This is a genomic window from Rhodococcus globerulus NBRC 14531 (genome assembly GCF_001894805.1).
GTDB classification, from domain to species: Bacteria; Actinomycetota; Actinomycetes; order Mycobacteriales; family Mycobacteriaceae; genus Rhodococcus_F; species Rhodococcus_F globerula.
The window spans coordinates 343855-457686 of sequence record NZ_BCWX01000001.1; the positions used below are offsets into that span (position 1 = coordinate 343855).

Genomic DNA, 113832 nt, shown 5'->3' on the forward strand with positions numbered 1-113832 from the left:
AAGTCTGCGTGGGAGGCTCATCGTGAGTGGATCGCGTACACGCCTGAGCGTCGTCGCGATCTTTTGTTCGACCTCGCCGACGCGGTGAAAGCTGACGTCGATCGTCTCGCGCGGCTCAACGTGCATGACTTCGGTGTTCCGATAATGATGAGTGCCGGGCACATCGGATTGGCTGAAAAGTTCATCCGGTACTACGCCGGATACGTCGACAAGGCCCACGGATCGAGTACCCCCGTGTCCAACAAGTTCGACGTCAACCTGATCGAACGCGAGCCCTACGGAGTAGTCGGCATCATCGCACCCTGGAATGGGCCGATGGTGGTCGTCGGACTCAACGTTGCTCCTGCCCTCGCCGCCGGAAACGCAGTCGTACTCAAACCTTCCGAACTCTCCCCATTCACATCACTGCGATTCGGCGAACTCTGTCTCGAGGTAGGTCTACCACCCGGACTGGTCAATGTGCTGCCATCCGGACCCGAAGGCGGTGCCGCGCTCGTCCGCCATCGCGGGATCAGCAAGATCCACTTCACAGGCGGAGGCGACACCGCAAAAAAGATCATCGCCGAAGCTGCTGCCAATCTCACCCCGGTGGCCACCGAACTGGGTGGCAAATCCGCCAACATCGTCTTCGCTGACGCCGATCTGGATGCGGCGGCAAAACTGTCGGCGTTTCAAGGTCCACTTGGACAGGCCGGTCAGAGCTGTGCGTGTGGTAGTCGAATCCTTGTGCAGGACTCCGTCTACGACGCGTTCATCGAGAAATTTCTCGCTGTGGTGCAGTCGGTGAAAATCGGAGAACCTTTCGATCCAAGCGTCGTAGTCGGGCCAGTGGTAAGTCAGGTGGCGGCGGATCGCATCCTCGAGACCATTGATCGGGCATCAACCGAGGAGATGGGTGAACTCATCGCCGGTGGCAAACGACTCGGTGGAGACCTGGCAGACGGCTTCTTCATAGAACCCACCGTCTTCACCGACGTCGACAATCACTCACCGTTGGCCCGGATCGAAACATTCGGCCCAGTCGTCTCGATAATGCGATTCACCGACGAAGCACAGGCCGTGGGCATCGCGAACGACACCGTTTTCGGACTCAACGCCTACATTCAAACCAACGACCTCACACGCGCACATCGAGTTGCGCGTCAGCTCGAAGCAGGCTCGGTCTGGGTCAATCGCAACAGCGATATCTCACCCCAAAGTCCTTACGGCGGTTATAAACAGAGTGGTACAGGTAGAGCAGGGGGACTCGAGGGCCTCCACGAGTTTCAGCAAGTGAAGAACATTCGTATCGGAATGTCGTGATCGAGAATCGCCGTAGTTTCCCTTCGAGTACCTCTCCACATGCTCGGTGGTTTCGTCCTTCTGTGCCGCGCTTGTCGGGTGTGGGGACGCCACGTGCCGCATCCCGCCTTCAGGCGAGGCGTCGAAGCCTAAGTCTTTGGACTTAGGCTTCGATGATGGTTACATTAGGTGTGCCAAAATACGCCCCTGCAGCCGTAAACCTGTCGGCCAAACAGCAGCTGATTCTCACTGCTGAGCGACTCTATGCTCTGCATGGCTTCGATGGTGTGCCGCTGAGGCACATCGGAACTGCGGCAGGTATGGCCAACAAGTCCGCGGTGCAATACCACTTCGGAGGCAAAGAGGGCTTGATACAAGCCATCCTGGCGTACCGGGTCGAAGAACTGACACGGAGGCGAGCAATTCTCGGCGCGCGCTCTTCTGCAACGGACCTGAGAAGTGTCCTCGAAGCGCATCAGTTGCCTTTGATGGAACTCGCTGAGGACGAAGACTGCTACTACTTGCCGTTTCTCGAGCAACTCATTCGGGTGGTGCATCCTCTTGACGACCTACCTGAGGGGTCTCGAGACTCTGAACGTGTCTACTACGAGCGAGTTGGCGCTCTCCTTGGACACATTCCACAAGCGTTGCGCGAGATCAGAATTCACCAAGCCTCCGGAATGTGCTTGCACACAAGTGCCGACCGCCACCGTCAACGTTTGCTCGGCGCCCCCGTTGCGTCATATGCCGTATATGTCAGTCAACTCCTCGACACGCTCGTAGCCATGCTTACGACTCCACCCTCGACGGAAACGCTTGCAGCACTTGGATAACTCCACGATCGCGACCCGTCTCGCGTTCAGCGAGTCACAGAAGCGGGCGGCCGATCGGTCCCAGCTGTCTCGTTGTGCTGCGAGGCCTGATAGCCAGTGGTCAGCAAGAAGACGGTGCGATCAATTGTCGGCATGATGTCGCTGATCGCGATCTGGTTTTCGCGGCACCGACCTACGAGTCCGTAGACGACGGCCGAAAGTATCGACTGCAGTTCTGTGACGAATTCAGGGTCTACGTCGGACATGACTGATCTGCCGATGCGTATGACGGGGTCGAAGCTGTCCATGCCGAGATCACGGTCGCCGACGACGGTCCGTACTTGAAAGTACGCAAAGAGCATCGTCGGGTGCTTTTCCCAAGGTTCGAATATCGACCCCATCACCCGCATTATGGCCGGGTGCAGGGGCTCATTCGGGCCGCGCGTGTGATTGACGAGCCCGGAGTGATTCTCCATCATCCACCGTTCGATGGCAGCAGCGATCAATTCTTCTCGAGTGGCATACCGTTTGTAGATAGTCGACAGCGACGTGCGGGCACGACGCGCGACTTCGCGGAGTTGCACCGCGTCGTACCCTTCGTCCTCGAGGAAGTCGATGACGGTGTCGAGAAGTGGGTCTCGTGTGAGCTCCGGACCGCCCGCAAGATCTACATTCTCCATTTTGTGAATTCCCTTGCCTTGTCTGGATAACCAGGTTATCGTAGCGCTTAGTAACTCAGTTACTTACCTCACATCCTACGGTGGCCGCACGGAAAATGTCCGCGCCGTCGGCAATCGGCGAGACCACCGCTGTTCGAGTTCGAATTCACAATGCGGAGCACCCAATGACTGGTTCCCCAAAGCGCGTACATATCGATCGCGGCATGTGCGAGGCGCACGCGCTGTGTGTCGAGATCGCGCCCGAGATCTTCGACCTCGTCGACGATGACGTCGCAAGCTGCAACGAGAATCCTCCGGAAGCGTTGTGGCCCAAAGCGCTGGCCGCGGTCAGTGCTTGCCCGCGCCAGGCCATCAGCATCGTGGACGAATTGCCTGCTACTTCACCCGAAAGGTCAGTGATCCGATGACCGATCTAGCATCAGTCGACTATTTCTCCGACGGAGAGATCGCACAAGATCCCTTCGAATACTTCGACTACCTTCGAGGACAGAATCCGGTTTTTCGTGAGCCGCACTACGGCGTGGTGGCAGTCACCGGACATCAAGAGGTGATCGAGGGATTCAAGAACACCGACGCGCTGTCGGCCGTAAATGCGATCGGCGGGCCGTTTCCTCCGCTGCCGTTCGAACCCGAGGGTGACGACATCACCGCCCAGATCGAAGCGCACCGTCACCATTTCCCGATCTTCGAGCACATAGTTGTGATGGATCCACCTGAGCACACGCGAGCTCGATCGCTACTGGGACGGCTCCTTACCCCAAAGCGCCTGCAGGAGAACGAACAGTATCTGTGGGACTTGGCTGATTGTCAGCTCGACGAATTCATCGATAACGGGGACTGCGAGTTTCTGGGTGAGTACGCTAAACCTTTTGCTACGCTGGCAATTACGGACTTACTTGGTGTTCCGTCAGAAGATCGGGCGGAGTTTCGCCGGATGCTGGGCGCCGGGAAGCCACCCGGTAACCATGTTGGAGCGCTCAACCATGATCCTGTCGGGATCAACCCGCTGGAATACCTGGAGGAGCGCTTCAGCGGTTACGTGACCGAAAGGCGTCGCGAACCCCGCAACGACATTCTCAGCGGTCTGGCGTCGGCCAAGTATCCGGACGGATCAACACCTGAAATCCTGGAAATCGTCCGGCCTGCAACGTTCCTGTTCGCCGCCGGCCAGGAGACTGTGACGAAGCTACTCAGTTCGGCGTTACGAGTACTTGCCGAACGCCCTGAACTCCAGCAAACTCTGCGTGAGGATCGCAGTCTGATCCGCCCATTCATGGAGGAATCACTTCGTTTCGACAGTCCGACGAAGGTGGACTTCCGCCTCGCCCGCAAGTCCACCAGAATCGGCGATCTCGACATCCCCGCCGGAACTGTCGTCATGCTGGGTCTCGCCGCCGCCAACCGTGATCCGCGAAAGTTCGATAATCCGAATGAGTTTCGGCTCGATCGGAAGAACTCGCACGACCACATCGCGTTCGGTCGTGGGCTGCACACCTGCGCCGGTGCACCGCTCGCTCGAGTGGAGGCCTACGTCACCTTGAACCGTCTGCTCGACCGGATGAGCGACATCGCCATCAGCGAACGCGCACATGGCCCGGCCGGCAACCGTCGATACGTATACGAGCCCACCTTCCTGCTGCGCGGGCTCATGGAACTCAACATCGAGTTCAACCCGATCCGAAAGCCGTAATTCGTCGTACAACAGCATCGGGCGATTGCTCGATGTCCCAACCGAGAGAGGCAATTTCATGGCAGGCAGAGTAGAGGGCAAGGTCGCGTTCGTTACCGGCGCGGCACGTGGTCAGGGACGCAGTCATGCGGTGCGACTGGCACAAGAAGGTGCGGACATCATTGCCATCGACATCTGCGGACCGATCAGACCGAACGCCCAGATAGCCCCGTCTGAGCCGGCCGATATGGCCGAAACCGCAGACCTGATCAAAGGACTCAACCGTCGCATCGTGACGGCGGAGGTCGACGTCCGCGATTTCGACGCCCTCAAAGCTGCGGTGGACAGCGGCGTCGAGCAATTGGGCCGGCTCGACATCATCGTCGCCAACGCCGGAATCGGAACCGGTGGCCCTACCCTCGACCAGACCAGTGAACTGGACTGGCAAGAGATGATGGACATCAATCTCTCCGGTGTGTGGAAGTCGGTGAAGGCCGGTATTCCGCACTTGATCGAGGGCGGTCGCGGCGGGTCGATCATTCTGACCAGTTCGATGGGAGGTCTGAAGGGATACGCCCACATGGGTCCGTACATCGCCGCGAAACACGGTGTGGTCGGGCTGATGCGTACGTTCGCAGTCGAACTGGGAGAGCACTTCATCCGGGTCAACTCCATTCATCCCACAAACGTGAATACACCGATGTTCATGAATGAGGGAACGATGAAGATGTTCCGTCCCGACCTCGAGAGTCCCGGACCGGAGGATCTGAAGGCCGCCGCGCAGTTCATGCATGTACTGCCGATCGGCTGGGTGGAGCCCGAGGACGTCAGCAATGCTGTGCTGTTCCTGTCCTCTGACGAATCCCGTTACGTCACAGGGCTTCCTCTCACCATCGATGCCGGTAGCAACCTCAAGTAGCAGTGACATTCCGCTTTACGTTTCGGTACCGGGTTGTGCACTCCACTCCGTGCGGGCCCGGTACCGACAGCGATGACAGAAAGCCACCTGGCACGTCGCGATTAACCGCGGCGTGTGCCGCCAAAGAGCGTCCACACCCACGGGCAACACTGTCGACCCGTATCACCTGAATTCGTCGCAGTATCAATGCTGCTCGGTCGGCCGGAATATATTGCCGCTTCCTGCGCTTCCTTGCCTTCCCGAGGAAGCCGGCTTCATCACCGGATCAATCCTCCCTCTCAGCAGCGGAACTCTCACTTACGCACGTGCCATGTCAAGGAATGCACGGTGATCTGTCGATTCCGTCAGTTGACCGCCTTGACCAAATGTAGGAGACCTGTGAAACCACAACGAACACTCGCTGCCTTCCTCGCCGTGGTGGCGGTAGCGGCAGCCGTCACCGGATGCAGTGGCCGAAGTTCGAGCGAGAGTCCGGCTGAGGGCGCCGACGATGGCGGAACGAGCGCTGCGGCCGCCTCCAGCGACTTCGGCGACCTTCGAGGCGTGTGTCAGCCTGGCGATGTCAAGGGCGCACCGGCCCAAGGCGTGACCGCGGAGGAAATTTCTGTCGGAGTCTTCTCCGACATGGGTTTCAACAAGAACACGGAATTTGCCGACGCGGCAGAGGTTTTCACGTCGTGGTGTAACGATGCCGGCGGCATCAACGGTCGCCGGATTGTGGCCAACATCCGCGATTCGAAGTTGATGGAAGTTCGTCAGAGAATGATCGAAGCCTGTCGTGACGACTTTGCTCTCGTCGGCGGCGGCGCAGCGTTGGATGCTCTCGGTGTCAAGGACCGGCTGACATGTATGTTGCCGAGTTTCCCCGCGCAGGCTGTCCAGTCACGGTCTGCCGGCGCAGACCTGGAGGTGAGTGCGTCACCGACCATGGTTCCCGGATACGACAATTACAACGGTTTTCGGACCTGGATCGCTGACGAGGCCTACCCGGACTCGAAAGCCGCCGTCGGGATCATCAACGGTGATTCGGCGGTTACCAAGGCAATTGGTGCCTTGACCGCAGAAACACTCGCAGCGACCGGTGCAACGCTCATCTACGACGAGCTCTATCCAGCTATGGGTGTCTCGGACTGGACTCCATACGCTCAGGCGATCAAGAGCAAGGGCGTCAAGGGTCTGATCTTCATGGGCGACTTCAATCAGTTGGCCAAGCTCGAAGAGGTCCTCACCAGCATGAACTACAAGCTCGACTGGATCGATGCCAACAACAATGCGTATAACGCCTCGTTCATCGAACTGTTGGGGAAGTCCGCGGACTTCCAGAACAATCTCGTATCTCTCAGCGGGGTAGCGCCATTGGAGAGTGACGAGCCAGCGGTGGCGGAGCTCAAGGCTATGTACCAGAAGTACGCCCCGGACGCGCAGATCACACTTCCGTCGATGCTCGCCATGTCGTCGTGGTTGCTGTTCGCGAAGTCGGCCGCCAGTTGCGGTGCCGATCTCACCCGCTCGTGCCTTTACAACGCAGCTGTCGCCGAAACTGCCTGGACCGGGGGAGGTTTGCATGTCGCTAACGATTTGGCGAATCCTATCCCGCCGCAGCCGTGCTTCAACGTCGAGCGAGCGACATCTGACGGATGGGAGGCAGCTGATTTCAATCCCGACAACGGTCTCTACCGTTGCGATATCCCCGCTCGTAAATTGACAGCTGACTTCGGGACGCCGATGACCCTGGCCGAAGTCGGTAAAAGCATCGGCGATTTCGAATAATGGAACAGTTCATCTCCTTTGGGATCGTCGGGCTGAGCACTGCGGCGATCTACGCGATCATCGGCAGCGGATTGGTGGTTACCTACACGACCACCGGCGTGTTCAACTTCGCACACGGCGCGACGGGCATGATGGCGGCTTTCTCCTATTGGCAACTCAGCGTCGGTTGGGGTTGGCCGGTGTGGCTGTCGGTAGCGACCGTACTTCTGGTTCTGGCACCAGCTTTCGGGCTCCTAGTCGAACTGTTGGTGCGGCCGGTCCAAGCCCTTGGTGAGGCCGAGAAGCTGGTGATGACGATCGCCTTGCTGAGCGGTCTGATTGCGCTCGCGAGATGGATCTGGAGTCCGAACAAGGCACGCACGCTTCCCAAGTTCTTTGCCGAGCAAGACTCTTTTCAGATCGGTGCTGCGACGGTCAGTTGGCACCAGGCAATCACCATGCTGGTAGCGGTCGTCGTCGCGGCGGGGTTGCGAATCCTGATGCTGCGCACTCGAACCGGAACCGAAATGCGAGCGACTGTCGATGACCGTGCCTTGGTGGGTCTCACCGGGGCAGACCCGGTTCGCGCCAACCGGGTTGCCTGGATTCTGGGGACGGTATTGGCGGCAATCGGCGGCATTCTCATCGCTCCGATGGTCGCCCTCGATGCGACCCAACTGTCACTCGTGATTGTCAGTGCCTATGCCGCAGCGATATTCGGACGGTTGAAGAGCTTGCCGATGACTTTTGTCGGCGCGATCGTCGTCGGGTGCATGGAAAGCTACCTCACCGGTTACCTACCGCAGAGTCCCTACCTTCCCGGGCTGCGACTCGCTGCGCCGGCAATTCTGTTGCTGCTCGCGCTGTTGCTGTTTCCGCACGGGCGACTTCGGAGACGCGACCGTCACCTCAGTCAAGTTCCGCTACCGACAGTTCGCGGCACAATCGCCTTCGCAGGAGTTATCGTCGCGTTCGGACTCATTCTGGCCACCGTACTGGGGGAGGGTGATCTGATCACCTATGGACAGATATTCGCATTCGGCGTCATCGCGTTGTCCTTCGTTCCGTTAGTCGGTTACGCCGGTCAGATCTCGCTCGCACAGCTCACGATGGCGGGGGTCGGGGCGATCGTCTGTGCACGCTTGGGCGGAAATGGGCAATGGTGGGCACTTTTGGCGGTGATGGTCATCGCGGGCATTGTCGGTGCGGTGATCGCAGTGCCCGCGCTGCGACTCTCAGGGGTGTACCTGGCGCTCGGGACGGCGGCAATCGCGGCCATCTTCGACCGATGGATCTTCACGTTGCCGTCTTTCGAGGTGTTCGGCACGGAGATCACACTGTTTGATCAGGGTTCAGTGGAATTGGTAGGCCCGCGACTGTTCGGATTCGCGATCGACACCCCGGCAGAACTGACGGTGTTCTCAGCAGTGTGTCTGGCGCTCGTCACACTGGGCGTGGCAATGCTCCGGCGAGGGCGCCTCGGCCGACGATTGATTGCACTGCGCGACAGCGAGGCAGCGTTTGCGACATTGGGAGGCAGCTTGCTGCTGACGAAAATGCTGGTCTTTGCGCTGTCCGCCGGCATTGCCGGTCTCGGTGGGGCGCTGTACGGAATGCAACTGATGTCGATCTCGGCGGAGCAGTTCAGTTTTGTTGCCGGACTAGGTATTTTCCTGATCGCCGTAGTCGGTGGACTCGGTGTGGTCGGAAACGGACTCTTCACCGGAACGATGATTGCCGGTCCTCTCAATGCAATTGTGGCGTTGTGGCCGGCGGCCGCCAACCTCGTGCAGACGCTGCCCGCTGCTGCCGGCTTGGCATACAGTTCCGGCGCTGTCGACGATGGACTCGTACCCAGTCTGCGTCGGCGTTGGGAGCCCGCACTTCGGTACCCCGTCGTGATGGCTGCCTTGCTCGGTTGGATTGGGGCGCTGTGGATTCTGCGACTCGTCGATGTCGTGAACGGGTACGTGCTGATCATCGGGGCGGTGGCCGGAATTCTCGCAGCCCGAAGTTGGGGTGTATCGAGGCAACGGGAGGCTCCGGCGCAGCGGGAGATTCCGGTGGAGTGGTGGGGCCTGGAGCGCCCCTGGACTACGGAAGACGAGGAGGTGCTCGATCGTGCCATCGCAGCTCGAAGTTAAGGACATCACGGTCACATTCGGCGGCCACCATGCACTCACCGACGTTTCACTGACCGCCGAACAAGGCAACATCACCGGCCTCATCGGACCCAACGGTGCCGGAAAGAGCACCCTGTTCGACGTCATATCCGGACTCCGTAAGCCAGCCACGGGAAGTGTGTTCCTGGGTGGCTGCGACGTGACCCGAGCCGGACCGTCTCGGCGCGCCAAACACGGCCTGGCACGGACGTTCCAACGCCTCGAACTCTTCGGTCGCCTCAGCGTCAGAGACAACCTCCTCGTTGCCGCCGAAATTGGGCCGCAACGACGCAACGCGACAGCCGTTGTCGACGACATCATCGATCGACTGGGATTGGCTGCGGTGGCCGCCGTCACCGCCGACTCGCTGTCGACCGGCATGGGACGACTCGTCGAGGTGGCGAGGGCAATGGCAGTGCACCCGTCCGTCATTCTTCTCGACGAACCGGCTGCCGGGCAGGACCCCGAAGAGACACAACGGTTCTCGGTGCTGCTGCGATCACTGGCGGATCAGGGAACAGCGGTTTTGTTGGTCGAACACGACATGGAATTGGTGATGAGCGTGTGCGATCAGGTGTATGTGCTCGATCTCGGGAAGATCATCTCGGTCGGCCCACCCGAGATGATCCGGCGCGATGACGCGGTTCTGGCAGCGTATCTGGGGGAATCATGAGTCCCGTTCTCGAACTACGCGGCGTCCGCGCGGGTTACGACGATATCGCTGTCCTGCACGGCATCGATCTTGCAGTCGAACCAGGGCAAGTAGTGGCTTTGCTCGGTCCGAACGGTGCAGGCAAGACCACCACGCTGCGCATCATCTCCGGTGTCCATACGATCACCTCAGGACAGCTCCTGTTCTGTGACAGAGACATGACCGGAGTATCACCGCGGGAATTGGCGCGCGCGGGTGTATGTCTCATCCCCGAGGGGCGCGGCGTATTCCCCAATCTGTCCGTCCGGGACAATCTGTCGATGATGACCTTCACCGGTCGGTCTCGTGACGAGATCGAAGAGGTCGCATTCACTCGTTTTCCCATCCTCGCGGAACGAGCTTCACAAATTGCCGGAACGCTGTCCGGTGGCGAGCAGCAGATGCTCGCTCTCTCTCGCGGCTTGGCCACCGAACCAGCTGTGCTTCTGCTCGACGAATTGTCCATGGGACTAGCGCCTTTGATCGTCGGCCAACTCTACGAGGAGGTCGCCGAGATAGCGAGGCAAGGTGTCGCCGTGATACTCGTCGAACAGTTCGCGAACGCCGTACTCGAATTCGCTGACCATGCTGCAGTTCTCGTTCGAGGTCGGATCGAAAAGCAGGGTCACCCGGACGACGGACTGCGCACCGAACTTGCCACCCTCTACCTAGGGAGTTCTACATGACCACGACTGAAACACGCGCAGAGCGCTTTTCCCGCGAGCTTGCCGATTTGAAGATTCCCGACCCGTCCGCGGGCCGGTCCAGTCTCTGGCTGCGACTCGGAATCGCGCTGATGGTGCTGGGTCCGGCGTTGGGAGTGGGGGCTTATCTTCTGTCACACAACACATCTGATCCGCTTGTTCAACGCGACGCCATCATTGTCGCTGTGATCGGAATAGTCGTAGGAATCAACGGAGCTGCTATCTTCCTGCGCTATTCACTGACCAATTTCCTGAGATTCTGGATGGCTCGCCAATCTTACGACTTGGCACTTGCAACGAGACTTCCCTCCCTCGACGGAGAACAGTCGTGACCTTCTGACACGCCAGGAGTTCGAAACATGTGGTGGCGGAACCGTTCCGTCCACCGGAAAGGATTCACCATGCGTAAATCTGTAATCGGTCGAGCCCTGATCGTCGGCGCCTTCATCGTCACTACATTCGCGACGGGCTGTAGCAGCTCCGATGACAGTTCGAGCGAGACCACCTCATCAACCAAGGCGACAAGTTCTTCGGCGCCGGCAGCAGCGACAACCAGCGCTGTGGCGTCCGCTGCGGCGACCAAAGAAATCACGGACGCGTACATCACCTTCTTCAATGGAACTACCGCCCCTGCCGCGCGTGCCGCCCTGCTCGAGAACGGCGATGTATTTCTCCCAACGCTCGAAGCGATGGCCGCTGATCCGCAGTCGATGGCAACTACTGCCACCGTAGAAGGCGTCACCGCAGCCGGCGCCGACAACGCCTCTGTCAAATGGACACTCGTGATGGGCGGTACTCCCGTACTTCCCGACCAGTCCGGTGAGGCAGTACAGGAAGCTGGTACCTGGAAGGTCTCCGCAACGACGTACTGCACCTTGATGGCTATCCAGGGGAGTGGGGCCACCGTTCCCGGCTGCTAGTGCCAACAGCCCGAATCTTCACCCAGGCGCGCTATTCGATCACCCAATCGGCCAGCGATATCGACTCAAGTTTCGAACTACCCGAAAGCAGTCAGAATGACACTCCAATCGATCATGGACGAGGTACGCAATCTCCCGGGCACCGGTGAAGTCATTGCGGTCATCGACCCGGCGACCGAAGAACAGATCACCGAGTTCACCGATGGCGGGGCAAAGGCGGTCGAGGAAGCCGTTTCTCGTGCGCGCGAATCCTTCGAGGCCGGTGTGTGGCACGGTCTCCCCGGCAGTGAAAGGGCTAAAATCCTTTGGCGCGCTGCCGATTTGATCGACGAATACGCAACTGAGATCGCCCAGCTCGATTCGATCAACACCGGGATGCCATTCGTTCAGGCGCATTCCATCGTCGGGACCAGTGCCGAATTCTTCCGGTACTACGGCGGCTGGTGCACGAAGGTCAATGGCATCGCCCATGACGTGCACATGACCGGCGGGATCACTGGTGCTCATTCGAATATGCACGGATACACGCTCAAGGAACCCGTGGGTGTCGTCGGGCTGATCTTCCCGTGGAACGGCCCGATCTTCAACGCGTGCGCCAAACTTGCTCCAGCCCTTGCCGCAGGGTGCAGCGTCATCGTCAAGCCTGCCGAAGAAACACCGCTGTCGGCACTGCTACTGGTTAAGTTATTGGCTCAGGCCGGCGTGCCCGATGGTGTCGTCAACCTCGTCAACGGCTACGGCCACACTGCAGGCGCGGCACTGAGCGAGCATCCCGATGTAGACAAAATCGCTTTCACGGGATCCACCGAAGTCGGCAAGAAGATCGTGCAAGTAGCCAGTGGCAACCTCAAGAAGGTCATGCTCGAGCTCGGCGGCAAGTCACCCGTACTGATCTATGACGACGCCGATCTGAACACGGCCATCCTGAGTGCCGCGATGGGTATCTTCGTGCACTCCGGTCAGGGCTGCATCAGCGGCTCACGCATCTTCGTTCAGCGCGGTGTCTACGATCAGGTCGTGGAGGGCATTGCGGCGATTGCCAATTCGCTGAAGCTGGGCGGGCCTAAGGATGAGGGCGTCCACATCGGTCCGCTCATCAGTCAAAAGCAGCTCACTCGAGTCATGGGCTTCGTCGAAGAGGGAAAGCGCGACGGTGTCGAGGTAGTGGCAGGCGGATCCCGGATCGACCGGCCGGGTTATTTCGTGCATCCCACCGTCCTCACCGATGTCAGGCCCGACATGCGGCTCTATCAGCAGGAAATTTTCGGACCCGTCGTTCCGATCATGCCGTTCGACGACGATGACCAAGTGGTTGCCATGGCAAACGACACCACATACGGGCTCGCTGCCACGGCGTGGACCTCGGACGTCGGACGTGCTCACCGCCTCGCGAAGCGACTGGACGCCGGAACTGTCACCCTGAACTGCCAGATGGTCTTCGACCACGCTATGCCGTTCGGCGGATACAAGCAGTCCGGATGGGGCTACGAGCACGGCAGAGAGGGCATCGAGGGATATATGAAGACGAAGTCGGTTTACACCCAGATCTAGATCAATTTGCGTGCGATGGAAAAGCGCTCTCGCACATGACGATTCCCTAAGCGGGGCATGCATGGCTCCCCGCTTAGGGATTTCGCTCAGCTCAAGTCCGCGATGATTCGCTCTGCGAGGGGCTTGGACGACGCGGGATTTTGTCCGGTGTACAACTTTCGGTCCACTACAACGTAAGGGGACCACGCCTCGGCATTCGAGAACTTGCCGCCCTGCTCGCGTAGCTTCGTTTCGAGCAGCCACGGAGCCTTGTCCGCCAAACCTGCCTGGGTCTCCTCCTCGTTGGTGAAGGAGGTGAGGTTGTAGCCGTCGAACAGCCAGCTTCCATCGGATCTGCGTGCGGGAAGCAACGCTGCCGGTGCGTGACAGACTGCTGAGACAACCTTGCCTGCGTCCAAGAATTTCACCAGAAGCTCGCCGAAGGCTGTGGACACTGCGAGATCCTCCATCGGCCCGTGCCCGCCCGGAACAAAGACCACGTCGAAGGTGTCGGCGTCGATATCTTCGAGAATGTGGGGCGAGTTCAGCGCCGGCTGCAGATCGGCAATGTACTTGCGCATACGGTCGGCGCCCTCCTGACCTCCATTGACCTCGGGGGCAAGGCTTCCTTCATCCACAACCGGGACCTTGCCGCCGGGTGTTGCAATCACGATGTCGTACCCGGCATCGACGAACGCCTTATGAGATTCGACCAGCTCCTCGGCCCAGTATCCGGTGGGGTGGGCGGTCCCGTCGTTGAGCGTCCAGTGATCTGCAGAGGTGACGGCAAACAGCAACTTGGTCATTGCACAACCTTTCGTTGGAGACAGGACCCGAAGACAGGCCCAATCGGCAAAACAGCGTCAGTCAATGCAACACACTGGTCCGGAGAGAATTCCGCATCGGCCGTCTTCGGTGAGATGTGTCATGTCTACTCCGCAGTTGCGGAGCAGCTTTGTGCGCAGAGAATCCTTAATGTGTTTCTGCTGCAATATGTTTGATCGGCGAGCGATTCCACGATGTCCGAATGTTACAGTCGGGTCTCAATTTTAACCGGCGGAAAGTGCGTATACCTGCGCAAACCTCGATGTAAACCCTGCTAGGCATCGAAACTTCGGTTCACAGCGGCCGGCATTCGTGATTGCATGGGTCGTGATCCAAGGAACGCAATAGAGGTACACCGGTGCCTCGACAAATGCGCAAGTGCAAGGAAACGAAGAGAGCGAACGCGATCGAAATGACCACGCCGCAAAAAAGTATCGACCCCGACCTCGAAGTCGATTGGGTATGGGAAGACGGGCAACTACGAGGCGTGGCGGCCGGCGGCGCCGTGAGGCTGACTGCGAATCTCCAACGTGCCCAATGGTCATGGGGTTCGTACACACTCTTTGCCGAGCAATTGGGAGACCAAGTGTGGCTCACATTCGACAAGGTTGTCGATGAAATCGGACGCCTCGGTATCGCGGACACGACTGCTGTCGAGGTATTCGCCCCGTGGATGGGGCAAGCCGCGACACCACTTCGGGCACTCAATTCTCCGTTGACGAAGGAAAAGCTGTCAGCCCTGCCGGCTGAAGCTGAAGTTCCGGATTTTGCCTACGCCGTTGTTGCAGAAGCTGTTCGGATTTTCGAGAATCCCCAAAACCCAAATCTCACTGCAAGGTTCTGAGCGGAAACTCGTGGGTAGTGGCGGCCCACTGCGTCTGACTCAAAGCGGTGCTCGATCGTCTTATGGCGCTCACGGGTGTGAGACCTGTTGCTGTATAACGCTTGCTGAACTCAGTCGCGGAAGTAGACGCGAAATGCATTGCGCACAAGACGGATTCTCCGCGAAGGGGTGAAGCGCCGGAACCTGGTCGTCGTGTTGATTCGTGCGCGTAGACCGACTCGTACGCGTGGTACCTATTCAAAGGATGAAAAGTACTCGCGAAGTGCGTCGTGCGACTCGGCCAGTACCGTCTCGTCGCCGGACGGGTTGGTCCGGAAGGCGTACTGAGCAAGTCGCTCGATAATTTCGACGGCAATGGCGCACTGTAGGTGTGACAAGCGGTTGAAGCGTGGCGCGTGAATTTCGAACTGCTCGAAGACGAGAACAGCTATCTCGTCGCACCAGATCTGGTCGAGACTACGGATGCTCGCATTCAGATGTTGCCCGACCCACAGTTCGCGAATCAGTGGAATTGTGTACTGCTGTCTGTAGTGACCGACCAGGATGTCGACAATCTTGGTCCACGTCGTTCGCGAACGATTGTTGAACTGACGGGTGATCAGCCCGTACGAGTCGATCATGCATCTCCGTGCGAGTTCGTCCAGAACCCGCTCAGGAGAGTCGAAGAACGGTAGCGGATTTCGGTGTCGCTCTGTTGTCTTCCGTTTTGCGACGGCGACGCCGACGAGTGCTGCGATGGGGAAGATCCCGAGCAATGTGTACTGCCTCTTCGAATCTCTACCGCGGCGCCTGTACGTGACTGGGAACCGAGTCGCGTCACGCTAATCGGCGATGCGATCCACGCGATGAGTCCGGTACTGGCGATGGGAGCAAACACCGCGATGCGTGACGCGTCCGAGTTGACCCGGACGCTCTGTGAAGCCAGGAGCCCTCACGCGTCGCTGGTTGAAGCGGTCGCTGATTATCAAGCCGAAATGGCAGCATATGCGTTTCCGCTTGTGGCCAACTCCCGGGAAACGGGCCGAACCCGCGTCGGGCAAGCATGATTTGCCTTCGCTGCCGACTTGACTCAGGTTCGCTGTACGAGAATCTGCGGGCTACGGCGTCAACCATATCGAGGAAGGGCTGGAAAGAACTGCGGCCGTATACAAATACCTCCGGATAGGATCTCTAGTCGCGTTGTCGGTTTACCCAGATACCACGCAGGAGCATGAGCACGCTTAGGCAAGCGCCCCATCCAAGCGCGGACAGCACCACGCCTACGCCTGCTTGGCCGGTGGCATCAGTACTGGCTGCAACGCTGAATGCAGTCGTGAATCCTGCGGTCGTACCTACAGCGGCGGCGAAACCACCTGCCGTGGTCCAACGCGAGAAATGTGCAGCGACGAAACATGCCAGAATCACGGTTATTCCGCAGGCGACCACCTGCCAAGTGGGGAACTGGGTCGGTGCCGGCAGGCCGGGCCTACGGAACTCGCCCCGATAGTCGACGGACCAGCTCAGCCAGCCCACACAGGACAGAAGTCCCAGCAAGAACGCGACCAGGCCGGTAGTCCACAGCCCCAGCGGACCCCCGCCGGCTGGCTGCGTAGCTGCGGATCGGTTCGACGATTGCTCGGGTCTAGTTCGCTCTGATCGCCAGATTGACGAGATGATGCCTGCACTGATCATCGTGGGCACTCCGACGAAGATGAGCACCATCCAAAGAAACTGCGGTAGAGCAAATTCGGAATCGACGGTCATTATAGGAGTATGCACCTGGCATGGTTATTGTCGTGGGAACGTGACCCCGATGCGTACGTGAAGTTCTCTTGATGCGTTAGTCGATCTGCATGACAATCGTGCGAGCGCGTCCTGCGACATTCAGCGGGTTCATGCCGACGACGCTACCCAGTGCCCGCCCCGGCCTGTTACTGCCTGGATATCTCTGTGTTGGGCGGAGTCTGCAGAACTCTAGGCTTTAGTTTGTGGCCGCGCACGAAGGGGCCCGTTGTGTGCAACGGTAGCGATCAGTGCGGGAACCACAATGGCTGATACCGCGAGGACTGCACCGAGAAGCGATCCAAGTAGGGGCCGATCGAACCAAAGTTCTTGTGCCAGTATCAATGCACCTAGTATCGAAACACCGGCACCGACGCCTCGAAGAGCGGACACACGCAGAGGCGGCCTGATCGGGTATTGCCCCGTGACGATCGGCAGTCGACGCCCGGCATTGATCGTCGACAACCGCACTGCGTACAGCCAGTTCAAACCTGTTGCAACGATCAGTAAGATCACACCAAGCACTATCATCTCTGGACCATACCGAATGGCTTGCTGGGGCAGCCGACTTCACCTGACTTGCGATTGTTCCGACTCTGGGCTGTCCGCCCGTCTTGGTCTATGGAGGCGGGCAATAACATGGTTCGATGCGACATGGCCGGAGTGCCAGCGTGTCCACGCTAAAGCGTCGTCCGTGACGGAGACCGGTACAACTGACCGATGGGAGTATTTCACTCGCAGCGACTCCGCCCGGTACTGCTGGCGCTCATCGCTGTTGTGGTAGTTGTCTTCGGACTTCTCTGGTGGACAAAGGCGATCACCTTCACGAAGACCGCGTTCGTAGAGTTCAGTGTTCCTCCTCCGTCTGCGCATGTAGTCGATACGTATCAATCCAGATACATTGCCTACGAGAGCTTCGACTCTTCGGAACTGGTTGGGATGATGAGTAATCGGCTCGCGGCCGCACACGGTGGCACAGTATCCGACTACTCGAGAGCATTGACCGTGACTCGGGCACCTGATCGCTCTGGAATGACCTTGACAGCTCGCGGGCGAACACCCGATGCCGCAGAATTGCTGTTGATTGACGCTACCGACACACTCAATGGGATTCTCCGCCAACTCGCTGTTCGAGTGCCCACACTCACGGTCGATCCCGACAACTGAATTGACACCTTGGGCTTTACCAACACCGCTTATCGCCAGCTCTGACGGCCAGGCCTCACTGGAGGTGGCGGAGGAAGAACCGGCCAGCATCGTCCCCCGCGAACTGCGGGACGCCAGTATGCCCACCCATGTTGGCCTGCAGCGTTTTCTCTTGGGATCCGAAGGCGTCGAACAAGTCCAGTGCCGACTGTCGGTCGTTTCCTTCGTCGTCCCACTGCAACAGAACGTGCAGGGGAATCGTGACCTGACTGGCTTCGTCGAACATGACGCGGGGCACGAAACTCCCGGCGAAGAGACCGGCGGCCACGATTCGCGGTTCGACCACAGCCAGCCGGATACCGATAGCGATCACCCCACCCGAGTACCCGACAGGGCCGCGGATCTCGGGCAGTGAAAGCAGGGCGTCCAGGGTGGTCTGCCACTCCGGGACCGCCTTCTCGACCAGCGGGAGGACCAGTCGGTCGATGATCTTCTCGTCAACCGGCTCGCCGGCCGTCAGCGCCCGATGTAGATCGGCGCGGGCCTGCTCGGCTTCGGTTGATCGGGGCCGGTCACCGCTCCCGGGGAGCTCGATGGTGGCCGCGGCGAAGCCGTTCGCCACGCAGTGCCGGGCTCGTCCCGCCAGCCGGGGGTACATTTTGCGGAGTCCGCCGGGGTGTCCGAGCAGGATCAGTGGCGCCGGCGAAGATGTGGGCGTCCACAGGGTGCCGGGGATCTCGCCGAGGGTGAAATCGCGTTCGAGGCTGCCGTTTTCGAGGCGCCGTTCGGTAGTGAAGTGCATGGTCGTGCCTTTCGGGAGTGCTCGTTGAACGGCGCTCCCGGACGACCTATCGCCCGACCGTGACCCTGAGAAGGAGCACCCACGTCGATACGTTCACGGGTACCACCTCCTCGTTCTCTCGCACGGCTTCGAGGAGAGAATAGCAGTGGCCGTCGTCTTCGCCAACAGATTTATCGGTGTTCACCGAGGCCGAGATTTCCACTCGGGGCGACGAGCAGCATCAGACCGAAGGCGAGCGGGTATCCGAACGTCCAGTGCAGCTCTGGCATGGTGTCGAAGTTCATGCAGTAGATGGCGCAGATCAAGGTGGGTGTGAATAGTATTGCGGCCCAAGCATCCAGGATTTCAGGTGGTACCCGTTGCCACTCGGACCCGACCAACCGATCAGAGAGGACGAGGTCAAGCTTCTCGCCGTGCACATTCCACACCTACCCATCGATGCCGAACTCGACTTGCACTCACAGGTATTCACCACAGTCGCAGCCGAGGAGTTCGATTGACACGCAAAGCGATTCGAGGCAGAAACCTCGGTTTGCACGCTGTCCTTGGGGCGGTGCTCGTTCGGTCGAGTGGAATAGACGACATCCAGCCGCCGGCGTCCCCTTGTGCCCAAGCCGGAACCGCCTAAATCGTTTGCAAAAGGTTCTTAATACATTTACCTTTGGGACGTGCATTTGTACTTTCTCTAAGACGGCTGAGTAAGGCCTTCCGCGCTCGTCGAGTCATCCGAGCTTGCGGCGGCCGCTCGTTATCGACCCCTGCGTGGGGTCGCCGTCTTCGGCGTACCTGTTTGCCATTGGCAGCCGGTGGGCCTTCTCTAAGGATCCGAATGCTCACTTCTACGAACCCTCAATCCATGCGCCAACGCGCCCAGCTGATCGCTTCCGACGTATCGGTGATGCGCGGTGCGAACCCGGTCTTGAACCACGTCGACCTCAATGTCACTCCTACATCGCGTATCGCCATTGTGGGAGAGAACGGGCGAGGGAAATCCACCCTCCTCCACGTACTCGACGGAACCCTCAGTCCTGACTCCGGCACGGTGCAACGCATCGGAACACTTGGTGTCGCGGAGCAGGAGATGCCGGCACACGACGATCGAACAGTCGGTCAAGCAGTCGCGGAGGCGATAGCCGAATCAATCGCGGCGCTGGCGTCACTCGACGCCGCCATACTCGCGATATCCGATGGAACCGCCGACGGCGCGCAGCGATACTCGGCCGCATTGGAATATGCCGAAGTGCTGAACGCTTGGGATGCCGAGCGACGGGTGCACATCGCCCTCGAAGCGCTCGACGCAGAAACAGATCCTGACCGGTTGCTTGACACTCTCTCTGTGGGGCAGCGATACCGCGTACGTTTGGCCTGCCTTCTGGGTGCCGATGACGATTTTCTGCTACTCGACGAGCCCACAAACCACCTCGACCGAAGTGGTCTCGAATTCCTGACTGTGCGGCTCCGAGAGCGCCAGGGAGGCGTCGTTGTCGTCACCCACGATCGCGCACTGCTCTCCGATGTTGCGGAGACCATCGTGGACCTCGACCCCTCACCCGATGACCGGATCCGCCTGTACGGCAACGGCTACGCCGGCTACCGCGAGGGCCGCCTCGCCGAACGTACACTCTGGGAACAGAAGTACGACCACCAACAAGCCGAACATGCCCGACTGAAAGACAGTCTCAGCTCAGCGCAGAACCGTCTCCAATCTGGATGGCGACCGGAGAAGGGAACGAACAAGCACGGTCGCGTGACGCGCGCGGGCGGGCTCGTGCAGAGCGTTCATCGCCGCCAGGAGCAGCTCGAAGCGCACGCGGTGACGGTGCCGGAACCACCCCAGCAATTTCGGTTCCCTGAACTAGCAACAACAGCCGGTCAGGTGTTGGTGAGTGCGGATCGGGTCTGCGTAGCGGCGCGCTTGGGCTGCCAGGTTTCCTTTACGCTCTCTCGCCGCGATCGCCTCGTCGTAGCCGGCCCCAACGGTGCCGGGAAGTCGACGCTGTTGAGCGTGGTAGCCGGTGAACTGCAACCGAGTACGGGTTCCGTCCGGAGGTCGCAGGGCACCCGTCTCGGGTACCTCCGTCAGGAAACCGATCTGCCCCTGCACAGGCGGGCGGGTGAGGTCTATGCCGCTCACCTCGACGCGCTCATTGCAGCGGGGACACTCGAGCCGTCCGATGCAATCGGGCTCTCGCACCTCGGCCTCCTGCGCGCGCGTGAGTCGAGCAAGCGGATCGGTGAACTGTCGATGGGACAACAACGTCGTCTCGACCTCGCGATGGTACTAGCCGGCAAGCCGCATGTGCTCCTACTCGACGAGCCGACGAACCACCTCTCAGTCGCCCTCGTCGACGAACTCACCGAGGCATTGGCCGCGACCTACGCCGCGGTCGTTCTCTCCACCCACGATCGCCAACTTCTTCGCGACGTCGACGACTGGCCCCCACTGCAATTGACTGAAACGGCCCTGAGCGGGGAATCGGTATGAGCAAACAATTCCGATACCAGCGATCTTCATCGTTGCGGCGCTGATCTCACCGCGTCGCAATGGGAAAGCTGATGTGTACGAATGCCTCTCGATGTTCAGGGATTGCTTCCCGTATTGAGATCCCGAACGTCCTGAACGTTCGCGGTGCCACCGCCCAACAACCGACCCCGCCCGCCACCCGCAAAAACCGAATGCGCATCGAAGCGCCGAGACCGATCAATACCGACCCGATCGAGTCGAATGAGGCATTCTCGCACGTGTCTACTTGGCCTCAGGCGATCCTCCATTGTTGCCGTTCGGCGATTAAGGAAAGCACGTCAAGCGTGGCTATAGTCTTGTCGAGTGACGTCAATCGGGCCGCGAAGCCATCGGCGCCGATCCCTTGACTGACACCGATGTTTGTCAGATCTAGCTTCGGGTAGTGCCTTGAGTGTATGAATCGCAACATATGTCTCCGTATCGAAACTGGAGGATTCACATGCCGGAGGACAGGAGCAGTCCCTGCGTAGGCGTCGAAGGCGTCAAGGGCAAGGCGAAGGAAGCTTCTGGTGTGGTCAGCGGTAACGACAGCTTGTCTCGGGAAGGACGAGCCTAGCGGGAGAAGGCCGAGAGCCAGCGGAAGTCGCCGAGAATGAAGCAGCAGCCGAGAAAGCTCGCGCGGAAGCGGCCGCGGACCAAGCACGACAACGGTCCGAGCAATAGTCGAGGCCCACTCGTCACCCTCGGTTCGGGGCGTACCTGAGCCGAAGTGCTCGGTTGCTCGATCCATCCTGTAATCAAGAGGAGTTGTTCAATGCCGTCACCTGAATCCGTCCCAGGCGCACCATCCTCGCAAACGCCGGACCTGCGCGAGCCTGTCAAGCCCCGCCAACCGCTGCCTCCCAAGGACGACCAGAGACAGCCTGAGGTGCGCACTGTTGCGGGCGCAGAAGAGAAGGTGAAGGGTAACGGCCGCGGGCAGCGGGGTGAATATCTCACTACTGCAACGGGGACGCGACTGTACGAGACCGACCACTCACTCACTGCAGGTGAGCGGGGGCCGACCCTCCTTCAAGACCACCACCTTCGCGAGAAGATCACTCACTTCGATCACGAGAGAATTCCTGAGAGGGTTGTGCATGCACGTGGTGCCGCTGCACACGGAACGTTCCTGGCTAATGGGGCAGCCGAAAGTATTTGCAAAGCAGCCATGTTCGCATCGGGCGCAAGGACCCCGGTATTCGTGAGATTCTCGACGGTGCTGGGTTCTCGAGGTTCTGCGGACACCGTGCGAGACACACGCGGCTTTGCCACTAAGTTCTACACCGACGAAGGTGTTTTCGACTTGGTAGGCAACAACATTCCGGTTTTCTTCATTCAAGACGGAATCAAGTTTCCCGACATCATTCATGCTGCGAAACCTCACCCGGATCGTGAGATCCCGCAAGCACAGAGCGCGCACGATACGTTCTGGGATTTCGTTTCCCTTCACACCGAGGCGACCGCTCACACGTTGTGGAATATGTCCGATCGAGGCATCCCCCGCTCGTATCGCATGATGGAGGGCTTCGGCATCCACACGTTCCGACTCGTGAACCCCGACGGTGAAACGAATTTGATCAAGTTCCATTGGAAACCGGCGGCAGGCGTTCACTCGCTGGTGTGGGAGGAAGCTCAGATAGCAGGTGGGGTAGACCCGGACTTCCATCGCCGCGACCTCGCGGATGCCATCGAAGCCGGCGCGTATCCGTCCTGGGATCTCGGGGTTCAGGTGTTTCCGGATACCGAAGACGAAATGTTCGAAGGCATCGATCTGCTGGACCCCACGAAGATCGTTCCGGAGGAGATTGCGCCGGTTCAGATCATCGGAACGATGACACTCGACGCCAACCCCACCAATTTCTTCGCCGAGACCGAACAAGTTGCATTCCATCCGGGCCATTTGGTGCCAGGTATCGACATCACCAATGATTCTCTGCTGCAGGCACGTTTATTCTCGTATCTCGATACTCAGATCACGCGTCTCGGCGGTCCCAACTTCGATCAGATCCCGATCAACCGTCCTCATGTACCCGTCAACGACATGCTTCGCGACGGCTTCCACCAGGACGGGGTCCACACCGGGGTAGCGCCGTACCATCCCAATTCGCTCGATGGGGGTTGCCCGTTCCTGGCCTCGGCAGAGAGCGCCGCCTACATCGAAGTGCCCGAAGAAGTTTCAGGCCGTAAGGTGCGTCAGGCACCGGCGACGTTCGACGATCACTTCTCGCAGGCGCGTCTGTTCTACCGCAGTCTGTCTCCGATCGAGCAGGAGCACGTCGCAGGGGCATATACCTTCGAATTGGGGAAGTGCTTCGAGGAGAACATCAAGATTCGGAATCTGGAGATTTTGGCGAACATCGACCCAGTGCTCGCCAAGACGGTGGCGAGGGGGATCGGGCTCGAGGTCCCCGAACCTACAGAGCCACTGGAGGATTCGGAGCCGAGCCCAGCGCTCTCGCAAGTGGGCGCGGAATGGCCCGTCGACGGCAGGATTATCGCGCTGGCCGTCGACGAGAACTCCGATCTGGATACCGTCGCCTCTGTGCGCGAGAAGATCGTCGACGCCGGTATGGTGCCGCTTGTCCTCGGACCGCACGGAGGGACGATCGGAGAGGGGAAGAACGCGGTGACCGTGCAGAGGACGTATCTCACAGCGCGTTCGATCGAGTTCGACGCAATCCTGTTGAGCGGTGACGCGTTCAGGATCGACGAAGACAAGCTGGATCCCCGTGTTGACACGCTTCTCAACGAAATGTACAGACATTGCAAGGCGATTGGCGTTTGGGGTGAGAACACGGGTGTGCTCGCTGCTGCCGGTATCGACGAGGCTGCACCAGGCGTCGGAGTTGATGCGGATGCAGAAGCGGCTCTGGCCGCAGTCGCCCAGCTCTTGAAGACGCACCGGGTATGGGAGCGCTTCGAGGTACCACCGACCGCCTGACACGGGACGGTCCGTCGAAGCGGGATGATACTGGTCAGCCTATCCAGGAAAGCAGTCGAACCCATATATACGTTGTGACGCATGGTTTAGCTGCTTCCTGGGTTTACCGGGGCGCCGGGCGGGGGACCTCTCGTTGTGAAGCCACCGAGACGTACGGCGAGCGCAGCCCCCTGTCCGGATCGACAATCCGCCCGGTGCAGGGGTCGACAGCATCATCGTGAAGATCCTGTCGCAATGTCGAGGTGCATGCCGGCACCTTCCGGAAACGCCGCAGGTATTTCGCGACTAGATTGATATCATATTGTAGTGCAGTAACTTTCGCGTCTCATGCTGGTGTACGCTCCTGAGGCCGGAAACGCCCCACCGGGTGAGTCTGTGAGGCGGGCGAATGCCGCACACAGTGACCACCTACTGCGCGACCTATCTCGACGCGCGTCCGCCGCGGGCGCGTTCCGGATCGCGCGTACGGAAGCTGTGAGCACTCGCGGCGGAGATGGGAGAACCCGAAACCTTTCGTCTGGACCAAGACTTCCGAGGCGATCCTCGCTGCGTTCGCAAAATGTAGCGAACGAATTTCACGCGTAGCAAACTTGGGGCGCTTCATACGGAGGGTCCGCGCATTGTTGCGCGCTCCGGACAAATGACGGAATCGCGCTGCTGATCAACGTAATTGAGTGACCTGGTGTCGCGGACGGTTCACCCCGGGGCCATCAGCGAGACCTACGGTGTTGACGCGCTGCAGAATGCGGCGTTGACTAGGCATTACGCCATGGCCGGGAGGCCGTCATGCTCATCGTCTTCGGACTGGTCGTCCTGGTTTTCGCGGCGACCGCTGCAGTCGCGCGCCCGTTGAGCAACTGCAGTCATGCACATCCGATAGCGGGCAACTTCGGAGTCTGCAGTTACGACGTCGATCACCATGGGCGATCCAGGGGAAGACGACTGGGCAAAACCGTTCGGCCGCCGATCGCCGTAGAGAAAGAAACGCCATGAGCATCGTGAAGAAGATCCGACACAAGGCCGAAACTGCCGGGGGCGCTACCAAGAAGACTGTCGGCAAAAGCCTGGGAAATGAAAGGATGGAGGCCGAGGGAAGCGCAGACCAGGCCAAGGGCCAGGCCAAACAAGCCGGCGACAAGCTCAAGGAGGCGGGCCAGAAGGTCAAACACATCTTCAAGCACTGACTTGGTCCCGCACCGTCATTAGTTGGGGTAATAAGCAATCAATCCTGGTGCACGTCAGGATCGCGCTGCGAGGTGCCTGTGCACGCGAGAGTAGGCGAGAAGTATGAGTGCACAACAGAATACGAGAGGACGGGCTGCACCGGCCACGACGCGACGTACGGGCGCGACACCCACTACAGGCACGGCACGCAGCAGTAGAGCCGGTGGTAGTGCCACGCGAGGTGTGTCCGCCACGTCGCGTTCGGCGCGGACGTCGAAGGCTTCACCAAGGTTGGGGTGGGGATCTTCGCAAGCCCTGGCGGCGCGGCAGGCGACTGCGGATTCGACCACCGTCGCATCTCGTCGCGGCTTACCACGGCGCGAAGAGCCGACACGACGATCAAAGCGCGCGGAGCCGACACGACGATCAAAGCCGCGGCAATCACAGCAAGGTGCCACGGTTGCGCCCGAAGGCGTCTCCACCGGCACTGCTCGCGGTCCGGTGTGGCGATCGGTCGAGGCCGCCCTCGAGTGGTTGAAAACCCACACTCACCTTGCTGATTCGGTGCAGGATCGGGTAGGGGCGGTGAGGAGCAAGCTCCAGGAGAGGATGAAGACCTTTGTCGAAGGGGCCACACCCCACGGGCCGGGCGTATCAGCGGGGCTGGCAGGCGTCCGGGCAGTTCTGACGGGGAAGAATCCTGTATTGCCCGCGGTCAAAGGCATGGTGTCAGGACTGAGTGGAAAAACGAAAGTCATGCTCGTCCTCCTGTTTGCCCTTGCGCTCCTGCTCGGGCCGGTGCTGCTCGTCGTCCTCGTGCTGGCGCTCATTGTCGCGGGGGTGATCGCAGCGGTGCGAGCCGCCGCCAAATAGGCCACAACCGTCGAAAGCTGTTGAACAACAACGCGCACGTCAGTCCCATCGACACGGTCGCGGAGGTGATCACGCACGACCCACATACTCGGCGATGGCCGCCTGGTGCAAAGCGGGAACCAACACTCGGCCGAATCAAGTGTTCTGCTGATGATTGAGTGCCCTACGGGCAGGGTAGTCGAAATGCGCACCCTTACCGCACACGGTTGTGCGGCCCACCTCCGAGAACCGTCCTGCGACACATTGCCGACGTTTGGCAAGAGGTGCGCTATGACTACTCGGCGAAGGGGTTCGACAATGAAAGCAAAAGGTCAAGTGGCGTTGGCAGTCGGCGCGGGCTACATGCTGGGCCGCACCCGCAGAATGAAGATGGCGTTGATGCTCGCGGCCGCGGGCGCGACTGGCCGCTTCCCCGGCGGACCGCGTGACTTGCTGGAACGCGGCACCAAGATGCTGGCAAAATCGCCGGAGGCCGCCAAGATCGGCGACGTGGTCAAGGAAGAATTGGTCAGCGCAGCGAAGGCCGCAGCAGTCACCGCTGCCAGTCAACGCATCGATTCTCTGAGTAACCGGTTGTTGGCGGGCGGTCACTCCGTATCGGGCACTGTCGATGACGTCTCAGACGCCGTCGGTGACGTCGCAGGGGTCCGGAGGCTCGGCCGCAAGAAAAGCGCTCACTCGCAGGACGACAAGCGCGACGATGAGGAACGCGACGAGGAGGAAGACGACGCACCTGAGGAAGAGGAGTCGACTCCACGCAAGCGGCCGGCGCCGCGCCGCCGCACCTCGAGTACCGGCAGCACCCGATCCAGTAGTTCGGCGCGGAAGACCAAGTCCGACAAGGGTGAGGGAGAAGAGGCTACCGAAAGCAGCCACAGAACACGAGCTAAAGCCGCAACGGACTCTGCGCCAGTCCGACGCTCACGGAGATGATGACGATGACGAACGCCGCGAAGAAACTACAAGAAGCTATACCGGGTGACGGACACAGTTCGTCGAGCGTGTTACAGGACTCGTTCCAAAAGCTACTCGGTGCGGTGGCTGAACGTGCCTTGTCGTCGGTCTCGGAAACTGTGTCGAACACCTCGGAAAGGCTCAACGACTACGCCGAGGGTGGCGGCGGCGGGTTGCTCGCCGCTGTTACCGGTTCCGAGAAATCGGATGACGGTGAGTCACCCCTCAAGTCAGCCGTGAGCGGTGGCTGGGAGGGCGCCAAGCAGATGGTCAAGGACAGGGCTTCCGACGTCAAGGACGCGGTCACCGGCGGCGGTGACGGTGGAGGCAAGGGCGGGGGTAAGGGCAAGAAGCTCAAGTTGACCAACATCATCGAATCGATAGATGTCGGGGTCCCTGTTCAACTGGCTTACAACCAATGGACTCAGTTCACCGACTTTCCGTCGTTCATGAAGAAGGTTGAACGAGTGGAGCAGGAATCGGACGAGAAACTCGAGTGGAAGGCCCAGGTCTTCCTGTCGCACCGAACGTGGGAATCGACGATCCTCGAACAGGTTCCCGATGAACGGATCGTGTGGCGTTCGAAGGGTGCCAAAGGTTACGTCGACGGAGCGGTGACGTTCCACGAGGTAACGCCAGATCTGACCCGCATCCTCGTGATCCTCGAATATCAACCGAAGGGTTTCTTCGAGAAGACGGGAAACCTGTGGCGTGCGCCTGGACGGCGAGCACGGTTGGAACTCAAGCACTTTCAACGTCACGTCATGACGCAGGCCATTCTCCATCCCGATGACATCGAGGGCTGGCGCGGAGAAATCCGGGACGGCCAGGTCGTGGAGGCCGAGGAGGACGAAACACAACTGGATGAGGGCGAGGAGCCCGAGGAAACAGACGAGTACGAGGAGCCCGAGGAAACAGACGAAGACGAGGAACCTGAGGAAGAGCCCGAGGACGAGGAACCTGAGGAAACAGACGAGGACGAGGAACCTGAGGAAGAGCCCGAGGAGGAGCCACCGCCTCCGCCGGTACGCCGAGGACGCCCCCGCAAAACTGCGCCCGCGAGTGAGGACAAGGCGCCGGTACGTAGAGGCCGCCCACGCAAGACCGCGGCAGCAAAGTCCGCGGGTTCGAAGCAGGGAGCACGACGATGACGTCGATACAACCCGCGGGAGGTGGTGGCGGCGCAGTCGGCGGCGGGCCTAGTTCGAGTAGCCTCGCCGATGTCATCGACACCATCCTCGACAAGGGCCTGGTCATCGACGCCTACGTGCGTGTCTCCCTGGTCGGTATCGAACTGCTGACCATTGATGCCCGCGTAGTCGTCGCCAGTGTCGATACCTATCTGCGGTTCGCGGAGGCGGTGAACCGGCTCGAGATCGGCGATGAACCCAAGGGACTGACGGATTTGGTCGGGGATGTCACCGAGAGCGGTGCCAAATCGAAAACCAAGGGCGCGCTCGAAGCAGCTGGTGAGAAGCTCGGCGGAATCCTCGGGGGTGGCGAGGAAGAGCCTGAGCGCGAACGAGTTTCACGCAAGTCGAGCCGAGGTGACCGATGATGTCCACGTCGAATACGTCTACCTCGAACCAAGCAGCCGACGCGCGCCAGGAGCCTCGAACCAGCGGGATCTACGTGTATGGCATCGTGCCTGCAGATGTGGAGGCCGGAGAGGACGCGGTCGGCGTGTGTGACGAGGCGGTCAGCATAGTCACACACGGCGACATTGCCGCGCTCGTCAGCGAAATCTCGGTAGACAGACGGCTGGGTAAGCCTGAGGACCTACAAGCCCACGCGAATCTGTTGAACGGAACTGCTCGCGTTGCACCCGTTCTTCCCCTGAGGTTCGGGGCGGTCCTCACCGACACTGACGCCGTGAAGGACGAATTACTCACAGCACACGCCGACGAGTTCGCCGCAGCATTGGCAGAACTCGAAGGACTCGCGCAGTACATCGTGAAGGGGCGCTACGTCGAAAAGGCGATCCTACGGGAAGTTATCGAAGAGAACGAACAGGCGAGCAGGCTGCGGGACACTATCCGTGATCAGCCCGAAGAGGTCACTCGTGACGCGCGGATGGCCCTCGGTGAGATCGTGAGCAACGCCATCGTGGCCAAGCGAGAGGAAGACACTCGCGCGGTGGTCGATGCGCTCACAGCGCTGACCGACTTCCTCAATGTGCGGGAACCCACGCACGAGGAGGAAGCCGCGCAAGTGGCGGTGCTCGTCGAGGTCGCACGACAAGACGAACTCGAGAACATTGTCGGCGAGTTGGCGCAGCAATGGGACGGCCGGGTCGAGATGCGGTTGCTCGGCCCGCTCGCGGCCTACGACTTTGTGGTGACACAGAAACCGGAGGGCTGACCGATGGGTTTGCTCTCCTTCATCGTCACGTTGCCACTCGCCCCGGTGCGCGGGGTGATCTCGCTGGCCGAGTTGATTCAACAACAGGTCGAGGACGAACTGCACAATCCCGCCAGTGCACGCCGCGCTCTCGAGGAGTTGGAGGAAGCGCGGGCTGCGGGCGAGATCACGGCGGAAGAAGAACAACAAGCGCAGCAGGTCATCCTCGACGACATGGCTGCAACTCGACAGACGATCACTCAGGAGGAGGAGTGATGCGCCATGGTGGAAGAGGAGCCACCGCCCCTGCCTGCACATGACGTCGCCGAACTCGCATTGCGCGACATCACGCAGTTGACTGGAAAGAAGCCGTTGGGTGCGACGTCGGTGATGCCGACCGACGAAGGCTGGACTGTGGAAGTGGAGGTGATCGAGGATCGGCGCGTCCCGTCGTCGACGGACATGCTCGCACTATATGAGGTGGTGTTGGATATGGACGGAGAGTTGCTGTCCTATCGCAGAACCCGCCGCTATGCCCGCGGTGCGGGTGACGGTATGGGCGGACGGTCATGACCGTCGCCGGCGGCGGTTCGAGCAACCTGCCACAGGTCTCAGGTGGCGGCATGGGCGGTGGGCGCCAGTCGACCAACCTTGGGGACATTCTCGAACGGGTGCTCGATAAAGGTCTGGTGATCGCCGGGGACATTCAGGTAAACCTGCTCGACATCGAATTACTGACGATCAAGGTGCGACTCGTGATCGCTTCGCTGGAAACGGCGAAGGAGGTGGGTATCGATTGGTGGGAGCACGATCCCTGGCTTACCGGAAAGAACAACAGCGTCGAACTGGAGAACACACGCTTGCGGGAACGGATCGCCGAACTCGAGGCCGACAGGTCAGTGAAGTCCGCACTTACCTCGGACGAGCCGATCGAGGTGGAGACGCGGCGCTGGGACGAAGACGATGACAGGAAATGAAGGCGTGTGGCTCTACGCCATCACGTCCGAGAGTCTCGACGGCGTGTCCCTGAGCGGGGTCCTCGGCGTGGCGGGTGAGGCTGTCCGGGTGGTGCATTCGACCGACCTGGCGGCGGTAGTGGGCTCGGTTGATCTCGACGAATTCGGTGAGGTTCCACTGCGACGGCACCTCGACGATCTCGACTGGCTGGCAGCAACCGCGCGAGCCCATGAGCGCGTCGTATCTGCCGTGCTGCGCTGCGGTCCTACGATTCCGCTGCGCTTGGCCACCCTGTACCTAGACGACGACCGAATTCGCAGTTTGCTCGAGGTCGGGCGTGAAAAGTTTTGCGCCGCATTACGTTCCGTGGCCGGGCGAAGCGAATGGGGAGTCAAGGGTTATGGCGATGCACGTGCGCTGGCGCAGACATCACCCGAGAAACAACCCGAGCCCAGTCCGACTGGAAAGGGAACAGCTTATCTGCTTCGACGCCGGGCCGAGTTGACTGCGCAACAGAACGTGGAACGCCGCGCAGCGGCCGAGGCAGACGACTTACATGCTGCGCTACTCCAACGCGCCGTCGACGGTCTCCGGCGGCCTGTCACCGATCCTGTCCTGTCCGGAAAACGCGCCTGGATGATCTTCAACGGTACCTACCTTGTGGACGACGATCGGGTCGACGACTTCACAACCTTCGTTGCGACGCTCGACGCCGAACGTGAGGGCATCACAGTGGAACTGACCGGACCGTGGCCCCCGTACTCATTTTCCGGGATCGACATGGTGACTCGATGAGCGAGATGGTCCCGGCCGACGATACTCGTCGCATCGCTCTCGTAGACCTGCTCGACCGGGTGCTCGGCGGGGGAGTTGTCGTCACCGGCGAGATCACTCTCTCGCTGGCAGACGTCGACATGGTGCGGATCTCGCTACGAACCCTGATCGCGTCGGTTAGCGCGCTCGTTCCTGATCCAACAGAACCGGACATCACCGATGACTGAACCGGGGGACTTCAACTCGGATGCGAACCCAGACCTCGGCCGCCGCGTTCTACCACAGCGGATCGACGCAGACCCCGAATCAGTCGAACGTGGTTTGGTCACCCTGGTTCTCACGCTCGTCGAACTCCTACGTCAACTCATGGAGCGCCAGGCGCTGCGCCGTGTCGAACACGGAGATCTCAGCGACGAACAGATCGAGCGCATCGGCACGACTTTGATGCTGCTCGAGGATCGAATGGCCGAATTGAGGGAGCATTTCGGTCTCACACCCGAAGACCTCAACATCGACCTCGGACCGCTGGGACCGCTGCTGTCCAACGAATAGCCAGTCCAACGACACCTGAGGTCAGGAGTCATAGGACAGGAATTCCGATGCGCGGGCCGCGCATCGAACCACTGTCGATTAATTGGTATCTGTCCGTCCTTCCGGGGAGGTCAGTGTGGAGGTCAGACCGGAGAAGAGGATATCGAGGCCCCGTTCGAGTTCGGCGGCGCCGTCGTAGGACGCAAGAACCGGTGCGAGTGCACGCACCAACGGGAATTCCCCGATCGGTAGCCGATTCAGCCCCAGGCGAAGTAAGTTGTCGGTTTCGTCGGGTCGTTCGACGAGCTCCTGCAGCTCTTGGAGGATATGTCCGAAAAGGAAACCGAACAACGCCCGGTAGACGCGTAACGCGTCGGTAGCGCTGAAACCCGCTCGGCTGAGCAAACTCAGGATGTCTTCGAATGGACGCAGGGTTCCTGGCGGTCGCATTCCCAGAGGTGTCGCAAGGGGCCGGGTGACCAGTAAGGGGACCACGTGAGGATGCGCGAGCGCCAAGCGACGAAAGTGCCGGGCGATCGAGCGAAGCTGGGTCATCCAGTCGTTGTCGTCGGTGTCGACGACAAGCTGTTCGAGGACCTTCTCGGCAACCCCGTCGAGGAGTGCTGCTTTGTTGGGTGCATGTCGGTACAGAGTCATCGGATCCCGTCCGAGTGCCTTTCCGAGGCGTCGCATCGAAAGTCCGTCGATGCCGTCACGATCGAGAATTTCGAGTGCCGACACCAGGATTCGCTCTTTGGTGAGTGCGCTACCGTCTGAGCCGTCGTCGACGGAACGGCTGCTGCCACGTGCAGGGGACTTCGCCATCGCCGTCTCCTTTCGACTACCTAACACTGTAGGCCGGAAGCGTAGATATACAGCGTTGACAGCTGGGGAAACGCGGCGTTCACTGGACATTGAACGTAGTGGCCAGGAGGGCCCCGGTGAGCCTTGAAAGACCACCTGTGGTCTCTTTCGACCGTCGAATTCCTTTTGGCCGTCGAACATCTGGGGCTACGGCTAGGCGCAGCATCACACAATGATCGGACGGCACGTCATCGAATCATCGACAACGCGCTGTGTCGGCACCGACGAAGCGCCCTAGAGGAAGAAGATTCCCGCCGTGCATGTCGTGCAGAGCACCGTACCTTCCTTCAACTCCGAAATCAGGTAATCATCATGATTATTCTCGGTATCATCCTCGCCATCGTCGGCGTGGTGATCAGCGTCCCTGTCCTGTTGTATGTCGGGATCGCACTCGTCGTCATCGGAGCGGTGCTGGAGATTATGGGCTCGATGGGCCACGCAGTGGCCGGTCGGCGCCACTACTACTGACAGCCTCCCCGTATGCGGCTGTGTCACGACAGCAACACCCGCGGGAACCACTGCAGGAACACACTGATGGCCATTTCCGACATCAAGGAATACGCGCACCTCGCCGCAGCAGACGTCGAGTCGCTCAGCGACGAACTGAACGACATCCGCCGAGCAGTCGCCGAATCGCTCGGCGGAGCGGACGCCTCATACATCCGCCGCACCATCGCGTTTCAGCGAGTACTCGATGTCATTGCACGGCTGTTGATCCACGGCACCAGAACCACGCCGGCGTGGGTAATCGGGGCAACGGCTCTCGGGGTGGCCAAGAGCGTCGAGAACATGGAGATCGGGCACAACGTCTCCCACGGTCAATGGGACTGGATGAACGACCCTGAAATTCACTCCGGCACATGGGAGTGGGACATGGTTGGGCTCTCCTCGCAGTGGCGCTATTCCCACAACTATCGCCACCACGTGTTCAGCAACGTCGTGGGGATGGACGATGACCTCGGCTACGGCGTGCTTCGCATCACCCGGGACCAGCCGTGGCGTCCGGGGAATCTCTTTCAGCCGCTGCGGAATCTGTTGCTAGCGGCGACGTTCGAATGGGGTATCGCCCTGCACAGCCTGTATTCCGAACAGGACCACGCCGACACCGACTCCGAAAAATCTGCCGATACACGAGCCTTGGTCGGCAAGATCGCCCGGCAAATGGGCAAGGACTATTTGTTCTTCCCCGCCCTCAGCGGACGTCGGTGGCGACGGACTTTGACGGCGAATCTGGCCGCGAATCTGCTTAGGAACGTATGGGCATATGTGGTGATTTTCTGCGGGCATTTCCCCGACGGCGCCGAGAAGTTCACCGTCGCCGAACTCGAGAACGAGACTCGCGGGGAATGGTACCTGCGACAGATGCTCGGCTCAGCTAACTTCCGTGCCGGGACGGTGATGGCGTTCCTGAGCGGCAACCTCTGCTACCAGATCGAACATCACCTATTTCCAGACCTGCCCAGCAACCGCTACGCGGAAATCTCCACCCAGGTCCGTGCGCTGTGCGAAAAATATGATCTGCCCTACACCACGGGTTCCCTTGCACGGCAGTATCTTCTAACCCTACGCACCATTCACAAACTGTCTCTGCCCGACCGATTTCTCCGTGCGACAGCCGACGACGCCCCTGAGACTGCTTCCGAACTGAAATTCCGCACCATCTTGTCCAAGTCCGAGACGTCGGCCCCACGACTGCGGACCGGGCTTCGAACGGCGCTACGATCGATGCCCAGCAGCCGCCATAGGCAGAGAAACGCACTATTCGAACGGCGCGATTACCACGCCTGATCAACCCACTCCGGGCGCTCAACGAATTCTTCGTGGGAGTTGTACGACAACTCGACGATCAATCATGTACCTCGCATTTTCGCGCGCGACATCGGTTACAGTCGACGGTTCGTTGGGCACCGACTCAGGGAAAGTCCTGATCCAAAGCGATTGATCAATCAGGACTATGACTGACGCTTTTTCTTTTCATCAGTTGAGTTCGGAGCAGACTCCGCGGCTTGCTCGCGCGTAGCCATACCACCGCCCTCGCCCTTGTCTTTGGGGCCGGGATGTCCAGCCTTCGGGGTTTTGTCGCTGCGATCCGTCTTCGCCATTTAAACTCCTCGGTCGGAATATTCGTCGTTCCTGTAGTTGCCAGGACCCGCTACACCAATCTAGCCTCCTCGCGGGAGCGCGGCGGTAGCAGAAAACCTCGTCCTATGGTTACGCGTTGGAGCTCGTTGTGTCATTTTTCGTGGCGCGGTGTGAGAGGGCGTAGAGAACTATCCCGACCGCCAGTAGCGCTGCGGCGCGTAGCCAAGTCGCCGCGCTCTGCTGCGTGAGCAACGCGACGCAGGTGAGAAGAGCAAGGATCGGGAAGATGGTCGGCGCTCGGAAGTGGCTGTGCTTCACCACATCACGACGCAAAACGAGTACGGCGATATTTGTGCTGATAAAGACGACCAGCAATAGCAACACCACCGTCTCAGCCAATGCAGACAGCGACCCGGTCAGACACAAACCCATGGCGACAACAGTGGTGGCGACAATTGCCAACCACGGGGTGCGTCGCTGCGGAAGTACTTTCGCAAACGATGAGGGAAGCAACCCTTCGGATGCCATTCCATAAGTGAGCCGACTAGCCATGATCATCGTCAGCAGCGCACCGTTGGCGACGGCGACGAGCGCTATCAGGCTGAACAGTCGAGGTGGAAAACCGACGTCGGCCGCCGACACTACTGCCAGCAGCGGGCCGGACGACTCGGCCAGTTCATCGGCGGGCAGAACTACCGAAGCCGAGAATCCCACGAGCACGTAGGCGACGCCTGCCGTCACCAAAGCTCCGAACAGGGCACGGGGGTAGACCTTGCTCACGTTCTTCACCTCTTCGGCAACGTTCGCGGACGTTTCGAAGCCGACAAACGAGTAGTACGCAAGCAGCGCAGCAGCCAGCACCCCTAATGCCGGGGAACGGCTGTCGTCGAACTCGACGAGGCGAGTCAAGTTTCCGTCACCGCGCCCCAGCACGACGCACGCGAGGACGACGACCAGCACCAGACCGGTGACCTCGACGACTGTCATGACAACATTTGCGCGCATCGACTCCTTGATGCCTCGCGCGTTGAGAAGGCCCACGAGTAACAGGAACACGAGTGCAGCCGGAACAGTGGGCACGTCAACGAAGGCTTTGAGATAGTCGCCGGAGAATGCCAGTGCAAGTCCCGCTGCGCTCGTCACTCCCGCCGCCAACATCGAGAAGCCGACGAGAAACGAGACGAGAGGTTTACGGAACGCTCGTTGCGCGAACACCGCGGCACCGCCCGCGCGCGGATACTTCGTCACCAATTCGGCATACGACGTCGCTGTCAGCAACGCCATCGCCAGGGCTACCAGGAGCGGCACCCAGACCGCGCCCCCGACCTCACCGGCGATGACACCGACCAGTGCATAGATTCCGGCGCCCAGAACGTCGCCGAGTATGAAGATGAAAAGAAGTGGCCCAGTTATGGCCCGGGCGAGAATGTTTCGCTGTCCGTTCTTGTCGGACTGTTCAGTCTCGTTCAGGTTCACCGACTGTGAGGCGCGTCGCTTCTGCAAGGGTCATCCTGTCTTCACTGTGGCTGTGCCGCTACTCAGAACTGTGGCCGTGCCGCCACTCAGATTCAGTCACTTACCCATCGATCGTGACTTCGAGCTGAAATCTTGACGCTTTCGACTTTTGTTCGCTGGCCCGCGACGACACCGTCGCGGGCGCGGTGAGTGGGTAGTTTCCAGTCCGCGGTGCCGATCGGAACTGCCCACTCACCGGCCGTTGCTCAGAGGCGACTCCAGACTCGATGCGATGCGAGCAGCGTCACTACCTGTTCGAGCGCCGACGGTCCGTCCTCCCCGGTCACGACGCCGTCCGAATCAGCGATGCCAGCGTTGCCGAGGAGTGTTATCCCGTCGTTCCAGCCCCCGATGGCCTTGCCGTGCCGGAACATTTCCGACAGGAGGATATTCACTCGTGGGTCTGCAGGTGCCCCGGCGAGCAGGAGAGCGTCGAATTCGATCGATCGTGCGGTATCGAAGGTGCGCGAGACGGGAACAGTGACCGAGTCCGAGACCAATTCACCGCCGTGGGGGCCGATCACCAATGGCACCATTGCGTCGGCTGCTATAGCTGACACCGCTGCGGTGACCGCGGCGAGATCGGAGTTCTCATCGGCCACGATGCCGATCACCCGGCCGGCAACCGGCCACTGCGCGCCGATCTGGGACAGGGCAGAGCTAGGCATCGGTGCGTCGTCGAACGGGACGGACGGCTTCGGGGCCGGCAGGCCGAGCCCGGCGGCGACCTTCGCGCACAGGTCGGGATCGATGTTGGCGATCACACCGAGGGCTCGTTCTTTGATCGTTTGTTCGTAGCACTTTCCTAGTTCGAAGGTGTACGCCTGTGCCACATGGTCTTGTTCGATGACAGTGAGACTGCTGTAAAACAGACGCGCCTGCGAGTAATGGTCGTCGAATGTTGCTGGCGCGCCGCGAAGTTTTGTACCGGCCTTGAGCGCTACCGGTACTTCGACGAACGCCCCGACTTCTGCGCCGGCCATGAAGGGGCAACCCCCGTCGAGGGAGTTCGGCTTGTAGGGGGCGACACCGGAATGTACTGCGCTCTGGTGCATTCCGTCGCGGAACATGTCGTTGACCGGTGCATGTGGGCGGTTGATCGGGATCTGACCGAAGTTGGGTCCACCCAGCCGGCTGATCTGGGTGTCCAGGTAAGAGAACAGGCGGGCCTGTAGTAGCGGGTCGTCGGTGACGTCGATACCGGGCACGAGGTGCCCTGGGTGGAAGGCGATCTGTTCGGTTTCGGCGAAGAAATTGGTCGGGTTCGCGTTGAGCGTCATCACCCCGATCGGTTGAACCGGGGCCAGTTCTTCAGGAACGAACTTGGTGGGATCGAGGAGGTCGATGCCCTCGAACATCTGCTCGGGGGTGTCGGGGAAGATCTGGATGCCCAGTTCCCATTCCGGGTACGCACCCGCTTCGATGGCGTCGGCGAGATCGCGGCGGTGGAAGTCGGGATCGAATCCGTTGATCAGTTGTGCTTCTTCCCATACCACCGAGTGCACGCCCAGGCGTGGCTTCCAGTGGAACTTTACGAGCGAGGTTTCTCCGTCGTCGTTGAGAAGACGGAAGGTGTGAACGCCGAATCCTTCCATCATCCGATAGGAACGTGGGATACCGCGGTCGGACATGTTCCAGAGGGTGTGCGCGGTGGCTTCGGTGTGGAGGGAGACGAAATCCCAGAATGTGTCGTGTGCGCTCTGGGCTTGCGGGATCTCGCGGTCGGGATGTGGTTTCGCGGCATGGATGATGTCGGGGAATTTGATTCCGTCTTGGATGAAGAAGACCGGGATGTTGTTGCCGACCAGGTCGAATGTTCCTTCGGCTGTGTAGAACTTGGTGGCGAAGCCGCGGGTGTCTCGGACTGCGTCTGCCGAGCCGCGTGAGCCGAGCACTGTGGAGAAGCGGACGAATACGGGGGTTTCGACTCCTCTGCGGAGGAAGCCTGCTTTAGTCACTTTTTCAGCGGCACCGAAGGCGCGGAACACTCCGTGGGCGCCGGCGCCGCGGGCGTGAACGACGCGCTCGGGGATCCGCTCGTGATCGAAGTGGGTGATCTTTTCCCGTAAGTGGTGGTCCTGGAGCAGAGTTGGGCCGCGTTCTCCGGCTTTGAGGGAGTGGTCTGTGTCGTAAAGGCGGGCGCCCTGTGCGGTGGTCAGATATTCGCCCTGCTGCGAGCGCGCCGACGGTGGTCCTTCGACAGCTGCGGCTGTCGCAGTGCGAAGTTGTGGGGCGCGTTGATCGTCTTTCGGTGGCAATGGAGCGCTGGGCTCGGCTGGTTCTTCCAGAGGCGGTGTTACTGAGCCTGGTACCCCGGGGATCTGGGGCTTCTTTGTGGGCGTCTTCTTGGGCACTGTGCCTCCTCGATTTCTTTTCCGAAAGTTGACTTCGCGTCAGAAGGTGGTGGGAAGTGTGTGCTGAACTTCGATGTGGCGCAAAGGTGTTACGTCATTGGCCGGGTAAGTGGTGCCGATCGGGCCAGGCTCTCGCCAATCCGCCATGTGATGCGCGTGCAGTCGTCCATCCTCGGGGGATTCGGTTCGTACATGTGAGTCCGAATCGAAGCCCACGGGCGGGGGACTGTAGTTTGTCGGCGACAGTATTTCCGTGCTGGTGGGCCCCATCTCTGCCTGTGCTCGGCGGGCCAGGGTGCGGTCACCGAGAATGGTCCCCGCTGTACCGTCGATCGATTCGAGCATCTGTTGGTACGTGAGCCGACATGGCGCATCGGTGTCGAATGCGCGTACGACCAGGCGCCCCAGAAGTGTCAGCGGAAACCGAATTACCGTGTATTGCAAGCGCAATACGTCCCATGGCAGGGAAACCCACTTGCCCATTGGTTATCCTCACTCGCCGGCGTAGAACTGGATAAAGAGATTCAGGTGTGGCTGCCCCGGGAGCTCAACGAGGCCCTCGTGAGCTTCGTTGAGTGAGTTCGGCGGCGCGCAGTCGAGCCGCCAGTGCGTGTCGTGCCGCTCTCAGCGGGTGTAATGCCGATCATCGTCATTGTCCAGCTCCCGAGGTGTTGGGGTGCCAGGAGAATTTTCCCGACGTCATGCTCTGCGCCTGGCAGCACCTGATCTGATTTTTGTCCATCGGTATGTGCATCTCTTGCTACCTCAAATCTATACCATCTGATATAGATAATCGGCAACAGTGAGAATGGGTTGCTGTGCAATAAGGACATCGCAGTTAGCTGTCCCTCCCGTAGGGGTAGCTAGCGGAGTGAAGGGAGCAACGATGCAGGATTCGAGTGAGAACCTTCAGTCGCCGGACAGCGGTGCCTTCGAGCGGATCGTGGGGGCACTGAATTATCCGATGTTCGTCGTGACCACTCAGGTGGGAGACCAGCGGGCGGGGTGCCTCGTCGGTTTCGCCTCGCAGATCAGTATTTCGCCTCCGCGTTTCCTCATCGGTCTGTCGAACAAGAACCACACTTACCGACTCGCTGCCGCCGCCGAGCATCTGGCCGTACACCTCATCCCCCGCAGAAACGACGCGATAGCGAAGCTGTTCGGGGAGTCGACGGGCGACGATATCGACAAGTTCACACGCTGCGAGTGGAGTCATGGGCCTTTCGGGCTTCCAATTCTCGAAGAAGCCGAGGCCTGGTTCGCTGGGCGCATCCTCGAACAGGTGGACACGGGTGACCATGTTGCTTTCCTGCTCGAACCCGAAACCGGTTACGCACCTGAAGAACTCGACGAGTACATCACGTTCGCGGACGTTCGAGCGCTCGAACCCGGACACGACGCATGACAGTGCATCGGTGGCGATCGTTATTTCCCATAGACGCCCAAGGCCGCACCCTTCACGACTTCTACGCCGACGCCCCCGAAGGGGTTCGAGTGAACATGGTTTCGAGCCTCGACGGGGCCGCTGCATTCGACGGTCGAGTACGCCCAATCTCCAACACTGCTGATCATCAGTTGCTGAGGTCCCTGCGCGCCTACTGCGATGTGCTCCTAGTCGGCGCCGGAACGATTCGCGCGGAACGGTACGGACCTGTAACGCTCGATGCGGAACTCCGTCGATACCGCCGCGACGCGTGCGGGCAAGTGTCGTTGCCGCCCGTTGCGGTTGTCACGCACAGCGGTGACCTTCCCTGGAAATCCGCGCTGTTCACCGCCGATGGGCCACGCCCAATCGTCGTCACCAGTGCACAGGTGGCCGCCACATTCGGACCCGATGTGCGGTCCCGTGTCGAGATCATGGTGGCTGGGGACGACTATGTTGATCCGGTCGCGATGATCGCCGGTCTACGCGATCGCGGGTTGATGCGTGTGCTCTGCGAAGGAGGCCCAGCCCTTCTGTCTACCCTCGTGGCCCACGATCTCGTTGACGACATGTGCTTTACTCTCTCCCCGAAACTGGCGGGACCCCAACCAGTCTCCGGGCCGATCGCTGCCCCGCCACTCGAGGTTCCCCAGGCGTTGCAGCTCCGGCACGTCTTGCTCGAAGCCGAATACTTGTACATGCGCTACCAGCGCCCTCGCTCTGCGTGTTGATCACTTTGAGGTTCCTCGGGCGGCCTTTTGGCGCGCGTACGCTGGGTGACGGTGCCTGCGTCGTCGTGTCCGAGAGTCTGCGGCAGCGTGTAGGGCAGGATCTGTTTGAACTCACCGTCGGCGACATCGCGAAGTTCGAGTGGACCATGATTTGACGGTTACGCAGGTTTCAGGGAACGAAGAAGGTGCCGAAGCCAGGTGTTCCGATCGCCTGGGTGTCGACGTATGCGACGACCTGACCCGAGCCCGGACGGATGGTGACGGGTTGAGCATCCAGCGTCGGAAACGATGCGGATCCATATGCTCCGGTTCCGAGACTTAGCCAGTGGACGACTGCGGCGTGCGGGTTTCCGTCCCCGGGTGCGCGGCGCACGTGCAACACGGCGGCGCCCGGTTCTTCGCCGACGATCGCGGCAAGGCGGGGCGTGGGTAGATCGACGAGCGGAATGAAGGGGTCGACCTGGAACGGAACTGTGCTCGGCGCCGCTGTCGCGGTTCCCGACATCAGGAAGCAGGAGATCGCGAGCGTCGCAAGGGCAGTGGCGCCGATACGTCCGATAGCGTTGAGTGCAGTCATACGGGTCGACTCTAGTCATGTGACCGGCGACGCGGTGTCGGTTCGCGTTTCAGGCCTTCACCGAGACGGGTCTGCGGATGCCGTCCCAACATGGTGGTCTCGTGTGGGAGGACCACTCTGATCGTTCTCTCTCCAAAGGCCTTCTGCGAGAAGCCTTCGGCCAATGCGCGAATTACCTTTGCATCGAAATCCTTTGGATTGAATGCCTCCATTGCTTCGGCGAGGCCGCTGAGCACCTTCGCATCGTCGCCAGGGGACACGAGAACACCGGACTTTCCTGGGATAACTGTGTCGAGCGCACCGCCTTCGTCCAAAGCGATCACGGGGGTGCCGGTGGACATCGCCTCGACCGGGACGATGCCGAAGTCCTCGACGCCGGGCATCAGCAGGGCTCGGGCTCTAGCTTCGAAAGGCATTTACGCGCTGCTGAATTCGGTCATTGAATCGCACCTCGAATCCTACGAAGTCGACGCCGCGGTCAACTCGCTCCACAACAACACCCCGGACCTCCTCAAACCGGTCCGACCGCCAGCTTCTCGCTCGCGGCCGGAGACCCCGGTACGCGACAGGGGGAGAGAACATGTCGTTTCCTGAGGTTGGAGGTATTGGGCAGTAGCCGGACTATCGCCAGACGTTACGGCACAGTCCCCAATGCTTTCCGGTGGCGAGTTTGCCGATGTGATTGCGGACTGTCTCGACGGGCACGCCCGGTGACATCTCGATGATCGGGAAATGTGCAATGTGGTGTTGTCAGGAGATTTAGCGTCTACTCGTGATCCGCAACCAGACCTTCCCGCACCTGCTCGCACCCGGGACCATCGGTCCCATCACCGTGCCCAACCGCGTTGTTCTGCCCGCCATGGACATGAACCTCTGCGAAGACGGTGAAATCGAGAAGGGCGACATCGACCATTTTGTGGCGCGCGCGGCCGGTGGAACCGGTTTGATCATCACCGGTGCTTGCGCTGTCGCCTACCCAGCCGGATCCGCAAGCACCAAGGAACCGGGCCTGTCCGAGGACCGGTTCATTCCCGGCCTCACGGCGCTTGCCGACGCCATCCACGCAGCAGGGAGCAAGCTGTGCGTTCAGATGACGCACCACGGCAGGATCGCACGGATCGACACGGTTCAGGACCGCCCGATGCTGGTCCCGTCGACGCCTTCTGCTCCCCGTGACAGGTCTGCTCTGGCCGACAATACTCCCGAAGAGCTGAAGAAGATGGGAGCTGTTACCGCAGGAAAGCAAGACACCTATCACGAGGCCACCCAGGACGACATCGACTGGTTGGTGCGTACTTTCGCCGAAGCTGCCGGGCGAGTGAAGGCCGCAGGCGCTGATGCCGTCGAAATTCACTGCGCCCACGGCTACGTTCTCGGCGGCTTTCTGAGCCGAGCAGATAACAAGCGCACCGACAACTACGGTGGTTCCCTGGAGAACCGGGCGCGTTTGGCTGTCGAGGTCATCCGAGCAGTGAAGGCGGAGGTCGGCGATTCGCTGGCGGTACTGCTCCGCGTCGCGGGACGCGAATTCGGTGAGGACGACGGCCTGACCACCGACGAAGCTGTTGCGGCGTCGAAGCTGTTCGAGGCTGCCGGCGCCGATGCCATCCATGTCACCGGCTGGGCCCGCAATTCCTTCTCGAACTTCACCGACGGCCCGCTGCCGGACAAGGTGGGCGCGTACATCGAACTGGCCGGCGAAGTGAAAAAGGCCGTGTCTATTCCGGTAATCACCGTGGGCCGCGTACTGCCTGAAGTCGGCGAGAAGGCAATCGCCGAAGGTAAGGCCGACTTTGCGGCAATGGGTCGCCAGTTGCTTGCCGATCCGCAATTGGTGAACAAACTCAAAGCCGGGACGCCGGAGCGGGTCCGCCCCTGCATCAATTGCTATGTGTGCGTTCAGGAAAACTTCTGGGACGGCACTCCGCTGTGTGCGGTGAACCCCGCTCTGGGAAATGAAATGCTGATTCCGTTCGTGCGCACCGCAGCCCCGAAGCACGTGGTTGTTGTCGGCGCGGGCCCAGGCGGACTCGAGACTGCTCGCGTGGCGGCCGAACGTGGACACCGAGTTACGGTGGTGGACAAGGCAGATCGACTCGGCGGCACGCTCTGGTTCTCGAGCCTCACGACGCCGGACAACGGTCGTCTGCTGGACTGGCTCAAGGTGGAAACCTCGCGCCTGGGCGTCGATATCCGGCTGAACACCGAGGCGACAGTCGCTTCGATCAAGGCGCTGGGCGCCGACGTAGTTGTAGTGGCCACCGGCGCTGTTCGTGACCGCCCGTCCGTTCCCGGCGGCGACCTCCCGCACGTGTACACCGGTGACACGTTGCGCGCCTTGATGACCGGGGCCGGCGACACGTCGCAGGTTCCGCCGTTCCTGCGGACGATGGCCAAGCTGGGCAAGCTCTCCGGAATCACCAAGAGCCCCGCCGCGATTCGTGCGGTGACCCGCAAGTTCCTGCCTATGGGCAAGGACGTCGTGGTCATCGGTGGTTCGCTTGTCGGGCTTGAACTTGCGGAGTTCCTGGCCGAGCGCGGTCGCAACGTGACGCTGATCGAAGAAGGCCAGCAGTTGGGCATTCCGATGGCGATGCCGCGCCGCTGGACCGCTGTGCGCCACGCCAAGCATGTCGGTGTGAACATTCACCGCAATTCGACGGTGCAGCGAATCACCAAGGAACACGTCGAATTCCGTTCCGGTGACAAGACACTGACAGCTCCGGCCGACATGGTTGTCGTCGCATCGGGCGTGTCGGCTCAGGCACCACTGGCCGACGCATTGGCAGGTGTGGTGCCCGACGTACGGATCGTCGGCGACGCTGTCGAGGTCGATTACATCGAGGGTGCCATGCACACGGCGTGGAAAGTCGCAACAACACTTTAGGCGGCGCCGGAGTGGTTGCTGGTGATGTGCATGCATGGCCACCCACTGAAGTCGCGTGATCGCATGCTGGGTTACGCAGGGGTCAGCGAGAGCTGAGAATCGGTACTCAATCCCTCTGCTGCACGGGGCGATTCAGCTGCGCCGGAAAGGGATTCGGCTGTTCCGGCCTGATCGATGAACGATCAGGCCGGCAGCAGTCTGCTACAGATGGTCGAGTCTAGTTCTTCCATGCTTCGTCGAAGAGGATCATGCTGTCGATGTTCTCCTGCAGTCCGTGGACGTTCTCGTTCCACACGACCAGGTTCGGGACATTGCCCCAGACGATCCACGGCACGGTCTCATTGGCGCGTTCCTGAATCTGCGCAAGGACTGCCTTCTTGTCCTCGTCGGTGGTCGCGACACCCAACTTGTCCAGGAGGGAATCCATTTCGGCGTCGGAGTAGCCCGTGATGTTGTTCCGGCCGCCGGACTTGGTACTCGTGTAGAGACGCTCGAACGGATCAGCTTCGGGAAGGCTGGCCGCACCCGAGCTCATGTCGAAATCGCGGTCGACGTACAGGCGCTTGATGAGATCGCCTGCGCCGGTGACGTAATCGATCTGCACATCGAATCCGACTGCGTTGAGCATTGCCTGCACTCCGAGAGCCGTTGCCTGCGCGGAGGGTTCTTGAATCGCGACGTAGGTGACTTTGCCGTCGAAGCCGTCGGCCTTGGCCTGATCGAGCAGTTCTTTGGCCTTGGCCGGATCGATTCCGGTCGTTGCGACGTCGTTGTGCCAGCGGGAGGTGTCCTGGAAGATTTCCTGGCCGGGCAGGCCCTTGCCGTTGTTGACGCGGGTGTTGAGCGTTTCCGGGTCGATGGCCAGTGCCATTGCCTGGCGCACACGAAGATCCGAACCGGGGCGACCTTCGGCCATGTTGACGTTTGCGATGTAGCCGAGCGACGGGATGTCTATGAAGCCGGGGTTGCCGTTCTCGATCAGATCGAGGATCGGGGTGAGTGTGCGCATGTACGCCGCGTCGATGCCACCGCTCTTGAGAGCCTCGGCGGTGGGCTGTGCGCCGACGATGCTGATGAGCTTGAGTTGGTCGATGTTCGGTGCGCCGCCGTAGTAGTCGGGGCGAGCGTTGAGCAGTAGTTCCTCGTTGGGGGTGAACTTCTCGAGGGTGAATGCGCCGGCGCCGATCGGGGTGAACTGATCACCCTGCTGCGCCGTGGGGGCGACGATCATGCCGGGTCCGGTGGAGAGCATCGACTGAATGCCGGTCCACGGATCGACGAGGTTGAAGATGACCGTCGACGCGTCGGGGGCGTCCATGGAGGCGACCTTGGCTGCCCATAGGCTGGACTGCGGTCCCTTGTTGGTGACGTAGCGGTTGATGCTGTCGACAACTGCCTTGGAGTCGAGTGTCGTTCCGTCGCTGAACTTGACGCCGTCACGAAGCTTCAGTGTCCAGGTCTTGCTGTCGCTGCTGGGCTCGAGGGATTGTGCCAACTGCGGCACAAACGTCTGTTCGATGGGGTCGTAGCGCATCAGTACGTCGTAAATCGCGCCGAGTTCACTGCCACCGGCAGATCCGGCGATCTGAACTTTGGCTGGATCGAGCGATGTCACTGCTGCGTAGCCGCTGAATGTCAGCGTGCCGCCCTTGGTGGGTGTGCCGGGATCCGGCTGTTCGTTGACCATTCCGATCTTCAGCGAGGAGCCCGATTCGGCGGATTCACCGCCGCCGCTCGAACTGTTGTCGGCGCACGACGCCAGGAACATGCTTGCGGTGATCGCCAGGGTGGCCGCGGTCAATCTGCGACTACGGCGAAGGGGACTGCGAATCATGTGAACGCCTCCAAGTTGAATATGAGTGAAATCTCCAGCGAAGATTCCTCGTTATGTGATGTGCCTGGTGTTGAATGTTGTCCCGCTCGCCGGAAGTAGCGGATATCCCCGGGATCCGGATTTGCTTCTGTCTGGCCGGTATTCGTGTTCGTTCGGTCGATGTGTGCGTACACCTCTGCCCGGGAAGTTGAATTCCGGGGTTAGGCTCCGACGGTCCAGGCGACGAAAGTTGTCGTCGCTAATATCTATTGGGCGTAGATCTACTGAAAGTCCTTCGTACTGGGGGACTGACCATGCGACCTGCGGACGATGCTCGGCTCGGTCGAGATCGGTAATGAACGAGTAGCAAGTAAATGGTGTCCACCCTGGATGAACTTCCCAGGATATTTCGGACGCTTGCCGTCTCGTTCTGGACTAGCAGAAACGCGTAGTTGGAGAGGGTAATTCACTCTCTTCATCTGTGGTGATCAACTCAGCACTGTCCTTCGAAATATGATGGGTACGTGGAACGCGTCGTTCCATGGCGTAAGAAGTTGTCCTTCCCCCTGATCGTTGCAGGTGCGGCTACGGCACTGACTGGTCGTGGAACTGCCGATGTGGTCAGACGTTCGGCTGAACTGGTTTGGTTGACGTCGTGACGAATCGGCAGGGCTCGGGGCGGTTCGTGGACCCCGGGTGAGTCCCGGTGTCCAGGTGTATTGCTGTGCTCGGCGAGCAGGATGCGTCTCGGGGACGCGGACCATCACCTCAGCACGACCCGACAGCAAATACGAAATGAGTTAGGTCACTTTTCGGTGCCCGTTGATTTGACAGTAGACAAGCGTCTACTGTCAAGGGGTGGTCGAGCAGAAGTCAGTGGGAAAAGCCTGGGGCAGAGACGAAGTACGGCATGCGGTATTGCGAGCGGCCCGAACCAAGTTCGCTGCCAAGGGGATGTCGGTAACGCTTCGGGAGCTGGCTCGAGATGCCGGGGTCAATCTCGGACTCATTCACAAACATCTAGGCAACAAGGACGACATCCTGCGCGCGGTCCTTGCGCGCAATAGTCAACAATCTGCGAGCGTCGTCGAAAATGTGGAATCACTTTCAGAGGCTATGCGTCGTCTCTTTCTTGTAGGTGTTGCAGATCCCGACTATGTACGAATAGCAACGTGGCTGACTTTGGACGGCCGAACGGATTTACTTCCTACAGACGAAGCCGACGGTGGCACCATCCTCGCTCGGAGCGGTCAGTCGTCCGACTCGGTGGATGTACGCATCATGTTCGGGCTCGCTGCTATTGCCGGCTGGTCCCTGTTCGGAAGTGAAATCCTGAACAACACACACGTTGCGGGCTCCGACCGTGTCAATATCGAATTGAGGATGGCTGATCTGCTGAGCGCGATCATGGAACTGCCGGAATTCGGGCCTGGTGACGTGCAGAATCCGTAGCGTCGTGGCTCATTTCGTCCGATCCCCGCGACATTTGTCTAGGCAGATGAGTTCAATCGTCGTCTCAGGTAATTCGTTGTGGCAGCGCGCGAATCGGAACGCCATTGTGCCTTCGCTGTGTCCCAGTGTCTCTAGCCAGGTCGCGCCAGGAATCTTGGGATCATCATGCGCCAGAACTAATTCGATCCGCCCGGTTTCGTCAGGTTCGGTATCGAAACTGGTGGCGAAGACGCGGTTGCCGAAGCGCCATTCGAGGGACTCCATCCAGTAGTTCATCGGGACGAAGCTCCAGTAGGCTCCAGTAGGCGGTGTGAACGAGATACGTAGCGCATACCCCTCCGGCACCGCCCAGTAGCCGTTCAGGTATTTGTGTCCGGCCGGGGTAAAGATGTCGCCCGAATCGTGCATGGGGCTGAGGGCATTGAACTTCTCGGTCTTGGTTGTCCCCACCCACTGCGCCCAAGTTCGGGTGTTGAACCACGCGAACTGCGCGGCGCGCTCGAGTCCGGTGGCCAAGGCATCAGCGGTGAGGGGAGGTGGATTTACGGGCCCGCCGATTCTTCGAATGGACAATGGCCGCGGCCTGTCGACGCGAGGATCACGGAGATATCGCCTAACCGAAAGGACACTGGCGTCTGTATCGAGTTTTACCCCGTTGCGTCCTTCATGCCCGGCGGCAACTGTGAGCGTGAAGTTGCCGTCCGTCGTGGTGTCGATCTCGGCTTCTGTGATCGCATCGATGAGACGTCGCGGTGTTTTGTTGGCGCCACTCAAATCGCCTGAGTAGACGGTGAGTTCGATGAGCTCCGTCTCGGCCATGCTTCCCGTGACGATGTACTGGTACTTCGACGACACGGGGCTCGAGTCGTATAGCTGAGCAGGGCTGTCTCCCGCGAACTTTCGCACTCCTGCTCGGGTTTTCTGCTGGAAGTCCGGGTAGGCGGGGTCGGTGTACTCGATGAATTGCTCGATCCCGATCGTCAGGTATCGCAGAAACAGTCGGTTGCCCTCGGCGGCGTCGATCGCATTGTCGGGCATCGGCAGTTGTGCGAATTTTTCGGGGAAGTCCCTGATCATGTCGGCGAGGTAGGTGAATGCTTCTGCAGGAACGCTAGCCTGCCCAGGCAGCGTCATGACGCAGTCCGGTATGGGGCGCGCGGCGAGGCGCAATTACCGAACATCGAAGCCGGCATTGTGCTGTTGGCCTCCAACCGGATCACTCCTTCCATGCTTCGTCGAAGAACATGATTCCGTCGATGCTCTGCTGGAGGCCGTGCACGTTCTTGTTCCACACGTCCAGCGTGGGGACATTGCCCCAAATCTGCCAGGGGACAGTGTCTGTGGCGCGTTGCTGGATCTCGGCGAGGACGGTTTTCTTGTCCTCGTCGGTGGTAGCGACTCCGAGTTGATCGAGTAGGACATCCATTTGGGGATCCGAGTAACCGGTGGAGTTGTTGCGGCCACCTGTCTTGAGATTGGCATACAGGCGTTCAAAAGGATCAGCCTCGGACAGGCTGAGCGCGCCGGTTCCCATGTCGTAGTCGTGATCCACCAAGACGCGTTTAGTGACGTCGCTTGCGCTGGTGACGTATTCGATTTGTACATCGAATCCGACTGCGTTGAGCATTGCCTGCACAGCAAGGGCTGTTGCCTGCGAGGACGGCTCCTGGATGGAGAGGAAAGTGACCTTGCCGTCGTAGCCGTCTGCCTTGGCCTGATCGAGCAGTTCCTTGGCCTTGGCCGGATCGACACCGGTCGGTGCGACGTCGTTGTGCCAGCGGGAGGTGTCCTGGAAGATTTCCTGGCCGGGAAGGCCGTTGCCGTTGTTGACGCGGGTGTTGAGGGTTTCGGGGTCGATCGCCAGTGCCATTGCCTGACGAACCCGCACGTCGGAGCCGGGGCGACCCTCGGCCATGTTGACGTTTGCGATGTAGCCGAGCGACGGGATGTCGATGAATCCCGGGTAGCCGGACTCGATCAGATCGAGGATCGGGGTGAGCGTACGCATGTACGCCGCGTCGATGCCACCGGTCTTGAGAGACTCGGCAGTGGGCTGAGCTCCGACGATGCTGATGAGCTTGAGCTTGTCGATATTCGGTGCGCCGCCGTGGTAGTCAGGCCGCGCTGCGAGCAGCAGTTCCTCGTTGGGAGTGAACTTTTCGAGGGTGAATGCGCCGGCGCCGATCGGGGTGAACTGATCGCCCTGTTGCGCGGTCGGGGCGACGATCATTCCGGGGCCGGTGGAGAGCATCGACTGAATGCCGGTCCACGGGTCAACGAGGTTGAAGATGACCGTCGACGCGTCCGGAGCGTCCATGGAGGCGACCTTGGCTGCCCAGAGGCTGGACTGCGGTCCCTTGTTGTTGACGTAGCGGTTGATGCTGTCGACAACTGCCTTGGAATCGAGAGTCGTTCCGTCGCTGAACTTGACGCCGTCACGAAGCTTCAGCGTCCACGTCTTGCTGTCGCTGCTGGGCTCGAGGGACTGCGCCAACTGCGGAACGAATGTCTTCTCGATAGGGTCGTAGCGCATCAGCGAGTCGTAAATCGCTCCGAGTTCACTGCCACCGACGGCTCCGGCAACCTGAGACTTCGCCGGATCAAGTGTCGTCACCGAGGAGAAGCCGCTGAACGTCAAGGTTCCACCCTTGTTGGGCGTGCCGGGCTCTGTTTGTTCGTTGACCATGCCGATCTCGAGCGCGGAACCTGAATCTGCGGATTCCCCTGCACCGCCGTTTGATTCGCTGTTTGCGCACGAAGCGAGCAACATGCTTGCGGTGATCGCCAGGGTAGCCGCCGTCAATCTGCGTGGACGACGAAGGGAGCTACGAGTCATTGGGACGCCTCCAAATGGAAGGATGAGTGAAATCTTCAGCGAAGATTCCCTATTGTGTGATGTGCACCATGGTGGCAGTTGAGTTGTCCCGCTGACCGGAACCTGGCGGACAGCCGGGTTCTGTTGCGAGCACGCAAATTTCGGTCCCAAGGCGGGGAACGACAATAGCTCAACGGTCCACTTCGACCGACACATCGATGTCGGACGTGTCGCTCATAGTGAGGAACGTTCCATCGAAATCGATATCGCTCGATCTTGGGCTGTTTTCCTTAGCCTGCAAGTGCGTTAGTCGGTGTATCGACGCAAGAAGTTGCTGGCTCTGAAGGTCTGCTGGTGTTCACGCTGCTGCGCGGTGATGAAGGAAGTACCTGCCGGTAGACGCTCTCTGAGTTGATCCAATTTGACAACTTCGGAGCGCCGGATGGCCAACTCGACGGGGGCGTTGACTGGCAGTGATTGCCAGCGGACTGCAACCATTCCCGAGTTGTGCCCTTCGGGGTCGAGCCAATTGTAGGCGCCGGGATCCTCACGGGAAATGACAAACGAGTACGTGCCATTCGGATTAGGCTCTGCCTGAACGGTATTCAAGCTACTTGTTCGATCGATGTACTCGTAAGCCACTCCCCACGGATCGGAGAGTTGAATTCCGAGGGACGCAGCACCCAGTGGATCGACGGTGACAACCAACGCTTCTCCATCGTTCAGGTCAAACCATCCCCCCGTCGAGAGTCCGCGACCTGCGGGACGCAGACGCGCCGGGCGCACGTAATTTGTTGCCTCGCTATAGAAATACTTGTTGAAGTAGTCGAGCCAGAACGGCGCCATCTGCGTCAGCAACTCTACCGAACGTGTAGTGAGCTGTTCCAAGCTTCGCGGTTCGCGAGCCGCAGGACCTGAAGTCCGAACCAGATCGAGGCGGACAACATTTTCCGTTGACCAGTCGTCGAGGAGGTCCCGGATAATCAAGAACGAATCTTGCTTTGCAGGGATCCGGATGTGGTTGGTCCGCCCGTTGGCGGGCTGGGCGTCCAGAGTGATGACAAAAGACCCGTCCGCTTCGACCGCGATGTCGTCGCTGTGCAACCCTGCGAGTTGTATGCCGCCTTCGGCGGTGAGGGAGGTGGTCCCAGGGATGGCGTCGCGCAGCTCGAAGTGTTGCTCAGTAGGTCTCGGGTAGTTGATCTTCCCGCGGATCTCATATGTCGAGGACCCTGATACCGCTGTGTGCCGGTAAACGTTGTCCGGGTTCTCGATTCCGAAACCGGACCTGGGGGAACTCAGTCCTTGAAACTCGTGTGGAGCGGTTACGCCCCACATGAGCATCGGAATTTCCGGGTCCGAGCAGATGGCATATTGGGTCGCTGCGGTGGCCAGTGAATGGGCAGCTCTGCCGATCGTCGCTTTTCCAGCCGGTGTCGAGCCCTGCGGGTCGGCCGCGTAGAGCATTTCGACGCTTCTCATCGCTGTGCGGTAGGTGTCTGTTTCCAAAATCCTTCGGGTCAGTTCTTCGCCGTCGCGTTGTACTGGTGTAGCGAGGGCGCCTACATAGTTGACCTCAATTGATGTTTCCATTCGTTCCATCTGGAATTCACCTCTTTCAGGCGGTTGTCTGTCAGCACATTTGGCTTAAATCTGTTGCAGCTCAAGGACGTCGACCTGTTCCCGACAGGCGCGTGACCGGTGGTTTACAAGTTCGGACGATATCTCGGGGCAAGGTGTACCGTGCATCTCGGCACGGTCCGACCTCGCGCCCGCAATTGAGACATTCTGCGCTGTCCGCCTGAAAGGGTGAATCGTTGTCAGGCGAAGGTTCCTTCAAACAAGGGTTCCGACGCTCCGTCAGGGCGATAGAAGGGCCGCCCTCCTTCGACCGTGCAGCGGCGCATCAGCCGGTACTGAGGGTAGTGATCCGAAAGCGCGCGGTGATTAGTGCAGCGCTCATCCCAAATCGCGACGTCGCCCGCTCGCCAACGCCACCGAACCGCATAATTCGGATTATTGACGAGATTGCTCAGGTAACCGAGAAGCGCATCGCTCTCCGGCCTGTGCATGCCCACAAGGTGATCGATGAAGGAGCTCAGGAACAAGGCTTGACGCCCAGTCTCTTCGTGGGTACGGACGAACGGAAGAACCGCGCCCTGAAGATTCTGCCGGATCACCTGCTCGGATTCAGCTCCGTACATGGCCACATTTGCCTGAATAAAGTGGTCGGAGGGCTTATGCAATGCGCGCAAGTCCTGGCACACTCGCTTCATTTCGTCAGACAGACTGTCGTAGACGGCGTACAGACTGGCCCAGAGGGTATCGCCTCCCACTGCGGGGATATCGAGCGCGTAGAGGATGGCCAGGTTAGGTGGCTCCGGCCAGTAGGTGAGATCCGTATGGAATCCGTCTGCAAGCGGCGGCTTTTTCGCGTTGTTTTCGACGGAATGTAAGACTGTTTCGTCGCCGTGGAGTTTCGCTACCGGGTTAGCCATCGGAGTGCCCCACCGATTTGCGAGGTCGACGTGATCCGCTTCCGACAAGTTTTGATCGCGGAGAAAGATCACGTGATGCTTCAGTAAGGTCTGGTGCAGTTCGTCGAACTCGTCTTCGTTGAGGGCGTTGAGGCTGACCCCTTCTACGAGTGCTCCAATGTTGGCACTTAGTGGTGTGATGCGCATGCGCCGGCTCTCGTGTACATCGGGGGCTTGAGAATCGACGGCAAGATTAGATGAACCCATTTCTTTACCTCTCTTGGGGATCGGCCGAATTCAGGTGCTGAGTTACAGCGTCCGCGTCTGGTGATACATGCGGTTGATCAGAAATTGGATCACTTTGGCGCGCAGTCCTTTTCGTGGCGATGCGCATCGGTACACAGGTCATTGCCGGCGCTCGCTCTGTGGCAAGCCAGGCAGTGACCAAGTCTGTAGTGTCGGCGCCCTTCAGGCACGTCGTGTGGGGTTGTCCTGAAGTTGTGGAGGCCTCGACTACGTGAAAATCATAAGTCAACTACCAAATGTTAGTCAACTACCACTTTTTTATTCACTCTCAAACCGCGCCACTGGTCCGCGAAATTGGCTGATGCTGTCTGTGACGCCGCGTGTGTGGCAGGTCCGGGGCAGTCCACCGTACGCTGAGGTCACTATGGGTTTACGAGAACGCAAGAAGCTTGCAACGCGGCATCGCATTGTTGATGTCGCCTTAGAGCGGTTCGCTGAAAATGGTTACGACGTAACCACGGTCGAGGAAATCGCCAACGACGCCGAGGTGTCGGTAACCACCTTCTTTCGCTACTTTCGGTCGAAGGAGGAAGTCCTTTTCATCGACGCCGAATGGACGGTCCCTGACTTCTGTGCCGCGCTCGAGGCGCGCCCGACGCACGAGCCGGACCTCGAGGCGATCCACCAGGTGTTACGCATGTTTCGTGTGCGCGAGGTGCACGGGGATGAGCGTCAGCGCCGCCTGCGTCAGCACCGCGTGGTTGCTGACACTCCCGTGTTGCGTGGGCGTGCCCACTTGGTCGCTCAACGATGGCAGCGCGAGGTCGCAGCTGTCCTGGCGAAACGACCAGGTACCTTCCCGGACAACCGGAACGTTCGACTCACTGCCGCAATTGCTTTCACCATCGTGAGCTTTGCCGACGACGAGTGGTGCGCGCACGAGGGAGCTGTCAACTGGCTCACCATCCTCGACGACGCCTTCGACTCCCATGCGGCACTCACTCCGAGCGGCCTCGACCCTTGATCGTGCACATACTTCGACTCGCGCGGCGGCATACACCATCATCAGCCGCTGTGGCGTGCGGCGATCATCGCAGATTGCCGCTGGCGTGGCCGCCGCGTCGCAATGCGCATCGCCCGCGAAACGGGCCGTTGGCCTTTGCGCACCGTCACCGATCCGTGGTTTTCACAGTTGGGCCAGTGCGCCAGCGTTATTGCGCGTTCTGCGCGTCGTTTGGCGAGATGGTTTCGCGGGCAGAGTGATTCGATCGAGCACGTGGCTATGTCGGCGACAGCAGCGTGGGAATCGGTGCCCACACCTTCGAGGGTGACTCATGAATTCAGTGGTGCGTCTGAAATACTGGCAGCGAAGCGGCGGGGTGGGCGCCACCGCCGTTACGGCACTGACTACGAGGGGGCTGCGAGAGTATGTCGGGGATTGACAGGAATTTGCATTTGATGCGGCGCAAAGAAACTACATTCTCACGGCGCAGTCGATTCGTGACTCTTGCCGTCGGCGTCACCGCGGTGATCTCCGTCGGAGTCGCACCTATTGCCGCCGCGGAGCCGGTACCGAGTGGAGATCTTCGTTGGGAGTCCTGCCCGGCCGAATACGAGCTTGATCCGGCATCCGATCAGTGTGCTTCGGTCACCGTTCCCCGCAACTACGCAGAACCTGACGCCGGCACGATCGACGTGCTCGTAACCCGTCACCGCGCCGAAGATCCGGGCTCGCGCAAAGGCGTGCTGTTCACCAATCCCGGAGGACCTGGTGGAGACGCGATCGGCTCGAACAGAATGTTCGTCGACGTCCTGCCCGACGCGATTCGCGCACAGTGGGACGTGATCGGAGTTCAACCGCGCGGACTCCCGTACGCCGGCGCGCTTTCGTGCGCAGTGGGCCCTGAGTTGGCGACGGCGGCAGGCTTCGGTTTCGGTGGGGCTGCGGCACGAAATGCATGCGAGGCGGGTGCGCCGGGCGCCACTGCGCACCTGACTACCGAGAACACGGCGAGGGACTGGGAGCAGGTCCGCGTTGCGCTCGGCGAGGATGTCATCGACATTTACGGTCTGTCCTACGGCACAATTCTCGGATCCACGTACGCGACGCTTTTCCCGCAGCACACCGGTCGCATGGTTCTCGATTCTGCGGTCGACCAAAATTGGTTGTGGAACGACGTGTTGTGGCAGCAGAACGACGGCTACAAAGTTCGCTTCTACGACCTCATGGATTGGATCGCCGCCAACAACGACACCTACGGGCTTGGTGAGACTCCGCTCAAGGTCTACCAGCGATGGTCAGACCGGATTGTCGCGGAGGCCGGTGGTAACCCGACGCTTGCGCCGCCGCCTGCGCAAATCGGTGACGTACCGCCCGGTCTCGAAGCACTCGCGAATGCCTACCGCAGCGGGGTCGATCTGACTGGGCCGGCGCGCGTTCAGTTCGAGGCATTCATTCGGGGACTCGCCGATCCGTCGCACACGCAAATGTCGTCGAGTATCTACGTGATGACGCGGCAGGTGCTTCCAGCTCGGAACAGTTGGCCGCTCATGGCCCGGGTAGTCCGCGACGGTGTCGACGCGATTCCCAGTGGTGCCGGGATGAACGACATATCGGAGCTGGAGCTGGAGCGAATTGCTCAGTCCCAGATGATGCAATCACTGATGTTGTGTAACGAGAACAGTGTCGCGGATCGGCCGGATCGTATCCCGGGTTGGCTCTTCTCGACCTTCATCACCGGAGATCTCTTCGAGCTCATCGGGTATGGCTACAGTGCCGGGACCTTCTGTGCCGGTGCGCCGCCCGTAACCGCGTTGCCCGAGCTGAGCAACCGGGGGCTGGCGACGGCGCCGCTTGTTCTGCAGGGGCTGCGCGACCCGCAGACGCCGTATCAGGGTGGGGTGCAGCTAGCCCGCGACATGGGGGCGAACCTGGTCACCGTGGAAGGCGGCGATCACGGCGCCGGCATCCAGGGCGGTAACGAGGTGATCGATCAGGCCGTCACCGAATACCTCGAGACGGGGCGTACCTCCGTCACGCATGCGCCTGAGGCCCCGATCACTGCACCGCTGTAGGTAGGTAGCCGGAAGAAGTAGCGCCTCCGACCGGCACCGAACATGTCCTCAGGTCAGGCCCTCGCTGGAAGGCGAGGGCCTGACCTGTCCAACGAGAAAATGACATGTCGACTGTTCCGGGTTCGTTGGACCTTGGGCCGCAACGCAACATCGCGGAGATCGGTGTCCGGAATGGACACGGGGGCATGTCGCCCCCGGAGACTGCCGTCGACTTGTTTGTTGCGTTCAGGACTCAGCTGTTGTTGCTGTTGCTACTGGTGCTGTTCGATGGCATTCGGGTGCGGAGCCAGTCGACGAGGTCTGTTGCGCTGCGGGTTTGCATCCAAATTCGGCCTGGCCCGGTGAATTCGGTGACGATGCCCTCGCCGCCGAGGATCATCGATTTCCAGCCGCCGGCTTTGCGGATGCGGTACTGGACGGATTCGTCGAATGCGACGACATGGCCGGAGTCGAGTGTCATGGTTTCCCCCGTGGTGAGGGTAATCGGGCGGATGGCGCCGTAGCTGGAGAGCAGGATCTCGCCTGTTCCGCTGCATCGCAGCAGGACAAGTCCGGCTCCGCTGAAGAATCCCTTGCTGCCGCCCCATTTGGAGTCGACGTCGACGGTTGGGTCTGATGCAAGCCAGCAGCCGGATTGGACGAGCAGCGGTGTCTCTTCGTTGATGGTGGTTTCGACTATGTCGCCTGGTAGTGCGCCGGCGACGCCGACGACACCTCCTTGGTCGCTGCCGAAATCGTTGACGAAGAAGCTCGACCCACCCAGGGAGCGGCGGAGTCCCTTCATGAAGCCGCCTCGGGTCGAGGTGGTGATCGAGATGTCGCCCCGCATCATCGCCATTGCTCCTGCTTCGACACGGACGGATCCGCCGGCGGGGACGCTGATTTCGGCCAGCGCGAATGCGGGCCCGCAACTGATTTCTGTCTTCATGGGTTCCTTTCGATGACAATCTTTTTCGTGGTCGATGATGAGCATCAAGTTTGGCTGAAATCACTGTCCGGTACTGGTCCTCGAAACGAATTATTGCTTGTGGTGACGATTTGGTTCGGATCCTCGGGGGTTCGCTATCTGATCGTTGTAGTGCCTTGGATGGATGCCGGTGATGCGCTCGGCGCGTGAGGCGCCGTAACTGGGGTGCCGGATGATCGGGCCCGCGGAATGCGCGAGTTCGGTGGGGAGGGGACTGGCGCACTCCAAGTCCAGGGCGATATTCAGGTCCGGAAGCAGAGGCCTCTGCGGGCGTTAGTTCCAGAACTATTCCCACATCCTTTGGCTAACAAGGACTTCGGATTCAGTTTCGCCCATCGATCTGGGAACGCACTGAGCGCCTGAGCTCGTGAGGGTACTGGGCAGGTCATCATTGTGCCCTCGACCGGACGGAGCTGATCGGACTCGACCGAGGCTGTGACAGTTTGCTAGGTAAAGCCTGGGTTGGGGTGCTCTACCGCCGGAGGATACCCAGCATTTCCAGGCTTCGGCCACCTCTTGTGATCGACGCCAGATCGGTACCGAGTTCGGTCGTGTTCCGAAAACCCGGAACCGCGCCACATGTTGTGCGCAGTCCGTTGCGCCCCGTCCGACTAGGGCGACATCAGGGCCCGCCACTGCGTTTTTGCAGCGGCCCAGTCCGTGGATCGCGTATTCGTGCACGGTTGGATAAGAGCTGTTGTTTTCCAACATGTTTGGGTATGTGTTGCTCGCGGTGTTATAAACGAAAGACCTTTCGACGCACGGTAGATGCAAGTTTTGAAAGTGCGCACGTGTGTGTTGCGCCGCATCTGCTGTCGTCGCGGTTCGAGCAACGAGTAGGAGAATTCACACTGATGGTTGTCACTGTTGATCGTTACGCCACACGGATCTCGACCGTCCCGACCGAGTTGGACCGTGTCGACCCGATTGTGTGGAGCGAGCAGATGCGAGTGAAGCATCGCGATGTCGAGGAGAACGGGTTCACGGTTCGTCGTGGTGTCCTTGATGCGAGCTCAGTGCAACGGTGCCTGAGTGAAGTCCAACGTTTGGGAACCGCACCCGAACTTGCCGGCGACGAGCGGATCGTGCGGGAAAAAACTTCCTCGGCGGTCAGATCGATCTTCGATATCGTGAATTTGAGTCCGGTGGTGCGCGCGGCGGTAGACGAGTCCGGGGCAGCAGCCCTCGCACGCGAGATCCTCGGTTCGGAGGTCTACGTTCATCAGAGCAGGTTGAATTACAAGCCCGGTTTCCGCGGCGGAGCGTTCTACTGGCATGCCGATTTCGAGACGTGGCACGCAGAGGACGGGATGCCGGCTCCCCGGGCGGTGAGCGCGTCAATTGCGTTGACCGATAATCATTTTTTCAATGGGCCTTTGATGGTGATGCCCGGATCGCATCGAACTTTCCTGCAGTGCGCGGGGGCGACGCCGGACCGCTACTTCGAGGAGTCCTTGGTCGAGGAAGTGCCTCGGGTCGGTGTTCCTTCCGAGCAGATGATCACCACGCTCTACGCCCGCCACGGAATAGAGGTGTTGACGGGGGATGCGGGTTCGATGACTGTGTTCGACAGCAACCTTCTACATGCATCGTCAGGAAACATCTCCCCGGTGCCGAGAGCGAACATCTTCGTGGTTTTCAACAGTGTCGAGAATTCGCTCGGGAAGCCGTTCTCGGGAACGGCGCCGCGGCCGGAGTTCCTAGCATTTCGGCCGTGACGCGCTAAGGCGGCGGTAGCCATGCTGGCATCTCACCACCGCGCGGACCGCTACGTGCCACATTTGTCGGCTGGTTTGCGGTCCGCCGTTTGGATTATCTTCGAAGGGAATTGGCCCAATGGAGTGAGCATGGTCGATCTTTTGTGCGTCGGGTCTGATGCGGTACGTGCGAATAGCGTTCCGGCTCAAGGTAGTAAGGCGACTTTGTAGTATTCGCCGTGTCAGGGAACGAAGAAGGTCCCGAATCCCGGTGTTCCGATCGTCTGGGGGTCGACGTATGCGATGCGTCGGAAATGATGCGGTTCCGTATGTTCCGGTGCCGAGACTCACCCAGTGGACTACCGCGGAGTGCGGGTTTCCGTCCCCGGGCGCGCGGCGCACGTGCAACACAGCGACGCCCGGTTGTTCGCCGACAATCGCGGCGAGGCGGGGAGTGGGCAGCTCGCTCGGAGAAGCGGACGGCAAGGGCCGCGATGGCGGCGGCTTCGCCCGCACGAATCAGGTCGCCTACTCCAGAACTGATTGATCCGTAGGCGTACATTTCGCGCGCTGTTCGCAGTTCTCGTTCGGTGGCTCGGCTGTCCCCGCAGATTGCGTCGACCAGGATCTCGCGAACCTCTTTCTCGTCTTGGGCGTGGGCGATCGCATCGGTGTAAGTGTGTCGGCGCTGGTGCGTACGTTTGTACGTACATTCAGGTGGGAGGGTAATGGTGCAGGGCATGGAACTTCAGGAGCGAGCTGCAGCCCGCACGACGGAACTGCCGGGCGCGGAGCTGACGTATCCGTTCGGTGAGGACTGGAAGGTGTGGAAGGTATGCGGGAAGGTGTTCATGTTGCAGACCGAGGTGACCGGGGAGCCGATCGTGATCGTCAAGGCAGCACCCGCGGACGGGGAAACACTCCGGCAGTCGCACACGGATATCACCGCGGGCTATCACATGAACAAGCAGCACTGGATCACCGTTCACCCGGGAGGTTCCGTCGATGCCGGGCTTGTCGACGATTTGGTCGTAGAGTCGTATCTGTTGGTTGTCGAGAAGTTACCCAAGCGGGAGCGGCCGGTCGACCCCGACACGTTCGGACGACACGGGTGAGTCTGACTGGGACCCGGTTACAGCGGCTCGCCTGCACTACCGCCCAGGGGCTGCCGGGGGTGACGGAGGGATACCCGTTCACCGAGCATCTGCTGGTTTTCAAAGTCGTCGGACGCGTGTTCCTTGTCGTCACGCAGGATCCGGGCGAGCCGATCATCACTGTGAAGGTCGATCCTGCTCATGGGGCGGCCCTGATCGGTGAGCACGACACTATCGAGCGAGGACGCTATTTCGACAAACGTCATTGGGTGTCCGTTGGGGCTGGAGAATCGGTGACTGCCTCGCTGGCCGAGAGACTCGTCCACAACTCCTACGAATTGGTGACCGAGCAGCTTCCATCCTCCCAGCGAACGTTATTGCGCCAGAGCATCGAAGACCTGAAGCAAACCGGAATCAGATCGGCGGGCGCGGCCGACAGCCAGAGAAAAGAGGACAGCGATGACGAAAGATCCTGACGCGGCGTCGCTGTTCGAGGTCGATGACACCTCACGCCCGCTCGCAGATCGGCTCCGTCCCACGCAACTCGAGGATGTCGTCGGCCAGGGGCATGTGCTTGGCCCGGACGCCCCGATCGGGCGAATGACAGAACAGGGAAAACTGTCTTCCACGATTTTGTGGGGGCCGCCCGGATGTGGGAAGACCACAATCGCAAGGCTTCTCGCCGAACGCACAGATCTGATGTTCGAGCCGTTGTCGGCGACGTTCTCCGGGGTTGCGGACCTTCGTAAGGTGTTCACAGCGGCCAGCAAGCGGCGAGAGGTCGGGCAGGGCACCCTGCTGTTCGTCGACGAGATTCACCGCTTCAATCGCGCTCAGCAGGATTCGTTTCTTCCGTACGTCGAAGACGGGACGATTGTGTTGGTCGGAGCGACGACCGAAAATCCCAGCTTCGAGCTCAACGGCGCTTTGCTCTCTCGGTGCCAGGTTTTCGTCCTCAAGCGGCTCGACGAGTCGGCGTTGCGCACCCTCGTAGATCGCGCCGAGCAGCTCACCGGCCGCACGCTCCCGGTGGATACGGGGGCTGCGGAGGCCTTGATCGCTATGGCCGACGGTGATGGTCGTTACCTGCTGAACCTCGTCGAACAACTCTTTACCCTGCCACCGGAGAGCGCGCCGCTGGACACCGCCGGCCTGGCACAGGTGGTGCACAAACGAGCGCCACTGTACGACAAGTCGCAAGAAGGGCACTACAACCTCATCTCCGCCCTCCACAAAGCCATGCGCGGATCAGACCCTGATGCTGCGTTGTATTGGCTGGCGCGCATGCTCGACGGCGGTGAGGACCCGCTCTACATCGCGCGGCGACTCGTGCGGTTCGCCAATGAAGACATCGCGATCGCCGATCCGCACGCAGTGCATCAGACGCTTGCGGCATGGGATGTCTACGAGCGGCTCGGCTCTCCCGAAGGGGAACTCGCCATTGCACAAGCCGTTGTATACCTTGCGACCGCGCCGAAGTCGATCGCGGTATACCGGGGCCTGAGCCGGGCGATGCGAGCGGCGAAGGGGTCCGGATCCCTCCCGCCGCCCGCACATATCCTCAACGCCCCTACAGGTCTGATGAAGTCCCTCGGATACGGAGCGGGTTACGAGTACGACCCCGACACCGCAACAGGATTCTCGGGCCAAAACTATTTCCCTGACGGCATGGCGCGTCAACGGTTCTACGAACCCACCGACAACGGTTACGAACACATCATCGCCGACCGGCTCCGCCAGTGGGAACAACTCCGCGAAAACCCGGATCGGAAGGACCGTACTACATAGCGCGACAACAAGGTTCGCGGACCGATCTATCGCAGGAGATGTCGAGAGTATCGCCATGGCGAACGTCGTTTAACCGCTGTGCGTCCCGGCCAACCCGATTGTTTGATGCTTTTCTCCCGTCTGCGTTGTCTCGAACCGATCAGCATGTGGGCACATGTCACGTGCCGTCGAAATTTTCGACGATCACCGGGATACATATCAATCGCTGTGCGCGACAACAGCTATGACCCCGTCTCGCTGAGCTACAGCTTTGACCAGGAACGGGTCAGCGTCAAACATGTCGAAATTTGTGACGCGATTGCGTTCGAGCGCCACAAGTGTGAGTTCCAAGTTCTTCCAGGGATGTCAGATTAAGAGCTCGACAATCAGCTGACGCAGTCATTCTGGTCGGTTGGGCATATGCTCCGTGGCACTTGTGATGCCGAGGTAGGGGAAGTATTCATGGCTAAGAGGTTTGTATTCGCCGGTGTTCTGTCTTTTGCGCTGCTTACCGTTGGCTGCAGTGGAGAATCAACGCCGACTGCGGCCGAAGATCCGGTGGGCACACTGAAGTCTGCTGCTGAAGAGTGGGCTACCAGTTTCTACTCGGGCGATGCGTCGGCCGCTTACGCTCTCTTCATACGAGAATGTCAAGAGAAGTTCTCCGAGGAGGAGTTCAAAGCCTTTTCCGACGTCGCTCAGGCGACGCCCCGGACAGTGACCGATGTGACCGCCGAAGCGGACAGCGGTAAGGGAACTGTCGGCATCTCGTTCGCTGAGGAAACCGACTTCGATACGAACATGCCCTGGGTTTTGGTGGACGGGGACTGGAAAACCTCGGACTGCGCTATGCGGGAATAGCTGTAGTACCGATAGAGCGTCGAGTTGTTGTCAGTCACGCGAGTGCCCTCGGCACGCCGTGTAGTTGCGGTCGTACCGTCATTTGCGGGACGCGGATTACCCGCTACGCCACCCGAATCGAAATCTGGGATTGCGTTGCCTGATATCGGACGCACACAAAGGATTGGGCTCCGGCCGACCGCAGTGTCGAATTCGTTTTGCCGGCGTCGGAACCACGTCCGGTTCTACTTGGGCATGTTCGACCGCCTACCGGTCATCTACTCCCAAGCACGTCGTCAACCACTCTCATCATGTTCTCTCCAAAGGCCTTCCGTGAGAAGCCTTCGGCCCATGCGCGAATTACCTTTGCGTCGAAATCATTTGGATCGAATGCCTCCATTGCTTCTGCGAGACCGCTGACCACCTTTGCATCGTCGCCAGGGGACACGAGAACACCGGACTTGCCTGGGATAACTGTGTCGAGCGCGCCGCCTTCGCCCAAAGCGATCACGGGGGTTCCGGTGGCCATCGCCTCGACCGGGACGATGCCGAAGTCCTCGACACCGGGCATCAGCAGGGCTCGGGCCCGCCGGTAAAGATCCAGCAGTTGATCGTGGGGGACTCGCCCGACAAAGACGGTGTCCTCGGCTGCCAACTCCTTGCAGACGTCCATCCATCGGCCATCGCCCACAACGACGAGTTTCTTGCCCGCCTGCCGTGCGGCTCTAATTGCAAGGTCTGGCCGTTTGTAAGGCACCAAGCGGCCGGCAAGAAGGAAGAAATCTTCCCGTTCGATCGAGAAATCAGGGGTGAATCCATGGGTGTCCACGGGTGGGTGCACCACCACTGCTTCTCTGCCCCACCAGCGTTGAATCCTGTCGGCAACCTCGGTCGAGTTCGCGACTACCTGGTCGAGCCGACTCACAGCTTTCAGCTCTCCCCGTCGCGCTACTCGCGCAAGTGCTGCGAGCACGGCTGCGCCAGCCGCGCCACCCGACTCCTGCGCGCGAAAGGCGGGATCCCAGGCCCAGCGCGCCGGGCTGTGAACATATGCGATCACGGGCGCATCGGTGGCGAAGGCTGCTTGTGTGGCGAATGCGTGATGGCTCACCACCACCGCATCGACCTCTCCCAGCTTCATGCCGCGAAAAGCGCTGGGCAGCAGCGGCATCAGCGGTGCGTACGAAGACCTTCCCAGCATCCGGTAGGCACCGTCGACCCATGTCGTGACAGGAGGGGACGAAAGTCCTGCAGGTATGCCTGCAGGCCGGGCAAGGGGCACGTGGACGGCGGCGTGCGGCCAGGTCAAGGACAGTTGCTCGACCACATGTTCGGAACCCGCGATCTCAGTGAATCGCTCGTGCACTATCGCTAATTTGGGTTCGTTCATGTTTGCTTCGAGACTCCCGCAACGTGTGACAGTTATTTGGTGTGTGCCCTTTTATCTGACGATCCGGCTGATCGAGCTTTGTTGATACCCAGCCGAAGTCGCCATTTGCTGCCGTGAATGCACCTGAAACTACCGGTGATCCGACAAGATCAGTTCCTTCGTGCCGAAGGTACCATTTCATATGCAAAGTCGGACATTTGACAGGGCATCATTATCTCCATCAAATTGACGGACCTGCAACAATTCACTTATGGATACTCCCCGTGCCGGTCAGGCGAGCCGAGATGGCGAGTCGGTTGATCTGTTGTTCGATGCCCGACATATTCGTCAGAGTGGTATCGGCACCTACATCAGGACCCAAATTCCTGTGCTCGAGCAAGTGCTGAAAGAACGTGGATTCCGGCTGGCCATCCTCGCCGACCGAAATGCGGCACCTGACACCAGCGAAGAAACTCGTGTGGTTTTTGCGGATCCCGCCGAGGCCCGAATGTATTCAATGGGTGAACAACGTGTGTGGCGTCGCGCATTGTCGGCAACCCGTCCGCAGGCACTGTGGGTTCCGCACTACCCCTTTCCTTTTGCACTAACGTCTCCTCGTAATCGGGACGTTCGATACTTCTCCACGGTGCATGACACCCTCCATATCGAAGACAAAAAGCTGAGCGACCAGAATCGCGCAAAGAACGCGTACGCGTGGACGATGCTGAAACTCAGCGCACGACGGGCCGCAACGATTTTCACCCCGTCCCAGGCCACCGCCCGTTCAATGGCTGCAATCGCACCCTCATCCGAGGTGCTGGTGACGCCGATCCCAGTAGACGACGTGTGGTTCTCTGAAGCTGACTCGGCGTCGTCGCCAATTGAACGCCCCTACATTTTGTATGTCGGCAATATCAAGCGGCACAAGAACTTGCCGGTACTTCTGGACGCATTTGCGACGATCTCGGATTCCATCCCACACACACTGGTGATAGCTGGTGGCGATGAGTCACTCAGGACACTCGACGACCGAATCAACCAGCTTGTGGCAGGCCTGGGTGAACGTGTGCAGTTAACGGGCAGACTTCCGTTCGACAGTCTGCGTGCTCTGGTGGCTCAGGCGGACTTATTAGTTATGCCTTCACTTTTCGAAGGTGCCGGTCTTCCGCCGCTGGAGGCAATGGCGTCCGGTACCGCGGTTCTGGCGTCCGACATCGCGGTGTTGAGGGAAACGTGCGGCGACGGAGCAGAGTATTTTGATCCGCACGATTCCGAAGCCTTGGCCGAACTCGTGAAGAAGTACTGTGACAACGAAGACGCCAGGGCGTCGTTGAGTCATCGCGGAGAGTTGCATGTCAAGCGGCGCCAGTCCGAGATCGTGTCAACAGCTACTGCCGAGAAGATATGTTCCTTCCTGAGTGAGGTGCCCATTGGCTAACTGGTCGTCGGCGCTGTCGCGCCGCAAATTTCTCGGAATGTTCCCGGCAGCGTTGGTCCTGCCTGCCGCTCTGCCTGAATCCTTCAACGCCGTTCGCCGCGTCGAGGGCGGCGGTGACGTCATCGATGTTCGCGATTTCGGTGCGGTTGGTGATGGGACACAGGATGACTCGATTGCCATTCGCAATGCCGTCGCCGTACTGAAATCTGGAGACGTCTTACTTTTTCCGTCCGGCCAGTACCGCTTTGCTCAGCGTCATCCAACAGGCGGTGCGGCGATCTCGATAGTGGGGATCTCCGACGTTTCGATCGACTTCGACACCGGTGCCGAACTTCTGATGGACAACCTGGACGACAACGGAGCCGGCACGAGCCACGGCATCGTGCTGCGTGGTCCGCTGGAGCGTGTGTCTCTTCACAACGTGGCAGTGCGGTGGGCAAGCCAGCCGGCGCTGCGGTCGATGGGCGACGGAATCCGGGTCGTGGGATATGCATCGGACACGTCGGCAGTGCCAGATGGATGGACCGGACCCGGCAGGCCGGTTAGTTGGGTGACGTTGAGCGACTGCAGAGTCGAGTCGAGCCCGCAGGCAGGTGTGATCATGATGGGCGTTTCCGACATCACTGTTGACGGACTTCACGTCGAGAACACCATGGCCGACGGACTCCATTTCAACGCGTGCCGACGTGGAACCGTCGAAAGGTATTCAGCAACGAACACTGGTGACGACGGTTTGGCACTGGTGACTTACTACTCTCCAGAAGCCCAGTTCGACAACGCTTCCGAGACCTTTTCCTTCCCGGCGTTGACCGAGTGGTCGAACACCGACTTCGATGTCACCGACGTCCAAGTGTCGGGCGGTGCGGCAAACGGAGTGCGTTTGGCGGGGGTCAATCGATCAACGGTAGCTGCCGTAGTGGTCGACGGAGTATCGAACGGAGCAGGTGTCATGGTCGACTCGGCATCGCCGGACTCGGGCGCCGGGTGGCACTATGTGGCATCGCGCGGTGTGCAGCTGGATGGGATCACCGTTGAGGACTCTCACACAGGGCTGCACGTACTGGCAAGACCGAACGGGTCGACTGGCGACGCTTTCAGCCGGTTCGACCTAGAGGTAACGGGCGTTGCCGTTAACAACTGTCTTTACTGGTCGGTTCTCGTGGAATCTATTGCAACCCCGCCTGTTACCGGGATTTCGCTGATCGATTGCACGGTGATCGACACCGAAATAGGTCCAGGTACCGGAGCTGTCGGGCTGCAGAGGACCCAAGATGTTTCACTGGGAGCCGTCTCCATCACGACGGCGAAGTCTGCGGTGGCGTTCTCAGCCGACAACTCGGCACAGTTCACGATAGATCAGCTCAACGTGACTGTGACGGGTCCGCCGCTCGGTTCCGAAGCCGGCGGACCATTCGCCGTGTTCCAGGGCTCATCCGGGACAGTGGTTGCTGCGGATTTGGTTTGGGAGCAAGCCCCCTCGTCGTGGCTACCTGTTTTGATCTTCAGTGACAGTTGTGTCGGTGGCACGCCTACGAACCCGGAAGTGAGCGTGGGTACCGTGACAACCACCCCGCCGAAGGGAGAGCCGGTCTTCGTCGCCTGCCGATGACGAATTCGATGCCGATCGGTTTTCTGTCAGACGTTTGTTTTGACCGGGCGGGACTCGCGTGTGAGCAGCTTTGCCGCTGACAATCGTGCGCCGCGTTTGCGTGCGCTGCGTGCCAGTGGCCTCGGGGAGTCATTGAGTACAACGCCCCAGACTCGTAATTCGGCCAACGACAAACGTTCGATGACAGCACCCAGTTCGGCGTACCTCGTATGGTCAGATCGCGCCACCAGCAGGACACCGTCGGCCCAGCGTCCCAGCACAAGGGCGTCGGATCGGTCAGCCATCGGTGCGGTATCGACGATGACGTAGTTTGCGCGAGCAGCAAGATCTGCGAGTCCGTTGCGCATCCGAGTGCTCCCGAGTAGTTCGGACTTGCCGGGCGCGGTGCGTCCCGCCGGGATGAACGAAAGCTTCGGATGCCAACTCGCAGAGATGTATCGGTCGATGTCGTCACCATTGAGTAGGTAATCGATCAACCCGGCTGGTGATGCGTTCTTTTCATGATCAGAACCATGGCGTCCGGAGCGCACGTTCGCTTCGTCTCTTCCTGCGGCATCGACGAATACGACCTCATTGCCGCTCTCAGCGAGAGCGATTGCGAGGTTCAGCGCGACCGCTGTCTTGCCGTCGCCGGTGACTGCACTCGAAACGATGATGGTTCGGCATTCGCCCCGACCGGGTTCGTGGTCGGCGATCACGGTGCGGAGACGGCGGAATGCCTCTGCGGCAGGGCTCTCTCTCGAGAAGTCGACAACACCGGTTTCCAGCGCTTTGTCCGCAGGAATGGCGGCCAGCACCGGCCCGGACAGAAACTTGCCGAGTGCGGCGACATCCTGAACTTTCCGGCTCATTTGACTGCGCAGATATGCGTAGAGCAACCCCGCCAAAAGCCCGGCGATCACACCGAGTGCGGTATTGCGCACATACTGCGGTCCGCCCTCAGCGTCGTCGGGCACCGCCGGGCTGATCACCGACAATCGCACTGGGTCCGGAACCACGGTTTCCGACTGATCCGGTGCCGGTTGTGCAGGTGTGCTCCCGTCCAAAACAGCAACGGCACCGGGAAGTGCTTGCGCTAGAGCATTAGCAAGCTCCGCCGAGGTATCGGCGTCCTCCGCGCGCACGGTCACCGTCAGGATCGCGCTTCCGACATTGGCACTGGCCGTGGTCATTTCGCGCACGTCAGAGTTCGACATCTCCAATCCGGTGTTTGCCAGAGCGGTTTCGATGAGGAAATCGGAGCTCAGCAACTTCGTGTACGCCTCAGTACGCTGACGACTTGTACCGTCGGTGTCGCCGAAGTGAGGCGTCTGGTAGATCACCGCGGAAGATTCGTAGCTCGGCGACTGCACACTGGTCAAGATCGCTCCCAGGAAGCCCCCGAACAGTGCGCACACAAGCAGGATGATCCATCGATTGCGAACTGCGCCAACCGCTGAGCGGAGCCATTCGTTGCCAGCATTGCCCGGCCGGTATGTAGTCCCTGCAAACTTGTCAGTCACTTGACTTCACATTTCCTCTCGAAACCATGTCTTCCAGTTTGGTGGGAGACTGCCCTCGTGCCGCCACGAACACGCAGACGAGCGTCAGGAGGACCAGGAAAACGGTAATTCCTTGCGTAAGCAGCTGAATCCGCCATACCTCGGCAAAACAGTAGGCGATAACTCCTGCCGATCCGGCGATCACTGGACCGTATGTCAGGAACCGACCGAAAACGTAACCGGCCAGCGGGAACAGCAGGAGCGTGTATAGCCACCCCCACGCTCCGAAATCCGTATAGATGTCAGCGAATTCAGAGTTAGTTGTGAAATTCGGTGCAAACGAGACCGAAAAATCGTAGGAGTCTGCGCCGAGCGACTCCTTTGCTCTGACCTCATGTGCCGGAACCAGAAAGCTGGGCAGCGCCGCCGACACGGAGGCGACGACACTCCCTGGCTTGTCGAAAGTGCCGCGCATGATCGCATCTGACACGCCCATGGACACCTGAGCCGGCACAGCGAGATAGGCGCCGGACTGATAGAGATTCATCGCGATCGGGTTCGAGACTCCCGCATCGCGGTAGTAGTTGCCGTTCCGGACGTAGTTGAGCGCCGTGAGCATCAGGAACATGATCGCTACAGCGGTGATGATGTGCCAAGGCCGCAGAGATTTACGGTCCGCGCCCACGGATTTGCGGGGCACCGCTGTCTGTAAGACGACGTACACCACGACCGCCATCAGTAGCGAGAGGCGGGACGCGACCATCGAGTTTGCCACCAGGAGAAGAACGGCCCACAGTACGAATCCAGGATGGAGCACCTTTTTTCGCCAGAGGTAAACGCTGATGGGTGCCGCTAGGATGGTCGCGTATCGAAGCGTCGCGATTCCGGCCGAGTCGGGTAGTGCCTCCGTGAAGGCGTTCCCGGTCTGGGTGGTCAAGGCGTCGACAATGGATGTCGCCGCAGTAATTCGGTAGTACGCATACGCCACGCCGATCGTGGACACTGCGAGGATGAGGAAAAAGTAGCGCCGTTCGAAGTTCGTGCTGGTTGTTCGCTCGACGAACTCCCGTGTCGGCGTTGTGCCCAGTCCCAATCTCCAACCGATCGTTGCGAGCACCACAACCGTGCCGTACCAAACCGCAAGCAACGTCACGCCGGCAATGGTGAAAGGGGCGGGTTGGAGGAATCCGCGCAAATTCAGCAGTGAGCCGGCCGGACACTTGCCGGCCGAACACCAACCGATCAGGGACGCCCATGCAGTGAAAGATCCCAGGACGGGTAACAGGATTAGGACGGCCGGTGCGAGCCACCATGTCGCTGTACTGCTTTGGGGCGAGTTATCGCCAGCCGCTTTCGGCGAGAAATCAAAATGCATGTTTGTCTTGGTGCATCATTGCGGAATCATTCTGCGGCAGCGCAGGAATGAAACTTCGATCAGGGGGAAAGGATCTCGAACCATACATCGCTGAGCTCCCTCCATCTTTAAAGTGGCTCGATCTCAGCGAGCACGGCAGCCAATCCGTGGCATACACTACTACAGGTGGAGTGTGCATTACGGGACAGAAGCGCGGATGCGCACTGGCCACTCGGAATTAACTTGATCAAATTGAGTGCCAACGTGATTAACGTTAGGTTGCCGCGTTACGGAGCAGTTATCGCCATCAATTTCGAAGAATCGATGATGTGGACCGCGTCTTCCGAGGCCAGAGAGTGACGCGCATTCGATCGGTGCTAGACGTGAAGCGCGTTGAGCCACTGGTGCAAATCGTCGCGGGCCTGGCACTCAACGCCTTCCCGGCAATTTTCATCGCAGTATTCGCACGCATTGCACCCATCGAACAACAAGGCCGCCTTGCCGTTTCGCTGGCGATCGGAACTTACGTGGCGCAGCTGCTGTCGGCATTCGTCGTCGAGTCGCGCCTTGCCACCCCGGAAGCGGATCACAAGGTATCGATGCCCTGGTGGATAGCGTTGATGAGCTTGGCATCCGGGACCCTCCTCATTGTGAGTCCGGCGGTTCCGCCAACGGCCATCACACTGATCGGAGTTCTGGGACTGTCGTCGGGCTTGCTGATGGCCCGGACGATCGGCGTAGTGCGGGGTAGATGGAAGCTGGAATCGGTTGCCGCTTCGATCCTTATGGCCGGTTGCCTGAGCGCATTGGTCCTTGCCGTGTACGACAACTCCAACTGTGTCAGGGTTCTTGCAGCGGGAGCTCTCCTGGCCATCCTCATCAGATGTTGGCCTCTGCCTGCTCGCCGAGATCTGGGCTTCCCGCCTGACCTGACCAAGGCTGCGTGGGTCACCGGCGAAACTGCGACAGTCGGTATGGTCCAGCCGGCATTGGCATCTTTCATCCTGGCCGTCCTCGGACCGTCAGCTGCTGTTGGATTCCGGGTTGTATCAACCATTTCGGGGATCCTCGAACCGATTCTCGCCTACGGCCGAGTACGTCAACTCGCCCACGGACACAAAGGCGAGGTAGCCAACGTTGCGATGATCATTGTGGTCGGAACAGTGGCGATCTTCGCTAGTGCCTATCTGGGTGTGTGGAGCCTGATTTTCGGCCCTGCTTGGAACAGTTCACTGTATGTCGCTCTGGCAGTTGCCTGTGCGTGGAAGTTGTGCATGTTGGTGACAACCGTCCCCTTTGCGGCTCTGCGCCGGGCGGGGCGCACAAAAATGGTGTTCTGGCTCAGGGCGGCGAACACTGCTCTTTACGTGGTGCTCGGACTGACTTTCTTGTTCAGTTTCCATTCCAGCACTGCAGTATTTCTTTCGTTTGTCATCACCGAGGTGCTCATGTTCGTGCCCTATCACGTGGCAGCCGCGAGGTTAGCGCCGGAGTACAACTCGGTCTTCCTCAGCGGGAAGCGAGCGAACGGACTCGCGTCCGAGAAGGCATGAAGACTGCCTCGCCCGTCATTCGGCCTTTTTGAAAACTGCCAGCACGGTCAGCATCAAAATCTTGATGTCGAGCCACAGAGACCAGTTCTCGATGTAGTAGTTGTCCCATTCGGCGCGGTCGGCGATGGAGGTCTGTCCGCGTAAGCCGTTGACCTGAGCCCAACCCGTGACGCCCGCCTTGACCCGGTGTCGCTCGCCGTAGCGGCGGATCTGCGCCTCGAAAAGGGTTACGAACTCTGGACGTTCGGGACGCGGTCCGACCAGACTCATGTCACCCCGGAGAACATTGAGCAGCTGGGGGAGTTCGTCCATCGACGTCGACCGCATAAGTTTTCCGATCCGGGTCCGTCGATCGGTTCCCTCGACGCCGCCCGGTGCGCTACCGGTTTTCGGAACAAACGTCACGTGGTCGGGATCGGGTAGCCGCATCGAACGAAACTTGAGGCAGCCGAAGATCTGGCCGTTGCGCCCCACCCGCTCTTGAGCAAAGAATATCGGTCCCGGCGAACTCCAGCGCACCAAGAGCATGAGAGTGAGGAAGAGGGGGGACAGCACGAGAAGGATGCAGCCGGCGACGATTCTGTCGCTGATGTGTTTGACCCGGAACTGCCAGCCTCGGGGATTGGTGTGAGGCACTGACAGCAAGGGCATGCCGCCGATGTGGTCGATGAGGCTCTTCGAGCCGATCACCTCATACATGCGTGGCACCACCCATACCCGAAGTCCGTGGCGGTGGGCGATGCGGACTGCTCCGGTCAGCAGCTCACCGTGAACTCTCGTGAATGCGATGACCAGGCGTTCGGCCTGGGTTTCGGCAATGACGGACTCTAGGCGATCAACAGCGCCCAGGTACGGCACCTGGTCGGCCTCCGTCCCCTGGTCACTGCGTATGGGGGATTCGTGCGACAGCACTCCGACTGGGTTCATGCCGTGTTCAGGAGCCGCGATCATCCGAGTGATCACGTGCTGGGTGAGCTGTCCGGATCCGATGACCAACGTGGGGGACACGAGATGGGAGTTCTGTTGCAGGCGTCGTTGGACCACCACGCGAACCAGACGGCCGAATGGAATCAGGATGCTCGCGCACACCCACAGTTTGGTCACGGCAGCACCGGGGCGATCGGTGATCCCGAACAGGACCAGCGCGCACAGCAGCAGCATTGCTGCGATCGATCCAGAGGACAGGATCCCGTAGAACTCGTCGAGGAATCGGCGGTTGAGCGAGCGGCGATACAAGGACCGCGCGCCCATGACGATTACGACCAGGGGAACAAAGAGTGCGAAGCACCACATGGGTGGATGAACCAAAACTGATGTGAGCGCCCACCACCATGCGAGTGCCACCGCGATTGTCGCCGACAACACATCGATGGAAACACTGACGATGGTGCTCAGCGGATCGGTCCGAATGAGCTGCCCGAATGTTTTACGAGAATTCGAAGAAGTAGGTGGGGGGCCTCCGGGGGCGGTCGAAGTCTCGACCTCCAACAATTGCGGCAATTCCCACTCCATCCACGACAATCCCGAATTAATCAGACAATTCGTACATTCACCATTAATCGCATTCTATAGGGGGCCTAACGATATTTGCCGTAGCAACTCGCGCTTGGTTTGAATGCGACTCGGCGTCACAGTCAGCAATCGAAAGATACTCGGCAGCGGTATTTTTATTTGTCGAAGATTACGTTTTGGACGACGTCGGCAAGGTCGGTCATGATCTGGACCTCACCACTCGACCAATGATGCGGTTGGCTGTCCCACGCGCACAGCGTCCCTACTGGATGACCTGCGTCGTCGATGATCGGGATGCCGATGTAAGCGCCCACTACGCCGCTTTGGGCGGCCGAATGATCCCTGAGTACCGGGTGGTCGGCGATGTCGTCGATTATGAGTGGGGAACCGCTCACGACTGTGTATACGCAGAGTGAGTCGGGGAGGGGATGGGTCCGTTGTTCCCCGGTGTCGCCTGAGCGGGAGGCGATCGCGGCGTTGACTTGCTCGACGTCGGTGATCATGTTCAGTGCAGCGTTCGGGATCCCGACCGCGTCGATGGTCAGTCCGACGATCTGATCGACTTCGGGATGTGGTCCGGGCGCGAGTAGTCCGGTGTCGTAGACAGCGCGCAAGCGAGCACTGTCGTTGAGTGCCGACCACACGTGTGATTGTTCGCCGCTGACAGCGGCACGCAGCCCTTCGAAGACGGCGACAAGCGCGGGATCCGTATACACCTCGTTGATCGCAGCGAACGGGTCGCGAATGGGGCGTTCGGCAGAATCCGCGATCGTCTGCTCGCGTTGACCCGCGCCGTCGTCGCTTGCATTATCGGAACTTGTTGCGTCTGTCGGACTCGGTGGTGTCATATCTCTTTCCTGGTGAATCGGTAGCAACATGTATTACCGCGATTGGTCCGCTCGGCGCCGCATCTCCCATATCCATACCTCATGCTGCTGTATTTATGAATATTGGTGATGCGGACTGAAGCAGACGGACTGGCTCTCGGTACCAGAATGGGAATTTTGACATTGCATTCTAGGGTCGAAAGTCCTGCCTTACGGCTAACCGTAATGTTTCGCTGACGTGGAGGGAAGATATAGCCTGATTGCGATTCGAAAGCTCTCGATTTCTCACCTGTGTCAGAGCAAATCGAGTCCGACCGACTGCGCGGCATTCTGAGCTCGAAACATCGTGGTGTGCAGGCGAATCTGATTCCGGCTAGTGCGTGGCGGCGACGGTTCGCAGAGGAACGATTGGTCCCGATTCATAGATGGAGCCGATGACGGGAATCGAACCCGCGTATTCAGCTTGGGAAGCTGATGTTCTACCATTGAACTACATCGGCGTCGCAGCCGGTCGGAGGGGTTTTCGCCCCCGATCAACGTGCTTTCCGAAGGTTATCAGACGCCATTTCCGATGTGTGGGAGCCCCGCCCGGCAACTAGTGCTCACGCTCGATTTCTCGCGACACAAGAACCCGAGCTGTTCGTCACAGCATTGTGTGATCTGCCTGGTGATTGGTCTGTGCTGAAGTGGCGACCCGGTAACCTCTACCTGTGCTGCTCTCCGATCGTGACATCCGTGCCGAAATTGCCGTTGGACGCCTGGGAATCGACCCGTTCGACGATTCGATGGTCCAACCGTCGAGCGTCGACGTGCGCCTGGACGGTTTGTTTCGGGTTTTCAACAACACGCGATACACGCACATCGATCCGGCGCAGCGCCAGGACGAGCTGACGAGCCTGGTGGAGCCCGCGGAGGGTGAGCCTTTTGTGCTGCACCCCGGTGAGTTTGTCCTCGGTTCGACGCTCGAAGTGTGCTCGCTGCCCAACGACCTTGCCGGCCGCTTGGAAGGTAAGTCGAGCTTGGGTCGTCTGGGTCTGCTGACGCACTCGACTGCTGGATTCATCGATCCGGGATTCAGCGGCCACATCACGTTGGAACTGTCGAATGTCGCGAATCTTCCGATCACGCTGTGGCCGGGAATGAAGATCGGTCAGCTCTGTCTGCTCAAGCTGTCGAGCGCTGCAGAGTTCCCGTACGGAAGTTCCGAGGCCGGTTCCAAGTACCAGGGCCAGCGCGGTCCGACGCCGTCGAAGGCGTACCTGAACTTCAACCGCGGCTGACGGAAGTCCGCACGTATGACCGCGTTGTTCTACGGCATGGTTTTCATGAACCTGCTGTTTGTGACCAGCACGGTGTGTTTGGTCAAGCCTTCGCGGATCAGCGCGATTGCCGCCGCGTTTGCCGCGCTGATGTGGCTGCTCCTCAACGGCCCGCTCGAAGGGCAAGTGTTGTGGTCGCTGACTCCGGAGAACGGCCTCACCGTGTCGGATCTGTTCTCATTCGTGGCGTTCGGTATTGCCGCACGAGGATGGTTTGTGGCGGGCAATCGCAGGCGCGGGAATCGTTTCGGACGGCGATAGCAGGCAGATAGACGTCAGCTATGGGGAATCTCCCCCAAACCGGGCATAATTGCAGGTTATGTGGTGGATTGTTGTCGGCGGACTGATCCTCTGGGTGGCCTGCGCCGTACCTATCGCCATTATCTGGGGTAAAGCCATCGCCCGACGCGACCGCGCTGATTTCGAAATCCGCGATCAGGACTGGTCTGCCGAGCTGGCCAGGTCGATCGAAACGGAAACCGATCCCGAGACCGAGAAGTGATCGGCCATGGAATTGCCGTCCGACACTCCGGCCGATGTGGTCGAGGCTGCGGCAGCAGGTCCTCGTGTTCCGAAATTTGATTCCACACTCGGCATTTCGGTAGTTCCGGCCGCCGGGCCGGTCGGCCACCGCTTGGTGGTGATCGGAGATTCTCTCTCACAAGGGTTTCAGAGTGGGGCTGTCTTCAATACCGACCTGTCGTATCCGTCGATCATCGCGTGGCAACTCGGCTGGTTCGATAGCTTCCGATTCCCACGTTACGGCGGCCCGGGTGGGCTACCGCTGAACATCGAATTGTTGCTGCGCACACTGGAAGAGCGCTTTGGAACTTCGACGGACGTGTGGGAGATTCCGCTGGCATTATTCGCGGCACGCGGATTCATGGATCAGGTCGAGGACTACTGGGAGCGTGGCCCGGGCAGCGTCGCGCCGACGTTCTCGGCAATCAATCACAACCTGTCGGTGTATGGGTGGGATGTGCGCGACGCTCTGACGAAAACCGCTGCGAGTTGTGAAGCGGCACTGCATCAACCACACGACGATCTGCTCAGCCAGATTGTCGAGAACAACGGCGAGCGGACGGCATTGCGAGTCCTGCCGCGAGGGTCCGATGCCGAGAAGAAGATGACGGTGTTCGACGCGGCAGCCGAACTGGGCAAGGAGTGCATCGAAACCTTGGTCGTGTTTCTCGGGGCGAACAATGCGCTGCGGACCGTGACTGACTTGCGAGTGCAGTGGAGTGGCAACAAGTTTCGGGACCCGGATGGCAAACGGGACTACACAGTGTGGCAGCCCGATCACTTTGCCCAGGAGTACGCCGAGGTGCTTGCCGCTATCCGAAAGATCAACGCTCAGCACGTCATCCTGTGCACAGTGCCGCACGTGACAATCGCCCCGATCGCGCGCGGGTTGGGTGGCAAAGTCGAGACCGGGTCACGGTATTTTCCGTACTACGCCCGGCCGTGGGTGCGCGACGCAGACTTCGATCCACGACGCGATCAGCACATCACGGGAGCGCAGGCGTGGGCGGTTGATACTGCGATCGACCTGTACAACACGGGGATCGAGCGGGCGGTAGCGAGCGCACGCCGGGTAGGCAAGGACTGGCACCTCTTCGACGTCGCGGGGCTACTCGAGCGCGTCGCATCGAGGCGGTATGTCGACGACGTCAACGCAAGACCGTCGTGGTGGACGCCGTACCCACTGCCCAAGGCGTTGACTGATCTTGCACCCGTGCCGGATTCACGATTCCTGGCCGCGGACGGTTTGGGCGGCCGAGCGTCGGGTGGCTTGTTCTCTCTGGACGGCGTTCATCCGACCACGGTGGCCTATGGGGTTCTGGCCCAAGAGCTCATGAACATCATGTCCGTCGCCGGTGTGCAGTTCGATTCCCCGACTGTCGATTTTGATCGCCTCGTCAGACGGGACACGCTGGTGCGCACTCCGCCGCAGAATCTGGATCAGACGCTCGGACTCATCGGGTGGGCCGACGAACACCTCGGTTTCGTGAAACGAATCTTCGGGCTGTGATGATCAGTTAGCTCGGCACAATGATGGAGAGACCATCCGGCCGGCATAGTCGCGGAGCAAAGCTTCCAGTCCGGTGTCCTCGGTGGACAATCTGCCGGTCGGGCCGATAGCGGCCAGCGAGCCCACAACACCGTTCTGGCCGTCGCTGATCGGCACGGCGAGCGCTGAGCGGCCGATGCGAATCTCGTCGACTTCCCGCGCCGGCTCACCGCGTCTGATGCGGGAGAGTTCGAGTTCGAGGTGATCGGCGTCGGTGATGGTGTGCGCGGTGATCTTCTTGAGCGGTGAAGCTGCCAGTTCGGGCCGCGAAGATAACAACAGTTTTCCGATGGCAGACGCGTGCAGCGCGCTCACGAGGGTGCGCTCACCGCTGAGTTCGTGATCGGGGTCGCGGTCGATCAGCCGGACCTTTCCCCTGTCGTACGACGCGAGATACACGCCGTAGCGCACTTGTTCGCGTAGTTCTTCGAGAAGTACGGAGTTATCCACGGGGGTGGGTTCGGCAGCAGCTCCGGCCAATTCGCGGGTGCGTCGACCGAGTGCAAATCCGGAGAGATCCGCGATACGCACCAGATAGCCGTCGGCGACAAGGATGTTGAGCAATCGGTAGGCGGTCGCTGGAGGAATGCCGGCCAGCGCCGCAATGTCTTTGGCGGTAGCGCCGGAACCGAGTTGCGCTGCGGATTCGAGCAGTGCCAATGCACGCTGGACTGCTCTCGGTTCATGTCCACCGAGATCTCGCGGGCGACCGACCATCAGCGCGGACCGGCAGCGGATTCGCCTACCAGCACGATATTGCCGGCGGCATCGGTGCCGAAAACTCCGGCGCCGGGAAGTACGTCCTCGGTTTCGGGCCGATCGAAGGCGCCGATGTGCAGGAGGCTTTGAGGGCTGCGACGACGCAGATAGAACTGCCACAGTGTGCCCGAACTGAGTATCACCAGCACTGCGATCGGTGCGATGTACGTGTGATCAACGATGTTCGCGTACACCAGGTATCCGAGGACAACTGCGCCCGCACCGCTGCCACAGGACGCTGCGGCAAGTACACGGGGTGTGTCTTCGCCGATGCGCGTGAGGAATACGACGGAACTGATCGCGACCAGCGCGTAGGCGACAATCACGGCTGCCCGCACCGTGAGGCGCAGATCTTCGAAGAACACACCTCGTCCGATCACGGCGAAGGTGCCACCGCCGAACAGTACGGCGGCAACAACAACGCTCAACGCGACACTCGGGGTGCGGAAGGCGCTGTGTACGTGCGCAAAAGCGCGGGGGAGTAGGCGCTCCACACCAAATGAGTAGAGCAGGCGCGACGCGGCGTTCGACGACGCCATCGACGACGCCAGCCACGAGCAGCCCATTCCGATGTTGAGCGCGATCACCACGGCTGGGCTGACACCGGTCGAGGTTCCGTGCAGATAGGCGTTGACGAGGGTGTCGCTGCGTCCGGTCCAGGCGGCCCAGCCGGCAAAGATGAAGAGGCCACCGCAGATCATTGGAGTGAAAAGGACTGTGCGCGTCACGGTTACCAGTGGGCGACGGGCTTCGGGGCCGAAGAAGGCGGCGCTCTCGAATCCGGCGAGCGCAAAGAGTGCGGCGAGTGCGGTGATCAATAGTCCGTGGCCGGAGGTGGACGGAATGATCTGTGCGTGCTGATCTCCGCCGATCAGCATGAGCGCGACTATGAAGAGCAGGGAACAGCTTTCGGCCACGAGAATTGCGAGTGCTGCAAATCTGACGCTCCGGAGCAGGCACGCAAGGATGAGTGCGGCGAGCACGGTGTACAGGGCGATCAGCTGAAATGTGCCGTGGACGCGTATGCCGGCAAAACCGAGCAGCGTAATGACCGCCAGCCCACCGTGATACAGGGTCATCACTGCGCTGCCGACGTATTTGACGAGTATGGCTATACCGGTGGTGATGGCGGCCCGGGTACCGAGTCCGCGAAAGGCAAAACTGTGAAGTCCGCCCGATGCTGCCATCCGTCTGGTGAATTGGGAGATGCAGAACGCGATCAAGGTGACCAGCACGGTCGCGATGATGATCGTGATCATCCCGCTCAGAAGGTGTCCGTGTGTCAGCATGGTGACCGGCAGCACAACCATCGAGACAGCCGGTGCTGTGGTTGCCACCGATTGCGCCAGGACTTCGGCGCCCGAGAGTTGGCGACGCCCGAGTGCGCGCAGCGGTGAGCGCGCGGGTGGTTGCTTCTCGCGCGTGGTGAACGATCGCGCGATGGCCTCGGTGAGTGCGGACATGCGCGGGACGCTAATGCACTTCTGTAACGGAGAAGTTTCCTACGTGAGTCCCCTGATCGCACCCGGCTGAGAGAGCACCTGTCGGTGCGGCGGTTGATTCTCACTCGATTCCCACGGACTGTTTCCTGCGCGACAAGTTCTCGACCCATCGCCGAGCCATTGTTGTTTCCACACCAACAACCCGGGTCGCCGGGCGCACACTTGGGAGCTTGAATGTCGTACACACGTAGATCTTTCATGCGCAGTCTGGGACTCACCGGCGGCGCGGGCCTGGCGCTGGGAGCCATGGGGTCCATCGGTTTGGCGCCGGCAGCATCGGCGTCGCCGCGACGTTTTCAGGCACCGGCAGCGGGTGACCTGATCGGACAGGTCAAGGGCAGTCATTCTGTTGTCATCCTGGGCGGTGGCCCCGCCGGTCTGTGCTCGGCGTACGAGCTGCAGAAGGCCGGATACAAGGTCACCGTCCTCGAAGCCCGCACCCGTCCGGGTGGACGAGTGTGGTCGATTCGTAACGGGACGGAGGAGACGGATCTCAACGGCGAGACCCAGACCTGCACGTTCTCCGAGGGCCACTTCTACAACCTGGGTGCCACTCGAATCCCGCAGAATCACAACACCATCGACTACTGCCGCGAGTTGGGGGTCGAGCTGCAGATGTTCGGCAACCAGAATGCCAACACGCTCGTGAACTACACCGGCAGCAAGCCCCTTGCCAATCAGTCGATCACGTACCGCGCAGCAAAGGCTGACACCTACGGCTACATGTCCGAGTTGCTGCAGAAGGCAACCAACCAGGGCGCTCTCGACGAGGTTCTCACGAAGGAAGACAAGGAAGCGCTGTCGTCGTTCCTCAAGGACTTCGGCGATCTGGGCAGTGACGGACGCTACGTGGGGTCGTCGCGCCGCGGGCACTCCGTCGAACCGGGTGCCGGTTTGAACTTCGGCACCGAGATCGAACCCTTCGGGATGAGCGATGTCATCCAGGGCGGTATCGGACGCGCGTTCTCCTTCGAGTTCGGCTACGACCAGGCCATGACCATGATGACCCCCGTCGGCGGGATGGACCGGATCTACTACAAGTTCCAGGACAAGATCGGCATGGAGAACATCGAGTTCGGTGCCGAGGTCAGCGGAATGAAGAACGTTCCCGAAGGAGTCACCGTCGACTACGTCGTGGACGGCAAGGCCAAGTCGATCACCGCCGACTACGCCATCTGCACCATTCCGCCGCACCTGATCAAGCGCCTGAACAACAACCTGCCCTCCGACATCCTCCTCGCTTTGGAGGGAGCAAAGCCGTCGTCGTCCGGCAAGCTCGGCATCGAGTACTCGCGTCGTTGGTGGGAGACCGAAGACCGGATTTACGGCGGCGCATCCAACACAGACCGCGATATCTCGCAGATCATGTTCCCCTACGACCACTACAACTCCGACCGCGGAATTGTTGTCGCGTACTACAGTTCGGGTAAGCGTCAACAGGCTTTCGAATCCCTGACGCACAAGCAGCGCCTCGCCAAGGCCATCGCCGAAGGCTCGGAGATCCACGGCGAGAAGTACACCCGCGATATCTCCTCCTCCTTCTCGGGCAGCTGGCGTCGTACCAAGTACTCGGAGTCGGCCTGGGCATCATGGGCCGGAGCGGGAGATTCGCACGGCGGCATGGCAACTCCCGAATACACGAAACTGCTCGAGCCCGTCGACCGCATCTACTTCGCCGGTGATCACCTCTCCAACGCAATTGCTTGGCAGCACGGCGCTTTCACGTCGGCGCAGGACGTTGTCACCCACCTGCACCAGCGCGTCGCGCAGGGCGCATAGCTTTTCAACTACCTTCCACTTCCGAGGAGTCACCATGAAATCTCGTACCACCAAAGTTGTTGCCGCAGCGTTTGCCGCGTCCGTGCTGCTTGGCACCGCGACCGCGTGCTCGTCCGAAACGGCCGAGGCGGAAACCGTTACCAGCTCCTTCGTCTCGAGGTCGGTACTCGAAGCCGGACAGGCCAATCCGATGATCGCGCAGGGTGTCGCCATCGGCGCTGATACAGCGGTTTACAAGACCAGTGGCATCGGACCCTCGGCCGGAAACAAAGCCGCACCCGAAGGATCTCCCGAGTCGTACATCGACTCACAGTTCTCCGGTGGCGTGCTGCCTGCCGGCGTGACAGTCACCGAAGCTCAGGGCATCAACGTGCTCAAGAAGATTCGTGACAATCTCGAAGCTCAGGGACTGACACTCGAAGACGTAGTCACGATGCGCGTCTTCCTCGACAACGCACCGGGCTCGGACAAGGCCGATTACACCGGCTGGAACCGCGCTTACCGTCAGTTCTTTGCCAACACGAACCTCGACTCCGGTGAGACGGAGTTGGTTCCGATGGGAACCGCGGCACCCATCGCGCCGATCGAACGAAACAGCGCTCGCCCCACTCGCTTCGCGCTCGAAGTTGCCGGACTGCCGGTTGCCGGCTGGCTGGTCGAGGTAGAGGTCGACGCGGTGTACCCCGAGGGTAAGGAACCCGCCTGATGGGCGCGCTCAGCCCGACCCACTGGGCCATCGTCGCGGTAGTGCTGCTGGTGTTGTTCGGTTCCAAGAAGCTGCCGGATGCGGCCCGCGGGCTGGGGCGGTCGATGAGGATTCTCAAGTCCGAGGTCGGTGAACTGCAGGCCGATACCGATCTTGCACTCGATTCCGAGTTGGCGCCGAGCAAGAAGTACTGATCCTGTGCGAGGCTGACGAGGTGTCCCACACTTTCCTCGCAGTGTTGTTTGCCATCGGTGCAGCGGTCTGTATCGCGATCGGCACAGTAGTTCGCCAGCGCACGGCAGCGGTGGTCCCGGATGATTCCATCGGTGCACTCGGACCGATCACGACGCTCGTGCACAGCCCGATCTGGTGGCTGGGCACGATCGTCGGGATGGTGGGTTACGCACTTCAAGCTGCTGCGCTCGGCTTGGGATCGCTGCTGCTGGTGCAGCCGCTTCTGGTGTTGTCCCTGCTGTTTGCGCTCCCGCTCGGCGCAAGATTCAGTGGGCGCACGATCAGCGCGCGGGAGTGGTTGTGGGCGGCGGCGCTCACAACGTCGGTGGCGGTGCTGATCATCGTCGGTGATCCGCGGCCGGGGCAACCGCGAGCGGAAACGCACCATTGGGTCATGATCACGCTGATCGGGCTGCCGTTCGTCGCGCTGTGTCTTGTCGGAGCACATCGGCGCACGGGATCGGCGAGGGCATTGCTCCTCGGAATTGCAGGCGGCTCACTGTTCGGAGTTGCTGCAGTGCTCACCAAAGGTGTTGTGCACCTTGTGACGCTCGGACCTTCAGCCGTTCTTACGTCCTTCGAGTTCTATGCACTTGTCGCGGTTGCAGCGGTCGCGACTTCGGTGCAGCAGTCAGCTTTTCAAGCGGGGGATCTACAAGCGTCGCTGCCGGCGACAACAATCATGGAGCCGGTGATCGCGTCGCTGCTCGGGTTTGTGGTTCTCGGCGAATACCTCGACGCGGATCGTAAAGTGGCCGCGGTTCTTGCACTCGCCGTCGTTGCGATGATCGCGGCCACCGTTGCCTTGGCCCGCAATGCGGCCGGCAGCGAGGTTTCGGTGCCGCAGAAGGTTCGCTGAGATTTCCGGCGTCAGACGAGGCCCTCTGCCCTGGCCACAGACTGCGGTTGCCGCGAGTCCTTGACCAGTACGTCGATCACGACATCTTCGTCTTGATACGTCGCCAGCTGCGCGAGGCCGGGAGTCTGCCGCACCAGCGAGTGAACGCCGTCGCCGGCCTGCGGATACTCGGGCACGATGTGACGCCAATGGGCGCACACCAGCGTGCCACCGGGTTCGAGGTGTTCGACGGTACGACCCATCGCCTCGGTGAGCTTCTCGATGCTGAGGTAGTAGCCGATCTCGCTGAGCACGATGAGGTCGAAGGTGGCGTCCGGCCAGGTGTCGTCGCCCAGGGCCCATTCCCTGAACTCGACGTTGTACCCGGAGAGTCGTCGACGAGCCGTTTCGAGCGCTGACGGCACGATGTCGGTGGCGATCACCGCGTCGCAACGATCCGCCAACATTTTGGTGAGGACCCCGATGGAACATCCGGGTTCGAAGGCCGAGCGGTATCGGGGCTTGGGCAGCATTGCGGTGGTGAGTGCGTATTTTCTCTTTTCGTACCAGCGTGTTTCGAAGTCCCACGGATCCGACTGGGCTGCGTACATCTTGTCGAAGTAGTCGGGTGGAAGTTGCGGATCACTCATACGAATACGGTCTCATAGGTGCGTAGCAGCCGGGTCAGGGCGTGTGGCGGGAGTATCGGTTGGTCGGCGGGATGATTGGAGAGCGGCAAAATCTGGGTGGTGAACTGTTGCACCGCAGAGGTTTTCGCTTGACGCACATCGGCAGGCAGGGTGATGGTGTGCAGGCGATCCCACGGAACGCTCGGGTGTTCCGGAGTTGCCCAATGCCACGTCCAGACGGGGTACTCGATCAGGCGAGCACCGGTGTAGGCGCACGCCTGCGCTGCTGCAGTTCCCGTTGCCTCGTGGTCGGGATGGCCGTCGCCGCGCCAGGTCGAGGCGCACCAGGTTCCGTCTGGTGCTTCGGCGAGAATCTCGTGGAGTCGCTCGGCTAGCTCGTTGCTGTGCGTGCGGATGTCTCCGTCAGGCAACATCAACCGGACCGGGACGGGGGTACCGAGTTCCTCTGCCGCTCGGACAGACTCGACCCGTCGACGCTGTTCGAGCTCAGCTCTCGTGAGGGTGGGAGAACCGGGGTGTGAAGCGCCGCCGTCCGTAACGGAGACGATCTGAACATCGATGCCCGAACGCGTCGCCATCAGCGCTGTTCCTCCGAGGCCCAGAATCTCGTCATCCGGATGAGGGGCCACGATGACCAGACGCTTACATGACGAGAGATCGAGCTCGGGGAAAGGGCGCTGCCACTGCTGCCACACGGATTCCGGTGTGCCGCCGTCGTCGACGGGCTTCTGCGCGAACAGTTTCGAGTTCACCACGTCGATGATCCTTGTGCTGTCAGGCGGCCGAGCTGAGCGAGATCCTTCTCGGCATGACTTTGCCGAAGGTAGACGGTGAGATCGGCAACGCGGGCAGCATGGTCGCCGTCCAGGCACAAGGGTGCTGCTCCCAGAGCTCGCCCGACTCGATCGAGGGTTTCGGTAGCTGCCCGTTCCACGATCGAACGGGCTGCCAGTGCTCGCTGTTGTGCCTTTCCGTTCTTGTCGAGAGGATCGTCGTCGATTTCGGCTGCGGCGGCGTCGAGGGTGTAGCGAGCGGCGGTCAACCCGGCATCAACAGCCCCGAAATGGGCCAGGATGTAAGGGTCTTCGGAATGCGCTGCCTTGTTCCTCAACGCGTCGGCGACACCGCAGGCGGCGCCGTACCAACAGGCCGCCACACCGATAGCCCCGTGCCAGAAACCCGGCCGGGTCAGATAATCTCCGATGTTGCCGACGGGAATTGCCGGTACGGCGTCGAAGTCAACTGCACTGGAATCACTTTCGGCCATGCCGACCGCTTTCCACGAACCGGGGACCGGATGTACGCCGGGCAACCCGAGTTCGACGGCAAACAGCGAGGGTGTGCCGTCGATCAGTGCGGTGACCAGAGCGTGCGTGCAGATACTTGCTCCCGAGCACCACAACTTACGTCCGGTGAGCGTCCAGATACCCACGTGCTCCGAGGCATTCACCACTGGTTGCGGTGGCTCAGCTGCCCACACGCCCCACAGTTGCCCAGGTTCGGGTTCCGGTCCGTCCAGTTCCGCGAGTATCGCAACCGCGTCGGTGTGCGCCTCCGCCATTCGGCCGAGCACGACATTTTCGCGAGCGAGTTCGGCGAGAGCATTCCATCGTGCTGCCGTTGCGCCGCTGCCCGGCAGTGGCAGGTAGAGGTCGGTTTCTTTCAGAAGCGTTTGTAGTCGTGTCATCGCGCCACATCCACTGTCTCGGTGCCGAGTTCTCGTATATGCCCGGCAAAACCGCCTGGTGTCCGTCCATCCGTGCGAGCCGAGGTTGTGACTGCAATGTCCTGCGCCCACGCGATCCTGGCACCGTCCTCGCTGAGACGGCGAACCAGATCGACGTCCTCACCTTCCTCGAGATGGGAGAATCCTCCTACGCTCCAATACTTGTCGGCTCGGATGCCGAGGTTTGCGCCGTGGATGTGCCCGTGGCGACCTATCGGATGCGCGTGATACCGCTGTTCGTAAAGCTGCTGGACGGACGACGGTTGATCATCCCAGTCGGCGATGCGCACTGTTCCGGCAACAACGTCCGCGCTCTGCGCGTACTCGAGTTGCCGCGCAAGCCATGTCGGGCCGACAACCGAATCCGCGTCGGTGGTGGCAAACCACGTCGACGCGGACGCAGTGCGACTGTCGGTGCCGAACGTCGAGAATCCGGTGGCACGAGATTTTCCGACATTGTGGTGCTGTGCTCGAATGACGTCGATGCCGCTCGGGATCACTTCACTCGATCGGTCGGAGCAGCTGTCCAGGACCGTGACAATCCGAACGGGAACATCGATCCGACGCGTGGCCTCGAGCAGTGCGTCGATGCAGTGCGGGAGGTCGACCGCTTCGTTGTGGGCGGGGACTACTACAAGAACCTGGTCGATGGTCATAGCGACGATCCTTTCCTCACCCATGCGTCACGCCGTGTTTCTTCCGGCGCGGACTTTCAAGGAAACCATATGGCCGCAATTATCCGCGCCCTTCCCGCGATCCGCCCGCGAGGCGAAAGATGTTTGTGTGAAACATGTCTCGATCGAGTTTGGAGCAGTGAGGAAGTGGGTAAGCCATCTCGCCTGGCGCGTCCTTCGGTGGTGTGAACATGTGCCCCGTCGGGTAGCCGACTTCAGCGACGAATTGAAGACTTCACGCTGACCATCCCACTGAGGAGTCGATCATGATCGTGCGGTTACCAGGCGTGTATCCACCGCAGCACGACACATCCCTGCTAAGCGACGCGCTGCTGTTCGAGCCGTTGACGGCTGACAGCAGAGTGCTTGATCTGTGCTGCGGAACCGGCGCTCTGTCCGTTGCCTCGAGGCGCGCCGGTGCGGGGCACGTCGTAGCGGTTGATATCTCCCGGCGCGCACAGGTCAACACATGGCTCAATGCTGTGATCAATCGAAAACGCGTCGACGCGCGCCGCGGTGACCTGACGGATGCGGTGGGCAGCGAGTTGTTCGATCTGATTATCTCGAATCCGCCGTATGTCCCAGCGTGGGACGACGCGTTGCCGACGGCAGGAATCGCGCGTGCCTGGGACGCGGGAAAAGACGGACGTAGCGTCCTCGACCGGATCGCGGCGAGAGCGCCCGATCATGTCGCTCCGGGCGGAACGCTGCTGTTGCTCCAGTCCGCGCTCTGTGGAGTCGACAAAACCGCGGCGATACTGGAGGAATTCGGGATGCTTGTCGAAGTGTCGGCGCGTGCGTCGGTTCCGTTCGGCCCGGTGATGACTGGGCGCCGGATGATGCTGGAATCGCGAGGGTTGATCACGGCCGATCAGGATACCGAGCAACTGGTGATCATTCGCGCAACAAAATGACGACCGGGATTACACATGAGAAAAGGCTGGATGCCTGCAGCTTGTGCGGGCTTCCAGCCTTTTCAGTCTGAAGTCAGACGGGGATCGAACTCAGATGGCGCGAACGTTCTGAGCCTGGGGGCCCTTCTGGCCCTGTCCGATCTCGAACTCGACCTTCTGGCCCTCGTCGAGGGACTTGTAGCCGCTGCCCTGGATCTCCGAGTAGTGAACGAACACATCCGGTCCGCCACCTTCCTGCTCGATGAATCCGAAGCCCTTTTCACCGTTGAACCACTTGACACTGCCCTGAGCCATAACCAAATTCTCCTGGATCCATCGAGCCGAGCCCTCCCATCGAGAGTTCGGTCTCACCCTTGATCCTGCCATGCTCTTCTTTTTCTGTCTTCGATAACTTCCACAAAACCTTGACGAGTATCGACAATCAGGACATCGACTCACGAGTGCGATTCACCTAATAGTGGCTCTGACCTGCTGTGGAGTTGTGTCTGAGGGGCTTGCGCGTCATAGGCGATGTTGCGAATTTTTTTACGCTCGGCGTGTTATCGAAGGCGGGATGTCGGGTGGAGAACCCATCCGATACGTGTTACTCGGGGCGCTGAAGAAGGTTCTTTTGCAGGGTTACCGTCACGGTAGCGGCGTTAGTTGCATCACGCCGGGGAGCGTCGTCGGTCCCTATGTAGGCAATTGCGCCTTGGCGCACAACGTCGAGTTCGGCGTGGTCGGTGAGCGACTCGAGTACAAACCAGCTGAACGAGCTTTTGCCGGCGGGCTGTTCTGCGGTCGAGATTGCCGACACGGCGATACGGAGCGCGTTCTCCGGGGCTGTGAAAGTGCAGGTGATGTCGGTACCTGGTGCTGCCAGCGCGATCAGCATGCTGGCTGCTTCGTCGATGGCCAATTCGAGGTCGGCTACGCCGTCGACGTCGAACCCGTGGTTGTAGGCGATGTTGCAGGTCATTCCACGTAGGGTGCTGAGTTGGTCGGCTGCGGCGCGCACTCGAATACAGGCGAGTGTGGGGATTGTCGATCCCGCGTGCAGATCAGTCGGCAAGGTTGTCACTGGCTATGCTCCTGGGTCGTGTCGTAGGGTCTGAAATCGGGTAAGCGAGGTTATAGTTACTTCGCTCCACAGACAGAGGCATACCCAGGTGTAATTCGTTATAAACCAATGGTTCGGCAAAGTGACGCAAGTCGTACCCTTGGTTTGTTTTGTCCAAATTCACCCTGTGGCTTTGGCACGCTCGACAATCTCCTCGGCAATGACATGCAGCTTCTGCTGCTTTCGTTGCGACTCCTTGACGAGGACGTCGAACGCCCTTTCGGAACCGAACCCGTGTATTGCCATCAGGATTCCTTTGGCCTGTTCGATGGTTGCCCGGGACTTCATCGCGGTGTTGAGACCCGCGATTTCGTGCTTCGCGAACTCGATTTCCTTCGACACACGCAGTAAACCCTCGATCGAGGTTGTGTACACACGCAGGATCAACGCGTCCACTTCGCTGAATCCGTGGGCGCCACGGCTGTAGATGTTGAGTGCTCCAGCGTGCCGGTCGTAGATCCAGATGGGGGCGGACAGGAAACTCTGTACTCCCGCTCCGCGCAGATTTGCTGTGAAGGTCGGCCATCGCACTTCGGAATCCGCGACAGTAGCGCGCACGACTGATCGCGTCCGCGCGGCCTCGAGACACGGGCCTTCCCCGGATACGTACTGTTCGAAGTCGACATCCAGGACGGCTTTGTCGGTGCTCGCTGCGGTCCGGGGGACCCCGGATTCGGAGAGAAGAGTCACCCCGGCCATGTCGGCTCCGGAAATTGTCTCCACAGTGCGTACGCATACGCGTTCCAAGAGAGCATCGGTTGCGCTGCCTGGACCTACGCGTGCGGCGACATCGGACAATGCGGTGACGAGCGCGTCGAGTTTCTCGACGAGCTCGCCGGGATCGATGTCCTCGCCCAGTGCTCTGTCGAGGACGTTGTCTTCAGAGCGCTCCTTCATGGCTACCCCGCTCAACTGGTTACTCAGGCCGGCCCGTCATCAATGGACGCGTGTATCTGACGGACTACATCAGTATATTGTCCGAATTTGTGGCGGATCGGGTTTCCAATTCACGAAATGCAACCGAAGCGTCACAATCGTTTTGGTTCATAACGACGCCCACCGCACGTCCGATGTCGACGCGCGCCCCGATCGCGTCGCGACGAGCACTAGCGGCTCGGCCGCGCTTGTCATCATGAGCTGCAACTTCGAGAGCACTTGAGCGAACCCGCCGGTGATTGTCCGGCAAAAGCGGTATTGCAGCCGACTGGTAGGTGGCAGGTGACGTGGTTCATCGCCGACTCTGACTCTCGGACGGGGAGGCGACAGCGATTGAAGAATCTGCTTGGGGGATTGCAAGAGTTGCGGGCCACAGATTGAATCGGTGCCGATATCGTCTGCGAATCCGTCGATGAGGGGTTTGAACCGCACCGCAATCTGGTGCACCGCAATCCGGTGGTGCTGAGCGCATTGACGGGGTCAGTGGTCCTGATCGACGACTTCGAGATTGCCGGTCCCAGATGGCATGCGTTTGCGCAATCCGCGGCGCGCTCCGGACTCGGCGCCTGCCGCGTGTTTCCGCTGAGGCTTACCGAGCGGCTACTAGGTGCACTTTGCTGTGTTCACGACCGATCCGTGGAATTCTCGCCCCCGGGATAACGCGTCAGGCCAGTCGCTGGCTGATCTGGCTGCAATTGCACTGTCGATGTCCGACGTCAACGAACGGTCTGAAGCGGCAATCATTGCGGCACAACATATTCTCGCCTCCCGCAACACAATCGAACAGGACGGTGGAGTGATTGCCGAACTCGATCAGGTCGACATCGACTCTGCCAATAAGGCTTTGGCTGTCCGGTCACAGGCGCGGGGTGTGACCGTTGCTCAGTATTCCGAGCATGTAGTCGAGGATCTCGAATTTCGTTGATCGCAGAATTTGGTGATCGATTTCATTGCGGCGTAGGAAATTTCAGCGAGGCGTGCGGGACTTTGGTCCGTGAGTCTGGTGGACGTAGTGCGCGAGTGTGGTTGCTGTTTTCCCTTGTGTTGGCCTTTGTGCGAGTCTGAGCGCGCCGATCCTTCACGCGGGAGGATTCTTGCTATGTGGGGAGGTGTGCGATGGAACTGATCACCGGAGTGATCAAATCCTACGACTGGGGTTCGCGCCGCACCCTCGCAGAATTGGCCGGACGGCCATCTCCGTCGCCCACACCAGAAGCAGAACTGTGGTTCGGTGCGCACGAATCAGCACCCTCGGCAGTGGGGGAACCATCCGGTTCGATCACTCTGATCGACAGGATCCGCGAAGATCCTCAGACGCAATTGGGCGCGCAGTGCGCCGAGGCCTACGACGGAACGTTGCCGTTTCTGCTGAAAATCCTGGCAGCAGAAAAGCCGTTGTCTCTGCAAGCTCATCCCACCAGTGCACAAGCCGAGGCGGGATTTGCTCGCGAAAATGCTGCCGGCATTGATCTCGCGGCCAGTTATCGCAACTATCGCGACAGCCGGCACAAGCCGGAACTTGTTGTCGCACTGGAAAGATTCGAAGCTCTGGCAGGCTTTCGCGACATTAGTTCGACGGTGACGCTGCTGACCGCATTGGACCTTTCGGGTGTGGCCGACGACATCGCATCGCTGGCGGCCAATCCTTGCCCAGCGGAATTGAAGGCGGTGGCGCTTCGTTGGATGCGTAGCTCACGCGAACATCACGATCGGTTGGCGCTCGAGGTGATCGAGAGGGCAACCGCGCTGCTGGACTCGGGAGGACGGGCCGTCGACCGGTTCGAGGCAGAGTTGTCGACCGCAGTCGACCTGGCTCGCCGCTATCCCGGAGACCCGGGGGTACTGATGTCACTCTTGCTCAATCGGGTGTCCTTGGCGCCGGGGGAAGGGCTTTTTCTGCCGGCCGGGAATCTCCACGCGTATCTCAGCGGAAGCGCTGTCGAGATCATGGCTAATTCAGACAACGTTCTCCGCGGTGGACTGACAACCAAGCACATCGATGTGGACGAATTGTCGAGAATCCTCGACTTCACTCCGATCCCGGTAGATGTTCTCGATCCGGAGCCGAGCGACCGTGGAAGCGAATACATCTACCCGGCTCCCGTCCCAGAGTTCGTTCTTCGGAGATGGGAACTCGACGGGAACCGCGAAGCGGCGCTCAGCGGAGTTGGCCCTGCGGTGGTGCTGTGTACAGCGGGGCGGGTGAAGATCCGGGCGGGCGATCAACAGATGGAAATCTCAGGTGGAAAGGCCGTATGGCTGCCGGCAGGTGATTCGGTCACGATGACAGCTACAGATGGTGGGCCGGCGCAAGTATTCGCCGGGTCGACACCCTGTTAGAGGAGTCTCACCAGCCTTTACTTCCGTTGTCGGCAGTGCGGCTCAGGATCTTTACTGTGGAGTCTTCGCGTCGGGAAAGCTCCGCCAATAGTTCCTGCGTGCTTAGCTCCGACGTCGGTAGTCCGTCGGGTGAGGCCTCTTCGACTGTCAGGTACTCCGCAGCGATCAGGATCTCCCGGATGGGGGCATCGAAGACACGACTGGCCAAGCGCATCGTCTCCTGGGTGGGTGGGCGCTTCGATCCGAGCCACCGTTTCAACTCGGACGGTCGGATCTGTAGCGCACGCGCAGCATCGGAGATGTCTTGGTCAGGGCGAAGTTCTAGTTGACGCTCGACCCATCGAGAGAAACCGCTCATATCGGACATATTGCCTGAGTGTGGGTCTGCACGCCAGAGAGCGCAGCGATTTCTTGTTGTGACGTTGTCTGTTGTGCGACGGCTCGGCAACATTTCCGTGCAAGACGCGCATTCGGCTAGTTACAAAACGAGAGTCCGAAGACCCGTCGCATGGGTTCCTGCCCTCCTCGCGAACCGCGCTGTATCGGGGGATACTGCAGATGCTAGGTGCCCGCCGCCGCGATCCTCATGATCATGGGGTCTGGTAGCGCTGTGAATTTGTGAAGCAATGCGGGGTGCATAGTGACTAAAGAAGTGGACTCCCTATGGTTCGGCCTCGTCGTCATCGCCAGACCCAAAGACGTCGCGAGCGCGTATTTTGCGTGAGTATCGAGACCCGTCCGCACACGGTTATCGGCGAGCGTCTGACGTACGTCGGTATGATGAGCAGCTACCTGGACGTCACGAAGCGCACTTTCGCATCGAAAGCAGCCGTTACGAAGGTGTGGCGCAAAACGTGAACAGTGGCGGGAGCGCGACGCACAGCCTCGCTTTCCCAGCCTGCTTTGGCAATCACTTGACCACGCGATCCGCCGGCCGTCGAGCCATCGGTACGAAGGATCAGTGCGATAAGTCTGACGTGACGGTAACAGTCAGGGACGAGGTCCCTTCACGCATGGTCTGCCTACCGGTTGTCACTTGCCTGGGGGCCTCGTTGAACTACGCACCGTCGCCCAACTCGTCGTTGTCCGGCCCGGTGCGTATGGCTCACCGCATTCACACGCTTGCGCCGGTGAGCTCTTCCCGACCGCCGGTGTGAGCAATTCTCGGTGGGCCTTACGGCTCAGGACCTATGTCCTACCTGGATGAATGAACTACCCGGTATGAAAAGATGCGGCATGCCGGAAAGCCACAAACCTCGAAATGCCCGAAGCGAGAAACGCGATCCAAAAACTCTGGCTTTCGGGGCCTTCTTGGTGGTCGCCCTGATTGCAGGCGCAGGCATGTACTGGTTGAGCGAGTCACGCGGCTCCCACGTTTCCAACGCGTCCACTGAATCTTCCACACCGCTGAAGTTCGGTCCAGAAGGTTCGGAGAATCCATGGGTGTACTTCATTGGCGATGCGTACACCGTTGGCTCGCCAATGGACTCCGGAACGCAATGGCCGGACATGATTGCCAGCAATAAAAAGTGGTTTGTCCGTGACCTAGGCGTGGACCTGTCTGGATACCTCCAGAAGGGAATAGACGGCAAGACCTACCTTGAGCGGATCAATAACTCAAGCCTCCAAGATGCTGACATGGTCGTCATCTCAGGCGGACTGAACGACGTCCACCGAACGGCGGAGCACCTGATCCAACCCGCTGTCCACGAGACCTTGACACGGGCACGCGAACTCGTCCCGGACGTTCCGATCGCAGTGGTGTCCGTACTCGCACCTGGTCGCGAGCCGAAGATCAACCGCATGAACGCGATCCTGAAGTCGGAGGCACTCCTGATCGGTGCCACGTACTTAGATGCCACGAGCGTTCTGACGAATGCGCAGGGGAGTATCGGCACGGACAATATGAATCCGACCGATGCAGGGCATCGACTTCTTGCCGAGTCCATCGGTCCGAGGCTTCCTGCGCCGAAGGTTCAGCAATCCAAATAGACCTCAATCGGAGTTCGTCCACCCACATTCGAGACGTTCGGCACATCTCCGATTGTTCGGTATGAGATGGCCGCGAGTGATCCTCACGGCCATCTGCCCTCGCGCACTACGTCTTCTGGCTCATCGTGTGCGCAGGATCTGCACCCAAAGGTTTCTGCGATTGGTGCGGTAGGTCCTCACAAGCGACGGCAAATGCACTGACACATGTGAGGCGGACTCGTTCTACGACAACAGCTACTGAGCTGTGGCGAGGGTCGAAAAACCCTTCCGACTAGCGATGTGAATACTATTTCTGGTGAAGACCCAAGGACGTCATCGAAAGCCGCGCCCGTTGCGCACCCCAATAGGTGACCGGACATACGAAGTCGTCCTGACTGTGCCAGCAGTACTTTCGCTTGTAGCGGCAGTGGTACTTCTTGCCCTATGGATACTGGGCAGTTCTGCTGACCAGTGCTCGGCGCTAGTTGGCAGTCCCGGATACGACTTCTGTCAACGGCATCCTGATCTAGTCCTTGCGCTGACAGTACTGACACCATATGTGGCATTCGTTTGCGTATTGGGGATTATCGCGATTAGGCGGTCACCTCGCGCTGAGATCTGAGCAATGGTGGGCGGACTAGTCGCCCCGATATCCTTCTTCCCGTATCTGACGGACCAAGGTCCATTGCAGATTTTACAATCGGGCAAATACCCCAACTGGCGGCTATATTTCGTCAGACCCTCAAACATTTTCGAGGGCCCATTCATTGAGGGGTCGATCGTGGTTACTGCATTACTGTCTGGGGCCAGTCGTGGCCGTCGACACAATAAGGATCAAGAGCCGAGACCGCATCAACGACTCGACATCCAAGGGCTACGTATGGTGGCCGTCATGTTAGTCGTGTTGTCGCACCTTTTCGACTGGCCTCGTGGTGGCTTCATCGGCGTTGATGTCTTCTTCGTGATCTCAGGATTTCTCATTACCGGATCGCTGATGCACACCGTTGAGAAGACGGGGCGGATCTCGTTTTCCAGCTTTTATCGTCGGCGCGTCCGGCGCATCCTGCCCGCCGCCACTCTCGTTCTCGCTGCCACAATCGCGGCTGCGTACTTCATCTACGGCACTGCACGATTCAAATCGACCACACTCGATGCGGTTGCCGCCTTCTTCTTTGTGTCGAACTGGCGCTTCGGGATCGAAGGAACTGACTACTTCACTGCATCGGGCCCAGTCTCGCCTCTGCAACACTACTGGTCGCTCAGCGTGGAAGAACAGTTCTACTTCGTTTGGCCTGCAGTTATTTTCGTCATCGCCGTTGTCGCTGCGCGTATGGCGTGGACGGGTCGGGCGCGAATCGCGTTGGCCGGCGGAGTCATGGCAGTCGTCGTTATGGCTTCGTTCATCTACTCGGTTCTTGACACTGCGAGCAACCCGACATGGGCGTATTTCTCAACTCTCACACGAGTGTGGGAACTGGGCGTCGGCGCGCTACTGGCCATCACAATCAGCTATTTCGAGCGCATCCCTGACCTACTCCGTCCCTTAATTGCATGGGCCGGACTGATCATGATTGCAGTCGGCTCGTTCGCGATAAGCGAGGGTGACGGTGGTTTCCCTGCGCCATGGGCGGCCGTGCCAGTAGCCGGTGCGGCGCTGATCATTTGCGCGGGAGTGAGTGGCGAGCAGAAGTATCTCCAGGTGCTGACGAACCGTGTCAGTACATACATCGGCGATATTTCGTATTCGCTCTACCTGTGGCACTGGCCGGTTATTATTCTGCTCGCAGCACTGATGGACAGCGGCATCTATTACTACACCTCGGCCCTATTCCTGATGTTCGGACTCTCGATTGCCGCATACCACTTCTTCGAGAACCCCATCCGGGCCTCGAAGTGGTTGGAGACTAGCGCGGAACGGAAGGATCGATCCTTCCTTGACGTGTCTCGTTGGCGGCTGCCGACGCTGAAGATGAGCGAAACGAATCAAAGTATAGGTATCGGAGCACTCGCTCTTGTGGTTGCAGGGATAGCGGCGTTCGCATTGGTACCAACTCAGGTCTCAGTGGCGCCCGTTTCCGCTTACGTTCCCGCATCACAATCCGGTGAATCGACCGACGGCAAGCAAGTCCTCGGCCCGGCACAGACCGCACTAGCAGCCGACATTGAAGCGGCCGTCTCCGCTACGGCATGGCCTGACCTCAGCCCCTCTATGGACGACGCAATTGGAGGAGCGCAAGCGCCAGCCGAGATCCTGAGATGCGGAAACCCGACTCGACTGACGGCGAAGGAATGCACATGGGGGTCGCCTACTGCTCCGAAAACGATGGTCCTTGTTGGTGATTCCATCGCCATGACATACGCACAACCACTCAAGAATTTCGTCGAAGCCAGCAACGGACAGTGGAAAATCCAAGTAGATGCAATGTTCGGTTGCCGCTTCGTCGACCTCCCCGTCGAGACAACCGGTAGCGCAATCGGTGCAGCCTGCACTGGACATCGAGACGATTCAATCACGCTGATCAACGAGATTCGGCCGGACGCAGTGGTTATCGCCAACAACTACACATCAGAGGAGCCCTCCGAATGGACGGCTGCAATGAAGCGGTTCGTTGATCGGTTCTCGACAAGTGCAAAGAACATCGTATTCCTGTCAGCTCCGCCGGCAAGTATCAACATCGGTGACTGCTACACCCGCGCGGCGAAGCCTGCTGATTGCCTCGGCAAGGTAATTGACCAATGGACGAAACGCGCTTCAGCGGAGACGCAATTGGCCGCTGATGTCAATGGTCATTTTGTGGACTCGCGCGCGTGGTTCTGCACCCCAAGCGGCTACTGCCCCAGCTTCGTTGGCACCACACCGACCAGAAGGGACCGATCACATATGACTCCTGAATACCAGGCGGTCATCTCCCCTGCGGTTGCAGAAACACTGCATGAACTAGGGCTATAGACCAACGACAGGTGGAGGAGTGCAATTGCCTTCCTCCACCTGGTGATACTGGCCCTACCCACGCGAAACGCATTACAATAGCACCGTCATGCCCCTTGCCGGACTCCGCGATTGACTGCTAGAAGGCCAGGCTCCGCCATGTGTGCGTCGATATTCCACAGAAATAAATGCGTCGAATGCGGGCACGTCACAAATCTCGGAAAGACTTCATGGCTGGATCGATTCTTGGGATCCCGGAAGGGCGCCGAAATTTGTCTAACCCGTTCTTGAAACCTCGGAGTGGGGCAGGAGGTATGGGGCTGTAACCATCAATTTCATAGCGCAGAGGGTAAAGCGATTGCTGATTGCCTGAACCCGCAGCCGACCACAGTCAGGGGGAGCGAAAATAACAGACCCCGGACGGGCGGCGCGGGTGTGTGTGATCATTCCAATGTGGAGAGACTCGAATTTCTTGCGGTTGCAATCCCGCTAGTCGCTCTGCTCGTCGCTGGTAATTGGTGGATGTCCTCAATGGGCGCGATCAAATGCGCGAACTGCGGATCAGGCTTGATACCCTCCGAAAAGGGCGGGGTCTGCTCCGATAAATGCGACGACGAGCTCTTCGAGTCGCGCGTCCGCTGAGAGCACAGTCCTGCAGCCGCTCCCATGAGTGCACCAATCAGTGGTCCGCCATTCGAACTCAGAGGTAGTGGCGCCACAGTGCTGACGTATAGCAGAGACACTGCGCAGGCTGCACAGGCCGAGCGGATCGGCATACCTGGCTGCCTTACAGCCCTCAGGATCGGTGCGGCGAAAGCCAATAGATATGCGATTACGCCCGCGTATCCGGTTTTGACGGTTGCCCATAGGTAGAACTGGTGCCCGTAGTACGAAGATGTGGGAGTCTTCTTGTCCCTAACGGGCTGGTAGGCGTATCCCATTCCATGCCCAAACAACTCATGGCCAGTGATCGCGGCACGCATGTTGTGGGCCTCAAGCTCTCGATAGACAGTCGAGGAGTCGGTCGCCTGCACGTCTGCAGAGAAACCACCAACGACGCGCTCGGAGTACGCAGAGAAGATCTGGTGCACGTACTTGAATCCTGGCAGGTCGGAGAGCTGCGAAAGAAGCCAACCTGTTGCCATGAAAAATGCCGCAAGGCCGCCGATTGCGATGACCGCTCGCATGCATGTTCGGAACCTGCGCTCAAGCAGTAATGCGACAACGACGGTGAGGCCCAGAATAACCAGGGCATTTCGTGAGAATCCCAGGATCGTTATCCCGAGCGCGGGCACGAAGTACCACGCCAAGGTGCGGGTTGATGAAGCCTTGAGTATCCAAAGCGTGACGCAAATTGCCAAAACCGCTGCGGCCGTGTGCGTGGTTGCCGACTGAATTCGAGTAACGCCAGACTCTGCATTGTCCAGTGATGCATCCGATACTCGCCCGGAAATCTGCATAGATCCGAACGAGGCGAGCGTGACTATGGCAAAGGACAGCCAGAGAACCAGTCGCAGTGATTTCAGTGCGGTCAATGCTAGCGAAGTCTGGGCAATCCGACCGGCCACGAAAAGCGCGACTGACATCGCCAGCAGACCTCGCACGTCATTCGCGATCTGGTTCACTGGATGTGCACCCAAATAGCCAACAAATGCGAAAAACGTTGTGACCGAGAAAATTACGGCTGCACAAATGTCGGTTAGCCGGGACGGCTCGTATCTAGCGGCGACGTAAAGCGCTGAGCCAGCAAGCGCGATCTCGGACAGCGCGACCCCGAAGCCTCCAATGTAGATCCGCTCCGGCACTTGCGCTGGAAACGTGCCAACTACGCTGATGATGACAATCCCGATCCACCAGTTAGGTCGAACTACCAGTACATTCACGAGCGCTAGCCCAGCAATCAGCGCGAGTATCAAGTTTGTCATATACGCAATTTCCCGTCATAAACCACAAATGCTGGGATGAGCATAACCGCGAAATGGGGGCGAGGCGGTTGCGGGAGCCTGCGGTGGCAGCGGGCAGTGAAGAAGGCCCCTGCGCCGGTAGGACCTTCTTCACTCTCTGGGTTTACCGTGCGGCCATGTATACGCTCCAAACAATTCTGGGACGGGGACAAGCTCGGAAGTGATGACCTTTGGCCTACATCAGTAAACCGCTGCGTATGCAATGATGCGCGAATGAAACCCGAACGCCTTTGGCTGATCAGCACCCGTCTTCATCACAAAGGATGGCGACGCTCGGCGCGGGTATTGAAAGCGATCAATGCGTTGATCTACAGCAACGCCCTACCGCCAGAGGCGCACGTGGCAGACGACGTACGACTCTGGCACAACGCACTAGGCGTTGTAATCCACCCAGACACCAGGATCGGTCAGCGTGTTCAGATCGCCCACCACGTCACCATTGGAGCTGGAACCACCGGAACTGGCACTCCGTTCGGCGTTGTCATTGAAGATGGCGTAACTATCGCGACGGGAGCGGTGGTCGCGCCGAGGCGCGGCACGCAATTGGTGATCGGTGCGGGTGCCATCATCGGCGCGAACGCAGTCGTGAGAAACAATGTTCCAGCTGGGGCGACCATTGTGGGTGCAGGTAAAATGGTCGGTACATGATGCTAACCAAACCGCGTGGCTGGTGGCGCAGTCAGCTTCATCCAGGGGGCATGTCGGGAACGCGAGAGGATCTTGCCGGGTTCGAAATGTGCGGCCTCTGCTCACCGCAATGCCACGAGGATTTTTTGATTCGCACCGACTTCTAATCGATCCCGTGTCGCTGGAGGATCTACACTGGGCCGGCGTCGGCGTTTTCCAGTTCGTTCCACTGTCGCCGCGACGCCTTGATGAGTCCCGACCAGGCTACGGAGTGCCAAAGTAGACGCTTTGAGCTGTATGCAGGGTTGCGATATCACCGGATGTAAGCACCCCGGAAATCATGATGTGCTCACCAATCTTTCCGGTGTAGTCGGACGTGACAGCCGCACTCGGCGCCGATACTGCATAGCCACCCAGCGTTGCTGCGGTCGTCGTAATCGGAAGTGTGGGGTACAGGCCGAGCAGGGTCATTCGGGGCCGCATCGCCTCGGGAGCGATATTCATCCGTAGCGCCCATGCATCGAGCACCCATTGCGGCACACGCCCATCCGGGCCAATGACATCTTCGGCTACGCGTCCTGAGGCATCCTGTGCACCGACCAGGTACTTGGTAGTTCCGCTGCCCGATACTTTGTTCCCGCAAGATTCGGAAGTGCGATATCGGTCGTGCCGTCTTGTCGGATTGCGGATGACTCCCGCCCACTCACATCCTTCGCGCCGAACAGAACTGCTGCCGAACTCCGACTCGATAACCAAGAGACGAGAATCCGATCCTCAATCCGATCCATGCCCGCGCCAGCATCACCAACCGCTTCGGTGACCAAGGGTTGCACAGAGTTCGGTGTCACGTAGTCACCAGGGGGCATACGTGGGACGATTGCCCCGGACAGGCTTGCGGAAGCCTCGATCTGGCTTGCTGGGTCCATCCGCGTCTTAGCTCACGGATCGGCTGAGTCGCACTTCTGCGACCAAGTACCACGCTGAAACGAGAATGCCCTTCGGGGATGATCGCACGATCATCGGGAACTTCCTCCCTGACGTCATGGGACCAAATACCGTTGCTTATTCCCAAACCATGTCACACTTGCCGGTATGTGGTGGATTACCGAAATTGTCGCTGGATGGATTGCAGCTGGCGCGTTCCTAGCGGTCTGGCTAGGCCGTGCCATCAATCACGCCGAGATGGCAGACAGCACCGGCCTCGCGGTGAGTGAGTCTGATCAACGCAGTTAGGCGCACTAGCTCCACAGCCGATGTGCCGCGCAACCTGACTGAGCGTCTTGAACGGTAAGTTCGTCCCTCGCTGTGCACTATGTGGTTAGGCACGCGGGCAAAGGTGGAGTGCGTCACTGGAATCGCGACCACGATTAATGTTGTCGCGGTTGATACGGCATGAAATGTAGTGGATCCGCTCCGGCTGCAGAGTAACTGGGAGATAATGTCATTGCGAGGCGGTGGATTCGAGCGCGTCTAGGCAATGCATCGGTTATCGGTGAACTGGAAACTGATTGAGCGACAAGCCTTTCAAGTGTGTGTCAAAGATCTCTACTTGGACGTTTGTACAAGTGTTTGCGTTCGAGATTGTCGAATTCGCGAACTCGACAAGGTGGAGGCGAAATTGCTACTGGCTCCGCGGCGGTTTAAGTCTCGAAGGTGAAGAGCGCATTGCGTCTCCGGGACGGACCACCTGGCTTGTCGGTGGATCGCGAATAAATCGAATAGTGCAGTGCGCGAACATTTTTAGTGTATTTCGCGCTCGTGACGGTGGTCTCGCGCTAAGTGGGCATGCGATTGTGAGACTGGAGTGATGCTCCGTGTATATGAATCGGAGCTGACGCACATACGAGGCATTGGCAAACTGCTTTGACAGTCAATCTGACCGACAAGTCGTGCTGGTGGATTCGTGGCCGCAGCGTGTTCGGATTCAGTAGTCATCGTGATCCTTGGTTCCAAAGGGATCAGGGCAGAGGAATTTGCGACAAGGTAGCACCAGTGCAATTCCTGTGCCCCACCAGCGAACTCGCTGTGAATCTACATACCGTCCAGATTTCTGGGACGTTTGGTATACCCCGTTGTGGCCTAGATCCTGGTCGGCGCAGATGCGCAATCTCATTGTCCGGGATAATTAGCCACCGTACCAATTGGCGGTTATGGTCTGTTTGTTGAAATTAACCCGATCACGTGATCGTGGGGGCGGGACGGTCGTAACTCTTCTGCCCTTGAAACATTGTTCGTGTTTCGTGTGATCGTTCCCGAGGAGAGTTTGTAGATGGTCCCCAGTTTTAACGGGCTGCGTCGTAATCTGACGATGACGCTTGCGGCTGCCTTCTGCTTGGTCTTTGCGTTCAACACAATTGCCGGGGCACAGGTGGTCGAGAATGCTGCTGAGTCCAATGCCGCGGCGAACGTCGGTGCGATCTCTCTCAAGGAACTTGGCCGGGGAACTGATGTAGTGTTCGCGGCGAATGACGAGCCGCTGACTGTTTCGCTACCGGTACCCGACGGCCTCACTGCAACTGCTCTCATCGGGACCGTCACGGCACCTATCGATTTCAGTCGAGGGTGGATAGAAGTGAGCGCTGATGGTCGCCCCGTCTCGCGAGTGGAATTTGATGCTGCTCAAGTTGGTCAGGGACTGCCGATTTCGATACCGCTTGCCGGTCTGAATGTTATCGATCGAAGCATCGCCGTTTCGATGATCGGGCATCTCGTTCCCGTCGACGATCGTTGCTACGACAGAAGCAACTACCAACCACTCGCGCTGCGAAACACGTCGATCGTCTACGACGGCACCGAAGCGCAGCCGTCGACGGTCTCGAACTTCTTTCCGCCGATTCTGCGTAAAGCCACGATCTATCTCGCGAACAATACGTCACAGGCACAACAGACCGCCGCACTGCTTCTCAGCACATCGATTGTGAATCGCTATGGCAGTCAACCAGACGCAGTGGTTCTCGCCGAGCTACCGGCCGGGCAGTCGCTCCCAGGCAGCGTTCCCGGTCTGTTCGAGCGGAACATTCTGGTTGGTGCCGAGGGTGAGGGCGGAATTGACCTCGTCGCCGGACCCAATGGATACCCTGTCCTGCGTTTGGCCGGTGACGACAGATCGCTTGTCCCGCAGGTTAATCTGCTCGCGGCAAACTTCAATGGTTTCTGGGCCGCAAGCCAGGCACTGACGGCATCGGCGAAGGCCGTCGCGGAAATCTCTCGCGACGTTGTTCCTGTCGGCGACTTACGGCTCGGTTCTTTGACGTCGTCAGGGCTCGAGCACGTCCAGGTTGAGGTGCCGTTCACCCAGTCTCAATTGGGCCGAGCAATGAAGAATGTGACCGTGCGCATGATCGGTACCTATGTTCCGATGCCGAGTACACGAAGCGCTCAGTTGTCGTTCAGCGTGGGGGATCAGCGTCTCGACAGTCGTGCAGTGGATAACAGTGGTCGCTTCGACATCGAATTCACGATCCCTGACGAGTTGGTGACGCGGGAGATGAACGTGACGGCAGCGCTGGATGTGTCCGGCGATTTTCAATGTGGGAGCAGCAACGGATCGACGCTGACGATTGATCCGGAAAGCACGATCAGCTCAAACGTCGCTGAACCGGCAAATCCCGGGGGCTTCCAGTCATTGCCACAGTCGATGCTGCCGATCGTAGAAGTGGGGACCACGCGCGGAGATTTTGCCGATACTGTTCGGGCGCAACGTGTTCTGGTTCAGATGCAGCGGCTGAGCTACTTGCCGTTGCAGCCGCGAGTTCAGTCGTTTGTCGATGCGGCTTCCAGTCCGTTGCCGGCGGTGCTGGTCGCTGCAGACGGAAAGCTCCCGGATGGCGTGGATCTCGACCTGCCGATGGAAACCGCCGATCAAGGCTTGCTGCGGTTGCGCGGTCTTCAGTTCAATGCGCCATACGGCAGCATGCAGGTTGCGGTGGTTCCAAACCACGAAATCGTTGTTGTTACCTCTAACGGTGACGCAGTAGATGTCGACAAAATGCTGAACTGGCTGGAAGGTGATCCGGCACGGTTCGGAAGGCTGGCTGGTGATGTTCTTGTTGCTCCTCGCGACGTCGATCCATTCGACATCAGCGTCAAACTTGCACCGGTAAGTGGGGCGAAAACCAGCGACGACGATAGCGGCATCAGCTCCACCACAATCGGTTTGATCGCAGCAGGCACCGCAGCACTGGTAGTTATTTCTGTGGGTGGCGTGCTGTTCTTCAGGCGCCGTTCACAATGATTGTCGCCGCATCAGCGGAATCACGAACGTTGGACGCTGCTGGTCCCATTGAGGAAGAACGTCAACGACTGCCGTGGGGGGTCTATACCGCGGTGGCCGTGGTGTACATCGTCCTTGGCGTGTGGCTGAACGCGGAGATCAAATTCATCTTCACCGATGCAATGAGTCGGGTTGCTGCAGTATCTGCAATGTTGTGGAGTCGCGATCCGCACTTTGCAGCAATCGGATTCGTCTTCACTCCATTAACCGCAGTTGCACAGATTCCGCTGGGTCTGTTGGGGAACTGGTTTCCGGAGTTGTTGCGCTGGAACATCACTGCATCTGTGACGTCGGCGCTTTTCATGGCCGGAGCGGTCATGCAGATTCGAGGTATTGCACGTGATCGTGGGTGCGCTCGATGGGTGACGATCGTGGTCACTGTGTTGTTTGCTCTCAATCCCATGATTCTCATGTACGCGGCCAACGGCATGAGTGAGGCGCTGTATCTCTTCTTCGTCATCTGGGCTGTTCGCCGCCTCATCAGATGGATGCGCAACGACGACGCGCATGAGCTGATCGCAGCCGGTTTGGCGCTCGCACTGGCCTATCTGACCCGGTACGACGCCCTTGCACCTATGTTCGTTGCGGTGGTGCTCGTGTTCGTGGTCAGTTGGTTGAGATTTCCGAAGACTGACACCGACGACAAGTTTCATCGGTCGTGGGCAGCTGCGATTGACGCGACCGTTGTGTTGCTTCCGGGGCTCATCGCATTTCTTGCCTGGTCTGCCTCGAGCTGGTTGATCACAGGGCAAGCGTTTCAACAGTTTTCGTCGGTGTACGGCAACAGTGCGATTATCGAGCAGGCCGGTGGAGCTGCCGATACACCGCTGACCCGGATGATGTTCTCGCTGACGGAGATAGCGGTACTCGGGCCGGCGTTCCCGGTGCTAGCGGCCGCGGCAATTTTCTTGGCGTGGCGGCGGCGCGATCCCGAAGTAATCGTTCCGATTGTGCTGTTCGGCTCAGTGCTCGGCGCACAGACCCTGCTCTACATGATGGGCTCGACGTTTCCGTTTCTGCGCTTCTATCTTGCTGTCGTCCCGCTGTGTTTTGTGTTGGCAGTGTTGATCTCACCACGCGAGCTGCCCGTTGTGTCGCGTAGGCCTGGGCGTGCCGCCAGTCCCGAGTTGGTCCGGGATCAGCCGAAATACTCCGGTCCGTCGATCATGCTCGTTGTTGCGCTGGTACTACTGCTCGGGTCAACTGCGGTCACCTTTGTCGCCATGGGAAGTCCGCGACTGGCGTCCTTGGAACACTCGCTTGCGAGTGTCGTCATCCCAGGCCGCCAGGATGCCGCCGAACAGGCGATTCTGCGGACCTTCGGAGCAGAACGCAGGATAGCCGACTATCTCGATGACCTCGATCTGCCTGATGGATCAGTGCTGACCGATACGGTCTTGGCCTTCGGTGTCATCACTGCGTCTGATAATCCGAAACAGTTTGTGATTACCTCCGACACCGATTTTGTGAAGATATTGAATAATCCGTCGGAGTCCGGAGTTGAGTACATATTGACCGTTCCCAACGAGGAGCGCGGAGTGGCTGACGCCATTAATCGACGGTATCCGACCATGTACGAAACAGGCTCCGGTGGAATTGGTGCGTTGGTCATCGAAGTGGAGAACGATGGGGGAACGGTACCGCCAAACTGGCGGCTGTATCGGCTGACGGGCAATAAGCAAGAGGGAGGCTAAAACTCCGGATTTATGGGACACTTTGGACGCGGGGGGATGCTGCGTTCGAGCGATGGGTAAACATGTCTCCGAGAGTGAATAAAATGAAACCTCCAACGTCTGTGTGGCGTCGAGTGGCCGCAGTTCTTGTCAGTGCCGCTACCGTTCTCACCGTGAGTGGCGTGGCCGCACGCACGGTGGATGCGGCCCCGCAACCGGGAGCCCGCGTCACCGCCACCGTCGATGGATTGAAGCTCGACGGACAAGATTGGTGGCCAACAGGATTCAATGCCTATCAGCTCGCCACAGATTGGGGGGTGAACTGGGGTTGCGGTGCGATGGTCGATCTCGACGACTATTTTGGATCGCTGCCGGCAAAGTCTCTGACGCGTTTCAATCTGTTTCAGGCTTTGGCGATCAACAAGTTCACGGGTGAGCTGGATTTTGGACCTATGGACGCGGTGTTCGCCGCAGCTGAGGATCACAACCAGATGATCCTGCCCGTCCTCTCGCCGCAGGACGGAGCGTGCGAAGACGAAAATTTCAAGGAACGTAGCTGGTACGTCGATGGTTGGAAAGACTTCGACGCCAACGCTGCGAAGTCGCTGATCAGCTTTCAGGACTGGATGCATATAGCAGTTGCCAGGTGGAAAGACTCTCCGTCGCTGGCGGCGTGGGAATTGGTGGGAGAACCTGAACCGAGCCTATGCACCGACACGGCGTGCAATTGGTGGACCAGGACGTGCCCGTCCGACACAGCGCAGATTCTGCGCTCGTTCTACGACGCGGCTGGTGCAGAAGTGCGGGCGCTCGATCCCAAGACCTTGATTACGGCCGGGCTTCTCGGCGGCGGCCAATGTGGCACCGGCGGTGACGATTACCAGTACGTCAGCGAGTCGCCCTACGTCGACGTTGTTCAGTACCACGATTACGGCGCTGATGGTGTTGCTCTTCCCGGTGACCAGTGGAATGGACTGGCGCGTCGCATTACCCAGGCCACTGCGGCAGGAAAACCGCTGTTGGTGGCCGAAATCGGTGAATTGGCCGGTAGCTGTGAGCCTCTCGCAACTCGGGCGACACACATCGGCGACAAGATTGCGGGTCAGAAGACAGCCGGCACCGCCGGGGCGTTGCTGTGGGCCTTTGTGCCGGATCCTCGTCCGACGGAATGCACCATGGATATCGGTTACGACGACCCGCTATATGGAGTTGTCGCGGCTGAAGCCGAATGGGGCTGAGAAGCTCCGAATTCTAATAGTGCCCCTGGGACTAAGGTCCCAGGGGCACTAGTTCTTTCGGCGGCTTTTTGGGGAATTGTGTAGCTTCCTTCATGAAGCGGAGCCGGTGTAATGTATTGCAAAACTGACGTATGTTTCGCAGTAGTTTGCAACGTGCAGCTCAGAATCCGATAGGCACTCATCGAAGAGATCCGCGCGGCATCAGTGGTGTGTAGATGAAACATCAGTGGCGTGTAGATGAATGAGTCTGCATCAGGAAAGGTAAATGATGACTACAGTGCGACCATCCTCGATCAAGACTGCGGTGGTGCCGGCAGCTGGGCTTGGCACTCGTTTCTTGCCGGCCACCAAAACGGTTCCCAAAGAGCTTCTGCCGGTGGTAGATACACCGGGGATTGAATTGGTCGCCAGTGAGGCTGCTGCTGCGGGAGTGGAACGTTTGGTTATCGTCACGGCGCCCGGAAAAGCGGGTGTCATGGCGCATTTCCTGGAAGATGTTGTGCTCGAAAACAGATTGCAGGATGCGGGAAAACATCATCTCCTGGAGCGGGTCCGAAAGGCGCCGGGGTTGATCTCGGTGGAACCTGTTGTTCAGGAGTCTCCTCTCGGTTTGGGGCACGCCGTCGGGCTGGCGGAATCGGTTCTCGGCGCCGACGAGGACGCCATCGCGGTTCTGCTTCCGGACGATCTAGTGCATCCCGGTGGGGTGCTCGAGGCCATGTCGAGGGTCAGGGATGAGCGCGGAGGATCTGTTCTCTGCGCATTCGACGTGCCGCGACATGAAGTCAGTGCATACGGAATTTTTGACGTGGAGCCAGACTCCGACAACCCTGACGTTCTCAAGGTCGTTGGTATGGTGGAGAAGCCGGATACGCACAGTGCGCCCTCAACTTTAGCTGCTGTTGGCCGGTATCTATTGGATCGCAAGATCTTTGACGCCCTGCGCTCCATCAAACCGGGTAAGGGCGGTGAGTTGCAGTTGACCGACGCGATTGCCTTGATGATCAGTGAGGGGCATCCCGTCCACGTCGTGGTGCACCGGGGATCGCGTCACGATCTCGGAAACCCGGGCGGATTCCTACGAGCCTCACTTGACCATGCACTGGGGCGCGAAGAATACGGCCCGGAATTGCGAATCTGGCTGGAGGAGCGTCTTCGCCAACCAGACCCGCAACTTACCTACTGAGATAAACAACTCCGCCCGGGACATCGTCCCGGGCGGAGTTGTTTGTGTGCGTGCGGTCGGAAGAATCAGTTGCTCAGACCATGAAACGTCTTCTCCCAGTATGACGGGTTCATAATCAATTGGTAGGTGCCCTTGATCGCGGCGATGCTCATCAGTACCCAATACAGTGGCGCTGTCAGGCACGCAATCAACAGGGCGGCATTCCGCGTCTCGCGACACGCAACAAGATTCATGTACATCACAGCGGCGTTTCCAAAGACGAGCGACGCGAGGGCCGGGAAGTACACGTAGGTGGGGAAAATCTGTTGGATTATCGCGGGTTGACCGAGAATCCAGCCCAGGCTCAGAAGCCAGAAGATCGTGTTCAGTGCGGCAACCACCGGCGTTCCCGCCATCAGGATGGTAAATCGCAAGAACCCGACGGTCCCAATCCCGCGCCACAGCTTCACCGGCTGGCGCATGTGAACCAGCCAAGTCTGCAAGTAGCCCTTGTACCAGCGGGATCGCTGACGGATCCAGTTGATTGTGTCGCTGTTCGCCTCTTCGAGTGTTGTCGAGTTGAGGACGGCTGTGCGGTAGCCGCTTTCGGCGATCCGCACACCGAGGTCGGCGTCCTCTGTGACGTTGAACGGGTCCCAGGCGCCAATGTCGTCAAGCACGCTGCGTCGCAAATGATTTGATGTCCCACCCAGGGGAATGGGGGAGTTGCTTCGCATGAGGCCGGGCAAGATGAAGTTGAACCACAGGGCGTAGTCAGCGGTGAACCATGCCGTCAGCAGATTTTGTGTGCCGTTGTGAAAGGCGAGTTTCGCCTGGACACATGCGGTATTTGCCGGCAACTGAGCGAAAGTTGCTACTACTCGGCGCAATTGAAGTGGATCTGGCGAGTCCTCAGCGTCGTAGATCGTGATGATCTCGCCTGTGGAAAAATGAAGTCCGTAGTTACAGGCCTTCGGTTTGGTGCGTGGATCCGCCGCTGGGACTTTCAAGATGCTGACTACTTTGTCGACGCCGGCCAATTCAGCGGCTTCGATGGTGATCATGTCGTCTTCCTCGAGAAGGAGGAGAACTTGGAGTTTTTCCTTCGGGTAGTCGATGGCACGCATAGCTGCGATCAGATCACCGACAACCTCTGGTTCGTTGTAGGCGGGCACCAGGATCGTATAGAGCGGCAGTTCGTCATCGGTAAGGGCAAGTGCCACCTCGTCACTGATCGTCATAATGGCCGATGCGTCCAGGCCCCGCATGAAGAGGATGAGCCGATCAACCATCGTCCAGACATACCCGAGCGTGCACAGCAGAGTGAGGGTGATCAGAGTGGGAGTGAGGAAAAAGATCAGGCACAAGATTGCGACCGCGAGAAGCGTGAACAGGACATTGCGCTGCCAGGGGTAGAACGCCACCGAGGCAGAGGAAATCGGTTTGCGCTCACGCAGACCGTTCACTGCATCATGGAGGGCAGCAGCTTTGAATGCGTCGGAGGCTTTGTTTCCGTGCACCAAGAGATCGGTATTCACCATTGTTGCGCCTCCACGATGTGTCGTCCCAAGGCCTCGAGCATCCCGAGGTCTTTGTACTGTGATTCGTTGTCCTCGGTTGAGCTTTTCCCGCGTAAGAGCAGAGCGAGACTATTGCCTCCATTCGAGGCCATCGACGGACTCGGCTCCGGGAAATAGGCGTCCGGTTCGTGATTGTCGACGGTGATGAGACTGACGCGTTGTGCGGCACCGTCACCACGAGTCCAGATGAAGTTGAGATTGCTCCAGGTGAGTAGGAGGGCGTCGTCGACGATGGTGTACATCTCGGCCACGACACCGCGCGTCAGTTCGACTTGCACAGTGGGGCTGACACGCGCGTTCTGCAACTCGTACGTGGCACTGCTCGGGTAAACAGAGAGAGTAGCCGCGCGACGGACCTGCAGCACATCCATTTGGACAGTGCGCTGGCGCATGAGAGCGTCCCACGCGGGATTTGGCGTATCGGCGCGAATTGTCTGTCGCGTCAGCGTGGATGTAGACCCGAAGTACCGCTGAGGCCAATCGAACTCTTCAGTGGAGATTTGACTCCACCCCGCCGGCACCACCAATCGAGGATCCGCAGTGGCCGGTGGGCCTTGGGAAATCGGAATATCGTCGGCATTGGGGAGCGGTGTGAGGGCGATCAGTATTGCAACGCCGAACACGAAGAGGATGGTCCAGTCGCTGGTTTTGGTTGACGGCTTGCGGAGCGGACGATCGAAAGGTTTTAGCGACTTGCCGCGGCGTTGATACAGATAGAAGATAGCGCCGACCAGCAGCGCAGTTCCGACTGCAGGAAATAGTTGAACCAGAAATAGCGGAACCGTCGGAAACTGGTTCGACAAGTAGTACACCAAGGCAGTGCCGAGGGCGATGGAGATCAAGAAGGCAACCAAACCTCGTCGCCAGTTTCGACTGACGGCAATGGTGGTGGCCGTGGAGGCGACAACAACCATGATGACGCTGTAGTCGAACCGAGTACCGCCCAATTCGATTGCCAACGTTCGGTAGAAAAGCGGGCTCAAAACCATGGGCGTCAGCCAGATCAACCAGTACCGATTGACGGGGCGAAGTCCGAACATGAGAACTGCTGCGCCCCAGACAAAGACCCAAGCCGCCAACGCATCGATGTGCATCAGCTCGTAGTTGTCCCCGAATCGCGGCATCAGCAGCGCCTGCATACCAAGCGCGACGAGTAAGCCGATGCCGCCAACGATCTTGTCCGTTTCCCGATCATGGATCGGGAGTTCGGGACCCCGCCTGAGGTCTGTACCCACAGCCGCAACAACACACAGCAGGGGCAGTACAAATACAAACCCAATCGCGGTGCCATCGACTGTGCTGCGCCACAGGTTGTTCCACGTTGGCCAGAACGCAAATATTGTGGCTGCTGCGATCATCAACCAACGGACCGTGAGCCGCGGAACAATTCCCGACTCAGCGCGGATAGTGCTGATCTTCAAGGTGTGTAGTCCCATTCGAGCGTGACTGGTCAACGAACCGGATTGCGGACCTCGTTGGGGAGTCTTCGGGTGTATGTCCGAATTTTGACCTTACGCGATTTTGCGCGACGCACGAATCGGACGATATGGGCGTTTCACCGGCCGGTTGTTGCCTCACATCAGGTTTGTACGCGCTGTAGTCCGCGTCCAAGCTCGACAGCGGAATGTATATCTCGGATGTGTATTCGCCCTGATTGATTGCATGCACCTATAGGGACGTAAGTCCCGAAAGATGGTTACTTTCGGTCAGCATTGTTGACTTGAGAGGTGCAGTCTGGGGCTGGCAATGGTAGGCAATTTCCGGGTTGGTGAATCTCGAGGTATCACAAACCTCACGTATCGGATAATGGCAATTTGTCTGGTTCTCGGCTTGGTGGACGAAAGGCGCATCCGCCGGTGATCATGTGAGGCTTGTACTTGAATACGTCACCATTTCACATTGTGAGATTCCGCCGACAGTGTGAGCAAGATAATATAGACCGTAAATGGACAATCGTCCAGCAGTAATCTTCGGGATTGTCCAGTTTGAACTTTGTATCATCGGTTCATTCGCTTCCAGGTAGCCGTCGTTATCGCATGAGAATGGCCGAGAATCGAAACAGGACAAAGGTCGCAATCTTCTCGGGTGATTTGGTCTGTATCCCGATCGTGCAGTCGCAATTACAGTTGACTTGACGGAAAAGGCCTTGATCTGCATGTATCTCCCCTGTTTGTGCGGCTGGCAACTGATCGGCGCACTGTTGCCGCAATGACAAAGAGGGCGAGATCCGGCATTTGCTAAATATTTGCCGTCTGGTTTGAAATTGTCTCGACCGATCAACCGATTGACTTGACAACCGAAAAAAATCGTTGACGGTCTGTCATTTGGGGTGAAGTGGGTGATTGGTGCCGATCACCGCTGTCAACCTGCGCCGTTCGGAAATTTGATCCATCTGCCAGGTGGTGGTGAAATAGATCCCGCATGGTACGTAACGGACAGCCGCAGATCGCGATCAATCAGTGTGAAACGGATGTGCGGGACACTTGCTCAAGTCGGGTCTGGTGGTCAGGCAATTTCGGATTGTTTCGAGCACTTTCAGATGAGTAGTTGATTCGGAAATTTCCTGACCAGGAAGGAGAGCTGACAAGGTGACAGCGCTCAACGAAAGCGAAGGGTCTCCCACGAGTTCTCGTGTGGTGCCGGAAGTTCAACCGGTGACGCCTGACGCTCATTCGGAGGTGTCTTCGCGACATCGGTGGCAAGCGGCTTACGTTCGGCGGTTGGCCGTCAGTGACGCGGCAATTATTGTCGCAGCGGTATTTCTTGCTCAGTGGTTCCGTTTTGGCGCGGAGTCAGGTGGGGTGAGTACCAGCGGCGTTGGAAACTACAGCTACACCGCCGTCTCACTCGTATTGATCGTCGCGTGGATTGCAACGCTCAGCATCTTCCGGACTAGGTCGATTCGAGTGATCGGGAGCGGACCGGAAGAGTATCGGCGAATCTTTGTCAGCACGGTACGACTCTTCGGCTTGATCGCGATAGGCAGCCTGCTTCTTCAGATCGACATCGCCCGCCTCTATCTGGCATTTGCTTTCCCCGTCGGCATGATCACTTTGATGGCTAACCGCTGGTTCTGGCGCCGACTCATCGCCCGTCGCCGTGCACGAGGTGAATTTAGAACCTCGGTACTCGTTGTGGGAAATCGTCATGCCGTTATTAATCTGGCAGAGAACTTCGAACGCGGATCAGCTGACGGATTCAGAGTGGTGGGTGTTTGCACACCGGGCCACAACAGCGACATGAACGATGTGATCACGGTCGGAGGGCGACGCATCCCGGTCTTGGGTGATGAACACGACGTCACCCGTGCCCTTGATGTGGTGGGTGCAGATACCGTCGCCGTCACCGCGACCGAGCATCTGGGCTTGGACGGAATGCGCAAGCTCGCATGGGATCTCGAGTGCAAGCGGGTAGATCTTGTTGTCTCGCCGGGCATCCTGGATGTTTCGGGACCCAGGCTTTCGATGCGGCCCGTCGCAGGTCTTCCGTTGATCCACGTGGAACGCCCGCGATATCACAGCGCGCAGAAGTTCGCGAAGACATCCTTCGACATCGTCTTTGCCACAATGATTTTGATCCTCATCAGCCCTGTGCTGCTCGCTGCCGCGGTGGCCGTGAAGATGACCAGCCCAGGCCCGGTCTTGTACAAGTCGGAGCGAATGGGCTTGGACGGCAAACCGTTCCCGATGCTGAAGTTCCGTTCGATGGTCCAGAATGCAGACAAGCAAGTTGACGCGCTGATGAAGAACAACGAGGGTGCCGGCGTTCTGTTCAAGATGCGTGACGACCCTCGGGTCACGTCGGTGGGGCGTGTTATGCGCAAATTCTCGATCGACGAGCTGCCGCAATTCCTGAACGTTCTGCGTCGTGAGATGAGTGTTGTTGGACCGCGACCTCCGCTGCGGCGCGAGGTGGAGGCCTATGACGGTACGGTGAGCCGACGGCTTCTGGTCAAGCCCGGAATTACCGGACTGTGGCAGGTAAGTGGGCGCTCCGATCTCTCGTGGGAAGACACTGTGCGACTTGATCTTTCCTACGTCGACAACTGGTCAATGATGGGCGATATTTTGATCGTCGCGAAGACATTGAAGGCTGTAGTGGCCAGCGACGGCGCGTACTGATCTGACGTCTAACCCGGGCGAAATCGTATGTGTCGATGCAGCGGAAACCGATCTTTAGAAACTATTGCCACACATGTCGGCTGAACGTAAAGGAAATGCGAGAGCATGCGAATCACAGTCTTCGGTACGGGCTATCTTGGGGCCACGCACGCGGCGTGCATGGCTGAGCTGGGGCATGAGGTGCTCGGAGTCGATGTCGATGAGTCGAAGTTGCAGAAGCTTGAGGCCGGTGAGGTCCCGTTCTGGGAGCCAGGGCTTGAGGAGATCCTGCAGCGAAATATCGCGGCTGGACGTCTGCGCTTCACATCGTCCTACGCAGAGGCCGCTGAGTTTGCCGAGGTTCACTTTCTTGGTGTCGGCACGCCTCAGAAGAAGGGTGAGTACGCCGCCGACATGAAGTATGTAGATGCGGTGATTGAAACGTTGGCACCATTGCTGACTAAGCCCGCAGTCATATTCGGCAAGTCAACGGTACCCGTAGGCACCGCTGCACGACTTGGTGCAACTGCGCGTGAGTTGGCGCCTGCCGGCGATGGTGTTGAGGTCGCATGGAATCCGGAGTTCCTCAGGGAGGGATACGCCGTCAAGGACACTTTGCATCCGGATCGTCTGGTCCTAGGCGTGGATCGCGCTCGGCCGGGGCGAGCCGAGGAAATCGCACGTGAAGTGTATGCAGAATTGCTTGATGAGAAGATCCCGTTTGTTGTGACCGATTTGGCAACGGCTGAGCTGGTCAAGGCTTCCGCCAACGCGTTCCTAGCTACCAAGATCTCGTTCATCAATGCAATCGCGGAGGTTTGTGAAGCAGCGGGTGCCGATGTGACGGTGCTGGCTGATGCGATCGGCCACGACGAGCGCATTGGGCGAAAATTCCTCAATGCAGGCATTGGGTTCGGCGGTGGATGTCTGCCCAAAGACATCCGCGCGTTTATGGCACGCGCCGGTGAGCTCGGCGCTGACCAAGCACTCACGTTCTTGCGAGAGGTCGACAACATCAATATGCGTCGTCGAACGCGCATGGTGGAACTAGCGCGGGAGGCATGCGGCTCCTTATTGGGCGCGAGAGTGGCAGTGCTTGGTGCAGCCTTCAAGCCAGATTCTGATGATGTACGCGATTCACCCGCACTGAACGTTGCTGGCCAGATCCAGCTTCAGGGTGCCGCTGTGAACGTTTATGACCCCAAAGCTATGGAAAATTCGCGCGCACTGTTTCCAACGCTGACGTACAGCACATCTGCTTTGGAAGCGTGTGAGGGTGCGGACGTGGTTCTTGTGCTCACCGAATGGAAGGAATTCAAAGATCTCAAACCACGCGCGTTGGATTCCGTTGTGCGACAGAAGAAGTTGATCGATGGAAGAAACTGCCTGAGTCCCGAACAGTGGCGTTCAG

At 59.6% G+C, this 113832-nt stretch carries 112 protein-coding genes, 1 tRNA gene and 2 pseudogenes (2 of these 115 cut by a window edge); 71 read left to right on the top strand and 44 right to left on the bottom strand.

Going from position 1 to position 113832, the window contains the following annotated elements; all coding sequences use genetic code 11:
* Both RG2_RS01475 and RG2_RS01480 read left to right on the top strand, forming a co-directional pair.
* On the top strand, positions 1 to 1302 hold the 3' portion of the coding sequence (locus RG2_RS01475) for an aldehyde dehydrogenase family protein (RefSeq protein ID WP_033231583.1). The gene continues 177 nt to the left of window position 1, outside the view; only the last 1302 of its 1479 coding nucleotides appear in the window; the start codon falls outside the window, past its left edge; the stop codon is at positions 1300 to 1302.
* A 152-nt stretch (positions 1303 to 1454) separates the two neighbouring features.
* A complete protein-coding gene (locus tag RG2_RS01480; protein ID WP_255285210.1) occupies positions 1455 to 2114 on the top strand; it encodes a TetR/AcrR family transcriptional regulator in 660 nt (219 codons plus the stop codon).
* Between the two features lie 26 nt (positions 2115 to 2140).
* Here RG2_RS01480 and RG2_RS01485 read toward each other — a convergent pair whose 3' ends face one another.
* Entirely contained in the window at positions 2141 to 2773 is a 633-nt protein-coding gene (locus RG2_RS01485; RefSeq protein WP_045064387.1) for a TetR/AcrR family transcriptional regulator, read from the bottom strand.
* Positions 2774 to 2937: 164 nt separating this feature from the next.
* Between RG2_RS01485 and RG2_RS01490 the strand changes: the two genes are divergently transcribed.
* From RG2_RS01490 to RG2_RS01535, 10 genes are all read left to right on the top strand, one after another.
* Positions 2938 to 3180 (top strand): ferredoxin, encoded by a 243-nt coding sequence (locus tag RG2_RS01490; protein WP_033231796.1) that lies wholly within the window; start codon positions 2938 to 2940, stop codon positions 3178 to 3180.
* On the top strand, positions 3177 to 4463 hold the full coding sequence (locus tag RG2_RS01495; protein ID WP_033231582.1) for a cytochrome P450: 1287 nt from the start codon (positions 3177 to 3179) through the stop codon (positions 4461 to 4463). The genes RG2_RS01490 and RG2_RS01495 overlap by 4 nt, the downstream gene beginning before the upstream one ends.
* A gap of 58 nt (positions 4464 to 4521) precedes the next feature.
* Positions 4522 to 5361 (top strand): mycofactocin-coupled SDR family oxidoreductase, encoded by an 840-nt coding sequence (locus RG2_RS01500; RefSeq protein WP_033231581.1) that lies wholly within the window; start codon positions 4522 to 4524, stop codon positions 5359 to 5361.
* 378 nt (positions 5362 to 5739) lie between these two features.
* The gene (locus RG2_RS01505) at positions 5740 to 7131 is read left to right on the top strand and encodes an ABC transporter substrate-binding protein (protein WP_033231580.1); all 1392 of its coding nucleotides are present in this window, start codon (positions 5740 to 5742) and stop codon (positions 7129 to 7131) included.
* On the top strand, positions 7131 to 9254 hold the full coding sequence (locus tag RG2_RS01510; protein ID WP_033231579.1) for a branched-chain amino acid ABC transporter permease: 2124 nt from the start codon (positions 7131 to 7133) through the stop codon (positions 9252 to 9254). Before RG2_RS01505 ends, RG2_RS01510 begins: the two co-directional genes overlap by 1 nt.
* Positions 9232 to 9945 (top strand): ABC transporter ATP-binding protein, encoded by a 714-nt coding sequence (locus tag RG2_RS01515; protein WP_033231578.1) that lies wholly within the window; start codon positions 9232 to 9234, stop codon positions 9943 to 9945. The genes RG2_RS01510 and RG2_RS01515 overlap by 23 nt, the downstream gene beginning before the upstream one ends.
* The gene (locus RG2_RS01520) at positions 9942 to 10649 is read left to right on the top strand and encodes an ABC transporter ATP-binding protein (protein WP_033231577.1); all 708 of its coding nucleotides are present in this window, start codon (positions 9942 to 9944) and stop codon (positions 10647 to 10649) included. The genes RG2_RS01515 and RG2_RS01520 overlap by 4 nt, the downstream gene beginning before the upstream one ends.
* Complete coding sequence (locus tag RG2_RS01525; protein ID WP_033231576.1) at positions 10646 to 10999, top strand: hypothetical protein; 354 nt, start codon at positions 10646 to 10648, stop codon at positions 10997 to 10999. Before RG2_RS01520 ends, RG2_RS01525 begins: the two co-directional genes overlap by 4 nt.
* A 69-nt stretch (positions 11000 to 11068) precedes the next feature.
* On the top strand, positions 11069 to 11587 hold the full coding sequence (locus tag RG2_RS01530; protein WP_033231575.1) for an MTB12 C-terminal domain-containing protein: 519 nt from the start codon (positions 11069 to 11071) through the stop codon (positions 11585 to 11587).
* 96 nt (positions 11588 to 11683) lie between these two features.
* Complete coding sequence (locus RG2_RS01535; protein ID WP_033231574.1) at positions 11684 to 13138, top strand: aldehyde dehydrogenase family protein; 1455 nt, start codon at positions 11684 to 11686, stop codon at positions 13136 to 13138.
* A gap of 86 nt (positions 13139 to 13224) precedes the next feature.
* Here the strand turns inward: RG2_RS01535 and RG2_RS01540 are convergent, their stop codons facing one another.
* Positions 13225 to 13923, bottom strand: a complete 699-nt coding sequence (locus tag RG2_RS01540) for a type 1 glutamine amidotransferase domain-containing protein (RefSeq protein ID WP_033231573.1) — start codon at positions 13921 to 13923, stop codon at positions 13225 to 13227.
* A 431-nt stretch (positions 13924 to 14354) separates the two neighbouring features.
* Here RG2_RS01540 and RG2_RS01545 point away from each other — a divergent pair, with 431 nt between their 5' ends.
* Positions 14355 to 14786 (top strand): hypothetical protein, encoded by a 432-nt coding sequence (locus tag RG2_RS01545; RefSeq protein WP_133637938.1) that lies wholly within the window; start codon positions 14355 to 14357, stop codon positions 14784 to 14786.
* A 233-nt stretch (positions 14787 to 15019) separates the two neighbouring features.
* On the opposite strand, the gene RG2_RS01550 is transcribed toward RG2_RS01545, so the two are convergent.
* On the bottom strand, positions 15020 to 15406 hold the full coding sequence (locus tag RG2_RS01550) for a hypothetical protein (protein WP_072782253.1): 387 nt from the start codon (positions 15404 to 15406) through the stop codon (positions 15020 to 15022).
* A gap of 63 nt (positions 15407 to 15469) precedes the next feature.
* On the opposite strand from RG2_RS01550, the gene RG2_RS01555 reads away from it, so the two are divergent.
* A complete protein-coding gene (locus RG2_RS01555) occupies positions 15470 to 15832 on the top strand; it encodes an FAD-dependent oxidoreductase (protein WP_072782255.1) in 363 nt (120 codons plus the stop codon).
* A 124-nt stretch (positions 15833 to 15956) separates the two neighbouring features.
* On the opposite strand, the gene RG2_RS01560 is transcribed toward RG2_RS01555, so the two are convergent.
* Together RG2_RS01560 and RG2_RS01565 are read right to left on the bottom strand one after the other, a co-directional pair.
* Entirely contained in the window at positions 15957 to 16529 is a 573-nt protein-coding gene (locus tag RG2_RS01560) for a hypothetical protein (RefSeq protein WP_033231571.1), read from the bottom strand.
* 210 nt (positions 16530 to 16739) lie between these two features.
* Positions 16740 to 17063, bottom strand: coding sequence for a hypothetical protein (locus tag RG2_RS01565; RefSeq protein ID WP_033231570.1), 324 nt, complete (start codon positions 17061 to 17063; stop codon positions 16740 to 16742).
* A gap of 204 nt (positions 17064 to 17267) precedes the next feature.
* On the opposite strand from RG2_RS01565, the gene RG2_RS01570 reads away from it, so the two are divergent.
* Positions 17268 to 17714, top strand: a complete 447-nt coding sequence (locus RG2_RS01570) for a hypothetical protein (RefSeq protein WP_033231569.1) — start codon at positions 17268 to 17270, stop codon at positions 17712 to 17714.
* A 55-nt stretch (positions 17715 to 17769) separates the two neighbouring features.
* On the opposite strand, the gene RG2_RS01575 is transcribed toward RG2_RS01570, so the two are convergent.
* Together RG2_RS01575 and RG2_RS32160 are read right to left on the bottom strand one after the other, a co-directional pair.
* Positions 17770 to 18495 carry an alpha/beta fold hydrolase gene (locus tag RG2_RS01575; protein ID WP_033231568.1) on the bottom strand — a complete coding sequence of 242 codons (726 nt, stop codon included), beginning with the start codon at positions 18493 to 18495 and terminating at the stop codon, positions 17770 to 17772.
* A gap of 170 nt (positions 18496 to 18665) precedes the next feature.
* Positions 18666 to 18836, bottom strand: a pseudogene (locus RG2_RS32160) (CorA family divalent cation transporter); the annotation flags it as partial.
* Between the two features lie 18 nt (positions 18837 to 18854).
* On the opposite strand from RG2_RS32160, the gene RG2_RS31680 reads away from it, so the two are divergent.
* The 4 genes and pseudogenes from RG2_RS31680 to RG2_RS01595 all read left to right on the top strand — a co-directional run bounded on the left by RG2_RS31680 (position 18855) and on the right by RG2_RS01595 (position 23942).
* Positions 18855 to 18995: a hypothetical protein gene (locus RG2_RS31680; protein ID WP_165826228.1), complete on the top strand. Its 141-nt coding sequence runs from the start codon at positions 18855 to 18857 to the stop codon at positions 18993 to 18995.
* A 329-nt stretch (positions 18996 to 19324) separates the two neighbouring features.
* Entirely contained in the window at positions 19325 to 20980 is a 1656-nt protein-coding gene (locus tag RG2_RS01585; RefSeq protein ID WP_051730250.1) for an ABC-F family ATP-binding cassette domain-containing protein, read from the top strand.
* A 478-nt stretch (positions 20981 to 21458) separates the two neighbouring features.
* Positions 21459 to 21682: pseudogene (locus RG2_RS32165) on the top strand (microaggregate-binding protein 1).
* Positions 21683 to 21773: 91 nt separating this feature from the next.
* Complete coding sequence (locus RG2_RS01595; RefSeq protein ID WP_033231565.1) at positions 21774 to 23942, top strand: catalase; 2169 nt, start codon at positions 21774 to 21776, stop codon at positions 23940 to 23942.
* Between the two features lie 762 nt (positions 23943 to 24704).
* Here the strand turns inward: RG2_RS01595 and RG2_RS31685 are convergent.
* The gene (locus RG2_RS31685; protein WP_155276674.1) at positions 24705 to 24863 is read right to left on the bottom strand and encodes a hypothetical protein; all 159 of its coding nucleotides are present in this window, start codon (positions 24861 to 24863) and stop codon (positions 24705 to 24707) included.
* 68 nt (positions 24864 to 24931) lie between these two features.
* Here RG2_RS31685 and RG2_RS01600 point away from each other — a divergent pair, with 68 nt between their 5' ends.
* Positions 24932 to 25126 (top strand): CsbD family protein, encoded by a 195-nt coding sequence (locus RG2_RS01600; protein WP_033231564.1) that lies wholly within the window; start codon positions 24932 to 24934, stop codon positions 25124 to 25126.
* 173 nt (positions 25127 to 25299) lie between these two features.
* On the opposite strand, the gene RG2_RS31690 is transcribed toward RG2_RS01600, so the two are convergent.
* Positions 25300 to 25551 carry a hypothetical protein gene (locus RG2_RS31690; RefSeq protein ID WP_033231563.1) on the bottom strand — a complete coding sequence of 84 codons (252 nt, stop codon included), beginning with the start codon at positions 25549 to 25551 and terminating at the stop codon, positions 25300 to 25302.
* Between the two features lie 164 nt (positions 25552 to 25715).
* Between RG2_RS31690 and RG2_RS01610 the strand changes: the two genes are divergently transcribed.
* From RG2_RS01610 to RG2_RS01660, 11 genes are all read left to right on the top strand, one after another.
* Positions 25716 to 25979 (top strand): hypothetical protein, encoded by a 264-nt coding sequence (locus tag RG2_RS01610; protein WP_230589987.1) that lies wholly within the window; start codon positions 25716 to 25718, stop codon positions 25977 to 25979.
* A gap of 297 nt (positions 25980 to 26276) precedes the next feature.
* Positions 26277 to 26912, top strand: a complete 636-nt coding sequence (locus RG2_RS01615) for a hypothetical protein (protein ID WP_033231561.1) — start codon at positions 26277 to 26279, stop codon at positions 26910 to 26912.
* Positions 26909 to 28084 (top strand): SRPBCC family protein, encoded by a 1176-nt coding sequence (locus RG2_RS01620; RefSeq protein ID WP_371851290.1) that lies wholly within the window; start codon positions 26909 to 26911, stop codon positions 28082 to 28084. Before RG2_RS01615 ends, RG2_RS01620 begins: the two co-directional genes overlap by 4 nt.
* Positions 28081 to 28491 (top strand): gas vesicle protein GvpJ, encoded by a 411-nt coding sequence (gene gvpJ, locus RG2_RS01625; RefSeq protein ID WP_033231560.1) that lies wholly within the window; start codon positions 28081 to 28083, stop codon positions 28489 to 28491. The genes RG2_RS01620 and gvpJ (RG2_RS01625) overlap by 4 nt, the downstream gene beginning before the upstream one ends.
* Entirely contained in the window at positions 28491 to 29294 is an 804-nt protein-coding gene (locus RG2_RS01630) for a GvpL/GvpF family gas vesicle protein (protein ID WP_033231559.1), read from the top strand. Before gvpJ (RG2_RS01625) ends, RG2_RS01630 begins: the two co-directional genes overlap by 1 nt.
* 3 nt (positions 29295 to 29297) lie before the next feature.
* Positions 29298 to 29549 carry a gas vesicle protein GvpG gene (locus RG2_RS01635; RefSeq protein ID WP_033231558.1) on the top strand — a complete coding sequence of 84 codons (252 nt, stop codon included), beginning with the start codon at positions 29298 to 29300 and terminating at the stop codon, positions 29547 to 29549.
* Positions 29550 to 29555: 6 nt separating this feature from the next.
* Positions 29556 to 29846 carry a gas vesicle protein GvpO gene (locus RG2_RS01640; RefSeq protein WP_033231557.1) on the top strand — a complete coding sequence of 97 codons (291 nt, stop codon included), beginning with the start codon at positions 29556 to 29558 and terminating at the stop codon, positions 29844 to 29846.
* On the top strand, positions 29843 to 30250 hold the full coding sequence (locus tag RG2_RS01645; RefSeq protein WP_033231556.1) for a gas vesicle protein: 408 nt from the start codon (positions 29843 to 29845) through the stop codon (positions 30248 to 30250). Before RG2_RS01640 ends, RG2_RS01645 begins: the two co-directional genes overlap by 4 nt.
* Positions 30237 to 31025: a GvpL/GvpF family gas vesicle protein gene (locus RG2_RS01650; protein WP_033231555.1), complete on the top strand. Its 789-nt coding sequence runs from the start codon at positions 30237 to 30239 to the stop codon at positions 31023 to 31025. Before RG2_RS01645 ends, RG2_RS01650 begins: the two co-directional genes overlap by 14 nt.
* The gene (gene gvpJ / locus RG2_RS01655) at positions 31022 to 31231 is read left to right on the top strand and encodes a gas vesicle protein GvpJ (protein WP_033231554.1); all 210 of its coding nucleotides are present in this window, start codon (positions 31022 to 31024) and stop codon (positions 31229 to 31231) included. The genes RG2_RS01650 and gvpJ (RG2_RS01655) overlap by 4 nt, the downstream gene beginning before the upstream one ends.
* A complete protein-coding gene (locus tag RG2_RS01660) occupies positions 31224 to 31556 on the top strand; it encodes a gas vesicle protein K (RefSeq protein ID WP_051730249.1) in 333 nt (110 codons plus the stop codon). The genes gvpJ (RG2_RS01655) and RG2_RS01660 overlap by 8 nt, the downstream gene beginning before the upstream one ends.
* A 78-nt stretch (positions 31557 to 31634) precedes the next feature.
* Here the strand turns inward: RG2_RS01660 and RG2_RS01665 are convergent, their stop codons facing one another.
* Complete coding sequence (locus RG2_RS01665; protein ID WP_033231553.1) at positions 31635 to 32360, bottom strand: TetR/AcrR family transcriptional regulator C-terminal domain-containing protein; 726 nt, start codon at positions 32358 to 32360, stop codon at positions 31635 to 31637.
* 351 nt (positions 32361 to 32711) lie between these two features.
* On the opposite strand from RG2_RS01665, the gene RG2_RS31695 reads away from it, so the two are divergent.
* Together RG2_RS31695 and RG2_RS01670 are read left to right on the top strand one after the other, a co-directional pair.
* Positions 32712 to 32867, top strand: a complete 156-nt coding sequence (locus RG2_RS31695) for a DUF6131 family protein (protein ID WP_092802765.1) — start codon at positions 32712 to 32714, stop codon at positions 32865 to 32867.
* A gap of 66 nt (positions 32868 to 32933) precedes the next feature.
* Entirely contained in the window at positions 32934 to 34187 is a 1254-nt protein-coding gene (locus tag RG2_RS01670) for a fatty acid desaturase family protein (RefSeq protein WP_033231552.1), read from the top strand.
* 164 nt (positions 34188 to 34351) lie between these two features.
* On the opposite strand, the gene RG2_RS31700 is transcribed toward RG2_RS01670, so the two are convergent.
* The 4 genes from RG2_RS31700 to RG2_RS01685 all read right to left on the bottom strand — a co-directional run bounded on the left by RG2_RS31700 (position 34352) and on the right by RG2_RS01685 (position 38833).
* Positions 34352 to 34501: a hypothetical protein gene (locus RG2_RS31700; RefSeq protein ID WP_165826239.1), complete on the bottom strand. Its 150-nt coding sequence runs from the start codon at positions 34499 to 34501 to the stop codon at positions 34352 to 34354.
* 109 nt (positions 34502 to 34610) lie between these two features.
* Positions 34611 to 35957 carry an APC family permease gene (locus tag RG2_RS01675; RefSeq protein WP_051730248.1) on the bottom strand — a complete coding sequence of 449 codons (1347 nt, stop codon included), beginning with the start codon at positions 35955 to 35957 and terminating at the stop codon, positions 34611 to 34613.
* A gap of 245 nt (positions 35958 to 36202) precedes the next feature.
* Positions 36203 to 38350 carry a catalase gene (locus tag RG2_RS01680; RefSeq protein WP_072782258.1) on the bottom strand — a complete coding sequence of 716 codons (2148 nt, stop codon included), beginning with the start codon at positions 38348 to 38350 and terminating at the stop codon, positions 36203 to 36205.
* A 39-nt stretch (positions 38351 to 38389) separates the two neighbouring features.
* Positions 38390 to 38833 carry a hypothetical protein gene (locus RG2_RS01685; protein WP_033237395.1) on the bottom strand — a complete coding sequence of 148 codons (444 nt, stop codon included), beginning with the start codon at positions 38831 to 38833 and terminating at the stop codon, positions 38390 to 38392.
* 403 nt (positions 38834 to 39236) lie between these two features.
* Between RG2_RS01685 and RG2_RS01690 the strand changes: the two genes are divergently transcribed.
* Positions 39237 to 39755, top strand: a complete 519-nt coding sequence (locus tag RG2_RS01690) for a flavin reductase family protein (protein ID WP_045064341.1) — start codon at positions 39237 to 39239, stop codon at positions 39753 to 39755.
* A complete protein-coding gene (locus RG2_RS01695; RefSeq protein ID WP_051730856.1) occupies positions 39752 to 40504 on the top strand; it encodes a pyrimidine reductase family protein in 753 nt (250 codons plus the stop codon). Before RG2_RS01690 ends, RG2_RS01695 begins: the two co-directional genes overlap by 4 nt.
* A 169-nt stretch (positions 40505 to 40673) precedes the next feature.
* On the opposite strand, the gene RG2_RS01700 is transcribed toward RG2_RS01695, so the two are convergent.
* Positions 40674 to 41081: a hypothetical protein gene (locus tag RG2_RS01700; RefSeq protein ID WP_033237394.1), complete on the bottom strand. Its 408-nt coding sequence runs from the start codon at positions 41079 to 41081 to the stop codon at positions 40674 to 40676.
* A gap of 11 nt (positions 41082 to 41092) precedes the next feature.
* Positions 41093 to 41497 carry a glycosyltransferase gene (locus RG2_RS01705; RefSeq protein ID WP_084724315.1) on the bottom strand — a complete coding sequence of 135 codons (405 nt, stop codon included), beginning with the start codon at positions 41495 to 41497 and terminating at the stop codon, positions 41093 to 41095.
* Positions 41498 to 41853: 356 nt separating this feature from the next.
* Here RG2_RS01705 and RG2_RS01710 point away from each other — a divergent pair, with 356 nt between their 5' ends.
* Entirely contained in the window at positions 41854 to 43968 is a 2115-nt protein-coding gene (locus tag RG2_RS01710; RefSeq protein ID WP_072782260.1) for an oxidoreductase, read from the top strand.
* A 217-nt stretch (positions 43969 to 44185) separates the two neighbouring features.
* Here RG2_RS01710 and RG2_RS01715 read toward each other — a convergent pair whose 3' ends face one another.
* Complete coding sequence (locus RG2_RS01715; RefSeq protein WP_033235770.1) at positions 44186 to 45802, bottom strand: ABC transporter substrate-binding protein; 1617 nt, start codon at positions 45800 to 45802, stop codon at positions 44186 to 44188.
* A gap of 503 nt (positions 45803 to 46305) precedes the next feature.
* Here RG2_RS01715 and RG2_RS32170 point away from each other — a divergent pair.
* Both RG2_RS32170 and RG2_RS01720 read left to right on the top strand, forming a co-directional pair.
* On the top strand, positions 46306 to 46440 hold the full coding sequence (locus RG2_RS32170; protein ID WP_255285211.1) for a hypothetical protein: 135 nt from the start codon (positions 46306 to 46308) through the stop codon (positions 46438 to 46440).
* Between the two features lie 199 nt (positions 46441 to 46639).
* Positions 46640 to 47233 carry a TetR/AcrR family transcriptional regulator gene (locus RG2_RS01720; protein ID WP_230590285.1) on the top strand — a complete coding sequence of 198 codons (594 nt, stop codon included), beginning with the start codon at positions 46640 to 46642 and terminating at the stop codon, positions 47231 to 47233.
* 9 nt (positions 47234 to 47242) lie between these two features.
* On the opposite strand, the gene RG2_RS01725 is transcribed toward RG2_RS01720, so the two are convergent.
* The 4 genes from RG2_RS01725 to RG2_RS01740 all read right to left on the bottom strand — a co-directional run bounded on the left by RG2_RS01725 (position 47243) and on the right by RG2_RS01740 (position 52792).
* Entirely contained in the window at positions 47243 to 48367 is a 1125-nt protein-coding gene (locus RG2_RS01725) for a DUF1214 domain-containing protein (RefSeq protein ID WP_033235769.1), read from the bottom strand.
* An 82-nt stretch (positions 48368 to 48449) separates the two neighbouring features.
* The gene (locus tag RG2_RS01730) at positions 48450 to 50069 is read right to left on the bottom strand and encodes an ABC transporter substrate-binding protein (RefSeq protein ID WP_033235768.1); all 1620 of its coding nucleotides are present in this window, start codon (positions 50067 to 50069) and stop codon (positions 48450 to 48452) included.
* Between the two features lie 285 nt (positions 50070 to 50354).
* Positions 50355 to 51530, bottom strand: a complete 1176-nt coding sequence (locus RG2_RS01735; protein WP_165826241.1) for a DUF1214 domain-containing protein — start codon at positions 51528 to 51530, stop codon at positions 50355 to 50357.
* 338 nt (positions 51531 to 51868) lie between these two features.
* Positions 51869 to 52792, bottom strand: a complete 924-nt coding sequence (locus tag RG2_RS01740; protein ID WP_080711802.1) for a TauD/TfdA dioxygenase family protein — start codon at positions 52790 to 52792, stop codon at positions 51869 to 51871.
* A gap of 403 nt (positions 52793 to 53195) precedes the next feature.
* Between RG2_RS01740 and RG2_RS01745 the strand changes: the two genes are divergently transcribed.
* The gene (locus RG2_RS01745) at positions 53196 to 53795 is read left to right on the top strand and encodes a TetR family transcriptional regulator (RefSeq protein WP_165826243.1); all 600 of its coding nucleotides are present in this window, start codon (positions 53196 to 53198) and stop codon (positions 53793 to 53795) included.
* 41 nt (positions 53796 to 53836) lie between these two features.
* Here RG2_RS01745 and RG2_RS31400 read toward each other — a convergent pair whose 3' ends face one another.
* Positions 53837 to 54088, bottom strand: a complete 252-nt coding sequence (locus tag RG2_RS31400) for a hypothetical protein (RefSeq protein ID WP_133637939.1) — start codon at positions 54086 to 54088, stop codon at positions 53837 to 53839.
* Positions 54089 to 54199: 111 nt separating this feature from the next.
* On the opposite strand from RG2_RS31400, the gene RG2_RS01750 reads away from it, so the two are divergent.
* The gene (locus tag RG2_RS01750) at positions 54200 to 55846 is read left to right on the top strand and encodes an alpha/beta fold hydrolase (RefSeq protein ID WP_033235766.1); all 1647 of its coding nucleotides are present in this window, start codon (positions 54200 to 54202) and stop codon (positions 55844 to 55846) included.
* Positions 55847 to 56078: 232 nt separating this feature from the next.
* Here RG2_RS01750 and RG2_RS01755 read toward each other — a convergent pair whose 3' ends face one another.
* On the bottom strand, positions 56079 to 56774 hold the full coding sequence (locus RG2_RS01755) for a TIGR00266 family protein (RefSeq protein WP_033235854.1): 696 nt from the start codon (positions 56772 to 56774) through the stop codon (positions 56079 to 56081).
* 27 nt (positions 56775 to 56801) lie between these two features.
* Here RG2_RS01755 and RG2_RS31705 point away from each other — a divergent pair, with 27 nt between their 5' ends.
* The 6 genes from RG2_RS31705 to RG2_RS01785 all read left to right on the top strand — a co-directional run bounded on the left by RG2_RS31705 (position 56802) and on the right by RG2_RS01785 (position 62232).
* Positions 56802 to 56963: a hypothetical protein gene (locus RG2_RS31705; protein WP_155276693.1), complete on the top strand. Its 162-nt coding sequence runs from the start codon at positions 56802 to 56804 to the stop codon at positions 56961 to 56963.
* A 704-nt stretch (positions 56964 to 57667) separates the two neighbouring features.
* Positions 57668 to 58531, top strand: coding sequence for a phytanoyl-CoA dioxygenase family protein (locus RG2_RS01760; protein ID WP_033235853.1), 864 nt, complete (start codon positions 57668 to 57670; stop codon positions 58529 to 58531).
* 719 nt (positions 58532 to 59250) lie between these two features.
* Complete coding sequence (locus RG2_RS01770; protein ID WP_230590280.1) at positions 59251 to 59625, top strand: MmcQ/YjbR family DNA-binding protein; 375 nt, start codon at positions 59251 to 59253, stop codon at positions 59623 to 59625.
* A 59-nt stretch (positions 59626 to 59684) separates the two neighbouring features.
* The gene (locus RG2_RS01775; RefSeq protein ID WP_207787498.1) at positions 59685 to 60080 is read left to right on the top strand and encodes an MmcQ/YjbR family DNA-binding protein; all 396 of its coding nucleotides are present in this window, start codon (positions 59685 to 59687) and stop codon (positions 60078 to 60080) included.
* The gene (locus tag RG2_RS01780) at positions 60064 to 61392 is read left to right on the top strand and encodes a replication-associated recombination protein A (protein WP_033235765.1); all 1329 of its coding nucleotides are present in this window, start codon (positions 60064 to 60066) and stop codon (positions 61390 to 61392) included. The genes RG2_RS01775 and RG2_RS01780 overlap by 17 nt, the downstream gene beginning before the upstream one ends.
* A 441-nt stretch (positions 61393 to 61833) precedes the next feature.
* The gene (locus RG2_RS01785) at positions 61834 to 62232 is read left to right on the top strand and encodes a hypothetical protein (protein WP_133637940.1); all 399 of its coding nucleotides are present in this window, start codon (positions 61834 to 61836) and stop codon (positions 62230 to 62232) included.
* A gap of 253 nt (positions 62233 to 62485) precedes the next feature.
* Here the strand turns inward: RG2_RS01785 and RG2_RS01790 are convergent, their stop codons facing one another.
* The gene (locus RG2_RS01790) at positions 62486 to 63601 is read right to left on the bottom strand and encodes a glycosyltransferase (RefSeq protein WP_033235763.1); all 1116 of its coding nucleotides are present in this window, start codon (positions 63599 to 63601) and stop codon (positions 62486 to 62488) included.
* Positions 63602 to 63851: 250 nt separating this feature from the next.
* Between RG2_RS01790 and RG2_RS01795 the strand changes: the two genes are divergently transcribed.
* Both RG2_RS01795 and RG2_RS01800 read left to right on the top strand, forming a co-directional pair.
* Positions 63852 to 65018, top strand: coding sequence for a glycosyltransferase family 4 protein (locus RG2_RS01795; RefSeq protein ID WP_033235762.1), 1167 nt, complete (start codon positions 63852 to 63854; stop codon positions 65016 to 65018).
* Positions 65011 to 66627 carry a glycosyl hydrolase family 28-related protein gene (locus RG2_RS01800; RefSeq protein ID WP_051730641.1) on the top strand — a complete coding sequence of 539 codons (1617 nt, stop codon included), beginning with the start codon at positions 65011 to 65013 and terminating at the stop codon, positions 66625 to 66627. Before RG2_RS01795 ends, RG2_RS01800 begins: the two co-directional genes overlap by 8 nt.
* Positions 66628 to 66653: 26 nt before the next feature.
* On the opposite strand, the gene RG2_RS01805 is transcribed toward RG2_RS01800, so the two are convergent.
* Both RG2_RS01805 and RG2_RS01810 read right to left on the bottom strand, forming a co-directional pair.
* On the bottom strand, positions 66654 to 68129 hold the full coding sequence (locus RG2_RS01805) for a tyrosine-protein kinase domain-containing protein (protein ID WP_033235761.1): 1476 nt from the start codon (positions 68127 to 68129) through the stop codon (positions 66654 to 66656).
* Positions 68122 to 69261: a hypothetical protein gene (locus RG2_RS01810; RefSeq protein WP_133637941.1), complete on the bottom strand. Its 1140-nt coding sequence runs from the start codon at positions 69259 to 69261 to the stop codon at positions 68122 to 68124. Before RG2_RS01810 ends, RG2_RS01805 begins: the two co-directional genes overlap by 8 nt.
* Positions 69262 to 69845: 584 nt before the next feature.
* Here RG2_RS01810 and RG2_RS01815 point away from each other — a divergent pair.
* On the top strand, positions 69846 to 71015 hold the full coding sequence (locus tag RG2_RS01815) for a polysaccharide biosynthesis protein (protein ID WP_230590278.1): 1170 nt from the start codon (positions 69846 to 69848) through the stop codon (positions 71013 to 71015).
* A gap of 15 nt (positions 71016 to 71030) precedes the next feature.
* Here the strand turns inward: RG2_RS01815 and RG2_RS01820 are convergent, their stop codons facing one another.
* The 3 genes from RG2_RS01820 to RG2_RS01830 form a co-directional block, all read right to left on the bottom strand.
* Positions 71031 to 72527 (bottom strand): sugar transferase, encoded by a 1497-nt coding sequence (locus tag RG2_RS01820; protein WP_230590276.1) that lies wholly within the window; start codon positions 72525 to 72527, stop codon positions 71031 to 71033.
* A gap of 155 nt (positions 72528 to 72682) precedes the next feature.
* Positions 72683 to 73375 carry a GAF domain-containing protein gene (locus RG2_RS01825; protein WP_072782266.1) on the bottom strand — a complete coding sequence of 231 codons (693 nt, stop codon included), beginning with the start codon at positions 73373 to 73375 and terminating at the stop codon, positions 72683 to 72685.
* Positions 73376 to 73780: 405 nt separating this feature from the next.
* A tRNA-Gly gene (locus RG2_RS01830) sits at positions 73781 to 73854 on the bottom strand.
* Between the two features lie 210 nt (positions 73855 to 74064).
* Between RG2_RS01830 and dcd the strand changes: the two genes are divergently transcribed.
* The 4 genes from dcd to RG2_RS01850 are packed head-to-tail and all read left to right on the top strand — an operon-like array spanning position 74065 to position 76705.
* Positions 74065 to 74634, top strand: a complete 570-nt coding sequence (gene dcd / locus RG2_RS01835; RefSeq protein WP_033235759.1) for a dCTP deaminase — start codon at positions 74065 to 74067, stop codon at positions 74632 to 74634.
* Between the two features lie 15 nt (positions 74635 to 74649).
* Entirely contained in the window at positions 74650 to 74934 is a 285-nt protein-coding gene (locus RG2_RS01840) for a hypothetical protein (protein ID WP_033235758.1), read from the top strand.
* Positions 74935 to 74992: 58 nt separating this feature from the next.
* Entirely contained in the window at positions 74993 to 75175 is a 183-nt protein-coding gene (locus RG2_RS01845; RefSeq protein ID WP_033235757.1) for a hypothetical protein, read from the top strand.
* Between the two features lie 6 nt (positions 75176 to 75181).
* Entirely contained in the window at positions 75182 to 76705 is a 1524-nt protein-coding gene (locus RG2_RS01850) for a hypothetical protein (protein ID WP_033235756.1), read from the top strand.
* A gap of 3 nt (positions 76706 to 76708) precedes the next feature.
* Here the strand turns inward: RG2_RS01850 and RG2_RS01855 are convergent, their stop codons facing one another.
* Together RG2_RS01855 and RG2_RS01860 are read right to left on the bottom strand one after the other, a co-directional pair.
* Positions 76709 to 77461 carry an IclR family transcriptional regulator gene (locus tag RG2_RS01855; RefSeq protein ID WP_033235755.1) on the bottom strand — a complete coding sequence of 251 codons (753 nt, stop codon included), beginning with the start codon at positions 77459 to 77461 and terminating at the stop codon, positions 76709 to 76711.
* Entirely contained in the window at positions 77461 to 78966 is a 1506-nt protein-coding gene (locus tag RG2_RS01860; protein WP_033235754.1) for an APC family permease, read from the bottom strand. The genes RG2_RS01855 and RG2_RS01860 overlap by 1 nt, the downstream gene beginning before the upstream one ends.
* 237 nt (positions 78967 to 79203) lie before the next feature.
* Between RG2_RS01860 and RG2_RS01865 the strand changes: the two genes are divergently transcribed.
* From RG2_RS01865 to RG2_RS01880, 4 genes are read left to right on the top strand one after another with little or no spacing between them, the layout of a single operon-like run.
* Positions 79204 to 80784 (top strand): flavin monoamine oxidase family protein, encoded by a 1581-nt coding sequence (locus RG2_RS01865; protein WP_033235753.1) that lies wholly within the window; start codon positions 79204 to 79206, stop codon positions 80782 to 80784.
* 34 nt (positions 80785 to 80818) lie between these two features.
* Entirely contained in the window at positions 80819 to 81490 is a 672-nt protein-coding gene (locus tag RG2_RS01870; protein ID WP_033235752.1) for a Rid family hydrolase, read from the top strand.
* Positions 81490 to 81684, top strand: coding sequence for a Sec-independent protein translocase subunit TatA (gene tatA / locus RG2_RS01875; RefSeq protein ID WP_033235751.1), 195 nt, complete (start codon positions 81490 to 81492; stop codon positions 81682 to 81684). The genes RG2_RS01870 and tatA overlap by 1 nt, the downstream gene beginning before the upstream one ends.
* Before the next feature lie 20 nt (positions 81685 to 81704).
* Positions 81705 to 82583: a DMT family transporter gene (locus tag RG2_RS01880; protein ID WP_033235750.1), complete on the top strand. Its 879-nt coding sequence runs from the start codon at positions 81705 to 81707 to the stop codon at positions 82581 to 82583.
* An 11-nt stretch (positions 82584 to 82594) separates the two neighbouring features.
* Here the strand turns inward: RG2_RS01880 and RG2_RS01885 are convergent, their stop codons facing one another.
* The 4 genes from RG2_RS01885 to RG2_RS01900 are packed head-to-tail and all read right to left on the bottom strand — an operon-like array spanning position 82595 to position 85594.
* Entirely contained in the window at positions 82595 to 83212 is a 618-nt protein-coding gene (locus RG2_RS01885; protein WP_033235749.1) for a class I SAM-dependent methyltransferase, read from the bottom strand.
* Entirely contained in the window at positions 83209 to 83967 is a 759-nt protein-coding gene (locus RG2_RS01890; RefSeq protein ID WP_051730639.1) for a PIG-L deacetylase family protein, read from the bottom strand. Before RG2_RS01890 ends, RG2_RS01885 begins: the two co-directional genes overlap by 4 nt.
* The gene (locus tag RG2_RS01895) at positions 83961 to 84899 is read right to left on the bottom strand and encodes an acyl-CoA dehydrogenase family protein (RefSeq protein ID WP_033235748.1); all 939 of its coding nucleotides are present in this window, start codon (positions 84897 to 84899) and stop codon (positions 83961 to 83963) included. Before RG2_RS01895 ends, RG2_RS01890 begins: the two co-directional genes overlap by 7 nt.
* Entirely contained in the window at positions 84896 to 85594 is a 699-nt protein-coding gene (locus RG2_RS01900; protein WP_033235747.1) for a glycosyltransferase family 2 protein, read from the bottom strand. Before RG2_RS01900 ends, RG2_RS01895 begins: the two co-directional genes overlap by 4 nt.
* A gap of 284 nt (positions 85595 to 85878) precedes the next feature.
* Here RG2_RS01900 and RG2_RS01905 point away from each other — a divergent pair, with 284 nt between their 5' ends.
* On the top strand, positions 85879 to 86526 hold the full coding sequence (locus RG2_RS01905; protein ID WP_033235746.1) for a HemK2/MTQ2 family protein methyltransferase: 648 nt from the start codon (positions 85879 to 85881) through the stop codon (positions 86524 to 86526).
* A gap of 90 nt (positions 86527 to 86616) precedes the next feature.
* Here the strand turns inward: RG2_RS01905 and RG2_RS01910 are convergent, their stop codons facing one another.
* The 4 genes from RG2_RS01910 to RG2_RS32655 all read right to left on the bottom strand — a co-directional run bounded on the left by RG2_RS01910 (position 86617) and on the right by RG2_RS32655 (position 88811).
* The gene (locus RG2_RS01910; protein WP_003943666.1) at positions 86617 to 86820 is read right to left on the bottom strand and encodes a cold-shock protein; all 204 of its coding nucleotides are present in this window, start codon (positions 86818 to 86820) and stop codon (positions 86617 to 86619) included.
* A 289-nt stretch (positions 86821 to 87109) separates the two neighbouring features.
* Positions 87110 to 87586, bottom strand: coding sequence for an ATP-binding protein (locus tag RG2_RS01915; RefSeq protein WP_051730638.1), 477 nt, complete (start codon positions 87584 to 87586; stop codon positions 87110 to 87112).
* 159 nt (positions 87587 to 87745) lie between these two features.
* Positions 87746 to 88522 carry a GAF and ANTAR domain-containing protein gene (locus RG2_RS01920; RefSeq protein ID WP_033235745.1) on the bottom strand — a complete coding sequence of 259 codons (777 nt, stop codon included), beginning with the start codon at positions 88520 to 88522 and terminating at the stop codon, positions 87746 to 87748.
* Positions 88523 to 88586: 64 nt separating this feature from the next.
* Positions 88587 to 88811, bottom strand: a complete 225-nt coding sequence (locus RG2_RS32655) for an ANTAR domain-containing protein (RefSeq protein WP_371851291.1) — start codon at positions 88809 to 88811, stop codon at positions 88587 to 88589.
* Between the two features lie 233 nt (positions 88812 to 89044).
* Here RG2_RS32655 and RG2_RS32660 point away from each other — a divergent pair, with 233 nt between their 5' ends.
* From RG2_RS32660 to manA, 3 genes are all read left to right on the top strand, one after another.
* Entirely contained in the window at positions 89045 to 89221 is a 177-nt protein-coding gene (locus tag RG2_RS32660) for a GAF domain-containing protein (protein ID WP_371851301.1), read from the top strand.
* On the top strand, positions 89181 to 89486 hold the full coding sequence (locus tag RG2_RS01930; RefSeq protein ID WP_133637942.1) for a hypothetical protein: 306 nt from the start codon (positions 89181 to 89183) through the stop codon (positions 89484 to 89486). Before RG2_RS32660 ends, RG2_RS01930 begins: the two co-directional genes overlap by 41 nt.
* Positions 89487 to 89677: 191 nt before the next feature.
* On the top strand, positions 89678 to 90901 hold the full coding sequence (gene manA / locus RG2_RS01935; RefSeq protein WP_033235742.1) for a mannose-6-phosphate isomerase, class I: 1224 nt from the start codon (positions 89678 to 89680) through the stop codon (positions 90899 to 90901).
* A 7-nt stretch (positions 90902 to 90908) separates the two neighbouring features.
* Here the strand turns inward: manA and RG2_RS01940 are convergent, their stop codons facing one another.
* Complete coding sequence (locus RG2_RS01940) at positions 90909 to 91259, bottom strand: helix-turn-helix domain-containing protein (protein WP_230590274.1); 351 nt, start codon at positions 91257 to 91259, stop codon at positions 90909 to 90911.
* 362 nt (positions 91260 to 91621) lie between these two features.
* On the opposite strand from RG2_RS01940, the gene RG2_RS31710 reads away from it, so the two are divergent.
* The 3 genes from RG2_RS31710 (at position 91622) to RG2_RS01950 (ending at position 95822) form a co-directional block, all read left to right on the top strand.
* Positions 91622 to 91759, top strand: coding sequence for a hypothetical protein (locus RG2_RS31710; protein ID WP_155276692.1), 138 nt, complete (start codon positions 91622 to 91624; stop codon positions 91757 to 91759).
* 345 nt (positions 91760 to 92104) lie between these two features.
* Positions 92105 to 92893: an SGNH/GDSL hydrolase family protein gene (locus RG2_RS01945; protein WP_080711797.1), complete on the top strand. Its 789-nt coding sequence runs from the start codon at positions 92105 to 92107 to the stop codon at positions 92891 to 92893.
* Between the two features lie 604 nt (positions 92894 to 93497).
* Complete coding sequence (locus RG2_RS01950) at positions 93498 to 95822, top strand: acyltransferase family protein (protein WP_230590272.1); 2325 nt, start codon at positions 93498 to 93500, stop codon at positions 95820 to 95822.
* A 422-nt stretch (positions 95823 to 96244) separates the two neighbouring features.
* Here RG2_RS01950 and RG2_RS01955 read toward each other — a convergent pair whose 3' ends face one another.
* On the bottom strand, positions 96245 to 97726 hold the full coding sequence (locus RG2_RS01955) for an O-antigen ligase family protein (RefSeq protein WP_033235738.1): 1482 nt from the start codon (positions 97724 to 97726) through the stop codon (positions 96245 to 96247).
* A gap of 252 nt (positions 97727 to 97978) precedes the next feature.
* Here RG2_RS01955 and RG2_RS32585 point away from each other — a divergent pair, with 252 nt between their 5' ends.
* Positions 97979 to 98413, top strand: coding sequence for an LbetaH domain-containing protein (locus RG2_RS32585; protein ID WP_051730637.1), 435 nt, complete (start codon positions 97979 to 97981; stop codon positions 98411 to 98413).
* 243 nt (positions 98414 to 98656) lie between these two features.
* Here the strand turns inward: RG2_RS32585 and RG2_RS31410 are convergent, their stop codons facing one another.
* Positions 98657 to 99148, bottom strand: a complete 492-nt coding sequence (locus RG2_RS31410; RefSeq protein ID WP_133637943.1) for a hypothetical protein — start codon at positions 99146 to 99148, stop codon at positions 98657 to 98659.
* Positions 99149 to 100661: 1513 nt separating this feature from the next.
* Between RG2_RS31410 and RG2_RS01975 the strand changes: the two genes are divergently transcribed.
* The 4 genes from RG2_RS01975 (at position 100662) to RG2_RS01990 (ending at position 106762) form a co-directional block, all read left to right on the top strand.
* Entirely contained in the window at positions 100662 to 102626 is a 1965-nt protein-coding gene (locus RG2_RS01975; RefSeq protein ID WP_033235735.1) for a hypothetical protein, read from the top strand.
* A complete protein-coding gene (locus RG2_RS01980; RefSeq protein ID WP_116538721.1) occupies positions 102623 to 104359 on the top strand; it encodes a phospholipid carrier-dependent glycosyltransferase in 1737 nt (578 codons plus the stop codon). The genes RG2_RS01975 and RG2_RS01980 overlap by 4 nt, the downstream gene beginning before the upstream one ends.
* 83 nt (positions 104360 to 104442) lie before the next feature.
* Positions 104443 to 105576, top strand: coding sequence for a cellulase family glycosylhydrolase (locus RG2_RS01985; RefSeq protein ID WP_051730636.1), 1134 nt, complete (start codon positions 104443 to 104445; stop codon positions 105574 to 105576).
* A 268-nt stretch (positions 105577 to 105844) separates the two neighbouring features.
* Positions 105845 to 106762, top strand: coding sequence for a UTP--glucose-1-phosphate uridylyltransferase (locus tag RG2_RS01990; RefSeq protein WP_033235842.1), 918 nt, complete (start codon positions 105845 to 105847; stop codon positions 106760 to 106762).
* Positions 106763 to 106827: 65 nt separating this feature from the next.
* On the opposite strand, the gene RG2_RS01995 is transcribed toward RG2_RS01990, so the two are convergent.
* Positions 106828 to 108282 (bottom strand): glycosyltransferase, encoded by a 1455-nt coding sequence (locus tag RG2_RS01995; RefSeq protein ID WP_051730635.1) that lies wholly within the window; start codon positions 108280 to 108282, stop codon positions 106828 to 106830.
* Complete coding sequence (locus RG2_RS02000; protein ID WP_095886865.1) at positions 108276 to 109757, bottom strand: hypothetical protein; 1482 nt, start codon at positions 109755 to 109757, stop codon at positions 108276 to 108278. Before RG2_RS02000 ends, RG2_RS01995 begins: the two co-directional genes overlap by 7 nt.
* A 1197-nt stretch (positions 109758 to 110954) precedes the next feature.
* Between RG2_RS02000 and RG2_RS02005 the strand changes: the two genes are divergently transcribed.
* Both RG2_RS02005 and RG2_RS02010 read left to right on the top strand, forming a co-directional pair.
* Positions 110955 to 112442, top strand: coding sequence for a sugar transferase (locus tag RG2_RS02005; RefSeq protein WP_033235840.1), 1488 nt, complete (start codon positions 110955 to 110957; stop codon positions 112440 to 112442).
* 105 nt (positions 112443 to 112547) lie between these two features.
* Positions 112548 to 113832, top strand: the 5' portion of a protein-coding gene (locus RG2_RS02010) for a UDP-glucose dehydrogenase family protein (RefSeq protein WP_033235732.1). Its footprint extends 35 nt past the window's final position; only the first 1285 of its 1320 coding nucleotides appear in the window; its start codon is at positions 112548 to 112550; the stop codon falls past the right edge of the window.

Coding starts and splice junctions, on each gene's coding strand:
- RG2_RS01480 (WP_255285210.1), top strand. CDS start 1,455: ATGATGGTTACATTAGGTGTGCCAAAATACGCCCCTGCAGCCGTAAAC.
- RG2_RS01485 (WP_045064387.1), bottom strand. CDS start 2,773: ATGGAGAATGTAGATCTTGCGGGCGGTCCGGAGCTCACACGAGACCCA.
- RG2_RS01490 (WP_033231796.1), top strand. CDS start 2,938: ATGACTGGTTCCCCAAAGCGCGTACATATCGATCGCGGCATGTGCGAG.
- RG2_RS01495 (WP_033231582.1), top strand. CDS start 3,177: ATGACCGATCTAGCATCAGTCGACTATTTCTCCGACGGAGAGATCGCA.
- RG2_RS01500 (WP_033231581.1), top strand. CDS start 4,522: ATGGCAGGCAGAGTAGAGGGCAAGGTCGCGTTCGTTACCGGCGCGGCA.
- RG2_RS01510 (WP_033231579.1), top strand. CDS start 7,131: ATGGAACAGTTCATCTCCTTTGGGATCGTCGGGCTGAGCACTGCGGCG.
- RG2_RS01520 (WP_033231577.1), top strand. CDS start 9,942: ATGAGTCCCGTTCTCGAACTACGCGGCGTCCGCGCGGGTTACGACGAT.
- RG2_RS01525 (WP_033231576.1), top strand. CDS start 10,646: ATGACCACGACTGAAACACGCGCAGAGCGCTTTTCCCGCGAGCTTGCC.
- RG2_RS01530 (WP_033231575.1), top strand. CDS start 11,069: ATGCGTAAATCTGTAATCGGTCGAGCCCTGATCGTCGGCGCCTTCATC.
- RG2_RS01535 (WP_033231574.1), top strand. CDS start 11,684: ATGACACTCCAATCGATCATGGACGAGGTACGCAATCTCCCGGGCACC.
- RG2_RS01540 (WP_033231573.1), bottom strand. CDS start 13,923: ATGACCAAGTTGCTGTTTGCCGTCACCTCTGCAGATCACTGGACGCTC.
- RG2_RS01545 (WP_133637938.1), top strand. CDS start 14,355: ATGACCACGCCGCAAAAAAGTATCGACCCCGACCTCGAAGTCGATTGG.
- RG2_RS01550 (WP_072782253.1), bottom strand. CDS start 15,406: ATGATCGACTCGTACGGGCTGATCACCCGTCAGTTCAACAATCGTTCG.
- RG2_RS01560 (WP_033231571.1), bottom strand. CDS start 16,529: ATGACCGTCGATTCCGAATTTGCTCTACCGCAGTTTCTTTGGATGGTG.
- RG2_RS01570 (WP_033231569.1), top strand. CDS start 17,268: ATGGGAGTATTTCACTCGCAGCGACTCCGCCCGGTACTGCTGGCGCTC.
- RG2_RS01575 (WP_033231568.1), bottom strand. CDS start 18,495: ATGCACTTCACTACCGAACGGCGCCTCGAAAACGGCAGCCTCGAACGC.
- RG2_RS01585 (WP_051730250.1), top strand. CDS start 19,325: ATGCTCACTTCTACGAACCCTCAATCCATGCGCCAACGCGCCCAGCTG.
- RG2_RS01595 (WP_033231565.1), top strand. CDS start 21,774: ATGCCGTCACCTGAATCCGTCCCAGGCGCACCATCCTCGCAAACGCCG.
- RG2_RS31685 (WP_155276674.1), bottom strand. CDS start 24,863: ATGGTGATCGACGTCGTAACTGCAGACTCCGAAGTTGCCCGCTATCGG.
- RG2_RS01600 (WP_033231564.1), top strand. CDS start 24,932: ATGAGCATCGTGAAGAAGATCCGACACAAGGCCGAAACTGCCGGGGGC.
- RG2_RS01610 (WP_230589987.1), top strand. CDS start 25,716: ATGAAGACCTTTGTCGAAGGGGCCACACCCCACGGGCCGGGCGTATCA.
- RG2_RS01615 (WP_033231561.1), top strand. CDS start 26,277: ATGAAAGCAAAAGGTCAAGTGGCGTTGGCAGTCGGCGCGGGCTACATG.
- RG2_RS01620 (WP_371851290.1), top strand. CDS start 26,909: ATGATGACGATGACGAACGCCGCGAAGAAACTACAAGAAGCTATACCG.
- gvpJ (WP_033231560.1), top strand. CDS start 28,081: ATGACGTCGATACAACCCGCGGGAGGTGGTGGCGGCGCAGTCGGCGGC.
- RG2_RS01630 (WP_033231559.1), top strand. CDS start 28,491: ATGTCCACGTCGAATACGTCTACCTCGAACCAAGCAGCCGACGCGCGC.
- RG2_RS01635 (WP_033231558.1), top strand. CDS start 29,298: ATGGGTTTGCTCTCCTTCATCGTCACGTTGCCACTCGCCCCGGTGCGC.
- RG2_RS01640 (WP_033231557.1), top strand. CDS start 29,556: ATGGTGGAAGAGGAGCCACCGCCCCTGCCTGCACATGACGTCGCCGAA.
- RG2_RS01645 (WP_033231556.1), top strand. CDS start 29,843: ATGACCGTCGCCGGCGGCGGTTCGAGCAACCTGCCACAGGTCTCAGGT.
- RG2_RS01650 (WP_033231555.1), top strand. CDS start 30,237: ATGACAGGAAATGAAGGCGTGTGGCTCTACGCCATCACGTCCGAGAGT.
- gvpJ (WP_033231554.1), top strand. CDS start 31,022: ATGAGCGAGATGGTCCCGGCCGACGATACTCGTCGCATCGCTCTCGTA.
- RG2_RS01660 (WP_051730249.1), top strand. CDS start 31,224: ATGACTGAACCGGGGGACTTCAACTCGGATGCGAACCCAGACCTCGGC.
- RG2_RS01665 (WP_033231553.1), bottom strand. CDS start 32,360: ATGGCGAAGTCCCCTGCACGTGGCAGCAGCCGTTCCGTCGACGACGGC.
- RG2_RS31695 (WP_092802765.1), top strand. CDS start 32,712: ATGATTATTCTCGGTATCATCCTCGCCATCGTCGGCGTGGTGATCAGC.
- RG2_RS01670 (WP_033231552.1), top strand. CDS start 32,934: ATGGCCATTTCCGACATCAAGGAATACGCGCACCTCGCCGCAGCAGAC.
- RG2_RS31700 (WP_165826239.1), bottom strand. CDS start 34,501: ATGGCGAAGACGGATCGCAGCGACAAAACCCCGAAGGCTGGACATCCC.
- RG2_RS01685 (WP_033237395.1), bottom strand. CDS start 38,833: ATGGGCAAGTGGGTTTCCCTGCCATGGGACGTATTGCGCTTGCAATAC.
- RG2_RS01690 (WP_045064341.1), top strand. CDS start 39,237: ATGCAGGATTCGAGTGAGAACCTTCAGTCGCCGGACAGCGGTGCCTTC.
- RG2_RS01695 (WP_051730856.1), top strand. CDS start 39,752: ATGACAGTGCATCGGTGGCGATCGTTATTTCCCATAGACGCCCAAGGC.
- RG2_RS01700 (WP_033237394.1), bottom strand. CDS start 41,081: ATGACTGCACTCAACGCTATCGGACGTATCGGCGCCACTGCCCTTGCG.
- RG2_RS01705 (WP_084724315.1), bottom strand. CDS start 41,497: ATGCCTTTCGAAGCTAGAGCCCGAGCCCTGCTGATGCCCGGCGTCGAG.
- RG2_RS01715 (WP_033235770.1), bottom strand. CDS start 45,802: ATGATTCGCAGTCCCCTTCGCCGTAGTCGCAGATTGACCGCGGCCACC.
- RG2_RS01725 (WP_033235769.1), bottom strand. CDS start 48,367: ATGACGCTGCCTGGGCAGGCTAGCGTTCCTGCAGAAGCATTCACCTAC.
- RG2_RS01730 (WP_033235768.1), bottom strand. CDS start 50,069: ATGACTCGTAGCTCCCTTCGTCGTCCACGCAGATTGACGGCGGCTACC.
- RG2_RS01735 (WP_165826241.1), bottom strand. CDS start 51,530: ATGAGAAGCGTCGAAATGCTCTACGCGGCCGACCCGCAGGGCTCGACA.
- RG2_RS01740 (WP_080711802.1), bottom strand. CDS start 52,792: ATGGGTTCATCTAATCTTGCCGTCGATTCTCAAGCCCCCGATGTACAC.
- RG2_RS01745 (WP_165826243.1), top strand. CDS start 53,196: ATGGGTTTACGAGAACGCAAGAAGCTTGCAACGCGGCATCGCATTGTT.
- RG2_RS01750 (WP_033235766.1), top strand. CDS start 54,200: ATGTCGGGGATTGACAGGAATTTGCATTTGATGCGGCGCAAAGAAACT.
- RG2_RS01755 (WP_033235854.1), bottom strand. CDS start 56,774: ATGAAGACAGAAATCAGTTGCGGGCCCGCATTCGCGCTGGCCGAAATC.
- RG2_RS01760 (WP_033235853.1), top strand. CDS start 57,668: ATGGTTGTCACTGTTGATCGTTACGCCACACGGATCTCGACCGTCCCG.
- RG2_RS01770 (WP_230590280.1), top strand. CDS start 59,251: ATGGAACTTCAGGAGCGAGCTGCAGCCCGCACGACGGAACTGCCGGGC.
- RG2_RS01780 (WP_033235765.1), top strand. CDS start 60,064: ATGACGAAAGATCCTGACGCGGCGTCGCTGTTCGAGGTCGATGACACC.
- RG2_RS01785 (WP_133637940.1), top strand. CDS start 61,834: ATGGCTAAGAGGTTTGTATTCGCCGGTGTTCTGTCTTTTGCGCTGCTT.
- RG2_RS01790 (WP_033235763.1), bottom strand. CDS start 63,601: ATGAACGAACCCAAATTAGCGATAGTGCACGAGCGATTCACTGAGATC.
- RG2_RS01795 (WP_033235762.1), top strand. CDS start 63,852: ATGGATACTCCCCGTGCCGGTCAGGCGAGCCGAGATGGCGAGTCGGTT.
- RG2_RS01820 (WP_230590276.1), bottom strand. CDS start 72,527: ATGGAGTGGGAATTGCCGCAATTGTTGGAGGTCGAGACTTCGACCGCC.
- RG2_RS01825 (WP_072782266.1), bottom strand. CDS start 73,375: ATGACACCACCGAGTCCGACAGACGCAACAAGTTCCGATAATGCAAGC.
- RG2_RS01840 (WP_033235758.1), top strand. CDS start 74,650: ATGACCGCGTTGTTCTACGGCATGGTTTTCATGAACCTGCTGTTTGTG.
- RG2_RS01845 (WP_033235757.1), top strand. CDS start 74,993: ATGTGGTGGATTGTTGTCGGCGGACTGATCCTCTGGGTGGCCTGCGCC.
- RG2_RS01850 (WP_033235756.1), top strand. CDS start 75,182: ATGGAATTGCCGTCCGACACTCCGGCCGATGTGGTCGAGGCTGCGGCA.
- RG2_RS01855 (WP_033235755.1), bottom strand. CDS start 77,461: ATGGTCGGTCGCCCGCGAGATCTCGGTGGACATGAACCGAGAGCAGTC.
- RG2_RS01860 (WP_033235754.1), bottom strand. CDS start 78,966: ATGTCCGCACTCACCGAGGCCATCGCGCGATCGTTCACCACGCGCGAG.
- RG2_RS01865 (WP_033235753.1), top strand. CDS start 79,204: ATGCGCAGTCTGGGACTCACCGGCGGCGCGGGCCTGGCGCTGGGAGCC.
- RG2_RS01870 (WP_033235752.1), top strand. CDS start 80,819: ATGAAATCTCGTACCACCAAAGTTGTTGCCGCAGCGTTTGCCGCGTCC.
- tatA (WP_033235751.1), top strand. CDS start 81,490: ATGGGCGCGCTCAGCCCGACCCACTGGGCCATCGTCGCGGTAGTGCTG.
- RG2_RS01885 (WP_033235749.1), bottom strand. CDS start 83,212: ATGAGTGATCCGCAACTTCCACCCGACTACTTCGACAAGATGTACGCA.
- RG2_RS01895 (WP_033235748.1), bottom strand. CDS start 84,899: ATGACACGACTACAAACGCTTCTGAAAGAAACCGACCTCTACCTGCCA.
- RG2_RS01900 (WP_033235747.1), bottom strand. CDS start 85,594: ATGACCATCGACCAGGTTCTTGTAGTAGTCCCCGCCCACAACGAAGCG.
- RG2_RS01905 (WP_033235746.1), top strand. CDS start 85,879: ATGATCGTGCGGTTACCAGGCGTGTATCCACCGCAGCACGACACATCC.
- RG2_RS01910 (WP_003943666.1), bottom strand. CDS start 86,820: ATGGCTCAGGGCAGTGTCAAGTGGTTCAACGGTGAAAAGGGCTTCGGA.
- RG2_RS01920 (WP_033235745.1), bottom strand. CDS start 88,522: ATGAAGGAGCGCTCTGAAGACAACGTCCTCGACAGAGCACTGGGCGAG.
- manA (WP_033235742.1), top strand. CDS start 89,678: ATGGAACTGATCACCGGAGTGATCAAATCCTACGACTGGGGTTCGCGC.
- RG2_RS01940 (WP_230590274.1), bottom strand. CDS start 91,259: ATGAGCGGTTTCTCTCGATGGGTCGAGCGTCAACTAGAACTTCGCCCT.
- RG2_RS01945 (WP_080711797.1), top strand. CDS start 92,105: ATGAATGAACTACCCGGTATGAAAAGATGCGGCATGCCGGAAAGCCAC.
- RG2_RS01950 (WP_230590272.1), top strand. CDS start 93,498: ATGGTGGGCGGACTAGTCGCCCCGATATCCTTCTTCCCGTATCTGACG.
- RG2_RS01955 (WP_033235738.1), bottom strand. CDS start 97,726: ATGACAAACTTGATACTCGCGCTGATTGCTGGGCTAGCGCTCGTGAAT.
- RG2_RS32585 (WP_051730637.1), top strand. CDS start 97,979: ATGAAACCCGAACGCCTTTGGCTGATCAGCACCCGTCTTCATCACAAA.
- RG2_RS01975 (WP_033235735.1), top strand. CDS start 100,662: ATGGTCCCCAGTTTTAACGGGCTGCGTCGTAATCTGACGATGACGCTT.
- RG2_RS01980 (WP_116538721.1), top strand. CDS start 102,623: ATGATTGTCGCCGCATCAGCGGAATCACGAACGTTGGACGCTGCTGGT.
- RG2_RS01985 (WP_051730636.1), top strand. CDS start 104,443: ATGAAACCTCCAACGTCTGTGTGGCGTCGAGTGGCCGCAGTTCTTGTC.
- RG2_RS01990 (WP_033235842.1), top strand. CDS start 105,845: ATGACTACAGTGCGACCATCCTCGATCAAGACTGCGGTGGTGCCGGCA.
- RG2_RS01995 (WP_051730635.1), bottom strand. CDS start 108,282: ATGGTGAATACCGATCTCTTGGTGCACGGAAACAAAGCCTCCGACGCA.
- RG2_RS02000 (WP_095886865.1), bottom strand. CDS start 109,757: ATGGGACTACACACCTTGAAGATCAGCACTATCCGCGCTGAGTCGGGA.